This is a genomic window from Actinoplanes sp. NBRC 101535 (assembly GCF_030269225.1).
Taxonomy (GTDB): domain Bacteria; phylum Actinomycetota; class Actinomycetes; order Mycobacteriales; family Micromonosporaceae; genus Actinoplanes; species Actinoplanes rectilineatus.
In genome coordinates this window covers 173,014-274,408 of record NZ_BSSY01000012.1, presented here as the reverse complement: position 1 = coordinate 274,408, position 101,395 = coordinate 173,014, and the positions used below count along the sequence as shown (strand labels likewise).

Here is a 101,395-nt window from a genome sequence, read left to right as displayed (position 1 = left end):
GCTGGGAGATCGAGACCGCCTACCTCGAACTCAAGTCCACCATCCTCGGCGGCCGGGTCCTGCGATCACGCACCCCCGACGGCATCGATCAGGAAATCCACGCCCTGCTGATCGTCTACCAACTACTCCGCACCGCCATGGTCGACGCCACCGACAGCCGGCCCGGCCTCGATCCGGACCGGGCCAGCTTCACCACCGCCCTCAACACCGCCCGAGACCAACTCGTCCTCGCCGCAGGCGTCATCGCTGACACGATCATCGACCTGGTCGGCGTCATCGGCGAACAAGTCCTGGCGAACCTGCTGCCCGACCGCCGCATCCGCACGAAGTCCCGCATGATCAAACGCTCGAACTCCAAATACCAGGCCCGCGGACCGAACATCGACCGCCACACCTACAAGGCCACCACCAGCATCAACGTCGTCACCGACGAGCCTTGACGCATGAGCCATCCGCCTAACTGAACGGCGTTGTGTCTAGCCGCGAAACAGCACCCCGGCGTCGTGATGACGGCGGGAAGTGGGCAACGGGACGGCAACCGGGGCGGACCAGGGGCTGAATCCCGGCGCGGACAGGATCGGCGGCATGGCTCGTGTGACTCTGCTGATCGTCCTGGCACTGGTGGCCCTGCATGTGGTGGCTCTGATCGACTGTCTGAGCACCCGGCCGGACCGGATCGCCGCGTTTCCCCGGCGGGCGTGGCTGGCGCTGATCGTGCTGTGTCCGGTGGCCGGGCCGATCGCCTGGTTCCGGGCCGGGACCGAGGCCGGGCCACGGCCGGACCGGGAACCGGGGAGACGGGCGCAGGCTCGGCGGGCTCTGGCGCAGCGGGAACGGGCTCGGGCCCGGCGGGGACCGATCGGGCCGGAGGACGACGCCGACTTCGTGCGGTTCCTCGCGGAGAGTGTCCGGAACCGCTGATCGGCGCCGACGGTCACATCGACCGGGGGCAGGCCGGGCGCGCCGAGCAGCGTGAACGCGTCACCAGCGGAACGGGCGGCCCCGGACGGTGTTGGCCGACTCGTGGCCGTCGCGGCTGAAACGGTAGGACATCTGCACGGCATAGGTGCGGCCCCGCCGTGGCTGGGCGGTCAGCGGACCGCAGCCGTGCGACAGTTCACGCCGGGAGAAGCGCAGGTCGTCGCAGGTGGCCGGGCCGGCCACGGTACGACCGGAGGCGGTGTCCAGCAGGCGGACCTCGATGCGGCCACGACCCTTCGCCGGGGTGGTCAGGGTCGCCTGCACCCGGACGTCACGGCCCAGGAAGTGGCACGGGCGCAGGCCCAGTGGTGAGCGTGTCGGCAGGTCGAAGATCATGTCGGGGGTGCACTGCCAGGAGTTGCGTGCCTCGTCCCGGTTCACGGGACTCCGAACGTCGATCCTGGTCGCGGCAGAGCGGGTAGCGCGTACCGCAGAGGGGGAGGAACGAGCCGTCGCGGCCTTGCGCTTGACCGCGGGTTTCGACGTCGGCGGCCGCGGCGCGGCAGGCCGTGGGACGACGGCGGTGACCGGCGCCACGGACGCCGTGATGATCACCGGGGGTGAACTCTCGAGACGGCTCTCCGAGCGGCCCACCTGCCAGGCGGCGCCGACGGCCACCAGGATGCCCGCCACCAGGGCCGCGGCTGCTCCGGGACGGGTCCATCGGCCGCGCGGGGCGTCGTTGCGGCGGCTGCGCGGGACCGGCGGGCGGGCCGCCGCGGCGGTGATGTCCGCGCGGTGGGACGGACCGGCCGAGGACAGTTCCGCGGTCAGCTCAGTCAGTTCGGTGGCCAGTTCGGCGGCGCCGGGCCGGCGGCGGGGCTTCGACGACAGGCAGGCGGTGATGATCTGCCAGAGGTTGTCGGGGATGCCGGGGCGGCGTTCGGCGGCGCCCTCGGAGTGCAGGCGCATGAGTTCCGGCAGGGAGTCGCTGCGGTACGGCGGGCACCCGCAGACCAGTTCGTAGAGCAGGACGCCGAGCGAGTACACGTCGGTGGCCGCGCTCGGGGTGGCGCCGTGGAACGCCTCGGGGGCCATGTAGTGCGGGGTGCCGACGACCGCGGCCGGGGTGGTGATGCTCGGCAGGGTCAGGATGCGGGCGATGCCGAAGTCGGTGAGCCGCGCCTCGAGGCCGTTCTCCTCCCTGCTGAGCAGGATGTTGTCCGGTTTGAGGTCGCGGTGGATGATGCCCATCTCGTGGGCTTCGGCGAGGGCGGACGCGACCTGGCCGGCGAGCCGGGCCGCTTCGGCGGGTGGCAGGGCGCGCCGCCGGTTGAGGTGGTCGCGCAGGCTGCCGCCGGCGACCAGGTCCATCACCAGGCCGAGGGAGTCTCCGGCGCTGAACAGGTCGCGGACCCGGACCACGTTCTGGTGCCGCAGCATCAGCAGGATGGTCCGTTCCTGGACGAACCGGGTGACCAGCCGGGGTTGCCGGAGCAGGCTGTCGTGCAGGAGTTTGATCGCCACGGGTTCGCCGGTGGAGCGGTCCTCACCCTGCCAGACGGTGCCGGTGGCGCCCTGACCGATCGGCCGGATCAGCCTGTACGAGTTACCGACGCACCGTTCCTGATCCATGACCCGGAATAATGCATTTTGTCCGGATGGCTGGCAAGTCTACGCGGCGAGAATCGCACCCTACGGGAGGTTTCCGGGTACCGCCGTCACTTGGCGGAAGTCCCCTCGTTGGAAGGACCGGGCTGCGGACCGCACAGCGACCGGATCGCCCCCAGCAGGGTCGAACGGGTGAACGGCTTCTCCAGGAGCATGCTGTTCTCGTCCAGGTGCAGCTGCGGGCCGAGCGACGCCGCGGTGTACCCCGACATGTAGAGCACCGGCAGATCCGGCTGATGCGTGCGCAACGCCCCGGCCAGCTCCGGCCCGGTCATCGTCGGCATCACCACGTCGGTGATCAGCAGGTCCGGGCGGGTACCGGAGGCCACCTGGGTGACCGCCATCAGCGCGTCGGTCGCCACCGCGATCTCGTAACCGGCCGGCTCGATCAGCCGCTGCACCAGCTGCGCCACATCCGGCTGGTCCTCGACGATCAGCACCCGGCCGATCACCGCGTTCTTGTCGCCGCCGGCCCGTTCCGCCTTGCGGCGCTCCTCCGCGGCGGGCAGGTAGATGTGCACGGTCGTGCCGATCCGCGGCTCCGACTCCAGCTCGATGTGGCCGCCCAGGTTCTGCACGATGCCGGCCGTCGTCGCCAGGCCGAGACCGGCAGCGGTGGGACGGGTCGTGAAGAACGGCTCCAGCGCCCGGCGCCGCACCTCGTCCTCCATGCCCACCCCGGTGTCGGTCACCACCAGGTGCACCAGCTTGCCGGTCGGCGCGTTCTCGGCCAGCTGCCCCGGCGCGATCACCTCGTTGGTGGCGGTCACCCGGACCATGCCGCCGTGCAGCATCGCATCCCGGGCGTTCGCCGCCAGGTTGACCAGCGCCTGCTCCAGCGGACCCCGCTCGGCCTTGACCGGCCACACGTCCGGACCGAACGCCAGGTCCAGCCCGATGTGCTCGCCGAGCGTCCGGCTGAACAGCGCCTGCACGTCGGTGAGCAGATCCGGAATCGGGATCACCTCGGGACGGTTGCCCTCGCTGCGGCCGAACGCCAGGAGCTGGTGGGTGAGCGTCCGGCCGGTACCGACCGCGTCCAGGATGTCCTTGGCGTACTGGTTGGGCTGGCTGCCCTCCTCGGTGGCCCCCACGATCATGTCGGCCGACCCGGCGACCACCGTCATCAGGTTGTTGAAGTCGTGTGACAGCCCGCCGATCAGCTGGCCCAGGCTGTCCAGCCGGCGCAGGTGGTCGAGCTGCCGCTTCAGACCCCGCGCGTCGATGTGGTCGGTGGTGTCGGTGATCATGCAGAGCACGCCGCCGAAGTCGCCGTTCTCGTCGTGCACCGGCATCATGCTGACGCGTACGCTGCGCCGCGAACCGTCGGCCCGCATCAGGCGGGTGGCGCCGACCGTGGAACGCCCGGTGCGGCACTCGGCGATCCGCCGGTCCAGCTCCTTCTGCCCCATGTTGTCGAGGAAGCCGCGCAGCGACACCCCGATCAGCTCGGCCCTCGGCATGCCCAGGACCACGCCGATCGGCTCGTTCGCGTACGTCGCCACCCCGTCCGGGTCCAGCTGGAGGACACCTTCCGGGATCGTCTCCAGGACCCGGCGGTACCGCTCCTCGGAGACCCGCAGACGCTCCTGCGCCCGGGCCGAGGAGACCGCCAGCGACAGCTCACCGGCGATGTCCCGGGCCAGCTCCACCTCGGGCGTCGAATAGAACGCGTCCGGGGTGTGCCGGGTCAGGATCAGATATCCGGCGTACGTGTTGTCGACGATCACCGGGCTCAGCACCGCCGCGGTGATCCCCTGGTCCGACGCGGTCAGTCCCTCCGCCGTGTCGCCGGCCAGCACGATCGGACGGCGCGAGGTGGCCAGCGTGGTCGAGTACTGGTTGTCCGGCAACTGGCCGGACCGGTCCAGCGCCCGGCCCAGCACCGCCGACTTCTCGTCGTCGACGTGCTGGTAGGAGATCTCGTCGTACCGCCCGTCGTCGCGGATCAGCTGCACACCCGCGCCGTCACCGATCATGTCGGCGGCGGCACGGGCGGCGATGGTCCGTACCTCTGCGGGGTTCGCCGCGCGACTCAGCGCGAGGGCCAGGTCGGCGAGCGCGTACCGGAGGGGGTAAGCCATGACTCCCATGCGGGCAATGATTCGCGCTGGGTGAGGCTCGTGAGGCCGGTTTGCCGAAAAATCTATGCGAAGAGCGCGCTCACCGACTCGCCGTTGTGGATCCGCCGCATGGCCTCGGCGAGGGCCGGGGCGACGGACAGGACGGTGAGCTTGTCGGTGCGGTTGTGCCGCGGGATCGGAACGGTGTTGGTGCAGACGATCTCCTCGATCTCCTTCTCCGCGGAGAGCCGCTGGACCGCGTCGGCGGAGAACAGCCCGTGCGTGCAGGCGACCCGTACGCTGCGCACGTTACGCTCACGCAGCCGGGCGAGCAGCTCGAAGACCGTGCTGCCCTTGGCGATCTCGTCGTCCAGCACGATCACGTCGCGGTCGGCCACCTCACCGATCACCGAGCTGATCACCACCTTGTCGTCGGCGTAACGCTGCTTCGCGCCGGCCGCCACCTCGACACCGAGCATCCGGGCGAACGCCGCCGCCTCCTTGGCGTTGCCGAGGTCCGGGGAGACCACGACGGTGTTGCTCAGGTCGTACCCGCGGAAGTGGTCGGCCAGCTCCCGCAGCGCGTGCAGGTGGTCCACCGGGATGTTGAAGAAGCCGTGCACCTGCGGCGAGTGCAGCGTCATCGCCAGCACCCGGTCGGCGCCGGCCGTGGTCAGCAGGTCGGCGACCAGACGACCGCCTATCGAGATGCGCGGGGCGTCCTTCTTGTCGCTCCGCGCGTACGCGTAGTGCGGCAGCACCACGGTGATCCGCCCGGCCGAGGCCCCCTTGGCGGCGTTCAGCATGAAGAGCAGTTCGGCGAGGTTCTCCTGGGTGGGCGGGACCAGCGGCTGGATCAGGAACACGTCGCGTTCCCGGCAGTTGCCCTGCAACTGCACCTCGATGCAGTCGTTGGCGAATCGGGAGGTCTTGGTCGGGAGCAGCGGCACGGCGAGGTGCTCGCAGATCTCGGCGGCCAACTCGGGATGGGCGGATCCGGTGAAAACGGCGATGTCGCGCACGACGACACCCTAAGTGCCGTCCACCGGGGCTCGTCAGCATGGTCATCCCTTAGATAGCGTGCTCGCCATGAATGGACTGGCCGTCGCTTGCCGGCGTGTGGTGCACATCTACCGGGCCGAGGCGGGCGACGTCGTCGCTCTCGCCGGTGTCGACCTGTCCATCGCCCCCGGCGAGACCCTCGCCCTGGTCGGTCCGTCCGGTTCCGGGAAGTCCACCCTGATCGCGCTGCTGTCCGGTCTGATGCGGCCGTCCGCCGGGCGGATCAACGTGGGGACGTACGACCTCGGCAAGCTCGCCGACGCGGAGATCTCCCGGCTGCGCGGCACCGAGATCGGCGTGGTGCTGCAGGGCGCGGCGCGCAATCTGCTGCCGTACGCGTCGCTGCACCGCAACATCTGGCTCGCCCAGCGGCGGGCCGCGCACACCCGGGGCATCAAGCTCGACGAACCGGACCGCATCCTCGACCTGGTCGGCCTGCACGGTCAGGGCCGCCGCCGGATCAGCGAGCTCACCCCGGGCGCCCGGCAGCGGGCGGCGCTGGCGGTCGGGATCGCCGCCGGGCCGGGCCTGCTGCTGGTGGACGAGCCGACCAGCCGCCTGGACACGGCCGGCCGCGACGAGGTGCTGGACGCGCTCGAAACGGTGAACGCCGAACGGCAGACCACGATCGTGGTGGTCACCCACGACAACGAGGTGGGCGCACGGCTGGGCCGGGCGGTGACCATCCGGGACGGCCGGGTCGGCGCGGAGGGCCGGGACGGGCAGGACTTCGCGGTGGTCGCCGGGGACGGCACCGTGCAGCTGCCCCCGGAGGTGCTCGGGTCCTATCCGCCCGGCACCCTGTTCACCGTGCAGCACCTGGACGGGGAGGTCACGCTGGTCCCCGGCGGAGAGTGACACCGCCGTCGGCCAGGTGGACCTCCCGGTCGCAGGCGGCCGCCGCCTCCGGGTCGTGGGTGGCCAGCACCACGGCCACCCCGCGGTCCGCCTCGGCCCGCAGCAGTTCCAGCACCTTCTGCCGGTTCGCCGCGTCCAGTTCGCTGGTCACCTCGTCGGCGAGCAGCACGTCGCCGCGCAGGGCCAGGCCCCGCGCGATGGCCGCCCGCTGCTGCTGACCGCCGGACAGCTCCTCGACCAGTTGGTCGGCCTGCCCGGCCAGCCCCACCGAGGCCAGCGCGTCCGCGGTGCGGCGGCGGGCGTCCGCCGGGCTGCCACCGGTCGAGATCACCGCCACCGACACGTTCTCCGCGGCGGTCAGGATCGCCGCCAGACCGTTCTCCTGCGGGATCAGCACCACCTTGCGGCCGACCGCCCGGTCCCGGTCCCCCAGCGGCTCGCCGTCCGCGGTGACCGCGCCGGCCACCGGCCGCAGCAGCCCGGCCATCGCGCTGAGCAGGGTGCTCTTGCCTGCGCCCGAGGTGCCGGTGACGGCCAGGATCTCGCCGGGGCGCACGGCCACCGAGACGTCCCGCAGCACCGGATCGCCACCGGCCCAGCCGAGATCCACCGTGTCCAGGGCGAGCTCTGTCATCGCACTCTCCTTCGGAGATCATTTCCGGTCACCAGCGCGACCAGGGTCAGCACGGCCAGCACCACGGCACCGGTGGCCGGCAGCGTGAACGGTCCAGGACGGCCGGGCAGCGGCAGATCCGGCGGGTCGACCCCGGCCAGCGGCAGGGTCCAGCCGGTCAGCTCCCAGGCCAGCGCCGCCACCAGCAGGCCGGCCACCGTCGCGATCAAGACCAGCAGTGGGTACGTCCAGAGCGTCGCGCGTCCCGCCGCCGTCCGGCTCAGCCCCTGCGCCCGGAGCGCGGACAGGTCCTCCACCCGGCGGCGCCGGTCGACCGCGGCGGTGAGCACCAGACCACCCGCGCCGAGCAGCACCACGAGCACCGCGGCCAGCACGAAGAACCACAGCGACAGCGCCGGGCCCTGCTGGTCGAGCTGTCGCAGCGTACGGTCCTCGGCGACGTCGTCGATGACGGTCAGGCCCTGCTCGGCGATCCGGTCCAGCACGTCCGGCGGGGCGCTGTCGTTCAGCCACACCTGGGACACCGCGGCGGCACCGCCGTCGACCGCGACCCGGTCGGCGTACTCCAGATCGACCAGGGTGGCGTCGCGTCCCAGCCTCGGCACCGTGGGCAGTTCGGCGACCGGCTCGGTGAGCAGCCGCCGCCGGTCCAGGCCGGTGATCGTCGCGTCGTCGGGCAGGGTGCCGGTGTGCGCCACCGGCATCGGCGCCGGCGCATCGGCCGGCTGCACCCACACGCCGGCGGCGAGCGTGTCCGACGACTCCAGGTCGATCCGCAGGCCCGCGGGGTCGGCGGAGAGGCGCACGCCGCTCTCGGTCCGCCACGCCGCCGGGTCGGTGAGGGTCGCAGAGGTGATCGGCCGGACCGGGTTCACCGAGCCGAGACCCTCCAGCACCAGGCTGCCGGTGGCCCCGGTCGAGGTGCCGACCGCCGAGACGCCGATCCCGTTGAGCCGGCAGCCCTCCCGGCAGACGTCCACCCGCTGCACGTAGTTGGAGCGTCCGGTACTGAGCTGGCCGAGCTGCACCACCTCGTCGCCGAGACCGGTGACCGAGGAGACCGCCAGGTTCAGCCGCAGGACCCGGCCGTCGGCGAGGTTTCCGCTGCTCAGCACCACCTGCACGTCCTGACCGGGGAAGACCGGTGCCGCCGGGGCGTCCGGTCGCAGCAGGCGGGCCACCGCGGCGGCGTCCGGGGCGCCGTCCGGCCAGTTCATCACGGCGGCCAGGCGGGTGCTGTCCACGGCCAGGCCGGCCGGTTCCTGGAAGCCGCCCTTGGCCAGGCCGGCGACGGCCATCGCGTACCGGCCCTCGGGGTCGATCGCCCGGACCGCGCCGAGCAGGGTCTGCCGGTGCACCGGCGACACGGTCAGCACCCGGGCGGCGCCGGTGCCGACGGCCGCCTGCACGTGCCGGACCCGTTCGGCGGTGTCCACCGCGGCGGCGGCGTACCCGGCCACCGCGACGGTGGCCACCAGCAGGGCGAAGACGCGTTCCGCGCCGGGACGGCGGGACAGTTGGTACGCGGCGAGGGCCGCGCCGGGGTGTCCGCGGCGCAGGGCACGGGCGGCGTACCGGGTGACCACGGGCACCAGCGCGCGGGCGACCAGCAGGGAGACCGCCAGCACCAGCAGCGCCGGGGCGAGCAGGCCGACGCCGGTCAGCTCGCCGCCGGAGAGGACCAGCTGCACACCGGCCGCCACCGCCAGGGTGGTCGCCACGGCCTCGGTCACCGGGATCCGGCGGCCGGACGCCGGACCGCGGCGCAGCAGGGAGCTGACCGGGCCGAGCAGCTGCCGGCGCTGGGCGGCCACCGCGGCGGCCAGCGCAAGCAGGGTGGCGAGCGGGGCGTACCGCAGCGACGACCAGCCCGGGTCCGCGCCGACGCCCGGGAAACGCAGCGCCGCGACCAGGTTGACCAGCAGTTGCCCGGCCAGGCAGCCGACGACCGCCCCGGCCACCACCGCGACCAGGCTCTCCCCGGTCGTGATCCACCAGCGGACCCACCACTGCGGACCGCGCAGCGCGACCACGGCCAGTTCGTTCTGCCGCCCCTGGGCGCTGTACCCGACCGCGAGGAAGATGCTGAAGCAGGCGAGCAGCACCAGGGGGACCGCGATCACCGGGACCAGCAGGCGGGCCGCCTCCCGTCCGCGGTCGATCCGGTCCAGCATGTCCGGCATCCGGGTGCTGATCGCCATCTGCGCGCCGAGACTCTCCGACGTCTCCTTCAGCCGGTCCAACTCGCCGCGCAGCGTACCGAGCCGGTCCACGTCGAGCACCGCGCTGCCGGCGGTGCCGTCGATCGCCACATCGGTGTCGCCGTGGTCCATCGCCTGCTGGGTGGCGGCGCCGGTGAACATCGGCTCGCCCGGCCCGCGCCCCGGAACCGTGGTGAAGTACCCGTGGGTGCCCCAGTACGCCTCCGTGATGTCGGTGGCACGGTAGACCCCGACGACCGTCAACCGGGCCGGCTCGCCGTCCGGCAGGTAGATCGGGTTCGTCGGATCCGGATTGAACCGTGCCGCACCGAGCGTGATCGGGTCGCCGGGCGCCAAGTCGAGCCGGTCCGCGGTCCGCTCACCGACCAGCACGTCCCCCGCCCCGATCAGGCAGCGCCCGGACAGCAGGGTGACGTGCTCACACGTCTCCTGGCGGAACACCAGCCGGGAGGCGCGCTGCGGGTCCGGTTCGACGCCGATCGCCGGGAACTCCGCGGAGTAGACGTAGTGGAACCCGGGGAGCTGGACCAGTGCCTGACCGACCTCGGCGAACTGCAGACCGGTGGAGGATCCGCCGTCGCCCTCGTCCCGGTCGTTCTGCCGGGCGCTGATCACCATGCCCAGCTCGTTCGGCGCGGCGGTCGCCACCTGACCGGCGGCGACGGCCCGGTCGACGGCCAGCAGATACGCCGGCGCGGCCACCGCGGACGCCACCGCCAGCAGGGTCAGCAGCGCCAGCGTGATCGCCTGGCCGCGCCGGGCCCAGGTCATGGCCAGAACCAGGGAGATCATCGGTCGTCTCGCAGGTCTCGCAGGAACGGACGGACGGCCAGCCACGTGGTCAGGCCGAGCACTGTCAAGGCGGCGAGACCGCCGAGCAGGAAGGCGACCGGGCCGAGCACACCCGGCGGGGGCAGCACGTCCCAGCCGTCGGTGAACGGCAGCACCCGGGCGCCGGTGACCCGGGTGGCCGGGATCGTCACCAGCAGACCGGCCACCAGCCCGGCCAGCACCGGCACGCCGACGCCGTACCGGCCGGTGGCCACCGCGACCCGGGACGGCAGGCCCTGCACCCGCAGCGCCCGCAGCTGCTCCCGGGTGGTGCCGCGGTCGACGGCCGCGGCCACCGCCACGGTCGCGGCGGCGAGCAGCAGCGCCGCCGCCCCGGCCAGCAGACCGAACCGGGCGGCGACCGCCGGCCCCTGCGCGCCGAGCTGGTCGGCCCGCCCGGCGACGGTCCGGTCGGCCACCACGGTCAGGCCGGCCGCGGTCAGGTCACCGACCAGGCCGGGACGGGCGTCCGCGGCGAGCCACACCTGGTACTCCCCCGGCGGCTCGGCCTCGTCGGTGAGACGGCGGAACGCCTCCAGATCGACGAACAGTCCGTGGTGGCCGAGCACCGGCACCGCACCGACGGCCCGCGCCCGGACCGGGACCGGCGTGCCGAAGACACCCAGGATCGGATCGGCGAACCGCCACGCGTCGGGTTCCGGACCGGCCAGCACGGCGGGCAACGGCAGCGTGGTCTCCACCGGCCAGGCCCTCGACCCGGACTCGACATCGTCCGAGGTGTTCACCGGGACGTCCAGGCGCAGGCCGGCCGCGCTGGTCGAGACGTCGAGCGCGACGCCGGTGCTGCCGGTACGCCAACGGGCGACGTCACCCAGCTCGGCTGCCCCGAGCACCGGCCCTGCCGGGTCCAGCTGGTCGAGGGAGTGGACGGTGACCCCGGCGCCGGTCCGTCCGGTCAGGCTCCAGTGGACGATCCGGCAGCCGGTCGCGCAGCCCGGAGCCGCGCCCCGGAGCACCGTCGTGCCGGCGCCGGCCACACCGAGGTCGACCGGCACGACGAGACCGGTGGTCTCGTTGCGGAGCAGCAGCGACAACCGGGCCGGCTGCTTGCCGTGGCGCTCCGCGCGTACGCCGACCGCCTCCCCGGTGATCAGCGGAAGTCGACCGCCCGCCCCGGCACCCGGCGGCGCCCCGGGCAGACCCGGGGCGGCGACCGCGGCATAGCGGGTGCTGTCGACCGCCAGCACCGGCAGGTCACTCACCCGGTCGACCACGGCGGCCATCGCCTGCCGCCCGTCCGGGTCGGCCTGCCGGACCGCCGCCAGCAGGGTGGTCCGGTTCTCCGTCTGCACGGTCAGGACCCGGTCCGCGCCGAGTTCCCAGGCGCCGCGTTCCGCGCGGGCCCGCTGTTCGGCGTCCCCACCGCCGACCGCCGTGACGAACAGCGTCGTCGCGACCACGACCAGGGCGAACACCCGGTCCGCGCCGGGCTGCCGGGCGACCCGCAGCGCGGTGAGGCCGGTCCGCAGGCGTCCGGCCCGCAGCGCGGCCCCGCCCATCCGGCCGGCCAGGTGGCTGAGCAGCCGGGCCAGGATCAGGGCCACGGCGAGGGCGAGCATGCCGGCGCCGGCCGGGGCCAGACCACCGTCCGGGCCACCGACCCCGGCCTGGTAGACGACGGTCACCGCGACCGCGACGAGAATCAGGTCGGCCAGCCCGGAACGCCAGCCGCCCCGGCCGCCGGAGGTGCGGCGCAGCAGCTCGGACAGCGGCAGGCGGACCACCAGCGCCTCCAGCACGGCCAGCACCAGCAGGCCGCCGAGCAGCACGGCGAGGGCCGCGCCGAGGCCGATCAGCAGGGCGGCCGTCCGGTCGGCGGTGTCGTCCACCGGGCCGGCGAGCAGCCGGGCCAGCAGGAGACCGGCCGGGGCACCGAGCAGGGTCCCGGCGGCGAGCGGCACCAGGTGCTGGCCCCAGAGCAGGCGCAGGATGCCGAGCCGGGTCGAACCGCGCAGTTTGAGCAGCGCCACGTCCGGGCGCCGGTCGCGACCGGTGTACCGGCCGGCCAGCGCGATGGCGAACCAGGCCAGCACCAGGATCTGGACCGCCGCGGTGGCCACCCCGGAGGCGATCACCGTCCGGTCCGCCTCGATGGTGCCGATCAGCTGGTCGGCCGAGGTGACCAGGCGCAGGTCCGGGCTGAGCTGCTTGTCCGCCGCACGGAGCAGGGCGCGCAGGTCGGTGCCGGGACGGCTGATCAGGCCCTCGGGGATCACCGAGTCGTACGTCAGGGTGACGCTCTTGAGCATCACCGCGCTGAACGTGTCGATCGCGGTGAACGCCGGGTCCAGCCCGTTCTCCGCGCGGACCAGCGACGACTGCCAGTACGCGCCGCTCGGGTCGTCGACCGAGTAGAGGCCGACGACGGTGGTGACCACCGTCCGGTCGCTGACCGTGTCCCGCAGGGTGAGGCGGGAACCGATCCCGATGGTGAGCCGCTGCGCCGCCGCCCGGCTGATCGCCACCTCGCCCCGGGCCGCCGGGCAGGCGCCGTCGATGCGGACCTGGTCGCAGAAGTCGTCCCGGTACGCCAGCCGCACGTCCACGTCCGTCCCGCCACGGGACACCGCCAGCGGGGTGATCATGCCGAGCGCGACGTCCTCGGTCGGCAGCGGGAGCCGGGTGCGGACCCGGTCGGCGAACGGCTCGACCACGGCGCCGGGATCCCCGGACTCGATCTCCGCGCCCTGCCGGACGCTCAGGGTCCGCTGACCGTCCGGGGCTGCGGCGATGTCGGTGGCGGCGGCCCGGGCGGCGGCGGCATACGCGTACCACGGCGCGGCCGCGGTCACCGCCGTGGCGACGGCGGCCAGCACGAGGATGGTGGCGACCTGCGCCGTCCGGGTTCGGACCGCGCCGGCGACGAGCGCGAACATGAATCGATCTCCCCCCGATCAAGGGGGCACGTTACAACCAGCCGCGTCGTTTCAGATAGATGTACAGGACGGTTGCGGAGAGAACGATCAGGGCGCCGCTGAGGAGGAATCCCCACCACTGCCCATAGCCCGGATAGGGCACGTTCTGACCGAAGTAGCCGGTCAACGCGGTGGGCACCGTGATGATCGCGGCCCAGGCGGCGAGCTTGCGGGTCACGTCGTTGAGCACATTGCCCTGCTCGGCGAGGTCGGCGTCGAGCAGTTCGGTGATCCGGTTCCGGGCGTGCCCGGTCACCTCCAGGGCGCGGTGCGCATGGTCCTCGACGTCCCGGTAGTACGGCGCCAACAGGTCGGTCCGTTCCGTGCCGGCCAGCACCTCCGGCATCGGGGCGACCGAGCGGTGCAGGGCGGCGAGGGCGGTGCGCAACGCGTACGCATGCCGCCGCACCGCCCGTGGCGCACCGCCCTCGGCCAGCATGTCCTCCTCGATCCCGTCGATCGCCGCGTCGATCGACCGGGCCACCGTGAGCTGGCTGTCCACCACCGTGTCGAGCAGCCCGTAGACCAGGAAGGCGACGCCGCCGTCCCGGCCCAGCTCGGTGTCGGCGTCCCAGCGGGCGGTCAGCACGTCCAGGTCGCCGGCCGACTTGTGCACCGTGATCAGCGCCCGGTCCAGGACGAACGCGCTGATCTCGATCTTGCGGATCCGGCCGTCAGTGAACCGGGTCGCATAGACGTTGAGGAACAGATGATCGGGGTAGACGTCCAGCTTGGGACGCTCGTGGTCGTCGACCGCGTCCTCCACGGCCAGCGGGTGCAGACCGAACCCGCTGGTCACCGCCGACAGCTCGGCCTCGTCGGGGTCGAACAGGTCGAGCCAGGCCACCGCACCCGGGTGCTCCCGGAGACGGTCGGCGACCTGCTCGGCCGGGAAATCCTCGGCGATCACCCGGCCGCCGTCGAAGAGCCTCGTGGTCACCCCACCAGACTAGGACTCGCCTCCGGAACCTCGATCGACGGCCGTGACCGCCGCAGCATCCACAGGCTGACCGGCACACCGACCGCCACCAGGATCGCGGCCAGCACCAGCGCGAACTGGTAGCCCTCCAGGTAGCGGTGCAGCTCACTGCCGGACGCCGCACCCGCCCGGTTGCTCAGCACCGCGCCGAGCACGGTCACCCCGAGCAGGCCGAACACCTCGCGGGAGACGTTGAGGATGCCGGACGCGATACCGGCCCGGCCGGCGGGCAGCGCGTCGATCACGACATTGCTGAGCGGGATGAGCAGACCGCCGCCGACACCGTAGAACGCGAACCAGGGCAACAGGTCGCCGTAGGTGGTGCCCTCCCCGAACTGCGCGATGCCGCCGATCGCGATCGCCATCACCGCCAGACCGAAAGCGGTCACCCGGGCCACGCCGAACCGCGCCGCCAGCCGGGGCGACAGGACCGCGCCGACCGCGGTGATCAGCGCCATCGGGACGAACGACGCACCCGCCCCGGTCGGCGTGAAACCGAGCACGTTCTGCAGGTAGATGGCGGTGTAGAAGTAGATCCCGAAGACGCCGAAGGCCCACAGCCCCATCGCGAGCAACCCACCGGTGAACATCCGCGAACGGAAGAACGCCAGATCCACCATCGGGTCGGCGCTGCGCCTCTGGATCAGCACGAAGAGCACGGCCGCTGCCGCGGAGACCCCGAACGACCCCAGGATGAGCGGCGACGTCCAGCCCTCCGCGTCTCCCTCGATCAGCGCGTACGTGAGAGCGAACAGCGTCACCGAACTGGCGGCGAGGCCGGCCGGGTCCAGTCGGCCGCCCCTCCCGGCACGCTGGTCCGACGGCACGCTGACCAGCGTGAGCACGATCGTCACCAGCCCGATCGGCAGGTTGATCAGGAAGATCCAGCCCCAGGACACGTACTCGCTGAGCACCCCGCCGGCGAACGGACCGACCGCCAGGGCGAGCGCACCCACCGCGCCCCAGACACCGATCGCGGTGCCGCGTTCCCTCGGGTCCGGGAACAGTTCCCGCAGCAGCGCCAGCGACGCCGGGGCGAGCAGGGCCGCGCCGATGCCCTGGACCGCCCGGGCGCCGATCAGCAGTTCCGGGGTGCCCGCCAGGCCGGCCGCGACCGAGGCGACGGTGAAGACCGCCAGCCCGGCCAGGAAGGTCATCCGGGTGCCGAGCACGTCGGCGATGCGTCCACCGGCCAGCAGCAGACCGGCGAAGACCAGGATGTACGCGCTCGTGATCCATTCCAGCCCGGAGATGCTCAGGCCCAGGTCACGCTGGATGCTCGGCAACGCGACGTTGACGACGTTGTTGTCGAGATAGGTCATGAAGGTGCCGAGCGCCACCGCTACGAGCGCCCACCACCGCCGGTTCTTCTCCATCGCTCATCTCCCTGTACGCCGTACATGTACGTCGTACATGAGACCTGTACGTTGTATGGTTGTCAAGTGACCGGTGATCGACTCAGTAAGGCCGCCGTGGCCGAACACGCGGCCCGCCTCGCCGACGACGAAGGCCTGGAGGCGGTCACCATCCGGCGGCTCGCCAAAGACCTCGGCGTCACCCCGATGGCCCTCTACTGGCACTTCAAGAACAAGGAGGAGCTGCTCCTCGGCGTGGTCGACCACCTGCTCGGCGGCGTACGCTCCGAGGCCCCCGACGGCGACCCGTGGCAGAAACGGCTCCGCGCCCTCGTCGACACCGTGGTCGACGTCATGCGCCGACACCCGGCCCTGCCCGACCTGATGCACGCGGTCGACAAGACCCGCACGGAGAACTTCACCCGCGCGACGAACGACTGCCTCGCCCTGCTCAGCGAGGCGGGCTTCACCCTGGGCGAAGCCTTCTGGGTATCGCAGCACCTGCTCACCGGCGTGATCGGCCTCGTGTCCGGGCACCCCGGCCCGCGACCGGGCACGTCACCGGAGGAGGCCGCGGAGCTTCGCCGCCAGAAACGCCTGATGTTCGAATGCCTGCCGGCCGACCGCTTCCCGAAGATGGTCGAATACGCGGCGACGTTCCGCGACGAGCCGGACGTCGAGCGCTACTTCACCTTCAACGTCGACCTGCTCCTGGCCGGAGTCGAAGCCACGGCCGCCGCCCGAGCACGCCGGCAGCCGGACCACCCCGCCGCGCGTTGATCCCCGGCAGGTCCGCCGCGGTGGAGGGCGAACACCTCCGGCCCGCACCCGTGGACCAGCCTCCGGCCCGTACTCCTGGACCAGCCTCCGGCCCGCACCCGTGGACCAGCCTCCGGCCCGTACTCCTGGACCAGCCTCCGGCCCGCACTCGTGGACCAGCCTCCGGCCCGTGTTCCTAGACCCGCCTCCGGCCCGAAAACTGAACCGTGAGAGACGGCCGAAGACCCAGCCGTCACCGGCGGTCGTAAACAAGACGAAAAACAGCCCTCACCAACGGCCCGACGTCTCCAGCCGTCGCCCACGGTCGCAAACGACCCGCGAACCAACCACCACCGACGGCCGAACCACCCGAGCCGTCAACCACGGCTGCCCAACAGACCGAAACACAACCCCCACCAACGGCCCGACATCCCCCAGCCGTCAACCACGATCGCATTCGGCCCGCGGATCGACCGTGGGCAACGACTGGGCAACCCGATGGCCGATCACGGCACCACGACGTGCTCCGTCAACCGTGAACGACGGCCGAGCAACGCCAGGCTGGCCCACCACCGTGCCCCTCTGACGCGCCCATATCAGCCATGGACGACGGCCGGGCTAGACACCTCATGAGTCAGTCAGGGTCTGCCTCTGTGGTGATTTCGGGCGCTCAGCACGCCCGAATTCGCCACACCCACAACAGCGTGGTGATTTCGGGCGTCCAGCGCGCCCGAATTCACCACACCGCCAGGGGTGTGGTGATTTGGGGCGTCCAGCGCGCCCGTAATCACCACACCACCAGGGGTGTGGTGAATTGGGGCGTCCAGCGCGCCCGAAATCACCACGCGGACGGGCTTCGCACCCTGACCACGAAACATGTCTAGCCGTGCCGGATACATGGCCGGGCGGCCCCGGCCGTCGCCCCGCACGGTCAACCCGAACCCGTCAACCCGAACCCGCACGGTCAACCCGCACGGTCGACCGAGCCGTCGGCCACGGCACCGGCGGGACGGCGGGGCGGCACCGTGACGACTGAGGCTCGCGGCGACGGGCTCCGCGCCGCGACCCCTGCCGCCGCGAACCGCCGCGAACCGCCGTTAAACTCCGCGAACCGGCGCTAACCGGCGCTAACCGGCGCTAACCGGCGGGAGGCTCGCCGCTTGGCGGAGCCCGTAGGAACACCCGCACCTCGGCGTGACCGCGCGGGCGGGTGTTCGGGGTTGGGGTTCGGGCGCGACCATTCACGCAGGTCGCCCGGTGGCCTGAGCGTTCCGGACGCGTAGCGGCCGGCGAAGACCGCCGGGCCCTCGGCGGGAGCGACGGTCCGTACCCACCACCCCGCTACGACATCGATCTTCCGATTTTGATCAGCGGCGCGGCTTGGCGCCCACCTTCGGCTTGGAGGACGGGACAGCACGCGCCACGACCGGCTCGGCGACGGCGGCGACCGGCGCGGACGGATCGGGGCGACGGTGCAGCCACGCCTGCTGGCCCAGGGCGAACAGGTTCTGTGTGGTCCAGTAGAGGACCACGCCGAGCGGGAAGATCACGCCCGACGTCAGCAGTGAGAGCGGGATGAACCACAGCATCACGCGCTGGATGGTGCGCTGTTGCGGGTCGGTCGCCGGACCGTTCTTCATCATCGACATGCGGGTCGTCAGGAAGGTGGTGACGACCATCGCGGCGATCAGTACGCCGGTGACCAGTTTTGTGGTCACCGTGCCGGTGTGGAAGGTCGAGGCGATCGGCGCGCCGAGCAGGACCGCGTGTGACGCCTCCTGGAACTGGGTGAGCGTCCAGCCGTAGAGCGTCCGCGACGCCTCGCTGGTGATCTGCGGGTTGAGGTGACGCAGCACGTGCAGCAGACCGACGAAGATCGGGATCTGGAGGAGCATCGGGGCGAAGCTGCCGAACGGGCTGACCTTCTCCCGCTGGTAGAGGGCGGTCATCTCCTTCGCGAGGGTCTCCCGGTCGCCCTTGTGCTTGGCCTGGAGTGCTTTGAGTTCGGGGGCGATGCGCTGCATGGCCCGCTGCGAGCGGAGTTGCCGGAGGAAGATCGGCAGCAGCGCGACCCGGACGGTGAGGACCAGGAAGACGATGCCGAGGACCCAGGCCCAGTCGGTGGACAGGCTGTGCGCGCCGCCGAGGACACGGTCCCAGACGGCATGCCAGAAGAGCAGAAGGGCGGAGATCCCGGTGTAGACCGGGGACATGAGATCGCTGAAAACGGACACGGCTAACCCCTTGAGAGGCTGAGGAGATCACTGGCGGCGGGGGGACGCCGGCAGCCGTGTCGGATCGATCAGACGGCTGCCGACGGCAACCGGGTGGGTCCTCTCGGGCGGGTGCGGCCCGGGGCGTCGGGGTCACGGTGGCGTGGCACACCGGTGCGTTCGGCACGGCCGCGCAGGGCGCGGCCGTTCAGTGACGTCTGGTCGACGGCGATGCCGTGCAGCAGCAGCGGGGCGGCCAGGGCCGCGATCAGCAGCACACCGGCCATGGCGCCGGTGGCGAGGCCGGACGGACCGGACTCGGTCAGCGCACTGACCAAGTACCAGATCGTGTCCAGCCACAGCATGACGCGAACGGTAGCACCCGCCGGCCACTACTCACGCAGGCCGAACCTGGCGTGCACGGCCCGCAGGGGCCGGGGTGCCCACCAGTTCCACCGTCCGGCGAGGCGCATGAATGCCGGAACCAGGACGGGGCGGACGAACAGCGCGTCCAGAATGATCGAGAGGGCGGCGCACAGTCCGAAGAACTGGATGATCGACACTCCGGACGAGAGCATCGCCAGGAACGACACCGACAGGATGCCGGCTGCGGCGCTGATCACCCGGCCGCTGTGCGACAGGCCGTCGATCACCGAGGTGGACAGGTCGGCGCCCTGGCCGTGCCGTTCCAGGACCCGGGAGAGCACGAAGACCTCGTAGTCCATCGACAGGCCGAACGCCACGCAGAAGAGCAGCACCGGGATCGCCACCGCCAACGGTGCGCCGGTGTGCCCGAGGATGCCGGACAGGTGGCCGTCCTGGAAGACCCAGACCGCGACGCCGAACACCGCGACCATGGTCAGCATGTTCAGGATCAGCGCCTTGATCGGCAGCAGGACGCTTCCGGTCAGCAGGAACAGCAGGATGAACGTGGTGCCGGCGATCAGGCCGGCGGCCAGTGGCAGGCGGCCGCCGATCGACGAGGTGATGTCTACGAGCTGGGCGGCCTGACCGGTCACCAGCACCCGGACGCCGTCCGGCACCGGTGTGGCGCGGATGGCGCGGGCCAGGTCGGCGCCGTCGGACGAGAACGGTTCGACGTCGCTGAGCACCGAGAACCAGACCGTGTCGCCGGAGATGAAGCCGGCCCGGACGTTCGCCGGCCGGGACAGCGCGGTGCCCTCGGCGAAGGACCCGGCGAGCGTGTCGACCCGGGTCACGTGGGGGACCTCGGAGAGGTCGGTGGCGTACGCGACCGCCCGGTCCACCGCGTCCTCGCCGGTGCCCCAGGCCGGGGCGACGAGCACGGTGGCGCCGTTGCCGGTGTCGGCGAACTGTTCCCGCATGGTGTCCGCGACGACCCGGCTCTCCGCGTCCCGGGGTAGCACCCGGTCGTCGGCGATGCCGAACTGGACGTGGGTGAAGGGCAGTCCGAGCACCAGCAGCAGGCCGATCAGGGGCACCGCGGTCAGCACCGGGCGGCGCAGCACGAACGCGGCGATCCGGCCCCAGAACGGGGCGTTGCCGGTGACCGCGGGGCGGCGGCGCCACAGCGGCCACTTCTCGATGCGGTCGCCGAGCAGCACCAGCATGGCCGGCAGCACCAGCATCGCGGCGAGCACCGTGGCGACCACGACGGCGATTCCGGCGTACGCGAACGACCGCAGGAAGTACTGCGGGAAGACGAGCAGGCTGCACAGTGCGACGGCCACGGTGGCGGCGCTGTACAGGATGGTGCGGCCGGCTGTCCGCATGGTCGCGGCGAGGGCCGTCACCACGTCGCCGTCGTGGCCGCGCTGTTCGCGGTACCGGGAGACGAACAGCAGGCTGTAGTCGACGGCCAGGCCGAGGCCCAGCGCGGTGGCCATGTTCACGGCGAACACCGACACGTCGGTGACCGCGCCGAGCAGCCGCAGCGTGCCCAGCGTCATCAGGATCGAGAAGATCCCGATCAGCAGGGGCGCGCCGGCCGCCCACACCGTGCCGAAGACCAGCAGCAACAGGAGCAGGGTGATCGGGACCGCGATCCCCTCGGCCCGGGCCAGGTCCTCGGTCACCTGTTCGTTGATGTCGTTGATGATCTGGGTGAAGCCGCCGAACCGGACCTGGACCGCGCCGTCGTCGCGGGCCAGGTCGTCGTGCAGTCCGGCGACCACCTTGGCGCTCTCGGTCTCGTCGCCGTCGACGTGCACGAGGATGATGCCCTCGTGTCTGTCGCGGCTGGCGAGCTGCGGCAGGCCCTGCACCCAGTACGAGCCGGCGACCGTCACCCCCGTCGTGGTGCTCAGGCGCCCGGTGACCTCCTGTGCCACGGCACGCGTGTCCGCGTCGTCCACACTGCCGCCCGGCTTCTCGATCATGACGACGAGATTCGGGTCGGCGGTGCGGAAGTGCTCACCGAGGAGCTCGCGGGCGTGTACCGATTCGGAGCTCGGGTCGTCGAATCCGCCGGTCTTGAGCGCGCCCACCACGCCGGCCCCGCTGATGCCCGCGAGGACGGCCAGCAGCAGGGCGACGAGGAGCACGAACTTGGGCCGGCGGGCGACGAACCGGACTACCGCCCCCGGTCCCGGGCCGGTGACCGCGCGGTCACCGGCCCGGGCCGGGGGTTCTTTCACAGAGGTCATGACGGGCGCAATCTGCTCAGACCGGTTGGGGTACGGGTACCGAACCCGCCGGGTCGAGGTGGCGGGCCAGCAGGTCCACGGTGGTCTCGATGTCCTGGGCGGTGTGTTCGGCGGTGATGAAGAACCGCAGTCGGGCCAGCGACTCCTTGACCGCCGGGTAGAGGATCGGGTTCACGCTGACCCCGTTCTTGAGCAGCGTGTCCGAAAGCCTCAACGCCTTGATGGAGTCACCGGTGATGCATGGGACGACCGGAGTCCCGGAACTGGTGCCGACGTCCACCCCCGCCTCGCGCGCCAGGCGCAGGAACATCGCCGAGTTGGCGTGCAGTGCGGCGAGGCGCTGCGGCTCCTCCCGGATGATGTGGATCGCGGCCAGGGCGGCTGCCGCGTTCGCCGGGCTCATGCCGGCGCTGAAGATGAATCCCGGGAGCGTGTACCGCAGGTATTCGATGAGCTCGTGGCGGCCGGCGATGTAACCGCCGCAGCTGGCGAGCGACTTGGACAGGGTGCCCATCCAGATGTCGACGTCGTTGCGGTCGATGCCGAAGTGCTCGCCGACGCCGCCGCCGTGCGCACCGAGGACGCCGATGCTGTGCGCCTCGTCGATCATCAGCAGCGCGCCGTACTTCTTCTTCAGCGCGATCAGGGCGGGCAGGTCGCAGATGTCGCCGTCCATGCTGTAGACGCCCTCGACCACGATCAGCACCCGGCGGTACCGGTCGCGGATCTGGCTCAGCAGGGTGTCCAGGGCTTCGAGGTCCTGGTGCGGGAACGGCTGGCGGCTGGCGCCGGAGAGGCGGCAGCCCTGCAGGATGCTGTCGTGGGCGAGGGCGTCGTGCAGGATCACGTCCTCCGGGCCGACCATGTGCCCGATCACGCCGACGTTGGTGGAGTGGCCGCCGACCAGGGTGATCGCGTCCTCGGCGCCGACCAGGCCGGCCAGTGCGCGGTCCAGTTCGTCGTGCAGGCCCCGGTTGCCGGAGAGGATGCGGGCCGCGGAGACGGACGAGCCGTAGCGTTCCACGGCTTCCTTCACCGCGTACGCAACCATCGGGTGCCCGGTCAGACCGAGGTAGTTGTAGCTGGAGAAGGAGATCAGCTGACGCCCCTCGACCTGGGTACGCGCACCGATCAGCGCGTCGTGGACCAGGAAGTACGGGTTGTCGACGCCGACCCGCTCGAGCATGGTGCCGCGGCGCTCGAACTCCACCACCTCGGGCAGCTTCGCGACGTCGGCGACCTCTTCGTGGCGTACCCGGGGACGGGCCGGCGCCTCCAGGCGGACCGGTGCCGGCACCGGTGCCGGAGCCGGGAGCGCCCGCTGCGTGCCGCCGCCCAGCGCGCCGGCCAGCACCTGGGCCAGTTCGCCGACGGTGGTGACGCCGAAGACCTCTTCCGGGCCGAGCGGCACGTGCGGCCACTGGCGTTTGAGGGCGGCGGCCAGCTCGGCCGTCATGATCGAGTCGAAGCCGAGGTCACCGGCGAAGGTGCTCTCGGCGCGCACCATGTCGGCCGGGAACGCGCTGATCTTGCCGATCATGACGCCGATCTCGGTGACGATCTGCTCGGCGTCGACCGGTGAGGTCTTCTGCGTGGGCACTGTGCCGCGGCCGGCGACCGGCGCGGCGGCCGGAGTCTCCGGCTCGGGGCGCACCGGCACGACGGTCGGCACCTCCCGCGCGGGCTCGGCACCGGCGGTCAGCTCCATCGGCTCGGCGCCGAGGCCCCGCAGCACCGCGAGTTGCTCCCGCATGAGAAGGATGACGTCGTTCACTGGTGTGGAATCTCCGTTCCGATCGGCTGCCGGGCGCGTGGCGCGCTCCGGCTGGCGGGACTCGGTCCGCGCGACTCGCGCGGGCCGGGCGGACGCCGGGCGCGGGGCGCCCTTGCGGGTGGTCCGGCGGATCGAGTAGGTCTGGGTGGCCAGGGGGAAGGGCGGCAGGGTCAGCAGGGGTACGCGCAGACCCGCGAACAGTGGTGTCAGGTCCACCGGCACGCCCGCGACGGCGAGCCGTCCCAGGCCTTCGAGCAGGGCGTACCCGTCGTCGGGCTCGGCCGGCATCAGCGCGATCCGGTCGAGTCCGGCCGACGAGGGTGTCAGGGCGGCCATGCCGAGCAGCGCGTCACCGGCGCTGACCTGCACCAGGATGCGGGCGCCGGCTTCGACGGCGGCGTCCACGGCGTCGGTGAACAGCACCGGCGAGGAGCCCTGCCGGCCCCACAGGTCGCGCAACGTGTCCGGGTCGGTGGTCGCGGCCGGGTCGACGCTGGAGACGAAGGTGCGTTCCGGGGTGCGGACCGGCATGTGCGCGGCGTGCGTGGTGACCCGGGTGTCCACCTCGGCGAGCAGCGGCGAGTGGAAGGCGTGCGAGACGCTCAGCGGGACCGCCGACACGCCCCGGTCCTTGCAGCGTTCCAGCAGGATGTCGACCGCGGACCGGTGGCCGCTGGCGACGGTCTGCGACGGGTGGTTGTGGCAGGCGGCCCACACCCCGTCGATGCCGGTCCGCAACTCCTCGAAGCCGGCCGGGTCGATCCGGACGGCCGCCATCGTGCCGGGTGGCGGCTCCTCCCCCGCGGTGACCGCGGCGCCCCGGTCGACCAGGAACTCGATGCCGTCGCGAGCCTTGAGCGCGCCGGCCGCGACCGCCGCGACGAGTTCGCCGACGCTGTGGCCGAGCGTGACGTCCGGCAGGACGCCGCAGTCGGCGAGCAGCTGGGTCATGCCGATGCCCGCCACGCCCAGGCCGGGCTGGCAGATCCGGGTGGCGCTGACCGCCGACTCGTCGCCCGGCCCGGGTTCGGAGCAGAGCAGTTCGGTGACGGCCGTGCCGGTGCGCTGGTCGACCAGGTCGCCGAGCGGCCGGACGTGCCGGGCCATCGACGGGAACCGGGCCACCAGGTCGCGCAGCACGCCGGGGCGCAGCGAGCCCTGACCCGGATAGAGGAAGCCGAGCTTGCGCTCGTCGGGTGCCAGCGGGCCGGCACCGGCGTACACACCGGGGGCCAGCCGGCCCAGTTCACCGGCGGCCAGCGAGCGGGCCGCCGCGGCGAGACGTTCGGCGAGTTCGTCGCGGGTGCGGCACATCACCGCCAGGCGGGACGGGAGCAGGCTGCGGCTGGCGGTGGTCCGGGCCACGGCGGCCGGGTCCATCGCCGGGTCGGCCGCGACCAGGGCGGAGAGCCTTTCGGCGTACGCGCCGAGTTGCTCCGGGTTGCCCGCGGAGATGAGGACGAGCCAGGGCCGGTCGCGGTTGTTGCCGGCGCCGCCGCGGGCCGGTCGCGGCTCCGGGGCCTCGCTGAAGACCGCGTGCACGTTGGTGCCACCGAATCCGAACGAGCTGACGGCCGCGCGGCGGCGGTCGTCGGCGACGTCCGGCCACTCCCGGGGTTCGGTGGTGATCCGCAGGCCGGCCTCCTCGATCGGGAGTTCGGTGTTGCGGTCCAGCGCGGGCTGCGGCGGGACCAGCCGGTGGTGCAGGGCCAGCGTGGCGCGCAGGACGCCCGCGGCGCCGGCGGCCGGCAGCGTGTGCCCGATGGTCGCCTTGCCGGAGGAGAGGTAGCAGGGACGCGACTCCCCGGCGGTGGCGCGCAGCCGGCGCAGTGCCTCGAGTTCGACCCGGTCGCCGACCGTGGTTCCGGTGCCGTGCGCCTCGAGGAAGTCGATCGCGCCGGGTGACACGCCGGCGTCCCGGTAGGCGGCGAGCATGGCCGCCTCCTGGCCCTCGGGGCGCGGGGTCATCGGGCCGCCGCCCTTGCCGTCGTTCGCGGTGCCGATCCCGTTGAGCACCGCGTAGATCCGGTCACCGGCGGCGACGGCGTCGGTCAGCGGCCGGAGCACGGCGATGGAGCCGCCCTCGCCGAGCACGAAGCCGTCCGCGCGGGTGTCGAAGGGCCGGCAGACGCCGGTCGGCGACAGTGCCCCGACCCGGGAGAAGCCGACCATGGCGTTCGGGGTCATGTTGACGAAGACCCCGCCGACCAGGGCGGCGCTGACCGAGCCGGACCGCAGGTGGTTGACCGCTTCGTGCAGGGCGATCAGCGACGACGAGCAGGCCGCGTCGACCGCGAAGGCGGGTCCGCCCAGGTCGAGCGTCTCGGCGACGGCGCAGGGCGCCATGTTGTTGAGCATGCCGGCCATCGAGAAGGACTGCGGCGGGTCGAGGGCTTCGGCGGCCGCGTCGGCGAGGGCCTCCAGGAACTCGGGGTTCCGGGCGTGGTTGCCGATCGACCCGTCGGCGAGCATCGTCGCGAGCAGCCGGGTGCCCGCGAGCTCCCGGTAGTCGGAGCCGCCGATGCCGACGAAGACGCCGGTGCGGGCCCGGTCGAACTCGACCCGCTCCCAGCCGGCGTCCTGCACGGCCTCCCGGGCCAGGTCGATGAGCAGCCGGTGCTGCGGGTCCATGGCTTTGGCCCGCCGGGGCGGAATGCGGTAGTGCAGGGCCGCGAATTCCTCGGCCCCATCGATGAACGCGACCTTGTCGGTGTATGTCGAATAGGTGTCCCGAAAATCTGCGGAGTGGAAGGAAGCGTGATTCCACCTGCTGGAAGGTACGGGCTTGAATTTATGTTCGGCGGTCAGCGAGTTCTCCCAGAACTCGACCACGTCGCGCGCGCCCGGAAAACGGCACGACAGACCGACAATCGCAATATCCAATGCTGTTCCTCATGGTTGCGAGCCTGGACGGCGCGACCGGAAAGAGGCCGCGAAAGCTCAGCAGATGGCTTTCCGACCAGAGGCTAACGTACGCCTGGACGTTTTCAGGGACTCTACGGCAGCTTTGCCGGGCAAATCTGTAACCACTCGTCGTCGGCGCGGCGATCGTACCAGTGGAGATCACCCGGGGGTGTCCATTCCAGAAGTCACCCATCGTTTCGCAATGCTCGGACAGTAGTCCCATTCTCCCCTTTCCGAGAATTGATCACGTTCATGAGGACGGCACGTTCGGGCACGCTCCCCGGGGGCTGGTCGCGCGTTGGACCTGTCGTGCCCCCGCTACCTCTAACGGAACAACGACACTCCGTGCAATGTCCCCCAAATAGGGGCATTATCCCACTCCTGGGTGTGTTGATATGCGGAAAAACCACCACATCGCCTAGCTTCATGCCCCATGAAGCACACCACCAAGCGGGGGCTCGCCGCCGCATTGGCGACGGCCGCCGTTGTCACCGCCGCTCCCACGCCCGCACAAGCGGCACCCGAGGTGCGTCCGATCCGGCTCAACGCCACGGCGTACTACGGAACGATGGACATCATCGCCCGCGAGACCCTGGACCTCAGGGCGCGGTTCTTCACCTACGACGGACGTCCGGTCGCCGGCCTTCCGGTGCAGTTCGCCACCACCGGTGAGCGCTGGCTGCTCTGCGAGGCCACGACGGACTTCAACGGCTACGCGGCCTGCCGCAACGGCCCGATCCCGCCGCCGGTCTCGACCCTGAACCTGCTGGTCAACGGGTACGACGCGATCTTCGAGGGCAACCGCCGGTTCGCCCCGGTGAGCGCACACAACAACATCGGCATCGGCTGACGGATCACAGCAGCGGTCGGCCAGGGTCAGCACCTGGCCGACCGCCGACCCGTTCAGCGAATCGGGGCCGAGTCACCAGCATGTGAGAACGACGGTTTTCACTCCCGAAGACCGATTCCCCTTGTGACACACGCCACACCATGGCCCCGCACTTCACGCCCGGCGCATTTCGCGGTTGCTCGCCGCGGAGCCCCCGGATCCCCACAATCCGCGCATATCCTCGGCAAATGAAGATCAGCACAGCCTTGTCGATCATGAATGGCGACAGACTCGACCGAGGAAAAGCAACTTTTCGGATACGTACTATTAACAGTTCCGAAAAGCTGCAAGCATGACGAATGCCGCAAATCCTGATCTTGAGAATTCCGCATCACCGGATCAAGAACCGGGCACGGATCGGATACTGCACGGCATGACGATCGATTTCCCGGCGGCCACCACGCCGGCCGACGGACGGGGCGAGGTCTTCGCCCGCTATCTCGACTACTTCCGCGCGGTGCTGCTGGCCAAGGTGTCCGCGCTGCCGGAGGCCGAGTTGCACACCAGCCGCCTGCCCTCCGGCTGGACACCGCTGGAGCTGGTCAAGCACCTGCGGTACGTGGAACTCCGCTGGATCGCCTGGGGCTTCGAGGGCCGCCGCGACCACGAACCGTGGGGCGACCGCCGCGACGACCGCTGGCACGTCGAACCCGGCGAGACCCTCGACGTCCTCGCCGGACGACTCCGCGAACAGGGCGCGTACACCTCGGCGGTCATCGCCACCGGCGACCTGGCGGCGACCGGCGCACCCGGCCCGCGCTGGGACGGCAACGAACCCGCCACCCTGGAACGGATCCTGTTCCACCTGGTCCAGGAGTACGCCCGGCACGTCGGCCACCTCGACGTGGTGGCCGAACTGGCCGGCGGACCGGTGGGCGAGGACGGTTGACGGCCGGCCGGCCGGTGGGCGAGGACGGTCGCCGGCTAGCCGGCGACCACCCGGTCCCGGCCGCTGCGCTTCGCGGCGTACAGGTTCTGGTCGGCCTGCGAGAGCAGCGCGGAGAACGTGATCCGCCCGTCGGTCGTGGTGGTCACCCCGATGCTGGTGGTGACGTGCAGCGGGCCGGTGATCGGCTCCCAGCCGTGTGCCCGGATCCGCAGGCGCAGACGCTCGCAGCGCAACGACGCCTCCTCCGCGTCCACCCCCGGGAACACCAGCAGGAACTCCTCACCGCCCATCCGGGCCGCGATCCCCGGGCCGGCCGCCTCGACCAGCAGTTCGGCCACGTTCTGCAGCACCGTGTCACCGGTCGCGTGCGAGAGCGTGTCGTTGATCCGCTTGAAGTGGTCCAGGTCGATGATCGCCAGGGACAGCGCCCGGCGGCACGAGGTCGCCTCCGCCAGCAGGTCCGGGACGCGTTCGTTGGCGTACCGGCGGTTGTGCAGGCCGGTGAGCGCGTCCCGGTGGGCCATCTCGCGGAAGTGCTCGCTGGCACGCCGCGCCTCGTTCGCCTCGAAGACGGCCTGCAACGCGCGGGCCCGAGCCTCCCGCTGCACCGAGTACAGGGCTGCGGACGCGGCGGAGAAGGCGCGGTGTTCCTCGTACGCCTCCGCGAACCGCCCGGTCGCCGCGAACAGGGCGGCCTGCTCCTCCCGGACCCGGGCGCCGATCGCGGCGAGCTCCCGGTCCGAACAGAGCCGGCCGGCCGCGTCCAGCGCCTCCTGAGCCGCGCCGTACCGGCCGTCCCGGCGGCGGGCCTCGGCGAGCGTGAGCAGGCACTCGGCCACCGCGTCACCCTCGTTGGCCACCACCCGCTCGTCGAGCACCGGGATGAGCAGCTCCTCGACCTCGGCGTACCGCCCACCGAGCATCTCCACCCGGGCCAGGGTGTCGCACTCGTTGGCACTGAACCGCTGACCGGTCCGCGCCTGGATCTCGCGCATCTGCTCGACCAGCGCCCGGGCCGACGACGCGTCGCGCAACTGGTACGCGCTGTACGCCAGATTGTTCAGCACCAGGATCATCGTCTCGTGGTCCCGGGCGTCGGCGGCCAGCATGAGCGCCTCGCGGGCCCGGCGCTCCCCGTCCATCGGCGAGCCGCTGTCCTCCAGGGCCACCGACAGGGTGAGCAGGTGCCGGGCCCGGATCCCGGGCGGCACGTCCTCGTCGAGCAGCGCCACCGACTGCAGCGCGTGGGTGAGCGCGTCGGAGAAGTCGCCGACCTGGTGGAAGAAGAGGGAGAGCGTCCGGTGCGCCCGGGCCAGCAGGAACGACGCGTTGTTGCTCTCCGCCCAGGCCCGCACCTGGTGGGCGAGCTGACCACCCTCGCCGGTACGGCCCTCGCGCAGCAGCACGCCGGCGAGCAGCAGCACGGTCCGCTGGGACAGTTCCTCCGCGCCGAGCTCGTCGGCCCGGCGTCTCAGATCGGCGGCCGGGGAACGCACCGTGCGGAATTGCGACATCGGGCGGGATTCGAGTTCGGCCACGGCCGCCTCGAGGGCGCCCAGCTCGAGATGCCGCTCGGTGGGGATACAGGTCGCCGTCTCGGTCGTCACTGTCCCTCTACTTCCTGTCGTGGCCGTGACGGTCCACGGTCCGGCGCCCGGGTGGCAGGACGGGTCCCCTTCGGTTGCCGCCCGGTTGCACTGCCCTTCGAACCCGGCGACACCGGTCACCCTGTCCCGGCCGGGACACGGCACACGGTCGCCACCCGTCCGTCCCGGCCGGCCAGGAGCGGCTGCCGGCCAGGAGCGGCTGCCGGCCAGGAGCGGCTGCCGGCCAGGAGCGGCTGCCGGCCAGGAGCGGCTTCCGGCCTGACGGGGATTCGGGCGTCAGCGGTCGGTGCAGACCGGTGCGGAGCTCACCACCCGCTTCACGGAGTACTTCACGGCGACCGAGAAGCAGTAGTCGACCTTCTCGTTGAGCGGGCTCACCGTCCAGTCCGCCGACCGTGCGGACAGCTCCTGGAACTTCTGCGGTTTCTCCCCGGCCCGGCCTCCGGAGATCAACACCACGCCTTCGGCGCCTCGGGGGTACGTCCAGAGCAGCGTCACGCTGTCCCCGCTGTCGCGCAGCCGGACGTTCTGCGGAGCCCCCGCCGCCGCGGGGGCGACACTGGCCGCCGTGCTCGCCGCCGGTGTCGTCGCGGGCGCGCCGGTGGGCGCCGCCGTCGGTGCGGTCGCCCCGTCAGCGTCCGGCAGGGTCAGGATCACCACCGCGGCGGCCGCGGCCACCCCGCAGGCCAGCACCGCGGCGAGCAGCAGCGGATGGGTGGCCCGGCGGCGGGCGGGGGTGTCGGTGCGTACCGGGACGCGCCGGGTGTTCGGCGGGTCGGTCCGGGTCCCGCTGCTGGCCGTGCCCTTCGGCACCGCCCGGCCGTCCTCGTCGTAGTCGGGTGCCCGCCGGCCGGGCAGCGGCGGCGGGGTGTCCGCCCGGGCGTGCCGGCCGACCGGGTCGCCGGGTAGCCGGTGCAGGTCACTGAGGTACAGCGGCTGCTGGTACACCGAACCGTTCGGGTCGGTCTCCCGGTCGTCGGACTCCTCGTCGAGATCGTCGTCCTCGGTGGGATAGACCCGGCCGTTCGGATCGGTCGGCCGGTCGTCCGGTGGTGGCTGGCCGGGTGCGTCCACCGGGTACGGCGCCGGGCTCGCCGGGCCCGGGTCGGCGACGGTCGGCCTGCGCGGGAACCGGCGGCTCGGGTCGGTGGAGGTCCGGCCGCCCCGCTCGGCGGTCGCACACGAGTGCCGGCCGGACGCGCGCCCGGTGGCGAGCGCGGCGGCCTGCCGGGCCAGCGGATGGTCGGCGGGCAGGTACCGGGCGCTCAGCTCCTGGGCCAGCGCCAGGTGTTCGGCGGACTGCCGGTCCCGGCCGCACTCGCGTTCCATCGAGCCGAGCCGGGCGAGCATCTTGATCCCGGCGGGGGCGGCGTCCCCGTACACGTCACGATGGTGCCGCCAGGCGCGGGCGAGCCGCGCCCGGGCCGCGCCGCAGTGCCCGGCGGCGTGCTCGGCGACGGCCAGGTCGGCCTCGGCGGCGAGCACCCGCGGCGAGTCCGGGCCGTCCGCCGCGGCCAGTTCGCCGACCAGGTCGTGATAGACGATCGCGGCCCGGCCGTGCTGGCCGATCCGCTGCAGCACCGCGGCGTGGGTGGCCGCGGCGGCGATGGTCCGCTCGTCGCGGGCGCCGTGCAGGCGTTCCTCGGCGGAGTGCGCGAAGGATGCCCAGAGCCGGGCGGACTCCGGGTCGCCGAGGGCGATCAGGACCCGGGCGTGCAGGGCGGCCGCGACGGCCATGTCCGCGGTGGCGCGGCGAGGGTCGGCGTCGGCGCCCCGCAGGACGTCGTCCAGGACCGCGCGGGCACCGGTGAGATCGCCGGCCGTGGACAGGGACTGCGCCTGAGCCGTTCGTTCCGCGAGTTGAGGGGCCATGTTTCCCATAGTGCTCGGCCGGATACCGTGGGTACAAGTTTCCGGTAGCGAAGTGGACAGGGTAGAAACACGGACATGTCCCCGATCACCACGGTCACCCGTGAACTCCTGGTCCGTTACCTGCAGACATGGGCTCCCGGTGCGCTGCACCGCGGACGCCGCGCGGTCTACGCACACGGATACGCCGACGCCGACGACGGCGCGGCCGCCGAAGCGGCGGTGCGGGTCCTGGCGGCCCTGCCCGACCTGGCCCGCAACCGGGAACTGTCCATGGTGGCGGTCGGCGCGGAGGCGGGTGGGCTGATCGGGCGCCTCGGCGCGGCCCAGCGGGACTCCGGTGCGGCGGCCGGGCTGGCGGTGCTCCCGGTCGGCGGCGGGACGGAGGAACGACTGGCGGTGGCGTTGCGGGCCGCGGGCGCTTCACGCGTACCCCTGCTTGCTTTTCTGGATGCGACCAGCGCCGGTGAACCGCCGAGCGTGACCACCGTCGCGGCGGTGGCGTCCGCCGGAAAGCCGGCCGACGTGCTGCTGGCGCTGCCGCCGGGGACCCCGCTCGAGCCCTATCGCACCGTGGGACTGCCACTGGTCACTGCGGTCCGGGTGGCGACCGGCGAGCTGCTGGTGTTCGGTACGGCCTCGGGACGCAACCTGGAGGATTTCAAGGAGGAACTCTGGGCGGCCGCCGAGTCCGCCGGGGCGCGTCTGGGCGACCCCGGCGACCCGGAGGACCTGCTGATCGACGTCTCGCCGGAGCCCGACCACGACCCGTTGCGCCGGGCGTTGCTGGCGCGTCTGGACGAGGCGGGCGCGGCGACGGTGACCGAACTGCGGACGTTCGCCCTGACCGACACGGTCTATCGGGCGGCGGACGCCACCACGGTGCTGCGCGCCCTGGTGGACGCCGGGACGGTCACCCGCCGGCCGGAACACGGCCGGCTCGGCGGAGACGTCTCGATCAGCACGTCATGACCGGGACTTGTCCTGCTTCCAGGACAGCGGGCCGGGCAGGTCGTAACGGTGCGCGCGGGTCCGAGAGTTCCACGACCACTTGCCGATCTTCAAACTGAAGGACGAGTAGCCGTTCTCGGTGAAGTTCAGAACAAGCGGCCCGATCTTCTTGCGGCTGCGGTAAACGATGGGCATCGGAACGTCTCCCCTCCACTGTGCTGGTGGCAGAACGATTCCCGATGACGCGGATTTACAAACGTCAGCGCGGCTGCCACGCGTCGGGACGCGTGGTCAGCTTGCGGACGTGCGCCGGCATCCGCCCGCTGATCAGCTCGGCGAGGCTCACCTCGTCGACCACCTCACGGACCGCCGCACGGACCGCGACCCACAGGTTCGGCAGGTTCTCGGCGGCACCGGTGTATTGCGTCTCCTCCGGACGGAGCCCGCGCACGCCGGCCAGCGGGCCGTCGACGGCCCGCAGGATCTGGCCGATCGTCACGTCCCGTGGTGGGTGGGACAGCGTGTAGCCACCCTCGGCGCCACGCTGCGCCCGGACCACTCCGGCACGGCGCAGGTCGGCGAGCACCGCCTCGAGGAATTTCCGAGGCATGTCTTGGTCTTGGGCAATGGCCTGGGCCGACATCAGTGCGGGGTAGGCCTGCGCCAAACTCAGCGCCGCCCGGACCGCGTAGTCGCCACGCGCGGAGATCTGCACCTGACTATCATGCCCCCCGCCCACATCCCGGATGCACATACCCCAGGGAGTTGTGGGAATTACGGTCAGTCAGAGGGAGATCGCTGAGCGGGAATTCCGCTGGTCACGAAGTGCGAACGGAATTGTCCCGGACTCAGACCCGTCTCCCGGTGGAAGAAACGTCCGAAGTTGGTCGGCTCCCCGAATCCGAGGCTGCGGCCCACCTCCGCCACCGACAGCGGGGTCGCGGCGAGCAGCCGCCGCGCCTGCAGCGCGACACGGTCGTCGACGACCTGCTTGGCGGTGCGACCGGTCAGCGCGAGGCTCGCCCGGGTCAGGGTCCGCACCGAACAGCCGAGCTCGGCGGCATAGTCCTCCACCCGGCGGGAGTCCGGATAGCCCTCCTCCAGCCGACGACGGAAGCGCTCGAAGGTGCGGGCCTCGACGTGCCCGGGCGGCACACTGCCCGAGTCCAGCAGCCGGACCCGCAGCAGCAGCGCGGCCAGCTGGTGGCGCATCAGCGCGGCAGCGGCACTGCTCGGCGTGCCGCCGGCGTCCCGGACCAGGTTGTCGACCATGGCGCCGAAGCCGGCCGGGTCGGGCAGGCTCACCGGCGCGCGGGCCGGACCGTCCGGATCGTCGGGCACGAGACCGTCGAGCTCCTCCGGCCGGAACAGATCGGACCGGAAGACGATCGACACGACTCCCTCGGGTCCGCTCTCGAAGCGGACCGCCTGACCGGGACGGACCCAGATCAAGGTGCCCGGGCCGCACTGATGTCGGGCGAAGTCGACCTCGGCGACCAGCGTCCCGGCAGTGGTGGACACGAGCGCGTGGCAGCCCAGAAGGCCGGTGGGCGCACCGGCGGTCACCGGCAGGTCGCACGTGCCGATGCCCGCCCAGTCTGGCGGGAGACACGCGAACGCCGGGTCAACGGAATGAGTGAGTGCTGGCATCGACGCTGACGGTAACCGTCGACGACCGTCAACGCATGCCTGCCTGAACTCAATGCGTTAATTGTCCGTTTTCCTGCTCGGTATTCGCTATACGTCCGATTCCGATTTCTTTTCGGAGATCGATTACTTTTCCGGATAAAGGGCGACCCGTACGGACCGGCAGTGTCCGCGCGAGTCGCCCTTTGATCGCTGTCGCTGTCACCGGGGTGGTCGCCCCCGGTTTATCGCCCCGCGAGCAGACGATTGACCGCAGCATCCACGTCCAGGTGATCGGACTCCCGGCCCCGCGGCACCACCACATAGGTGCGCCGAAGGAACCGGACCAGGACACTGCGCGGCACCTCGAACAGCGCGTTGCCGTCGGGTGACGACAGAGCCAGCGCGACGAAATCGCCCCGCGGCGTGGCCCACGGCCACACCCGGACATCGCCGATACCTGCCGGCTCATCAAGCCCGGTCACAAGAAGTTCCCGCGCAAAGGACCAGCTCACGGCTTCCCCACCGGCTGATTCTGCGTGGAACAACACATGGACCGCATACGGGTCGGCTGGGTCGTAGCGCAGACTGGCCCGCACAGGCAGAGCCGTCGCGTCTGGCGCTACGAGCCGCAGCGAGGTTTCGACCTCGACGGTCGTTGGACGAATGGTACTCATGGACGAACTCCCCCCGGCACCGCTGCGAGGCTGGTGAACCCCGCGTTTCCCATACTCAGGTGATCCCTGTCGTTACGCTCCGCCATACGCTGATCTCACCCAGTAGTGGGAAGACGGTTTCGAAAACGCCTCCGCACAGGACGTAAAGCGATATCTTGTCCTGTTCTGCCCATGTACTCGATTCCGCCCGGCGTCGGGTGGCCCAGCAGTTGACTTACTCCGGTAACGTCCAGTCCTCCCGGGTAGTGACGGGACCGCGGAACACTGGGGGATGAAATGGTTCTTAAAGCCGGACGACAAGGCATCTGACGTGCGTGTGCTCGACCGTATCCGGACCACCCCGACCGGACGCCTGGCCCTGAAGATCGGCGTCGGTGCCCTCGGCGGCCTGGTCACCCTGGTCGGGATCGTCCTGATCCCACTGCCCGGGCCCGGGTGGGCCATCGTGATCCTCGGCCTGGCCATCCTCGCCGTGGAGTTTCACTGGGCACGGGGAGTCCTCGCCTTCACCCGCCGGCACGTGACCAGCTGGACCCAGTGGATAGCCCGCCAGTCCCTGCCGGTCCGCGGTCTCGTCGGACTGCTCGGCATGGTCTTCATCAGCGCCGTCGTGTGGGCGAGCGTCCGGGTCAGCTTCGGCGTCGACCTGGTCCAGGTCGCCCTGGACTTCCTGGAGACGCGCCAGTGACCCCTGGTTCGCCTAGGCGGCGGGACATCTAGTAGAGTTCCATCTCGTTGAGGGCGATTAGCTCAGCGGGAGAGCGCTCCGTTCACACCGGAGAGGTCACTGGTTCGATCCCAGTATCGCCCACAAGTACGTTGAGCTGCGAAAAGGTCCACCGCAATGATCCAATGCGGTGGACCTTTTGTCACGGTTCTGGGAGCAGGCGGGGTTGACCACTCCTAGGTCAGATTTGTTCTGCTCCCTGCTTGACCACTACCAGGTCGCCAAGGAGCTCACCCGACGCTGGCATCCATCGAGCGTGGCGCATCGGTGGGAGTGCCAGGCCACTTGTGCAGTCGACGCCGGAGCGCTGTCCGAGTGGGGCATCGCTGGGGCGGAACCTCAGAGGTCATCTCGAAACGGCCCTAGCCCTGGAGACGAGGCCGGTGCCAGTCGTCGATGACGGTGACCAGATGCTCTCCCACCCGGATGGCATCGTCGCGGATTCGGTCGACGAGCTCCGGAGTGATCGCCTCATCCTCGAGCCGCTCAACATCGCGGAACAGCGCCGCCGTCTCGAACAAGGCCGCGGACCCGTTGACGGCACCGCGCCGGGTCCAGCGGCGGTACTTCGTCACGACGTTGAACACCGAGCTGACGAACAACGCCGGCCGTTCGATGAGATCAGGCAGGTCCTGCACGAACGCCAGGATCGACGAGTCACCGGTCAGGATCTCGTCATCGGCGTCCACCGGGCCGAAAGCCCGTAGCCGGGCAACGACATCGCCCGGGTCCACGGCATCGCCGGCACAGATCGCCCACGCGACGGAGAGACCCTCGCTCGTGACCACCGGAACCGGCCGGCGAAGCTCGTTCTGCGACACCGACCTGATCAGTAGTCGTTCCATGCGTTGCACACACGCCACCGACATGATCCGTTGCGCATCCGGGCTCAACTGATCCGCGCGGTCCCGGGCCGAACGCCAGAGTTCCAGGTCGAGGTTCGTCACGGCCAGACGATACCCGGGGTGAAAATCGCCGCCCGCGACTTGCGTTTCGGTTTCACCGGCGCCACGATCTGAGCTCCCGGTTCGCTGGCGACGAGTTCCTTGCAGTTCTCCTTGTCCTCACCACAGAACGGGTTGGACGCGTAGATCACGATCGGACTGACCGGAACCGCAGCGGCGTCGGTCTTCGCCTCAGTGATGACCAGCGGCTCCGCATGGACTGCGTCATTCGGGTTGTCGACTGGCAGCAGACCCGCGCCAATAGCCACGGCCCGCTGTTCGTCCTCCAGATCGATACGACCGCCGACGTAGGAGAACACTCTCCCGGTTTTCACATTGCAGACGGCCAGTACTGCGACCGTCTGGTTGATCGTCCTGAACTCCTGCCGGGAGTACCCGTCCATCACCTTCTCCGCCGACTCCTCGGCCTTGGCGAGTTCGGCCTGCCGGTTGACGCTGTCGCACTTGCTGCCACCGCTCTGCGACGGCACTACCGTAGGTGCTGCCGACGGCCTGCCGGAGGTTTTCGCCGACACAGCCACTGACGGCTGCCCGGTTGCTTTCTGGTCAGCGAGGATCTCGGCGAGCTCGTCGAGCAGGTCGCCTTGGATCTGCTTGATCTTCGCCGTTGTGACAGCTTTCGCGACCGCCCGGACCTGCGCGGTATACACGTGCGCGCCCCGCATTGTGCTCGCCCGGACCCAGAAAGCCGACCAGGCCGCTGACACGTTCGTACACCGCAGCGTGCCAGCCCCGTTGACCGGAACCGTCCCTGACGATGTGCACCCGCCGACAGGGGCACCGTCACCGGTCATCGTCGCGGTCACGTCGACGCTGACCTGCTTCGGGGCCTCCATGTTCGTGCTGGAGAAACTCGTCGTCAGCGCCTGCGTGACCGTGCACGACGCCGGTCCGCACCCGGTGAACGCCGCAGTGCCCTTGACGTCGAACTGGTAGCTGGTATCGACCGCATCGGTGAGCTTCCCGACCTGCGCCACCAGATCTCGGTACGTCCTCTCGACCTGCGCGTCCGAGAGTTTCGGAAAGTCCATCTCCTGCAACGACGCCCCGGCGACCGGGGCCTTCACCGGCACGGTCGGTGCCCGAAGCGCCTGCCCGTAGATCCCGCCGAGATCCGGCAGCGTCGGCAACGCGGGAAGGCTCGTCAACGGCCGTCCGGACGGCATCGTCGGGAACGTCGGCAGCGCCGGGATCGGCGGAACAGACGGCCCGACACCGGCCGGCGCGTATTTCACCACCCGATGCGGTGCCTCCGTGCTGACGAACAGATCCCCGGAAGGAGCCGTCGCCTTCCACACCTGCTCCGTCCCGACCATCGTCGTCTCCTCGACATCGGGAAAGACGGCGGTCGACTCAACCTGGGCACTCAGAGCAGCACCGAGTTCTTGCGGCGTCACCAGTGACCGAGCACCGGCCGACGTCAATCCGGCCGACGTACCACCGGTGACCCACTGCCCGGCCACGCCATCCAGGCCCCCGCCGAGCGCGGTGGCAGGCCCACCAGACAGCTGCTCCGGCATCTTGATGTACGTGCGCCCGTCGACACGCATCACGCCGACGTCCAGGCCGGCGACGGTCAGAGTGCCAGTCAGGGCCCCACCACGCAGCACCGTCATGTCGCTGACCGACCCAGCCAACTGCGGAGACTGCACCCGCACCGCCGGCGCCGCAGCGACCGCGGCAACCGCCTGCCGGAACTGCTCACGCGTCGAAGACCCCGCGTCGTTGCCAGTGACCTTCCAGACAGCCATCCCCGCGACGACCAGAACCGCCAGCACCGCGGCAACTCCGGTCAAGATCGCTTTGCGTGATCGGCTGACCGCCGTCACCTGCTCAGACATACGCCCCCCACGTGATAAGCCAAGCACCATAGAGACGCTGGCCAGGATCTGGCTAGTTCGGCTGGGCGTGCGTGGATCACGTCACTGCCCGCGCGTTGGCAGATCGGCCGACTCGCATCGGCAATGACCATCGCCGCCAGCTCACGGGCCTTCGGCAAGAGCTCCGCGTTGCGCGACAGCGGCCAGGCGAAAATCGTACGTTGGTGACATCGCACCACGGGGAGGGCTGGGACGCCGGTCTCCAGGTCGAGGCACAGCCTCTTCTCCTGGCAATCCCACAGAGACTCAGTTTCAGCGGCGCCGGACGATTCGGTGCGCGACGGTGGGAGGTGCACACCGCGAGGCTGTCGGGGCGCGCGTGCCACATCGCGGCAGGCGTCCTCCGGCCCACAGGGCCGCAATCAACGAACCGGAAGAACTGCCACACTCATGACCGACGCCGAAGCCTCAGCCGACAACGTCACCCGACTCGGAAAGTTCGTCACGGAGCAGAACAGCATCCAGCCTGGCAGGTTCCGCCTCTTCCACGAATACACCGATGACATCCGCCAACGTGATGCCGGGTCCTCGGACGGGCCAGATGGAGAGAACGGAAACAAGGCGCCTTCGGACGCCGGCCCGTCGGAAGATGCCGCATGAGCTGACGCCCGCTTGGGCGAGAAGCAACCTCCTCCTCGCGGGACATGATGTTTTCCCTGTTCAGAAGCCGCCTTCAATGAGGGTGGGGAGCACCGCCACGATGAAATCGGGCTGTCCGGGGTGGGCGGTGCACCACTGCTCCCAAAACCGGTGACCGGGCGGGGAGCAGGCGGGGTTGAAACCAGCAGCGTCTAACAGCGCCGCACGGCATTCAGCAACGTTGGACGACAGCGACTGAGCAGGACCGATCTGTATTCATGCTGGTCAGCGGCTTGATCGGGCTACGTTCACACAGGAGCGCTCCATCCGAACAGCGCTCAACAGCGCCGAAGAGCACGTCTACGCAGCTCAACAGCGTCGTGCCGAGTGATCGATCTCCTACGTCTGCTCCCGTGTAGCACTCCCCCGCGCCCGGAGCGTTCTGTCGAGCGTTCAGGCGCCGGCTGACCTCTCCCCTACGGCCGGAGTGGTCAGGGGGTTGTGGGAGTGGTCAGGATGCCGGCCGGAGGCCCTTGTGTCCCTCGGGCCTCGCCAGGCGTCCAGGGAGTGATGCCGGCAAGATTCTCTTGGCGGGATGCTGGCGGTGCTTGGTTTGTGCCTGCCGGGCAACGACACTCGCTCGCAGTAAGGTTCCCGTGTGGCGCGCCGAAGAGGGCTCGCGGTCGTTACCGACATCTATCCGTACGATCGTGGCGCGGGCTTGGCATTCACCGTCAGGCGGACCTAGGGGAAGCGGAACCATGGGCAACGTTGTACTGGACATTCCGGCGGACCTCGCTGCGCGGATCTCGAGCGGTGAACTGATCAGGACCGGCGGTGTGGTCCGTAACGCGGTTACAGGGTCGATTGTGTCCCACCTGAAGGATGCTGACCTGTCGGTGAAGCAGGTGTGGGCTGCTGCCAAGTCGGTCGGTTCCCGCACGAGCACCGGCAAGGTAGTCGTTGGCGCGGTGGGGGCGGCGGCGGTGACGGTCGCTGGTGTCGCGCTATACAAATGGGCGACGAAGGATAAGGCGCAGCCGACGGTGCAGGAGACATCCGTGGTGGAGGATAACCCGGTGTCGGTACAGCGGTTCACTGCCACGTTGAACGGCTACTTGGATGCGGCGCGTGACGGCCGTCTGGGGGCGTCAAACGTCGAGCTTCTGCTCGCTGACCTGGATGCGGTCAAAGCGGAGTCCGACAGCGGAATGATCACCGTCGCGTTCGCTGCGAATCGGTGGGAGGAACTCGTAGGGCTGCTTGCTGCGTACACGCGGCAGCTTGCCGAGGCTAACGGGGTCGATCCTGGTGGACTTGCAGAGTTGCGGCGGCGTCCTGGCGGTGACGTCGTCCTTGAGCTGCGTGCGCTGCTTGAGGTGCAGCAGCGGATCTTCAAGGACGCTGCCTGACGCAACAGGGACGTACCAGTCCGACATCGTCGTCGCCGGACACGGCGACACGAGACCGCCTTGGTTGGTCTTCCGGCGCTTCATCAATAACCTCTTCGCCAGCGGCGACGTCGTCGAGGATCCGGACTTACCGAGAGCTCACCAGTCGGCGTACTCGGAGAGCGGAGACTGCAACCGGGACTGTCTCCATGATGGTCATCGCCCAGAGTGCCGAAATCGCGGAGAAAGTCGTCCATCGCTGACGGCCGGACGAGCGCTCTACTTGCGGCCATGAGAGAACGTCGGGCAATGCCGCGGATCACCACAGTCCTCATCTACATCCGACCCTCACTGAGCCAGTGAAAAGTCATGGAACGTCCGCCAGAGTCCACTTCCTGCAACCGAAGCCATGCATCAGGCTTGACGCTCTCAAGACTTAGCTGATGATCTTGTTACTCTTAAGTTGATCTATGCTCTGACGGTGTCCATGCCGCGCCGCGTTCTGTTCCCCACCATGCTCGCTCTCACCACTGCGCTCCTTGTCGGCTGCACCGCCACACCCCAGGCCGCCCCCGAGGTGATCGATCTGGCGAGCACGCTCTCCTTCGACTTCCTCCTCGAGCAGGACGACGGCATGGACCAGATCCTCAAAATCACCAACAGCGGACAACAGGCCGTCGCCCCGGTTCTGCGATTCACCGCCCTGGACAAAGCCGGTGAGCCGATCCCGGGCGTCGTCGCCTACAGCGTCTTCGGCACCGAACGCGGCCGCCTCGTGGTCCCGGCCGGCGACACCTACGAGCTGATGCGCTTCTCCGGCAAGCGCGAAGCCGAGGTCGCCGACGTCGCCGTGCGCATCGAGAAGGCTCCGCAGGCGGACTTCCCCGCCGTGCGGGCCGGCGTCGCCGCGACTCCGCTCGACGAGGCCGGCAAGAAGGCGGACCTGGACGCGGAGACCGCCCGGGTGCGGCTCACCAACGACAACGAGGCACCGGTCACCGTCCGCGTCCTCTACGCCGTATGGGAAATGCCCGAGAACCGACCCGAGGGGGTACAGGAACGGCAGCAGGTGTGGTCGGCATTCCCGATCGGTGACCTGATCACGGTGCCGGCGAAGGGCGACACCGCGGTGCCGATGACGGAAGGCTGGAACAAGTCGGAATACGCCAAGGCCCCGACCTCGCTCCTCGTGTTCTACTCCCGCTGACGCCGCATCTCGACATCCGGATGCATCAGCGCAGTAAATGATCATCACTTGCCAGAGGCACTCACATCGGCATGACAGTAAGAGTGGCGCTTTGGCGTTGTCGGATCGTTCGCTTGCGTGACCTCGGGGGTACTGACCCTTGGGAGCACGGCGCCGGCCCGACCACGTCGCTGGGCTCGACAGGAGTGACGGCGGCGTGGGGGAGCAACGTGCCCCTCGTCGGTTGCAATGTTTTCCCAGTTCAGAGGCCATCCACAGCAAGGGTGGGGAGCACCGCCACGATGAAATCGGGCTGTTCGGGATGGGTGGTGCGGCGCTGCTCCCAAAACCGGCGATCGGACGGGGAGCAGGCGGGGTTGAAACCAGCAGCGCCGAACAGCGCCGAACAGCGTTCAGCGGCGTCGGACGACGGCGACTGAGCAGGGCAGATCTACGTTTGCGCTGGTCAGTGGCTTGATCGGGCTACGTTCACACCGGAGAGGTCACTGGTTCGATCCCAGTATCGCCCACAAGTACGTTGAGCTGCGAAAAGGTCCACCGCGATGATCCAATGCGGTGGACCTTTCGTCATGGTTCTGGGAGCACGTCGGGTTGACCGCTCCTGAGTTTGATTTGTTCGCTCCCCGACTGACCACCACTACGTCGCAAATGCGGTCACCGCTCGGGTTCGAATTCGGCGGTACCCTCCCAGCGCTTTTGCAAGCCATCGAAGAGGCGCTGTTCGCCGATGGGGGCGACGTGGATGTAGAGCCCCGGTAGCCGATGGCCCAGCCGCTTCGCCTGAGCGGCCTCCGGCACGCTGTCCTCGATCATCCAGGTCTTGTGGGCGTACCACAGATCTGGAAGGCCGGCTTCCACCGAAGGAAATCTTCGATCAGTGCCGCGAAAGCAGGGCCAATGTGGAGTACGGCTCTCGGGGCCGTGGTTTGTGGCCGTCGTGTGACCGGTCGTGGCGTAGAACATCCCCCATGGCATCGGATTCGACGAAGCTACGTACGGCGCTGGTCCTCTCCACGCTCGCTCTGACGGTTGCCGGGGCGCTGGAGGGCTGCGCGAAGAAGGACGACACCGGCGGTGTGGTCTCCATCGACCCGAACTCCGCGGTCAGTGACGCGAAGCCGGGCGGCGGCGACTCGAAGGGCGGCGACGTGGCGGCGTTCGGGAAGTGCATGCGCGACGCCGGCTTCTCGTGGTGGCCCGACCCGGACGGCTCCGGCCGCATCAACGCCTCGCCGCCCGCGGGCACCCAGGTCGACGAGGAGAAGCTTTCTACAGCCCAGCAGGACTGCTCGTCGAGGTACATGAACCCGGCACAGGCGCCGGCCATGTCCGCGGAGGACATCGAGACGCTCAAGGGTTATTCCCAGTGCATGCGGGAAAACGGTCTCCCGGAGTTCCCGGACCCGGACGCCAACGGCGATATCGACCTCAGTGGCGCGCACATCCAGGACAACACGCCGGAATGGAAGAAGGCGTCGGACGCCTGCGCGAAGTTCATGCTGCAGCCGAAGGAGCGCCAGGACGGAAGCACTCCCTGATGGGTGCGAAGCGGGTAGCCGGCGTGGTCGCGGTGGGTGCGGTGGCCGCGGCGATCACGGTGTTCAGCCTTCCCCGGGACGGCGACGATTCCGGTTCGTCCGGCGCCACCGCGCCGACGACCGCCACGGCCACCGAGGAGACCCTCGTCGACCGGCAGAGTGTCGACGGGACACTGGCGTACGGCGATCCCACATCGATCACGACGCGGGGCAGTGGAACGGTGACGCAGTTGCCCGCCGAGGGCACCACGATCGGCCGGGGAAAGGCGCTCTACCGCTTGGACGACAGACCGGTCACGCTGCTGTACGGGCGGTTGCCCGCGTACCGGGAACTGAAGGCCGGTGTCAAGGGTTCCGACGTGAAGCAGTTCGAGTCGAACCTGTGGGCGCTGGGCTACCGCGGATTCACCGTGGACAGCACGTACAGCTCCGCGACGGCCGACGTGGTCGAGGACTGGCAGGACGATCTCGGGGTGACCGAGACCGGTGTGGTGACGACGTCCCAGATCATGTACGCGCCGGGCGAGGCGCGGGTCAACTCGCTGACGGTACAGGTCGGTGCTCTGGTGGGCTCCGGCAGCGAGGTGCTGAAGGTGACCGGCACGACGGCTCTGGCCACGGTCCCGCTGGGCTCCGGCACGGCCCGGCTGGCCGAGAACGGCGCGGCGGTGCAGGTCCGGCTACCGGACGGCGAGACGGTGCCCGGAAAGATCGCCAAGATCGCCACCGTGGTGACCGAGAATGACAACGGTGGGGCCAACGCAACCACCTACAACGTGACCATCCGGTTCGACGCGAAGGCAAAGGTGCGGAGTCAGGGCGCGGCCGTGGTCAGCGTCGCGTTCACCGTCGGGCAACGGCCGAACGTCCTGACCGTCCCGGTCACAGCGCTGGTCGTGCTCGCCGAGGGCGGATTCGGGCTGCAGGTCTACGAGAACGGCACGACCACGCCGATGGCGGTGGAGACCGGGCTGTTCGCGGACGGCAAGGTGGAGGTCAAAGGCACCGGGCTCCAGGCCGGCATGCAGGTCGTGGTGCCGTCGTGACCGCCCCGGAGATCGACGCGGTGCCCGCCGGTGAGGTGACCGCCGACTACCCGGTCATCGAGCTGACCGGAGTGACCAAGGCCTATCAAGGCGGAGTGCACGCTCTGCGGTCGGTGGACCTGACGGTCGAGTACGGCGAGATGCTGGCGATCGTCGGGCCCTCCGGCTCGGGCAAGTCCACGATGCTGAACTTGATCGGCACCCTGGACCGGCCCACCGAGGGCACCGTGCGCATCGACGGATACGACGTCGCCGCGCTGTCGGACCGCCAGCTGTCGGCGCTGCGGTCCCGGCGGATCGGCTTCGTCTTCCAGCAGTTCCACCTGGCGCCGGGCCGCGACGCGCTCGGCAACGTGGCCGACGGCCTGCTCTACACCGGGCTGAGCCGCCGCGAACGCGAGCAGCGGGCCGAGGCGGCGCTGGACCGGGTCGGTCTCCGGGACCGGGTGACGCACCGCCCGCACCAGCTCTCCGGCGGTCAGAAGCAGCGGGTCGCGATCGCCCGGGCGGTCGCCGGGCAGCCGCCGCTGCTGCTGGCCGACGAGCCCACCGGCAACCTCGACTCGGCCTCCGGCGTCGGCGTGATGGAGGTGCTGCACGACCTGCACACGGCCGGAACGACGGTGCTGGTTATCACCCATGACCGGGAGATCGCCGACAGTCTCCCCCGCCAGGTGCCGATGCTCGACGGGCAGGTGGTCTGAGATGCCGGCCGTGACTGTCACCTCCCCCGGCCGGTACCCGTCCCCGACCAGCCTGAAGCCGGCCCGGCTGCGGGTCTCGGACCTGGCCCGGCTCGGTGGGTACGGGCTCCGCTCGCGGCCGTTGCGCGCCGTGCTGTCGGCGCTGGGCATCGCGATCGGGATCGCGTCGATGGTCGCGGTGGTCGGAATCTCCGCGTCCAGCCACGCCGACCTCGACCGGCAGCTCCGTACGCTCGGCACGAACCTGCTCACGGTGAAGCCGGGCAAGACGTTCGGCGGCAAAGACGCCCAGCTGCCGGCCCCATCGCTCGCCATGATCAAACAGATCAGCCCGGTGCTGTCGGCCACCGCGATCGGCGTGATCTCAGACGTGCACGTCTACCGCAACGAGCGGATCCCGTCCGTGGAGACCGCCGGCATGAGCGTGTCCGCGGCCCGGCTCGACCTACTCAGCACGGTGAGCGCCGAGCTGGACCGCGGCACCTGGCTCAACGCCGCGACCGAGCGCTATCCCACGGTGGTGCTGGGCGCCCGGACCGCCAAACAGCTGGGCTACCCGCCCACGGTCTACATCGGCGGCCGGTCGTGGGTGGTGTCCGGCGTGCTCAAGAAGGCGCCGCTGGCACAGGAGCTCGACCTGTCCGCGTTGATCGGCTGGCCGGCGGCCACCACCTACCTCGGCTTCGACGGCCATCCCACCGTGGTCTACACCCGGGCTGCGGAGTCACAGGTCGAGGCGGTGCAGGCCGTGCTCGCGGCCACCGCCAATCCGGAGAAGCCGAACGAGGCCACCGTGTCCCGGCCCTCGGATCTGCTGACCCTGCAGCGCGCGGCGAACAAGACGTTCACCGCGCTGCTGGTCGGGCTCGGTGCGGTGGCGCTGCTGGTGGGCGGCATCGGGGTCGCGAACACCATGGTGATCTCGGTGCTGGAACGCCGTTCGGAGATCGGCCTGCGCCGGTCGCTCGGCGCCACGAAGGGTCAGATCCGCACCCAGTTCGTCAGCGAAGCGCTGCTGCTGTCCATGCTCGGTGGCGCCGTCGGCTCGCTGCTGGGATACCTGGTGACCGGAACGTACGCCATGATTCAGCAGTGGCCGGCGGTCGTACCCTGGTGGGCCCTGCTGGGTGGTGTCGGCGCGACCGTGGGGATCGGCGCGATCGCCGGCCTCTACCCGGCGATCCGCGCCGCGCGGCTCGCTCCCACCGAAGCCCTCGCCTCCAGCTGACCTCGATGCCGCCGGCGCCGGTCCGGGATCGTCTCCTCGGCCACCCCGGACCGCGCGGTCAGAAGGGAGCCTGCAGCGCCGGCTGGTCGGCCGGGAAGAGGACCCGGACCACCAGCCCGCCGCCGTCCCGGGCCGCCACGGTGACCTCTGCCGAGTGCGCCGTGACGATCGTCTTGACGATGGACAGCCCGAGGCCGTGGTGGCCGTCGTCTTCGGTGTGGCTCAGGCGCTGGAACGGCTGGAGCAGCTGGCCCACCATGTCCGGCGGAACCGGTGCACCGGTGTTGGCCACCGACAGGAAGCCCTGGCCGTTCTCCGTACCGGTGGCGACCCGCACCCATCCGTCCGGAACGTTGTAACTCACCGCGTTCTCGACCAGGTTCGCGACCAACCGCCTGATCAGCATGGGATCGCCGGCGACCGGCGCCGGCTCGATCGCCGGCACCATGTCCAGCCCACGGGTCTCGACGGACCGCATCACCGTGCGGGCCACCTCGGACAGGTCGACGCGTTCGGTCCGGCCCAGGCCGCGTTCGCTGGTGGCCAGCACCAGCAGCGAGTCGAGCAGCCGGAACTGCTGCCCGCTGACGATCATCAATTCCCCGAAGTGCGCCCGATACGAGTCGACCGTCGGGTCCGGGTCGGAGACCGCCTCCTGCAACAGGGCGTACTCCAGCGTCAGCGGCGTGCGCAGTTCGTGCGCGGCGTTGGCGACGAACCGTTTGTGCGACTCGAGGGCCGCCTCCAACCGGCTCAGCAGCCCGTTCACCGTGCCGGCGAGGCTCTGCAGCTCGTCCCGCGGCCCGTCGAGCGCCAGCCGCTCGTGCACGTTGCTCGCGGAGATGTGCTGGATGCTGTTCGTCATCGTCTTCAGCGGCCGCAGCACCCGCCCGGCCACCAGCCAGCCGAGCACCGTCGAGACCACCGCCATGATGGCCAGCGCCAGGCCGGACTGCAGGAGCAGCTGACGCTTGATCTCGGCCTGCTGCTCGGCCGCACGCTTCTCCAGCGACGCCAGCAGGCGTCGCTCACCGGCGGACGGGGCGGCGCCCACCTCGACAGGCACCGGCTCGCCGGCCGGCTGATCGCCGCCCACCACACCGATCATCACGCTGGTGTCGGAGGACAACGGCTTGGACATCGCGGCGATCGGTGGGCTGTTCGTGACCAGAACATAGAAGATGGCCAGCAGGGCCGCACCGGCGATCAGGAACAACACGCTGTACAGCAGGGTGAGCCGCAGCCGAACCGTCAGTCCCATGAAGGTCTGCCTTCCTCGATCAGATCCGATAGCCGGCCCGTGGGACGGTCTCGATCACGGACGGCTCACCGAGTTTCGACCGCAGCCGGTTCATGGTCGCCTTCACCGTGGTGGTGAACGGGTCGATGGCCTCGTCCCATACCCGTTCCAGCAGCTCCTCTGCGGAAACCACCCGGCCGCCGGAGGTGAGCAGGTATTCCAGGACGGCCAGTTCCTTGGGGTTGAGCGGCAACCGGACCCCGCCGCGGGTGGCGACGCGCCGTGCCGGGTCGAGCGTCAGGTCGCCGTGTTCCAGGACCGGCGGCACGGCGACCTGGGTCCGCCGGCCGAGCGCCCGAATCCGCGCCACCAGCTCCGGATACTCGAACGGTTTCGTCAGATAGTCGTCGGCGCCGATGGTGAGGCCCTCGACCCGGTCGTCCAGGCCGGCCGACGCGGTCAGCATCAGGACCTTGGTGCGCACCTGCGCCCGCATCAGCCGGCGGCACACGTCGTCGCCGTGCAGCCCCGGCAGATCGCGGTCGAGCACCACCACGTCGTATTCGACCGCGGCGGCCCGGTCGAGCGCAGTCGCGCCGTTGTGCTCGACGTCGACCGACATGCCCTCGCGCCGCAGCATCCGAGCCACCGAGCCGGCGAGCCTCACCTGATCCTCGACCACCAGGACCTTCATCCGCGCCCTGCCCCCGATTCGACCGGTGCCGCCACCATACGGACCGGACCCACCAGCGTACGGAAAGGACGGTCACACGGTCGTCACAGCGCGCGACGCGAGCCGTATGGACCCGGTTGCCATGATCGGCCGCAGCCAGGACCGCCTGCAGCAGTACGCAGGCGAACTGGCCGGAGACCAGCCGGTGCGCGCCTACGCCGCGGACATCGCCGACCGCGACGCGCTGCGCACCGCGATCACCACCGCCATCAAGGAACTGGGCCGACCCGAGGTGCTGGCCTACAACGCGGCACTGATCCGCCCGGACACCCCCACCGACGGTGACGACGAGGGCTGGATCAACTCCTTTGCCGTCAACGTCCTCGGCGCCAAGATAGCCGCCGAGACGGTGCTGCCGGAGCTGCGTGGAAGGGGAAGCCTGCTGTTCACCGGAGGCGGACTCGCCGACACCCCGTCCCGGCAGTACGCCTCCCTGTCCGTCGGCAAAGCCAGTCTGCGCTCCTATGTCCAGGCCCTCGCCGCGGAGCTGGCCGACACCGGTGTTCGCGCGACGGTCGTCACCATCAACGGCGGAATCGACGCTGGTGAGGAACGATTCGCGTCGTCCGCTCTCGCGAACGACTACCTTGAGCTGCATCGGCAGGACGCCAAGGAGTGGCAGCCCGAACTGCGCCGCGACTGAGCGATCACACCGCGGGCGAACAGGGCTCGACCGACATGATGGCGGCGAGGGGAGCGGTCTGCTCCTCGTCGGCCATCATGTTTGCCCCGCTCAGACGCCGCCCTAAACGATGGCGTGGAGCACCGTCACGATGAAATCGGGTCGTTCGGGGTGGGTGGTGCGGGGCTACTCCCAAAACCGGTGATCGGACGGGGCGCAGCCGGGGTTGAAATCAGCGACTCGGTGGATCCCTGCGCATCGAATCCGCACCCCACCGCGGCACCACGATCACCATCCATATTCCCGCCACCGCCGAAACCCCAAGCCGCCTCCCACGCCCACCCACCGGTCAGTAAACGGCGGAACCGAATCCATCCAACTGCTGCTCAGCGACGTCGTCATGCCTGGCATGCCCGGCCCCGAACTCGCAGACCGGATCACCACCGACCATCCCTCGGTCAACGTCCTGTTCGCGTCGGGACACGCCGACGGACTCATCAACGACCGCGGTCTTACACCGGCAGGTGCCACGTTGCTGACCAAGTCGTTCACGACGAGCAGACTCCTTGCCGCGGTCCGAGCGCTCGAGGCCCATCGACCGGCCTGACCGCGAGTCCCCCTTCAACAGCAGGCCCTCTGCTTCGGAGGTCAGGCGGCAGTGAGTTTGTGATCGTCATCATCGTCTGGAGCATCAGGCACCGTGTGGCTTCGGTCAGCCGGGAGCACGCGCCGGTTTGGACGCGGTCGGACAGCTGGTGGGAGATGTGCCCCAAGTCTGCAGTCGCCCGGACACGACGGCAGCGGTGCGCCATCCGAGCGCATATCCGGCGCCTGCAGCGCGGGATACCCGCATGGCGAGAGCGGCGTAGGACTTTCGGCCCTTCACCGATGGCATTTCGGTGCGAAAGCTGTAAAAGCCACTATCTGGGCAAGCGCCGTTGCCTGACGGGTACCGCATCGGTTCGCGTACAACCTCACTTCCTCCAACAGACCGAGAGGGGCCACAAAATGATCAATTCACTGTCCCGGACCGCGAATGAGTGGCGTACGACCAGGGCCGTCCGAACGGCACCCCAGGACGTCGTTCCGGCGAACATCGTCGAGACCGGCGCTCGTCACATCCTCGACTGCGTACAGGCGAACATCTTCGTGGCAGACCTCGCCTTGAACATCGTCTACGCGAACCCCAGGGCGATGCAGACGTTGCGCCTGATCGGACCCGAGATCGAACGGGTTTTCGGGGTTCGCGTCTCCGACGTCCTCAACGGCAGCATCCATCGCTTCCACAAGGACCCCGCCCGGATCGACCGTATCCTCAGAGACCCCGCCTTCCAGCCTCGCGACGCCGCTTTCACGTTCGGTTCCATCACTCTCGACACCCACATCAACCAGGCCAAGGACGAGCGCGGCGCGGTCATCGGCTATGTGGTGGCCTGGGAGGACGTCAGCGCTCGGACCGCCGCTGAAAATCGTTCTCGGGTGGTGACGAACCGGCTCGGTGACACCCTGGCCATGACCGGAGAGGCCAGCGGATCTCTGCATTCGGTGGCGAGCGCCATGGAACAGCTGTCCGCAACGGCCGCCGAGATCGCCCGCAGCGAAAGCCAGGCATCCGAGGTGGTGGTCGACGCCGTGGCTGCGATCGAGTCCGCGACGAGCACGATGGACCGGCTGACCGAGGCATCGGGCCGGATCGACGAAGTGGTCAGCACCATCTCCCAGATCGCCCGGCAGACAAACCTTCTCGCTTTGAACGCCACGATCGAAGCCGCCCGCGCGGGCGCAGCCGGTAAGGGATTCGCCGTCGTCGCCGGCGAAGTGAAGGATCTGTCCAGCGCTACCCAGGCGGCAACACAACGCATCGGCGAGCTCATCACCAGCGTGCAGACGTTGAGCAACCTCGCCGGCGGCGAGATCTCGAAGATCGCTGGAATCGTGGACGCCGTCCGGGCCAACCAGAGCTCGGTTGCGGCCGCCGTGGAGGAACAGACGGCCACCAACCACGAGATCACCCGGAGCCTGACCGCGGCTGCCGGCAAGGTGCACGCCGTCACCGATGACCTCACGACATTCCTGAATACCGCCGCCGAGCAGAAATGATCCGAGAACCAATCACGGCGAGCGGGCGTTCGCACACTGGCAAACGACGAATCGGCACCGAGCAAGTCAGGCCGATCAGGTGTCTCGTGAGGCGATCGCCGGGTTCGTCGAGCGGAACCCGTCGGTGGTCCTCGCGGGACGTCGCCCGTCACGGCGGCCGCGTGCAGTACCGGGCGGTGACCGTTGACGACGCGGCCGCTGCGGACCGGCGACGGCCGAAGGTGTACGTGGTCGACCGCTCGCCACGGCTGCGGATGGTGGTCAAGGAGCAGTTGGAGGCCGGCTGGTCGTCGGCCTCGATCGCAGGCCGGTTGCCGCACGAATACCGCGACGGCGGTGGTGGGCTGGATCCGACTGTTCCAGGCCGATGCGGGACGCGGCCGACGTGACCGGAACCGCCAGGAACAGGACGAGGCTGATCCAGACATCCGCGTTGCTGCTGATCACATCGCCCAGCCCGTACCAGTGGAGACCGCTCCAGAGCACGGCGTAGCCGGCGGCCAGCGCGCCGAGCCTCCACCATCGTTGCCGGCCTGTCACGGCCATCGCCCGGCCGAGCAGCACGGCGGCGGCCGGGAGCAGCCAGACCAGGTGGTGCACCCAGGTGACCGGGCTGATCAGGCAGGCGAGGACTCCGGTCATCGCCATACCGGTCCGGACGGTCTGTGATCTGACCCGCACCCACCAGTACGCAACGACCACGGCGACCGCGATCAGCCACCAGATCGCCGAGCCGTCGAGCCGGGCGACGACACCGCTCAGCGACTGGTTGCCCGTGCTGGCCAGGTCACCAACCCGCTCGGTCTGCCAGAGCGCCGAGGTCCAGTATTCGAGCGAGGGACCGGGAAGCAGAATCGCGGCCACCGCAGCGGCACCGACAGCCGTGGCGGTAGCGGTGACGGCGGCCCGGAACCGGCGGGAGATCAGCAGATAACCGATGAAGACCACCGGAGTTACTTTGATCGCCACGGCCAGGCCTATGCCGATCCCCGCCCAGCGAGAGCCTTTCTCGAGCGCTCGCAGGTCCGCGCAGACGAGGACGACCAGCACGAGGTTGATCTGCCCGAGGCTGAGGGTGGCGAGACCGGGCTCGGCGAAGGCAACCGCACAGGCCCCGACGGCGGTCGACAACCACACAGGCCACCGCCGCAGGGCCGGCGCCACGAACCAGCGGGCGAGCAGAACCAAGGCGGCGATGTTCACCGTGACGCTGACGCCGATGGCGACCGGCCACGACATGACCGACAGGGGACTGAGCAGGATCGCGGCGAACGGAGGATAGGTGAAGCCGAGTGGCGGGCCGTCGTAGCGGTAGTCGTAGATGTCGCCGCCGTCCAACAGCCAGAAGCGCACCGCGCCGCGATAGACCCCGAGGTCGATGAAGATGAAGTCCGGTACCAGCTTCGCGAAACTCCACGCGAGGGCCAGTCCGACGATGATCGCCGTTGCGACGGCGACACCGCGAAGAACCCGCGAGGCCGTGCGACCGTCCTGCGATCGCCGGGCCATCCGGGGACGCGCCGATTGCCGTACGGAATCGAGTGGCCGACGGACAACGGCGTGAAGCAGTCGAAACACAGGATCACCGCACCTAGGTAGAGGACCCGAAGGCATTGCCAACCGTCTATATGGGCGCCCACGGTAACAGGATCGCGACCGCCTGACCGGCCGCTGTGGACAGTTGGCCATGATGACGCGGAGCGGGTGTGCTGGTGAGCGACTCCTCGCGATCCTGTCCAACCGATCGCGTGTCCGGTGTGCTCACCAGTGGATGCCTGACGCCCCGGGTGCCCATGATCGCTGCGGTCGGCTCGAAGGGCCGGGCGGCTCAGCCTCACGTCGCAGTCGCGGCTGGGCGCCGACGCTGAGCATCTCCACACCGGAGAGCATCACCGAGAAGTCCCGCCGGGCACAGACGTTCCCGTACGGGTTCGAGCCGTTCTCGTCGTTCAGCGATGGGCGTTGCGCAATGCGCGGAAGAGCTGCCCCAGGCGCTGACGATGGTGCAGAGCTATCTCGGCGGGGGCTTCGCCGGCAATGAGGCGGCGTGCGTTATCGGTCAGCACGGTGGTGTAGCCGGATACGAAGAAGGCAGCGAGCAGGGTGCTGTCGCCGTCGAAGCCCGGATCGCGTTCGAGCTCGTCGGTCAGCAGGTGCTGCAGGTCAGCGGCCAGTTCTCGGGCTCGTGCGATGAGGGGCGTGGAGCCGGCCACGGTGCGGAAGAACGGGGTGGATTCGGCGGCGATGCCCGACAGTCCGTGGTGGTCCCCGGCCAGCCGCAGCATCAAGGCCTCCAGCGAGTCCAGCACATCGGTTCCCGCGGGACGGTCGCGGACCGCCGAGCGCAGCATCTGCGTGGCGTCCTCGGCCCGGTCGAGCAGGAGGTCTTCCTTGCGCGGGAAGTGCTTGAACACCGTGACGGTGGAGACTCCTGCCGCGCGTGCGACGTCGGCCACGGTGACGGCGTCGAACCCCTGGTCGAGGAACAGCCGGGTGGCGATCTGCGAAATTCGCGCACGTGTCTGCGGTCCCCCGCGGGCATCGGTGCGTGGCATGTGACCCCTTCCGTAGCTGCCGCCAGCATAGTGGTTGTGTAACTAAACTTAGTGAGTTAACTTAGTGGCATGTTCACTGCTGAGGCACGGCCCCCTGATGTGGCTCGACCCGAATCGCTGGGTGACAGATGGATCGCCCTCACCGGGCTGTCCGCGGTGTTCCTGTTCGAGATGCTCGACAACTCCATCCTCAACGTCGCGCTGCCCACGATCGGCCGTGAACTGCAGGCGACGACGACAGCGCTGCAGTGGGTGACAGGCGCGTACTCGGTCGTCTTCGGCGGGCTGATGCTGCTGTTCGGGGCGATTGCCGACCGGTTCGGGCGGCGCCGGGTGATGCTGACCGGATTGGTCCTGCTGGGCGCCGCGAGCCTCGCGACCATGTTCGTGTCGACCGCCGGGCAGCTCATCGCGGTACGGGCGTGCATGGGAGCCGCCGCGGCGATGACCACCCCGGGCTCCATGGCGCTGGCCTTCCGGCTGTTCCGGGCCGACGACCTGCGGGTGCGGGCCATCACGGTCATCTCGACCGCCGGGCTGGTGGGTCTCGCGATCGGTCCGACGGCAGGCGGGCTCGTGCTCGCCGTCGCCCCATGGCAGGTCCTGCTTCTCATCAATGTGCCGATCGCCGCACTCGCGTTCGCCGGCATCCGCCTCGGCGTCGCCGCAGACGACCCGAGCAGCCTGCACGCCGGCCCACTCGACATCCCGGGCGCGGTACTGGGCACGGCGACGATCATCCTGGCCCTGGTCACGCCGACACTGTTCGTCGACGAGGGCGGCGCATCGTGGGCGCCCTGGACCGCCGCCGCGGCAGCGATCGTGACGACCGCGGCCTTCGTCCTACGGGAGCGGACGGCACGTCACCCCCTGCTCGACCTGAGGCTGCTGGCGGTGCCGCTGGTATCGAGCGGCCTGGCCTACAAGGCCGCCGCCGGACTTGCCGTCGCCGGTCTCGGCTACCTGGTGACACTGCTGCTGCAGTTCGCCTGGGGCTGGTCCCCCGCGATGGCAGCCGTCGGCATGCTGCCGCAGGTCGTCGTGCTGCTCGCCGGGAGCCGGCTCGTGACGCCCTTCGTGCGGCGCGTCGGCCTGGAACGTGCGGCCTGGCTGAGCGCCGCAGCGGTCGTCGCCGGTCTTGCCGCCTTCGCCGCACTGAACAGGTTCGGCTACCCCGGGGTGCTGATCGCGCTCGTGCTCGTCGCCGCCGGCATGCGCGTGGTCGGGGTCGTGGCCGGCAACAACGTGCTGCGCGGCCTGCCGGAGAACCGCACCTCGATCGGCGCGGCCCTCGTCGACACCTCCAGTGAACTCGCGACGGGCGCCGGCATCGCCGCCACCGGCACCATCCTGGCCGCCCTGTTCACCGGCAGCCTCACCGCCTCGAGCTGGAGCACCGCACAAGCCGGGCAGTTCCAGCAGGCGGTGACCATCGCGGCTCTCGCCCTCACCGCCGTCGCTGCCGCACTCGTCACCTACGGCGTCATCCGCTCGCACACCACCACTTCCGTCAAGGAGACCCACCATGTCTGATGTCCTGCCGCGCCCACCGTTCGACCCCGAACTCGGGGTGTTCCTCACCGCCATGCACGAACGCGGCCCTTTCACCCTGACCACCGACATGCTGCCGCGCATGCGCATGCTGGACATGACCGAACAGGCCCTCGACGAGCGGCTGACGGCCCGCGGTTGGCGACGCCGCACCCTGACCGTCCCCGGCTACCAGGGTGACCCCATCAACCTGGCGGTCATCAGCCGTATCGGGCACACCGGTCCGGCAACGTGCTTCTACACCATGCACGGCGGCGGCATGATGTTCGGCCACTACCTCGGCAACCTGGACTCCTACGACGACTGGCTGCTCACCCACGACGATGTCGTCCTGGTCAGCGTCGACTACCGACTCGCCCCGGAGTACCCCGACCCCTATCCGGTCGAGGACTGCTACGCAGGCCTGCTGTGGACCGCCACCCACAGCGACGAACTGGGCATCGACCCCTCGCGTATCGTGCTGGCCGGGCAGAGCGCCGGCGGCGGACTCGCCGCGGGCACCGCGCTACTGGCCCGTGATCGGCAAGGACCTCCCCTGCTCGGCCAGATCCTGATCTCCCCGATGCTCGACGACAGCGACTCGACCGTCTCGACCCGCCAGATCGACGGCGTCGGCATCGCCGACCGCGCCATGACCCGCTTCGGCTGGACCGCCTACCTCGGCGACCGGCGGGGCGGCGAGGACGTGTCGATCTACGCCGCCCCCGCCCGGGCCACCGACCTGACCGGCATGCCACCGACCTACATCGACTGCGCCAGCGCCGAAGTGTTCCGCGACGAGACCGTGGCCTACGCCGGCGGACTCTGGCACGCCGGAATCGACACCGAACTACACGTCTGGCCCGGCGGCTTCCACGGCTTCACCAGCATGATGCCGCAAGCGGCACTGTCCCGGGCCGCCACCGCCGCGCTGGCGACCTGGACCGCCCGGCTACTCGCCGGACGACCTGCCGACGACGCGGATGCGGTTCGTCGTTCTTGATCGCCCCGTTCACCGGCACGGCCGGCCGGGAGGACCGGGACCTCTTCGTCTTCACCACGACCGGGCCGCTCGCCGCGGACGTGGCCCTGGCGCATTGCATCGACGTCTGCGGCGAGGTCTTCCGGGCCCTCGCCTGAACTCTCCTCAGAACGCGGCCATGACCTCGGCCGACGGCAGCGGGATCGAGAACATCGGGAAGTCGTGGGCGATCGCGTTGTCGTGCGCCTCGGCCGAGGTGGCCGCCATGCAGTCGGTGACCGTGATGACGCGATACCCGTTCTCGTACGCGCTGCGCATCGTCGACTCGACGCAGCAGTTGGTCAGGAACCCGCTGATGATCACGGTCTCGATGCCCTTGCTGCGCAGGATGAAGTCGAGGTTGGTGCTGGCGAACGTGTCCAGGCCGCGTTTGCCCTCGATCACGATGTCGCCGTCGGCCGGGGCGAGCCGGTCGACGATCGCCGCACCCCATCCGCCCTTGACGAAGGCGTTGCCGTCGACGACCCCTTTCAGGATCCCGTACGGGTGCCGGGTCAGTTCGCCGTAACCCGGTGCGAAGGTGATCGGCGCGTGCATGATGCTCACCCCGGCCGTCCGGGCCGCCGCCACCAGCTCGACGGTCCGGTCCAGCATCCCGGTCGCCGCCATCACCGGGGCCACCGCCTCGTGCAGCACCCCGCCGTCGGTGGTGAACTCGTTCTGGTACTCGATCAGCACGACCGCCGTGGTCGCGGGGTCGATCCGCAGTGTCTCCGTCATGCGCTGATGGTTTCAGGACCGGACATGGTCGGGGAGGGTCAACGCGGAATGTTCCGGGCGGGCCGCCCCGGCCGGGATCACGGTCAGTCCGCGCAGCATCTCGTTGCGCCGGGCCAGGGCTTCCGCGGTCGGCGGGAACAGGATCGAATCGCCCTCGCCGACGAGATCCTGGTTGGCCTCGACGAACGGGCGCGTGCTCCGCTCGTACCCCGCAAAGGCCTCGGCATGATCGCCTGCCGTGGCCAGAGAGACGGCCAGCATGTAGGCACCGACCAGGCCCAGGCTGGTGCCCTGCCCGGTGAGGAACGACGGTGCGTAGGCGGCGTCGCCGACCAGGGCGACCCGGCCGGACGACCAGCGGGGCATCCGGATCTGGCTGACCACGTCGAAGAACAGGTCGTCGGCGGCGCGCATCACCTCGACCATGCGCGGGATCTGCCAGCCGTCCCCGGTGAAGACCGAGGTGACGAGGTCGCGTTGCGCCGCCGGGTCGCGGAACGCGTCGAACGGGGGTTCGGCCCGGTCGAAGGTCAGGAATCCGTGGATCCGGTCGCTGTCGCGCACGGCGTAGAGGGCGGCGCCCCGGCCGGGTTCGCACCAGGTGACGGCCTCGTGCGAGAGCCCCAGGTCGTTGGGCATGGTGAAGCCGGCGAAGCAGTGCCCCAGGTACCGGTGATACCGCTCTTCAGGACCGAAGACCAGACCTCGGGTGTACGAGTGCAGCCCGTCCGCACCGACGACGAGGTCGAAGCTGCGCCGGGCGCCGCCGCGGAAGGTCACGTCGACCCGGTCGGGACGGTCGTCGAGGGTGTCGATGCTGTCGCCGAAAAGGAACTCGACGTCGTCGCGGACCGTCTCGTAGAGGATCGTGGTCAGATCGCCTCGGGGGATCTCCAGGTCGCTGCCCTCGTCCCCGCGGACCACAGTGTCCGGCCGGACCGCGGCGATCGGGCTGCCGTCCGGGTGCAGGAAGCTGATCTGCCGCGTGTCGATGTGCGCGTCGCGCAGCCGCGGCAGCACGCCCATCCGCCGGACGACCTCGATCGCCGTGCCGCGGATGTCGATCGGGTAGCCGCCGCCGCGGATGGTGTCCGCCTTCTCCACCACGGTGACGTCGAAACCGTACCTGTGCAGCCAGTACGCCAGCGCGGGTCCGGCGATGCTGGCTCCGGAGACCAGTATTCTGCTCATGGGTTTCCTCCTCGATGCTCTGCTCGCTCCCCTTGAGAAAAATATATACCTAACTTAGGTATCGAATTGAGTGTGATGACCGACACTACGGATGACGGCGATTTCGACCTGCTCACCGTCCTGCCCAAGATCTCGCAGCTCAGCACGGTGCTCAACCGCAGCGGCCTGATCGACCGCGCCACCGAGAACGCCGGCCTCAGCCTGGACCGCCCGGCCCTGGGCGTCCTGGTCGCCCTGCAGACCGGCGGCGGACCACTGCGCATCGGGGAGATCGCCAGACGCATGCAGGTCGTCGGCCCGCACATCACCCGCCAGGTCAACGAACTCGAACGCCGCACCCTGGTCCGCCGGGTCCCGGATCCGGACGACCGGCGCGCCCGCCTGGTCGAGCTGACCCCCACCGGTGCGGAGGCGGTCGGCCGCTACCTGCAGACGGTGCTCGGTGTCCTGGGCGCGGCGCTGGCCGACTGGTCCCCCGACGATCGCCGCACCTTCGGGCGGCTGCTGGACCGCTTCGCCACCGACCTGACCACCCGCCTCAGCACCCTCAGCGAATAGTCGTTGCACTTTTTGCACTTCGCGGCATGGTGGAGGTCGGCGCCTCCCGCGCCGAGCCGGGCTCCAGGACGGGATCGTCGGATCAGACCGTACGCCGACGGCTCACGCTGCAGGGAAGGCCTGGTCACGGCGACGGAGAAGTCGACCGCGAGCCGGAACACCAGGTATCGCCGGGTGCCGCCGCAGTAGGACAGGTCAGGCGTCGGCGGCGGCGGCGCGGATGCGCTGCCAAGTCACGTAGTCCCAGCCCTCGGCTGCGGCGACGTACTGGTCGGGCAGCACGTCGTCCCAGTTCACCGGCTCCTTCGCCGGGGCGGCCTCAGCGGGGTCCGCGGCGTGGCGGTCGATCTGCGTGCTGGTCATGGTGTCACTCCCGGTTCCGGTGAGGAACCACTGTACGGCGGTGCCAGAGCAGAGCCGGGTGGGCCGCGTTCGCGCTGGCGTTGGCGTTGGCGTTGGGCGACCATCAGACCCGCAGCCACGGGCTCGAGTGAGTCAGAGATCGAATTCGGCCAGCACCGGATAGTGGTCGGAGGCGTGCTCGAGCGCGCCGCCCCGCAGCACCTCGATCGAGCGTGCGCGGGCGGTCACGCCCGGGCCGGTCAGCACATAGTCGAGGCGCATGGTCCCGAACTCGGCCCCAGCCAGGCCGGAGGTAGGCACGGTGTGCGACTCTCCAGATCCGATATTTCGCCATAAATCGGTAAAGTGCGCGTTCTCAAAAGCCGCCAAAGCCCGCGTGTCAGCCACCCCCTGCCCCGTCACATGGCGACGGCGATATTCCTCCCGCTGACCGTCCAGCGACGGGCCGTGATCGGTGAACGTGTCCAGGCTGTTCAGATCACCGGCCACCACCGTCATGTCCCCGGCGTACCGGGCGACCAGACGGCGGGCCTCCCGGCGACGGCGGGACGGCGAATACGGGTTGAGGTGCGTGCTCACCACGGTCAGCGGCCCGGACGGGGTGTCCACGACCACCGCCGCGGCCGCGTGGTGCATGCCCCGGAGCAGGGTGGACCGCCGCAGCACCCGCACCGGCGGGCTGGTCAGCACCGCGACCGGCTGACCGAACAACGACCGGGCCGCGTGCGCTCGCATCCCTACGGCGGCGGTGAGGCTCTGCGCGTACGAGGAGAATCCGCGAAGCTCCTGGACCGCCCAGATGTCCGGGCGGACGGCCCGGACCACCTCGATGATCGCCGGGAGGCGGTCTCCCCCGCCGTTGCGGATGTTCCAGGTCAGCAGCCTCATGCCGGAGCGTTCTGCAGGACCCGGGCCTCCTCCGCGGCCTCGCTGACGGTCTCGGCGTGCGCGTTCGGGCGGACGGTGAACCAGAGCACGGTGATCCAGGCGGTGGTGAGCAGCAGCGCGCCGAGCATGTCGGTCGGGTGGTGCATGCCGCGGTACATCCGGGACAGCGCCACGATCGCCGGCATGATCACCGCGAGCACCGGGAAGATCCAGCGCCACGGGCGGTGCACCCGGGCCATCACGATGATCGCGATGGCGGCCCAGAGACACATGGTCGCGGCGATGTGCCCGGACGGGAACGACGACGTCGGCATCTGGCCGTCGAGCTGCTCGACCGAGGGCCGGGGACGATCCACGGCGGCCGCCGCGCAGAGGAACAGCGTCAGCTCGCCCACCATGGTCAGGGCGAGGAACAGGATCGGGCGCCACTGCCGCCACAGCGCCAGCGCGAGCGGGCAGAAGATCAGCGAGATGATCAGGATGGCGTGGGTGTCACCGGCCTTGCTGGCCAGCCAGCTCAGGTCGTCCAGGGCCGGCGTCCGGAACGTCTGCAGCCAGCGCGGGAAACCGTCGTCGAAGCCGGGCTCCCACCGGGTGACCGTGTAGCCGAGCAGGTAGAGCAGACCGAAGACGAACACCCAGCCGACCAGGATCTCCGCACCCTTGGCCCACGGGTGCGGCAGAACCGCCTCCTCGGCCGGCGCGGGACGCAGGTCCGGACCGGACTCCGGCTCCAGGCCGTCGGAGAGCGACGGCGTGGGGTGGCCCGCCTCCCGGCGCCAGATGCGGAACGCGTACGCCGTGACACTGATCCACGCGAGTCCGAGCAGGATCCCGCCGACCACATCGGAGAGGAAGTGCACGCCCAGCGCGACCCGGGTGAACCCGATCGCCGCCACCAGTACGGCGGCTAGGCCGGCCGTCACCGGACGCCACCGGGGGCGGACCGCGGCCAGGAAGACCAGCACGAGCATCCCGTAGACGACCGTCGCACCGAGCGCGTGCCCGCTGGGGAAACTGTTGCCCGGCGCCTGAGCGACCGGGACCTCGACGACCGGGCGCAGCCGGCCGATCAGCGACTTGAGCGACGGGTCCAGGATCAGCGCGCCGGCACCGGTGACGGCCAGGTAGAGGGCCGGACGGGGACGGCGGCGGATCAGCAGCACCGCGACGGCGAGCACCACCAGCGGGATCAGCACGCCGCGCCCGCCGAACGAGGAGATCTGTTCGAGCACCGCCACGGTGGACTCCGAACCGGACGCCCAGCGGTTCAGGCTGTCGGTCACCGACCGGTCCAGGTTCTGCAGTGGCTCCCAGTTGAAGCGCACCAACAGGAGCAGGACTCCGAAGCCGAGGCCGATCGCGGCAACGACGATCAGGCCGAGGACGCTGCGTTCGGCGAAGTGCCGGACGGGCGCCCAGCCGGTACGTTCCACCACACGGTTGTCGGTCACGGCGCCGTTCTTACCCGGACGGTTCGGTCGATACACCGTCCCGTCGCTGGGACGGGATGTCCGGCTCCGGTTTCCACTCGTCGTCCTTCGCCGGCCGCGCACCGACCCGGCGCGCCTCCAGCTGCGCGGCGAACGCCAGACCCAGGAAGAACGCGATCCCGGTGAGGTTCGCCCACAGCAGCAACGCCATGATCGCGGTCAGCGGGCCGTAGGTGGCGCCGAAACTGTCGCTGACCCGGACGTACCCGGCGAGCAGCAGGCTGGCCAGCCACCACAGGATGGTGGCCACCACCGCGCCGAACAGCAGCCAGGACAGGGCCGGCTGGCGGCGGCGCGGCGAGTACTCGAAGAGCAGCCCGACCGCGAAGACGATCAGGGCCAGGCTGACCGGCCAGCGCACCACGTCCCAGGCCACCCGCAGGCCGTGCGGCAACCCGAGATGCTCCTCCGCCGAGTTCCCGGCCGCCCGGCCCGCCACCAGCAGCAGGAAACCGAAGAGGGCGGGCAGGCCGGCCAGCAGCGCCAGGACCGTGGCCCGGGCGTACTTCAGGTGGGCCGGCCGGTCCCGCTCCACCCCGTAGATCCGGTTCGCACCCCGCTCGACCTGCGCCATCGCCTGGGTGAGCGCGACCAGGCCGGTGATCAGACCGAGGGTCAGCGCCAGCTCACCGGCGTCCTCGGTCGCGTCGGTGTCGACGAGCAGTTCGCGGACCACCGGCTCGCTCGCTCCCGGGGTGAGCGCGATGACGGTGTCCGCCACGATCTGCCCGCCGGACTCCACACCCAGGTCGGTGGCGAGACCGGACAGTGCGATCAGGAACGGGACGATGGCCAGGCAGAGCTGCAGGGCGAACGCCCGGGAGTGGCTGAAACCGTCGCCGTACCGGAACCGGACGAACGCGTCCCGCAGCAGCGGCCAGCGCCCGTAGTGCCGCAGCGCCAGGAAGGCGTCGTCGGCGGACAACTCGTCCCCGGACATGCTCCGGGTCTCGGGGACGGGTTCGGTGCTGCTCACAGGTTCTGGGCCCGCTCGGCGACGGCGTCGGCGTCGTGGGCGAGGTCCGGGTCGGCGTCCGGCTGTGGCACGCAGAGCAGCAGGGCCTTCGGGCGTACGTGAATCTTCATGGCCTTCCCCGGCGAGATCAGATCTCCGTCGAGCTGACGGGACTGTGCCCGGTTGCTGTAGATCTCCACACGTGATGCGGTGTAGCTCTCCATCAGTGGCACCCGCTCCCGCTTGCGGACCACCGCGAAGGCCAGGGCGATCCAGTGCGCCAGGTTGCTCGGGCTCAGGATGGCCACGTTCAGCTTGCCGTCGTCCGGCACCGCCTTCTTGAGCAGCCGCACCCCGCCCTGCAGACGGCCCACGTTGCCGATGATCACCGCGCGGGGGCGGCGGGGCATCGGCGCGCCGCCGTCCAGCCGGATCCGCACCCGCATCGGGCGGTCCAGCAGGTGCTTCGCGCCGCCGCCGACGTACGCCAGCCAGCCGATGTGCTTCTTCGCCCGCTCCGAGGTGTCCTCGAGCATCTGCGCGTCGAAACCCATCCCGGCCATCACCACGAAACACCGGTCGTCGATCGCGCCGACGTCGATCCGGCGGCGCCCGCCGTCCAGGGCGACCTGCAGACCGGTGGCCGGATCGGTGCCCAGCCCCAGGTTCGCGGCGAGCAGGTTGCCGGTGCCGGCCGGCAGCACGGCAAGCGCCACGTCGGTGCCGGCCAGCGCGGTCACCACGGCGGTCACCGTGCCGTCGCCACCGCACGCGAACACCAGTTCGGCGCCGTCGGACACGGCCTGCTTGGCTTGACCACGACCCGGATCCTCGGGGGTGGTCTCGTACCAGCGCGGCTCCGGCCAGCCGGCCTTCCGCAGGCCATCGCCGATTACCTTCTTCAACTGTGCGATATCGGCCACCTTGGCCGGGTTGACGACAACAGCGGTGCGGGGTCCACTCACGCGCTCAGTGTGCCGGAGTCATGGCCGCTCGGCGACCCGGCGTGCGGCCGGCGCACACTGCACGGGTGACAGACCTGACCTACTCCGAGATCGGGCACACCCGCACCGGCGACCTGCCCACCGGATATCGCCATCTGCGTTATCGGACCCGGATCGGCAGCGGCACCGCGGTCCTGCAACGGGCCGGGGAGGCCATCCTGACATTCCGGATGCACCGGGCCACCGGCGCGCGGATCACCACCGACGCCGTCCGGGCCGCCCCGGGCGTACGCCTCGTGGTCGGCATGGGGCCGCTGCGCGCCCCCTGCGAGGTGGTGTGGGCCACCGACCTCGGATTCGGGTACGGGACCCGCCCCGGTCACCCGGCCTCCGGCGAGGAGTCGTTCACCGTGGAGATGGACAGGCACGGCGTGGTGTGGTTCTCGGTCGTGGCGTACAGCCGGCCGGCCGGCACCCTGATGCGCCTCGGCGGGCCGGTAGCTGTCGGATTCCAGCACCTTTACGCGCGTGCGTGCGGATTCGCCCTACGCCGGCTGGGTACGGTGGCCTCGTGAGCACGACATCGGTGACCTGGTGGGGGCACAGCACCGCATGGCTCGCCGACTCCGGCGCCGGCCTGCTGATCGACCCGGTCCTCACCGACCGGCTCGCCCACCTGCGGCGGATGGCCGGCCCCACGCCCCGCCTGCCCGGCGCCCCGGACGCCATCCTGCTGTCCCACCTGCACGCCGACCACTTCCACGTGGCCTCGATCAAGGCGGTCCCCGGCAAACCGGCACTGATCGTCCCGCGCGGCGCCCGCGCCTTCGTCTTCAAGGCACTCGGCGCGGAAGCCGCCGACCGGTGCGTCGAGGTCTCCCCCGGCGACGAGATCAAAGTCGGTGGGGTACGCGTCCGCGCCGTCCCCGCCCGGCACGACGGCGCCCGTGGACCGTGGTCCCGGGACCGGGCCGTCGCCATCGGTTACGTCGTCGAGGGCGCCGCCCGGACCTACTACGCCGGCGACACCGGCCTGTTCGAGGAGATGTCCGACCTCGGACCCCTCGACCTGGCACTGATCCCCGTCGGCGGCTGGGGCCCCACCCTCGGCGCGCACGGCCACCTGGACGCCGCCGACGGCGCCGAGGCGCTACGCCGGGTCAAGGCGACCTGGGCGGTGCCGGTGCACTACGGCACACTCTGGCCGATCGGCATGGGACGGGTCCGCCGGCACATGTTCGACGAGCCGGGCGCCCGCTTCGCCGAACACGCGGCCCGCACCTGCCCGGACACCCGGGTCCGGGTCCTGACGCACGGCGAGACCCTGACCGTGGAGCCCGCCAGGTGATCGACGCTCTCGTCGCGATCGGCTGGCTACTGCTGGTCGTGGGATTCGGCGCGATCGTGCCGATCGTGCCCACCGGCGCCGCGGTCAGCGGGGCCGCCACCCTGGCCCTGCACGAACACCCAGCCCTGATCGGCCTGGTGGTGGTCGCCGGAGCCGCCGGCGCCTACCTCGGCGACCTGGTCATGTACGCGATGTGCCGGTTCGGGGGTGAACAACTGGCCCGCCGGCTGCGCTGGCTGCGCGACGAGGAACGCCTCGCCGTCGTCAAGGAACGCCTCCAGGCCCGGCAGGTCCAGGTCCTGCTGGTGTCCCGGCTGATCCCCGGCGGACGGGTCCCGGTGCTGCTCGCCGCAGCCTTCGCCGGCCTGCCCTGGCGTACGTTCGTGACCGCCAACGCACCGGCCTGCGCCCTGTGGTCGATCGTCTACGCCGCGATCGGCCTGGCCGGCGGCTCGATCTTCCCGGAACCATGGCAGGGCGTGATCGCGGCCGTCGTCCTGATCCTGATCGTCAACCAGGCGCTGACCTGGTGGAACAAGCGCTCGCTCAGTACTTCAGATGCGTCCGGGTGAGCTTGGCGACCTTCTCCACCAGCTTGATCCCGGCCGGCATCGTCTGGTTGGTGTGCGACAGCACCGCGATCGACACGTCGGTGTCGTCGCCCTCGACCCGGCCCACCGAGTTGATGATCCAGAGGTTCTTCTCGGTGGAGCGTTGCAGCCAGCCGTTCTTGACGGTGGCCTCCTCGCCCGCCGCGGCAACGGCCGGCACGCCCCAGTCCTGATCGTCGGCGACCGTACCCATCAGCTTCTCCGCATAGCCGCGCGAATAATCGGTCAGCTCGCCGTCCTCGTCGTGGATCGCCTCGAGGAGCTTCACCTGATCCTTGACCGTGGTCTTCGTCAAGCCCCACGAACTGCTCACCTTGGTCTGGGTCAGCCCCAGACGCTTGTTGCAGGCGGTCAGCGCCTGGATCCGGCCCAGTTTCACGTAGAGCGACGTGGTGGAGGCGTTGTCGCTGTACCTGATCATCTTCTTGGCCAGGGCGTCCTCGCTCGCCGAGACCTTGCGGTCGTCGTCCTGCGCGGTCAGCAGCAGACAGGCGAGCACCTGCACCTTGACGATGCTGGCAGTCTCATACTTCTCGTCACCGCGATAGGCGTACGTCTCGCCGGTCTCGCCGTCGAAAACGGCCACCGAGAACTCGGGGGCGGTCGCCGCATACTTCTTGAGCGCGGCGTCGAGCGCCTTGACACGCTTGGCGCGCTCGATCGCGGCCAACTCCTCCGGACTGGGACCGGTCGGGGTCGGCGACGCCGACGGCTGGGCGTCGAGGAACGTGCCGGCCAGCGCGTTCGTGCCGCTGCCGCCGGCCATCATCCCCTTCGCCACCAGCACCGATCCCCCGAGGATGCCCACGGCGGCAATCGTCAACATCAGATTCCGGGTACTCCGCACCCATGCATACTGCCGTGTCGAAGCCCCCGAATGGGCACTGAAAGCCTGTTGATTCCCAACTTTCGACCCATAGGCGTGCAGCCGGTACCCTCCGTCACGGATTTTCCGAGGGCGACACCGCTATGCGGTCCCGCATCCCGTTAGTCATCCAGTGCCGTCATTGGCTCCATTATGTGAGGGCTCCGCCTTCGTCCCTCGGCTCTTCCTCTCGGCTCGGCCTCTGGGCCGGCTTCGACTCGGCCTCGACTCGGTCCTCGGCCCAGCTTCGGTTCGGTCTTGGCTCGGCCTCGGTTCGGTCTTAGCACGGCTTCGGCCCAGCTTCGGCCCGGCTTCGGCTCGGCTTCGGCTCGGTCTTGGCTCGGCTTCGGCTCGGCTTCGGCTCGGTCTTCGGTGAACGTCGACGTTTTCGACGAGCGCCGACAGAGCAGAATGGGGGTATGGCATCTCTGTTGTCCCGAGCCGTCCAGCTGTCCCGTGCCGCGCTGGCCGTCCCCGCCGTGGCGGCCGACCTGACCCGGACGGCACTCGGACAGGTGGTCGAGACGGCAGCCGCCGCCGCGACCATCCCGGTCCGCGCGGTTGGCCTGGTCGGACAGGCGGAGCTGCTGCTCAACCGGGTCAACCTGGCCACCGCCCAGGCCGAGGACCTGATCCGGCGGGTCACCACGACGGTCACCGCCGCCGAACAGACGGTCGCCGACGCCCGAGCCATCGCCACCGCCGCCGCACTCACCGTCGAGGAGGCCACCGCGATCTCGGCCGCCGCCACCGAACTGATCCGCCGCACGTCACTCACCGCCGACGCGGCCGCCGGACTGGTCGGCGACGCCACCACCGTGATGACCGACGTGAACGCCCTCACCTCGACGGCCACCGCCGCAGTCACCGAGATGACCGCCCTGACCACCACCGCCGGCGCCCTGGTGACCACCGCCGCAGGCGTGGCGGGCGAAGCGCAGTCGCTGATCACCACGGCTTCGGGCGTGGCGGGCGAGGCCCAGTCCCTGATCACCACAGCATCCGGCGTGGCCGGCGAAGCCCAGTCCCTGATCACCACAGCGTCCGGCGTGGCCGGCGAGGCGCAGACGATCGTCGCCGCCGCCTCCACGGTCGCCGGGCGGGCGCAGACGGTCGTCGAGCGTGCCGACGTGGCGGCGGCCCAGGCCGGTGAGCTCCTCGACGCCTACGCCCCGACACTCCAGCAGGCCGCCCCGCTGGCCTCCCGCTTCGTCTCCGAACTCACCCCCGACGAGGTGACCGCCGCCATCCGCATGGTCGATCAGCTGCCCGCCCTCCGCGACCACCTGGTCGACGACGTCATGCCCCTGCTCGGCAAACTCGATCAGGTCGGCCCCGACCTGCACAAACTCCTCGAAGTGACCGAGGACCTGCACCTGGCCATCGCCGGCCTCCCCGGCCTGAAGCTGCTCCGCCGCCGCGGCGAGGAGCGGGTCAACGACTGACCAGCTGTATTGCAGGCTCCGCCCCAGCAACTGCCCCGGACGACGGCCCAACCCGCCCAGCCGCCGCCGACGGCCGAACTCCGCCGCCCACACAGCCGCAACCGACGGCCCAGCCGACCCAGCCGTCAACCACGGTCCAGCCGACCCAGCCGTCGGCCACGGTCCACCCCGCCCAGCCGTCGGCCACGGTCCACCCGTGAACTCGTTACGACCCAGAACACCGGCCGACAACCCCGAGCCGTCGCTGACGGCTGATCGCCGCCTCCCAGACAGCCGTAACCGACGGCCCGACCCGCCCAGCCGTCCTAGAGGGCTGAACTTCGCCGCCAAAACAGCCGTATCCGACGGCCCAACCCGCCCAGCCGTCGCTGAAGGCTGAACTCCGACTCCTGGACAGCCGTAACCGACGGCCCAACCCGCCCAGCCATCGCTGAAGGCTGAACTCCGACTCCTGGACAGCCGTGAACTACGGCGCGGGCCACTCGGCCGTTGACCACGGTCTGCCTGGGAACTGAATGCGATCCCGTGTAACGGCCGGCTACCCCGCACCGTCGTCGGTGTTGCTGCCGGCGTCGTGACAGAACCTTGGGCGACGGCCGGGCGCCTGAAAAACCGCTCGCATTGAGTTGGTCTGGCCGAGGGCGGGCTGCGGCGATCGACGCGGGCGCGGGCGAGCACGGGCGAGCGAACACGGGCGAGCGAGCGAACACGGGCGGGCGAACGCGGGCAGGCGAGCACGGGCGGGCGAGCGCGGGCGAGCGAACACGGGCGAGCACGGGCGGGCGAGCGCGGGCAGGCGTACACGGGCGGGCTTGCGAACGGGCGGGCTTTACGCGTACAAAATGGCGGTTTATATGGCTATTGTCAGGTTTTTGATCTCGTAGGAAGCGATCTCGGGACGCAAAGTGACCGACGGCTCGCGGATCAGGCGCAAGTTGGGGAACGCGAACAGCTTGTGCAGGAAGATGTCCGATTCCTGCAGGGCTATGTAGGCGCCCGGACAGCGGTGGGCACCGTCCCCGAAGGAGAGGCCCGTCTCGGGTACGCCCTCGCCCAGTGCGCGGCCCGGGCAGACCGCCGTCGGGTCCGCACCGACCGCTGCGGGGTCCAGGTTGGTGGCGGCCACGCCGACGTCCACCTTCGCGCCCGCGGGAATCGTCACGTCGCCGACGGTGATGTCGGCGGTGGTGTGGCGCATCAGGTCGCCGACCACCGGTTCGAGCCGCAGGATCTCGTGGAGGACGGCGAGCCGGCCGGCTCTGTCGGCCTCGGTGTAGCGGGTCCGCAGCGCCGGGTCGGTGAGCAGGTGCCAGGCCGCCACGCTGATGAACTCCCTGGTGGTGACCATGCCCGCGGCGGCGAAGGTGATGCATTCGCCGAGGATCTCGGCGGCGCTGCAGCCTTCGTCGATCAGGTGGGAGATCAGGTCGTCGCGGCGTCGCCGGCGGCGGGCGGCGATGGCGGGGCGGACGTCGCGCCAGAAGAACGTGAGGAAGACCGCGTTGTTCAGCATCGTGGTGAGGCGGCCTGCGCCGGGGGCGGGGATGTCGAACATCCGGTCGAGGCGGCGGGCCATGCCGGGCGGGCTGTCGGTGAGGCCCACGACGTCGGCGGCCACCGCCACGGCCAGATGGAACGAGAGGGTGCTCAGGTCGGCGGCGCCGCGGCGGCGCAGGACGTCGATCTGTTCGTCGGCGTAGCGGTGCATCAGGTCCCGGTAGGACGCCTCCACCCGTTTCGGCGTGAAGTAGCGGGCGGTCTGCCGGCGGTGTTCGCGGTGTTCGGGGCCGTCGCGGTAGAGCACCGGCAGCCGGATGTACCTGGCGAGGCGGGTGGCGTTCTCGATGCCGAGGCCGGCCTGGCGGGTGTCGGCGTGCCGGAGGAACTGCCGGGCGGTCGCGTGGTCCTGGATGTGCCACACGCCGTCGGCTCCGGCGTGGGCGGGGCAGCCGGGTACGCGCGGCCCGCGGTCCACTTTGCGACTGCTGTCGACGGAGGTCATCCGTCGATTGTGGAGACGGGAACGGCCCCCGATCAAGCGATCGGGGGCCGTCCGGAGAAACCGGATCAGAAGATCGAGACGCCGTACACGCTGAGCGCCTCCACGACCGGCTGGAAGTAGGTGACGCCGCCGGAGGTGCAGTTGCCGCTGCCGCCCGAGGTCAGGCCGTGCGCGACGGTGCCGCGGTAGAGCGGGCCGCCGCTGTCGCCGGGCTCGGCGCAGACGGTGGTGCGGATCAGGCCGGAGACCGAACCCTGGGAGTAGTTCACCGTGCTGTTGAGCGCGGTGACCGTGCCGGAGCGGGTGCCGGTGGTCGAGCCGCGACGGGTGACGGCCGCGCCGACCGACGGGGTGGCGGCGGAGGTGAAGCCGCCGGTCTTGGTGATGCTGGTGTTGGTGTAGCGGACGATCCCGTAGTCGTTGGTCGGGAAGCTGCTGCCCGCGGTGGTGCCGAGGGTCGCCGAGCCGTTCGTCCAGGTGGTGCCGGCGTTGGTGCAGTGGCCGGCGGTCAGGAAGTAGTACGTGCTGCCACTGCGCACGTTGAAGCCGAGGGAGCAACGGCTGCCGCCGGTGTAGATGGCGTCGCCGGCGGCGATGTTCGGGCTCAGGGTGCCGGGGATGCTCTCGATCCGGGCGTTGTCGCCGAGCTTGGCGACGATGGCCTCGACCGCGGCGAGTTTGGCGCCGGTGACGCTCTCGTCGACGCTGACCACGACCTGGTTGCTGACCGGGTCGACGGCGAACGCCGTGCCGGGGGTCTTCAGCGAGGTCTTGAGGCTGCTGTCCGCGGCGGCCAGGGTCGCGCCGGTGCGGGCCACGTACCGCGGGGTCGCCCCGGCGGCCTTGACCTCGGCGGCGGTGGCGGCGTCGGTGACGTTGACGACGACCTTGCCGGCGCCGTCGATGTAGGAGCCGGCGTCACGCGTTCCGAACTGCGTGTCGAGGGAGCTGGCGAGGGTGGAGGCGTCGAGTGCCGGGGCCTTGGGGGCGGCCGAGACCGGCGACGCGGCGAGGGCGCCGCCGACGAGCATGCCGACTGCCAGGCCGACGATCGGTCGGCGAAGCTTCGGGTTGAGCACGGTTCCTCCCAGGGGGATCGGGTAGGCGGGGACACCGGTCCGGCATCCACGTGCTCGCAAGTATTCAAAGCGCTCGATCTCGGCGCAAGGGTTGACGTTGATCTATGGATGAAGATCAGGAGGGCGCTGAGCTGCACGAATGGCAGCGTCATACTTTCTGGCCTATAACCCTTTCGGGATGAATACCGGATGAACGAGATTTGTCCCGTGCTATGCCCACGGCATACCACGGGACCTCGTACACCCCGCGATCACCGGTCGACGACCGCAATCGGCGCGTCGTCGGCCAGGCGGTAGCCGAGCCCGTAGACCGTGGTGATCAGCTCCGGGTCGTCGAGCTTGGTCCGCAGTCGACTGACGTGCACGTCGACCGTGCGGTTGGTGGTGTGCCGGTGACCCCAGACGTGGGTCAGCAGCTGGGTACGACTGAACACCTGACGTGGGTGGCGGGCCAGGAAGAGCAGCAGGTCGTACTCGAGGCGGCTGAGTTCGAGCAGGCGGCCGCCGCGGAACGCGGTCCGGGCCCGCGGGTCCAGCCGGATCTCGGAGCCGGCCGGCGACACGGCCACCTCGCCCACCTCCACGGCCGCCGTGGCGCCGGCCGCGTCGACCAGCTCCCGCAGCGCGGCGAGCACCCGCTCCCGGCCGCCGGCGCCGCCCGCGATGCTGATCGTCACGGTGACCGGGGCCTCACTCTCCGGCGTGGAGTCCGGCGGGTCCGGCACCGGGCGCAACAGGACCGGCCGGGGATAGGTGGCGTGCGGGTGTGCGACGGCGAGAGCGGACATGACAACCCCTCAGGACGGTGGAGGACGGCACGCCGCATTGCATACGGCGCACAGCAAGGATACATTTCCTATCTGTTAGATAGGTATATCGGTTCCAGTGGCGGGTGTCATACCGGAAGACATCGGCAATCTCCCATCAGTTCACTAGGATATGAGCCAGCGTTGACCAGCACCTGACCCAGGACAGATGGTCGAAGAAAGCAACCCTTGGGGGGACCTCGTGACCGTCAGCTCACTCGTGGACGCCGATCTCTTCCGATCCCTGCTGCGCCGCCACGCCGCCGCCGTCGTCGTCGTGACCGCACCCGGCGAGCCGCCGGCCGGGTTCACCGCCACCTCGTTCACCTCGGTTTCGCTGGACCCGCCACTGGTGTCGTTCTGCCTGGCGCACACCGCCTCGGCCTGGCCCGCCGTCTCCGGTGCCGACGTCGTCGCCGTGCACGTGCTCACCGAGGAGCAGGAGCACGTCGCGAGGACCTTCTCCACCCGCGACATCGACCGCTTCGCCGCCCACGGGGACTGGGAGACCGGTCCGGAGGGCGTGCCGCTGATCAACGGGGTGCTCGCCCGGCTGGTCTGCCGGGTGGTCCGCCGGGTCGAGGCCGGCGATCACACGATCGTGCTGGCCGCGCCGGAGACCGGATCGGTGCACGACGACCTGGCCACGCCGCTGGTTTACCACGACGGGACCTACACGCATCTGCGCCGGGCCGCATAGGCCCGGACCCATGGAGAGGCATCGTTGACATGACGGGAATCGTGGTGGTGTCCGGCAACCCGCGCGCCGGGTCACGGACATCGGCGCTGGCCGTGGCGGTGGGCGAGGCCATCGCCGGCCGGCTCGGCTCGCCGAGGCCCGAGGTGGTCGAGGCCGGCGACCTCGGACCGGGCCTGCTGGTCGCCGACGACGCGGCGACCGGGGCTGCGGTCGGCGCCCTGACCAGTGCGCACCTGCTGGTCATCGCCACCCCCACCTACAAGGGCAGCTACACCGGCGTGCTCAAGGTGCTTCTGGACCGGCTGCCGGCGAACGCCCTCGCCGGAAAACTCGCGGTGCCGGTGGTGACCGCCGGGGCCGCCGCCCAGGCGACCGCCGCGGAGGCGCTGCTCCGCCAGCTGCTGATCGAACTCGGCGCCATCGCCGTCCGCCCCGGCCTGCCGGTCGTCGAGGCCGACCTCGCCGAGACACCCGCCATCGCCGCGAAGTACGCCGCGGCCCTCGACTGGTGACCTAGGTCGGCCGTTGGGCCAGCAGTGCCAGCCGGACCCGGTTGGCACTGCCGGTCTTCGCCATCAGCGCGGTGATGTGGGTCTTCACCGTCGTCACCCCGATGTGCATCCGCGCGGCGATCTCGGTGTTGCTCAGGCCCTCGCCGACCAGGTCGAGCACCTGCGACTCGCGGGCGGTCAGGCCCTCGGCCCGGCGCTGCGGCACCGGCCTCGCGTCCACCGCCCGCCGGACCAGCCGGCGCAGCACGTCACCGCTGAACGGGCTGTCCCCGGCCGCCGCCTGCCGGATCCCGCCGAGCAGCTCCTCCGGCGGCGCGTCCTTGAGCAGGAAACCGCACGCCCCGGCCTGCAACGCCGGGTACAGATGGTCGTCGTCGCCGAACGTGGTCAGCACCAGCACCCGGGCGGACGGCCGTGCGGCGAGGATCCGGCTGGTCGCGGTGATGCCGTCCACCCCCGGCATGCGCAGGTCCATCACGATCACGTCGGGGGTCAGCCGGGCGGCCAGCTCGACCGCGGCACGGCCGTCGCCGGCCTCGCCGACCACCTGCATGCCGGGCTCCGCGTCACAGAGCATCCGCAGACCGGCCCGGATCAGCTGCTGATCGTCGACGAGCAGCACCCGGATCATGTGATCTCCCCCGGCAGCACCGTCGCCACCCGCCAGCCGCCACCGGTCGTGGGCCCGGCCTCGAGCACCCCGCCCAGCACCTCGATCCGTTCCCGCATCCCGGTCAACCCGTGTCCGCCTTCGATCGCATGAGTGGGCCCATTCTGTCCGCCGTCGTCGACCACCTCCCAGTCGAGATCGCCGCCGCCGGCGAGGGAGACCCGCAGCCGGGCCGTCGCCGACTCCCCGGCGTGCTTGGCCACGTTGGTCAGCGCCTCCTGGGTCAGGCGCAACACGGCCAGACCACGGACCGCGTCCAGCCCGGCGATCGCCGGATCGATCTCCGCCTCCACGATCACCCCGCCCCGCCGGGCCGTCTCCACCGCCCCGTCCAGGGTCGCGGGCAGCGCGGACGGGTCGATCGCGGTCATCGCGGCGTCACCGCGGACACCGTCCGGATCGCGCAGCACCGCGACCAGCCGGCGCAGGTCGGCCAGCGCCGCGGTGCCGGTCCGGTGCACGTCGTCGAAGACCTCCCCGGCACGCGGATCGACGTCCGGCAACACGTGCCGGGCCACCCCGACCCGCAGCACCATCGACGCCACGTGGTGCGCGACCACGTCGTGCAGCTCGCGGGCGATCGCGCCGCGCTCGTCGGCGCGGGCCGCACGCTGCTCCGACTCCACCCGGCGGGCCGCCTGCACACCCAGTTCGCGGTTCGTGCGGACGACCGTGCCGATCAGCACCGGCAGACCGAGATTGATCCCCAGTCCGGCCGCCGACGCGGTGATCGCGTCGAACGTGGACGGCAGCACCGCGACGAGATATCCGACGGCGATCACCCCGCAGGCCGTCGCCACCCGCCGGACGCTGCGCACCGCGGTGAACTCGGCAAGCGCCCAGGCGGTGCCCACCTGACTGATCGTCGGATCGTCCAGCACCCGCAACGACACCGTGAACAGCACGATCTGCATCGTCAGGTTGGCCGTCGGCCGGCGATGCCAGAGCAGACCGGCGGCGAACGCCCCGACCGCGAGGGCCCACTGCAGGCCCCCGGGAGTGGTGTGCCCCTCCTGCCGCCCGACCAGCAGCAGGTAGACCACGCCGCTCGCGTTCAGCAGCAGCACCCGGGTCAGCGTGGACCGCACGTCGAGGAGGCGAACCAGCCGGGCCATGACGATCAGCCTAGGTCTCGGCGCCACCAGGGGCGTACCCCGAGGTAGACGGCCAGGCCCAGCGGCCCGAGCATGATGGTCAGCAGCAGGATCGGCGCCATCACCGAGGCGGGGATCCTGCGCTCCCGGCTGTCCAGCCACGACCAGCGGCCGACGAACAGGTCGAAGCCCACCATGTGCGCCCAGCCCGCCGCCGCCCCGGACGGGGATCCGAGCAGCTCCCGCACCCCGTCCAGCGTCGGGCTCGCCACCGCGGGCAGCACCTCGGCCAGTTCGGGCAGCACCAGCAGCCCGTAGACCACCAGGATCGGCAGCACGATCAGCGGCGACCCCACGATCCGGGCGGTCCACGACCAGCGCGGCAGCAGGATCATCAGCGCCCAGAACGGCGCGGCCAGCGCGAAGGTCAGAGTGAACAGCAGTGGTGTCATCGCCGTACCCCCGTCTTGATGACGATCGCCGACGCCGCGACGGTCGCCACGGCCAGAGCCGCGAACGCGGCCAGGGTCAGTCCATCAGGTCGCAGCAGCGGTTGCGCGCGAAGTGCCTGCCAGAGCAACAGCATCACGAGTACGCCGTAAGCACCGCCCCCCACCATCACCAGCCGGACGCGTACCGCCTCGCCGAACCGGGTCCAGCGGCCGAGGGCGTACGCCAGCAGCGGCACCGCCTGCAGCGCGTGCAACCCGACGAAGTGGCTGATCCGCAGATCCCCGCCGAGCGTGCTCCACCCGGTCACCGGCATGTGCGGCCCGCCGTCCGGCACCCCGACCGAGTGCGCGCCGGCGCCGGAGTTCCCGCCGGTCATCACGAAACCCAGAGCCATGCCGCCCAGGGCGATCAGCATGCCGAGGCGGATCGCGTACGCGGCCGGCCGGTCCGGGATCCGCTGGATCAGCGCCACCACGCCGATCGCCAGGTGCGCGAAGAACAACACCATGATCGAGGTACCCATCACCGCCCACAGGGTGGCGTCCAACGGGGTGGCCACGTTGTAGTGCGAGGTCGTACCGCGGATCACCTGGGTCACGATGACGGTGAGCTCGACGACCGCGACGCCGACGATCACGATCGCGGCCACCTCGCCGGTGCGGCTCCGGCGCGGGAGGATCGCCAGCAGCCAGGCCAGGGTCCAGGCGTACACGATGAACGACACCGCGAACTTGAAGGGCTTGAGCCAGATCGGGACGCCGGTCAGCACCCGGGCGTCGGCGAAGATCGCGATGCCGGCCACCACGGTCAGCACCACCGACGCCACGGTGAGAGCCATCAGGGGCCGGTTCCATCGCAGGTCGGGTCGAGGTGGAGCATCGACGGTCGTCATACCTGGAGCCTGCCGTCGCGGCGGCCCGGAATCGCCCGACCCGGGGCCGCACCACCGGCCCTTCGGACGACCTCGTCTCCTCCTCTGGTAGGAGACCGCGATACTGACCCGGTGCACCCCGAATCCCCCGGCATCACCGACTTCCCGGCCGACGACTCCGGCCGCCGCAGCAGCACCGCCCTCGGCCGGGCGGTGGTCGCCGACGCGCTACGGCACGTCGATCCGGCCGCCGCGTCCGCCGCCGAGAACGAGACCGACTGGCGGCGCGGCTACCTGCGCCATTTCCGGGCGCTCGTCGAGTCGGGACTGGCCGACGGCGGTGCGGCCGGCTTCGACATCGCCGAGGCGGGCCTCGCCTCCCTGCACGCCCGGATGCGGTACCGGCGGCCGGACGGCGAGTTCACCCTCCCGCAGGCCCTGATGGCGGCACCGGACCGGCCACTGGAGACGGTCCGGGTCGACGGCACCGGCACGCCGGAACGCGAACTCGTCCTGCCGTACCGGGGTGAGCAGCTCCGCGGCGACGCCCTGCTCCGGCAGCTGGACACCTGGGTGGCCGCCGGGGTGATCGAGGAGTCCTGCGCGACCGCGGTCGCCGAGGTCGCCGGCTCCCCGGACTGGCTCGACCTCAGCGATCAGACGCTGGTGGCGTTCGGGGCGGGCGCCGAGATGGGACCGGTCCGTTCCGTTCTCGGCTGGGGCGGCACGGTCGTCGCCGTCGACCTGCCCCGGCCCGACCTGTGGTCCCGGGTCGCCGAGACGGCCGCCGCCGGCGCCGGCCGGCTGATCGCCCCGACCAGCGGGGAGACGCCCGGGGTGGACCTGCTCAAGGATCTGCCGGCGGCGGCCCAGTGGCTGCAGGGTCTCGACGGCCGGCTCGTGCTGGGCAACTACGTGTACGCGCCGGGTGCCACGTACCCCCGGCTGGCCGCCGCCCTGGACGCCCTGACCGTCCACCTGCGGCACCACCGGCCGGACACCGCGCTGGCGTTCCTGGCCACCCCGACCGACGTGTTCGCGGTCCCCGCAGGCGCGGTGGCCGAGGCCCGGGCCCGGTTCGCGGGCCGGTCCCAGGCGGCGAAGCTGGGCACCCTGGTGTCGGCGGGCCGGCTGCTGGAACCCAACTACACGATCGACGGCGAGCCGGGCATCAACGACAGCCTGGTCCCGCAGCAGGGGCCGAACTACGCGCTGGCCAAGCGGATCCATCGCTGGCGGGCGACGCTGGCCCGCCGGGACGGCACGGTCAGTTTCGCGGTGGCGCCGCCGTCCCGGACCCGGTCGGTCGTCAACAACCGTCTGCTGGCCGCGGCGTACGCGGGCGCCCACGTCTTCGGCGTCGAGATCTTCGAGCCGGCGACGTCGAGCAAGCTGATGGCAGCGCTGCTGGTGCACCAGATCCGCAAGCCGCGGTCGGCCGCGCAGGCGCCCTGGACGGACGAGGCGATCGCGGCGGCGCACGGCGGTCTGTGGCGCATCGGCTATCACCTGCGGACGGCGTTGCCGCTGGCCGCCGTCCGCGGCCTGGTGGTCCCCGGGTCATGACGGTCGCGGGTCTGGTGCTGGCGGCCGGGGCGGGTCGGCGCTACGGGATGCCGAAGGCGCTGGTCCGGCACGGGGACCGGCTGTTCGTGCAGCACGCGGTGGACACGCTGCGGTCCGGTGGCTGCGACCGGATCGTCGTGGTGCTGGGCGCCGCCGCCGACGAGGTCGTCGCGGCGGCACCGGACCTGCCCGAGGTGGTCGTCAATCCGGACTGGGATTCCGGGATGGCGTCGTCGCTGCAAGCGGGGCTGGCCGCACTCGACGACGAGGATGCCGTGATCGTGCTGCTGGTCGACATGCCGGGCGTGACAGCAGCGGCCGTCGAGCGTCTGCGGGCGCATGCCGGTCCGGCGGCACTGGCCATGGGCGGCTACGGCGGTCGGCGGGGCCATCCGGTCCTGCTCGGACGCGACCACTGGGCCGGCGTCGCGGCGACGGCGACCGGCGATCGGGGCGCCCGGGACTATCTGCGGGCGCACCCGGTCACCGTCGTCCCGGTGGGCGACGTCGCCGACGACCACGACATCGACGTTCGGTGACCACAGAAATACTTGAAATCACGGACAACCTTTTGCCGCCCCGGATGCACTTCGCTTCTGAAGACACCGGGAACGACGAAAGGCTGCACACGTGTTCAAGAATCTGCGGAAGCGTTGGCGTACCGGCGTAGTGGCGCTCGCCGCACTCGGCCTGGGCCTCGGCGCGGCGGTGTACACGCAGGGCGCCTCGGCGGCGACCTGGCCGTCGGCCACCGGCACGACGAAGGTCACCGCCACCAAGGCGGTCTCCGGCACGCTCGACGGCGGCCTGAAGCGCTTCGTCGGCAGCGGCGCCCTCGGCACCGACTCGCAGGCCGAGGGCCAGAAGCCGCTGTTCGAGCTGGCCGACGGCGCCGTGCTGAAGAACGTGATCATCGGCTCGCCGGCCGCGGACGGGGTGCACTGCAAGGGCTCCTGCACGCTGCAGAACGTGTGGTGGGAGAACGTCGGCGAGGACGCGGCCACCTTCAAGGGCGGTTCGAGCGCCAAGTACACGGTGACCGGCGGCGGCGCGAAGTCGGCCGACGACAAGGTGTTCCAGCACAACGGCGGCGGCACGCTGACCGTCAGCAACTTCGAGGTCAGCGACTTCGGCAAGCTGTACCGCTCGTGCGGCAACTGCAAGACCCAGTACAAGCGCACGGTGGTGCTGAAGAACATCACGGCCACCGCCCCGGGCAAGGTGCTGGCCGGCATCAACACCAACTTCGGCGACACCGCCACCTTCTCCGGCATCACCATCGTCGGCGACAGCAAGAAGAAGATCTCGATCTGTGACCGCTTCACCGGCAACAACACCGGCAAGGAGCCGACCAAGACCGGCTCCGGCGCGGACGGCACGTTCTGCAAGTTCAGCAGCTCGAACATCACCTACAAATGACATCCTCTGCCCCTGAGAAGGGCAGACGGTCACTCTTCGGTGCACCGATTCATTTGCCGCCTGATGGCGACGGCCCAGGCCCACTCAGGTAGGCGGCGAGGTCCCGCAGGGACCCGATGCGGTGCCCCTCGGTCTCACGGGATCGGTCGAGGTGCACCGCCCGCAGGCCGGCCACCCGGGCCGGCAGCACGTCCAGATCGTGCCGGTCACCGACGCTCAGCACCTGGCCCGCCGGGATTCCCCAGCGGGCGCAGGCCAGCGCGAAGGTGGCCGGCTCCGGTTTGGCCACACCGAGGTCGTCGGGGGTCCAGACCGGGCCGATGCCGGTCATCCCCATCCGGGCCAGCTTCCCGTTCTGCTGTTCCGAACTGCCGTTCGTCAGCACCGCCACGGTCAGGCCGGCGTCCCGAGCAGCGGCGATCCCGTCGAAGGCGTCGTCAAACGCCCGGTATGAAACGGCATATGCGGATACGAACCCTGCGAAGATGGCGTCCAATTCCGACTCTTCATCATGGATGCCCAGAAAATCGCGCAACCGCCGGCGCCGCTGCTCCGCGAAGGTGATCTCCCGCGTCCGCCACGCCGCCAGGTGCTTCTCGGCCAGCGCGTCCCACACCTCGTGCACCTCGGCCGAGTAGGCGAGACCCAGCGACGGCAACCAGGCGGTCAACGCATCCCGTACCGAGGCGTCATGGTCGCCGAGAGTGCCGTCCAGGTCGAAGAGAACCCCACGCAAGATCACGCGGGAACGCTACGTGCCCGCAGCCGCCGCAGCATCCGGGCGTCGGTGAATCCCACCGCCCGGGCCGCCGACTCCACCGTCGACCCGTGCCCGATCAGGTGCTCGGCCCGTTCCACCCGCAGGGCCTGCTGGTAGCGCAACGGCGTGTTCCCGGTCGCCGCCGTGAACAGCCGGGTCAGCGTCCGCTCACTGACCCCCGCGCCGTCCGCCAGCGCGGCGAGACTCAGCGGCTCGGCGAATCCGGCGTCGATCCGGTCCTGCACCCGGTGCACGACGTCACTGAGGTGCGCCCGGTGCCGCAGCATCGTGCTCTCCTGCCGGTCGTCGCCGTTGCGCCGGGCGTACACCACCATCTCCCGGGCCACCCGTGCCGCCACCGCCGGGCCGTGCCGGGACGCCACCAGGTGCAGCGCCAGGTCGATGCCGCTGGCGATGCCGGCCGACGTGACGACCCGGCGGTCGGACACGTACAGCACGTCGCGGACCACGGTCGCCGACGGATAGCCGCGGGCGAGACGATCCTGCAGGTCGTGATGGGTGGTGCAGCGCCGGCCGTCGAGCAGCCCGGCCCGGCCGAGAGCGTCCGCCCCGGCACACACGCTGGCCACCGTTCCGCCCGCCGCGTGGTGCGCCGCGATCCGGTCCAGGACCGCCGCCCCGAACCAGCCGTATCCATCACGCCAGCCCGGGACCAGCACCAGGTCGTCGGCGGCGAGCTCGGGCCAGGTCAGCGCGGCGTGCAACGCGACGCCCTGCCAGGTCGGCACCGGGGTCGCCTCGGCGACGTAACAGAGCTCGTAGCCGGGCGCGGTGGAGAAGACCTGCGCCGGCCCGGCCAGGTCGAGCAGATGCACCTGCGGCGTCAACACGAAGAGCACCCGGCTCACAGAGTCTCACCCCACCACGGAAGCCGTCGTCCGGATCGTCGCGAAGCGGCCGGCCAGGGCATACTCCGTCCGGGCCACCACGTCCGCGGCGGCAAGCGTACGCGGATCCGCCAGCAGCTCGTCCACCGTCTGGTCGGCCGGCGCCTCCCAGTGCGGAATCGGGTTGGTCGCCGTCGCGTCGGTCACGAACGTGACGTCGTATCCCAGGTCGGACGCCACCCGGGAGGTCGTCTCCACGCACTGCTCGGTGCGCAGTCCGCAGGTGGTCACCGCACGCACCCCGGCGACGGTCAGCCGGTGCTGCAGGTCGGTGCCGGTGAAGGCGTTGTGCACGGTCTTGACCAGCACCGGTTCGCCGTCCGCGGGCGTCAGCTCGGCCATCACCCGGACGGATCCGCTCGCCGGGTCGAAGGTGTTGCCGCTGCCCGGCTCGGAGTGCAGCACCCAGATCACCGGTTCCCCGGCCGCCCGGAACCGGTCCACCAGCCGCCCGACGTTCCTGATCAGGTCGGGGTTGTTCGTCGTCGTCCAGAGCGGCCGGGCCCGGAACGATTCCTGCACGTCGATCACGATGAGCGCGTTGGTCATGTCCTCATCCAACGCCGCTCCCGACCGGCGGATAAGACATCATCGCGACGCCGGGCGGACCGATCCGGTCATTCTCCTTCGGGGGTGCGCATCCGCGCGAGCCGCGCCACCGAACGGCTCCGGGCGTGTTCGAGCAGCCGCCCGACCTCGTCGAACGTCGCCGGCCCGGGTTGCACGACACTGGCCCAGCCCTGCACCCCGTAGGCCGGGTGCGGGATCAACCGGTCCGCGACGGTGAAGTCGATGCCGGGGCGTCGATCACTGAACTGCTCCGGCCCGTACCCGAAGAGGTTCGTGAATTCGCTCCTGCCCACCTCGATGTTGAGCCGGTGGACACCGGGCCGGTCGAGGTCGGAAAGGGTGTCGAAATCGGGCACGTCGTGGCCGACGATGGTGGCGAACGGCCGCATCCGGTCCTCGCCGGCGAAGAAGAAACGGTCGTCCCAGGTGTAGGGCGGCATGCCGGAGTCCGGCTCGATCCGGGTCTCGGTCACTCCGGGAAGTGCCCGGATCCGCGCGGCCCATGTGTCGACAGTCATGACCTCAACCGTATCGTTGAACCACCCTGTGAACCTTTGACCGGGATCCCTTCGGAGGACGGCCCTGAAGTCTCCACGACCGATCGACCTCGGCCGGCAGCACGGACTGTCCGCGCAGGCGGTCCGCAACTACGAGCGCGACGGCTGCATCCCGCCCGCCCGGCGCACCGCCAGCGGCTATCGGGTCTACACCGAGGACCATGTGGGTGCGCTGAGCGCCTACGTCGCGCTCATCCGGGGGTACGGCCACCGCACAGCCGGCGAGATCATGCGGTCGGTGCTGGCCGGCGCCGTCGACGACGCGTTCGCGATCCTGGACGAGGCGCACGTCCAGTTGCAGCGGGACCGCGCGACCGTGCGGGCCGTCTCGTCAGCCGCCGTGGTGCTCACCGCGCAACCGGCGGCCGACCGCCCGCACGGTCCGGTGACCGTCGGTGTGCTCGCGCACCGGCTCGGTGTCACCCCGGCCACGCTGCGCAAATGGGAGGTGGCCGGCATTCTCGCCCCGGAGCGGGAACGCGTCACCGCCAACCGGATCTACTCCCCGGCCGACGTCCGGGACGCCGAACTGGCGCATCTGCTGCGCCGCGGCGGTTATCTGCTCGACTACATCGCCGAGGTGCTGCGCCAGGTCCGCGCGGCCGGTGGGCCCGAGCCGCTCGCCGCGTCGCTGACCTCGTGGCAGGCCCAGATCACCGGCCGCGGCCGGCGGATGCTGGACGGGTCCGCCGCCCTCGCCGCCTATCTGAGCCTGCGGGACAACGACGCCGCCTGAGTTCCGCGGGAGACGCCTCTGTCTGAGTTCTGCGGGAGAACGACGCCGCCCCGCCCATGGGGGATATGGGCGGGGCGGGAGTCAGCGCCGGTCAGTGCGGGTAGTCGCGGTAACTACCGGTGTAGTAGTCACCGACCTGACCGCGGTACTCGGCCGAGGTGAAGGTGTCCTTGTCGTACTTCGGGGACTCCTTGATCTGGTCCTTCGTCCGGTCGACGTAGACCTTCTTCTCCTCGCGGTCGACGGTCTGCACCGTGCCCGCCGGCAGGAGGACCTTGCTACCGAAGATCCACGGTCCGGTGTCGACGACCAGGTAGGAACTGCCGACCTCGTTGCTGGCCTCGTCGATCGAACCGATGTGGCCATCGGTCGCCTCGACCTTGAAGCCGACCAGGTCAACGCCGGTCGTGCCCTCGTCGATGCTGTCGGTTCCGGCAGGGTCGTACGCGCCGGGGTAGCCGGCGGTGTCTCGCCAGGACCACGGGGTGAACGGCGTCGGTTGCATCACGGCCTCCTCAGTTGGACGAAATTGCCGTTGGCGACGAGGTACCCGGGCGCCATGACCACTAATCCCGATTACCGGAGAATGTCCCCTCCGGACAGCGCCGCGAGATCGTCCCGGCCGGGCAGTCCCTCGCAGTCACCCGGCACCGTCACCGCGAACGCCCCGGCCGCGATGGCGGTGCGCAGACGCTGCTCCGGTGCCGCCCCGGCCAGCCGGTCGGCGAGGTAACCGGCCACGAACGCGTCGCCCGCGCCGACCGGGTCGATCGAGGTCACCGGCAGTGCCGGCACCTCGTGACGCGTCCCGTCGACGAGGGCCGTGCAGCCCCGGGCGCCGTCCTTGACGATCACCTCGGCCGGGCCGAGTCGTGCCAGGCCGGCCAGCGGCTCGTCGTCGCCGAGCACGATCGCCGCCTCGTCCGGCCCGGCGAACACCAGGTCCGACCGGCTCACCAGGTCACGCAGCACCGGCGCGGCCTCCGCGTGCGACCACAGCTTGCTGCGGTAGTTGACGTCGAGCGACACCGGGACACCGGCCGCCCGGGCGATCTCCACCGCGTGGAAGACGGCCGCGCGGGCGGTCGCGCCGAGAGCCGGGGTGATGCCGGTGACGTGCAGGATCCCGGCCGCGGCGAGCTCAGCCTCGGGGACGTCGGCCGGCGACAACCGGGAACCGGCGCTGCCGGCCCGGTGGTAGTCGGCGTGGATGAACTCCCCGGACCGGCGGTAGCGGATCATCAGGCCGGTGAACGCGTCGTCCTCGACCGCGATCACGCGGACCCCCGAGGAGCGCAACCGGGTCGTGATCAGGGATCCGGCCGCGTCCCGGCCGAGACGCCCCACCCAGGTCGCCGGGCCGCCCAGCCGGGCCACGCCGATCGCCACGTTGCTCTCCGCCCCGGCCACACCCAGGGTGAAGCCGCGGGCGTGCTCCACCGGGCCGATGCCGTCGGCGACGAAGATCCCCATCGACTCGCCGAGCGTGAGGACTCCGGTCATGAACGGGCGAACGCGACCGCGTCCACGGCGTGCCGGGCCCGGGTGGCCAGGGCCTTGAGGCTGCCACCGGTGGCGGCGTCGCCGATCAGCGGACCGCCGAGACCGACCGCGACCGCGCCGGCGGCGATCCACTTGGAGATGTCGTCCAGGCCGATGCCACCGGTCGGCATGATCCGCACAGCGGGCAGCGGGCCGCGCAGGTCCTTGAGGTAGCCGGGGCCGAGGCCGGCGGCCGGGAACAGCTTGATCAGCGGGGCGCCGGCGGTGTGCGCGCGGTAGACCTCGGTGGGGCTGAACGTGCCCGGGTAGTAGGGCACCGGCTGCGCGCCGAGGGTGTGCGCGGGCGAGACCAGGAAGTCGGCGCCGGCATCGACAGCGGCCTTCGCCTCGTCCTCGGTGAGGACGGTGCCGGCGCCGATCTTGATGGTCTCGGGCAGCTGACGGCTGAGGCCGCCGATCGCCTCGAGAGCGCCGTGCGAGGTCAGGGTCACTTCGAGGGCGGTGACGCCGGCCGCGACGAGCACGTCGGCGACCGCGGCGAACCCGTCGGAGGTCGGGGCCCGGAGGATGGCGACGAGGCCACCCTCCACGATGGCGGCGGAGACAGGATCGAGGGGTGCGGGATGATCGGTCACCCTTCGATCCTGCCCGACCGCGACGGCCCGGAAAAGATGAGGATCCTTGTCAGCCCACCGGCTTGTCGGTCTTCGCGGCGGGGACCCGTCGCATGGCGCGGATCCGGCCGGACCCGTTCTTCGCCGCCGGGATCGCATCCGGTGGGGTGTTCGCGATCCCGAGCTCGTCCCGGACCGCGGCCTCGAACTGCTGCATGACCAGCGGGACCTGGGCGATCAGCTCACGGAAGTGGGTCCGTGGCTCGACGCCGACCACCCCGGCCGGGTTCATGTCGCCGTGCAGCCGCTCCAGCTGCAGGTGCACCGCGAGGGCGGCACTGCGGACCGGCCCGGACGCGAGCAGCCGGACCGGCATCAGCGCCGGCCCGACCTGATCTATGTAGGCGATGGCCGACGGCGGTTTGTCGCCGGCCTCGTACGCGGCCCGCAGCCGGTAGGTGGCGCGTTCGAAGGCGGCCAGAAGCTGCACGTAGGCGTCGCGACGTTCGTCGTACCACTGCCTGGTGCGTCGCTTCCGGCTGAGCAGGTCGTTGTTACGGGCGGAGACGAGTTGCGCCACCACGGCACCGGCGAACGCGAACACGACGGCTACCAGCGGCAGCCCCCACCACGGGATCTGAGACACCCGCTTACCGTATCGACCCGCCCCGGGGGCGGTCTGTCAACCACTCCCCCGGCGAAGGCCTTGACCTCGACCTCGGTTCACCTATCAGGCTGGTCCCATGAGAGCAGTGGTCTTCGACAGGTACGGTCCGCCCGAGGTTCTGCACATCGCCGACCGGCCCGTTCCCGAGCCCGGTCCGGGCGAGATCCTGGTGCGGGTGCACGCGGCCGGAGTCCAGCCCTTCGACACCGCGTACCGGGGCGGCCGGATGTCCTGGGCACCGGCGGACTTCCCCGGTCAGACCATCGGCCAGGAGTACTCGGGTGTGGTCGAGCGGGTGGGTGACGGCGTCGGCACCGTGGCAGCGGGCGACGAGGTGCTCGGTTCGGCGATGTTCCGGGCCGCCGCCGACCTGATCGTCGTCCCTGCCGGTGACGCGGTCGCCAAGCCCGCGACGATCGGCTTCCCGACGGCAGCGGCCCTGGTCGCGGCTTCCCAGACGGCCGGCGGCGCCCTGCGCGAGCTGGCGGTGACCGCGGGCGACGTGCTGCTGGTGCACGCCGGGGCGGGCAGCGTCGGCACGGTCGCGATCCAGCTGGCCCGGCTCGCCGGCGCGACGGTGGTCGCCACCGCCCGCCCGGAGAACCACGACTACCTGCGTGGACTGGGTGCGGTGCCGGTGGCGTACGGCCCCGGCCTGGTGGACGCGGTCCGGGCCGCCGGGCTCGCGCCGACGGTCGCCCTGGACGCCGCCGGTGGTGAGGCCATCGCCCAGTCGATCGCCCTCGGTGTCGCGAGTGCCCGCGTGGGCACGATCGTCGACGACCGGGCCGCGGAGGAGCACGACGCCCGGGTGGTCCGGGCCGGCCGGTCCCCGCAGCGTCTCGCCGAGGTGGTCGCGCTGGCGGCCGAGGGCGAGGTCGTCATCGAGGTACGCACCTTCCCGCTGGACGACGTGGTCCGCGCGCACGAGCTGGTGGAGTCCCGGCGCGGCCCCGGCAAGGTGGTGCTGACAACGGTCACCGCAGGTAGCTGAGGCCGTCCAGCATCACCGAGCCGCGCCCGGTGGTGCCCTCCGCCTCCACGGTCACGGTGTGCGTGCCGCTGTCGCGCCACAGCCGGCTCCACACCACCTGGCGGTACTTCGCGGTGTCCGACCGCAGGTCGAGGACGCCCTGGTAGCGACCGTCCACGCTGATCCGGACCCGGCCGGAGGTGGCGGTGCGCCCGACCACCAGGGCGGCCGCCCGCCCGGTGAAGGTCCAGGACATCGTGGCGTCCGCGGTCGAGGCGGTGGCCGCCTCGCTGCCCAGGAACCCGTTGTCACGCAGGGTGCGCCAGGTTCCGGTCCGTCGTGCCGCGCTCTCCGCGAGGAGCATCGGGGTACGCGTGACCGACGAGCTCCGCCGGCTCCCGGCCCGGTCGGTGACCGTCACCGCCCAGGTGCCGGTCTCGCCGAGCCGGGCCGTGGTGTTCAGCGCCCGGGCGGCCCCGGCCAGGGCGGCCTGGGAGGCGCCGCCGACCCGGGCCGCGCGCAGGCCGGAGGGGTCGGTGGCGGTCCAGGTCAGCCGGACCGGCACCGCGTCGGCCATCGTCCCGGTCCGGAGGCTGAGCTGCGGCACAGCGGTGAATCGCGGGGGCACCGGGTCGGCGATCACGGTCGCGCCGGTCGCCGAGGTACGCCCGGACAGGTGCACCGCCTTGACGACCACGGCGTGCCGTCCGCGTGGCAGTTTCATCCGGGAGAGCCGGTGGCCGTTGGGTGCCAGGGTGAGGAGCCGTCCGTCGACCCACACCTCGAAGTGGTCGATCATCCGGGTCGGTGTGGACAGGTCCCAGAGCGGGCGGACCAGTCCGCGGGTGTAGTGCCGTCCGGCGTACGCGATGGTGTTGTTCAGTCGCCGGATCCGCAGGCCGGACGGGGCCGCCCCGGCGATCGCCCGGATCGCCGGCAGCTGGGCGTAGAGCGCGTTGCCCGGGCATTCGGTGGCACCGGTGTCCCGGTGTCCGGAGATCCGGTTGAGCAACGCGGGCCGCCCGGCGGGGTAGCGGTCGCTGCCGCCGGAGACCTTGACCACCCGGCCCTGCGGCGGGCTGCCCCAGGCGCCCAGTTTGTACGCCGCGACCTGCGCCACCGACGCCCGGGCCGCGGACGAGATCGCCGTGCCCCGGTAGTCGCCGATCGCCACGACGGCACTGGCGTCGGTGTTGAACCCGAGGGTGTGCGCGCCGAGCACCGATCGGTGCACGCCGCCGCCGCGGCCCTCGAAGATCGTGCCGCACTTGTCGACCAGGAAGTTGTAGCCGATGTCGTCCCAGCCCTTGCTCCGCACCTGGTAGACCTGGATGCCGCGGACGATGGCGGAGGACTGCGAGCAGCTGTAGTCGTTGCCGGTGGCGGTGTGGTGCACGAAGACCACCTGGATCGGGCCGGTGTATTCCGGCGCGTCCTTGACCAGGGCCTCGTTGGCGCCCCAGCCGGCCCGGGTGACCATCCGCGGCACCGGCCGGGTCGGGTAGTGCGCGGACACCGGCGCCATCCGGGGGCGGGCCGGGGCGGTCCGCACCTGCTCGCCGTCCGGGTTGATCAGATCGATGCGCAGGTCGTCCGGGAGCGGCCGGCCGGCCGGGTCGGCGATCCGGGCCTGGACGCCGTCCGAGGGGCCGACCCAGAGCGGGTCGCTGGCGCCGCGGGCACCTTCGGCGCCGCCGGACGCGTCCGGGTTGTCGGTCTCCAGCGCACGCCACGGGCTCCACCGTCCGGTGCCGGCCGCCCGGGTCCGCACCTCGATCGTGCCGCGGGCGCGGGCGCGCGGGTTCGCCCAGGTCACGCCGAGCATGCTGAACGGTTCGGTGGCGCGGGCCGGTAGTTCGGCGGAGGACGTGGCGGCGACCGGCCGCAGGGCTCCGGTGGCGCCGAACGGGAACGTCTGGACCAGCGGGCCGGCTCGCCCGGCCACGCCCGCCGGGCCGGACGGCTGCGGCGGTGCGGCTGCCACGACGGCGAGGGCGACGGCCGGCGTGGCCGCGACCAGGGCGGTGACGAGACGGGCGGTGAGCCGGTTGCGGCGCATGTGAACTCCCCGTTGGCATTCCGGTGACCTCGTGTCACCTTGCCCGTGCCGGAAGTGACACGTGGGAAGTTCTGCGAAAAAAGCTCAGATTTCTAGTTCATTGTCCAGATAGTGGCATTCAGGGCGGTCGCGAAGGTGACCCACGCCCAGTACGGCAGCAGCAGACCCGCCGCGAGACGGGAGACCGGCCGGAACCTCCACACGGTCACGCCGATCAGGACCCACAGCACCACTATGTCGAAGAGGGCCAGTCCGTACTGGCCGAATCCGAAGAAGATCGGCGTCCAGATCGCATTCACCACCAGCTGGGCGACCCACCAGTTCAACGCCGGCGACCAACCGGTACGCCGCCAGACCAGCCAGCCGCTGACGGCGATCATCGCGTACAGGATGCTCCAGACCGGACCGAAGACCGACGAGGGCGGTGCCCAGTCCGGCTGCTGAAGACTCTGGTACTCCCCGGCGGTGCCGGACACGCCGAGGCCACCGATCAGGGCGGCCACGGCGACCGCGGCCCCGAAACCGGCCAGGGCGGGCCAGGGCGGTACCGAACGGCTCGGGCGCATCACGTGACTGCTCATGACAGGGGTGTTACCCAGCCGCGGCTCGATCTACCAGGCCGGTGATGACCCAGTCGGCGATCCGGGCGAAGTCCAGATCCGGGTCGCCGCCCTCCGCCAGCACCGCGGCGAGCAGCGGGAACTCCCCGCTCGTCACGGCCGCGGCGATCTGTTCGGCACCGTCGCGGGCGTCCGTGCGGCCCGCGCGTTCGCCGGTCACATATGCGGTGACGAATCCGGTGAACAGGCCGAGCAGGGTCATCCGGGTGACGCCGGGCAGGCCGGCCGGCTCCAGCGCCCGCAGGCCGTGCTCCAGGAACCTGAGCAGGTTGACCCCGGCCAGCTGCCGGCCGGCCAGCACCGACGGGATCCACGGGTGGGCACGCATCAGCTCGCGCTGCACGGTCAGCAGGGCCAGCAGGTCGGCACGCCAGTCACCGGTGATCTCCGGCAGGGCGAACTCCCCGGCTGCGGTGTCGACCATCAGGTCGGCCAGGTGCTCGCGGTCCGGCACGTACGTGTAGAGCGACATCACCCCCGCACCGATCTCGGACGCGATCCGGCGCATGGTGACGGCCTCCAGCCCCTCGCTGTCGGCGACCCGGATCGCGGCGGTGACGACCTGCGACCGCGTGAATGCCGGTGGACGACCTCGTGCCACGGGAAACCTCCTGGTACTGTTTTTGGTACAGCGTACGAAAAAGGGAGCTGCGCCATGCGAAGACTGCCCTTGTCCCTCCGTCTGTGGCGGCGCCGGGCCCGGCAGGGCCCGCCCGCACGCTATGACGTCGTCTGGGAACCCGCCCTGCGGGTGCCCGGCGCCGACGGCACCACCCTGCTGGCCGACCACTACGCGCCGGTCACCGACGAGCCGTGCCCGACGATCCTGATCCGCGCCACCTACATCCGCGGCGGCTGGCCGTGGAACATGGTCTACGGCGCCGCCTACGCCGAGCAGGGCTTCCACGTGATCCTGCAGAGCAGCCGGGCCACCGGCGGATCGGACGGCGAGTTCCACACCTGGCGCAACGAGGCGCCGGACGGTCAGGCCGCGATCGAGTGGCTGCGCAAGCAGGACTGGTTCACCGGCGAGTTCCACACACTCGGCGCGAGCTACATGACCTACAGCCAGCTCTCGCTCGCCGCCGATCCGCCGCCGGAGTGGCGCGGCGCGGTCTGCCAGGTCGGCCTGACCCACCCGCACTCGTTCTTCTGGCCGGGCGGCGCGTTCGCCCTGGAGCGTTCCCTGGTCGGCGGTCTCAACCTGTTCGGCAACGCCAACATGTTCCGGGACAACGTCCGCCTGCTGATCCGGCTGCAGCGCCACTGGAAGAAGGCCGTCTTCGGGCTGCCGTTGATCGAGGCCTACCGCACGGCCATGGGCGGCCGCCGTCCCGAGTTCGAGGCGTGGCTGACCTCGCCGGAGCCGGACGACGACTACTGGCGCGGCGCCGACCTCACCGCGGCCGCCCGGGCCCTGCCGGTGCCACTGAGCCTGAGCACCGGCTGGCACGACTTCACCACCGGCCAGTTCATCGACCTCTACCGGCACCGGCGCGACGCCGGGCTGCCGGTTGACCTGCTGATCGGCCCGTGGACGCACACCGGCATCCTCGACAAGGGCTGGGCCGAGTCCTACCCGTGGGCGTTGCGGGCCCTGCGCGGCCGGGAGCCGGCGACCCCGGTCCGGGTGCACGTCGGCGGCGCGGACGAGTGGCGTGACCTCCCCGACTGGCCGCCGCCCGCCGAGCCCCGGCGTTTCTTCCTCGCCGCGGACGGCCTGCGCGCGGGGCCCGGTCCGGGGGCGAGCACCTTCCGGTACGACCCGGCCGACCCCACCCCGTCGATCGGCGGCGCGCTGCAGTCGAAGACCCAGGGGACGTACGACAACGCCGAGTTGGAGGCCCGGTCCGACGTGCTGCTGTTCAGCACCGAGCCGCTGACGGGGGCGGTCGAGGTGATGGGCACGGTGCACGCCGAGTTCGACGCCACGACCACGGCGGCCAGTGCCGACCTGTTCGCCCGTCTCTGCGATGTGGACCCGTCCGGCAAGTCGGTCAACGTGTGCGACGGGCTGACCCGGTTCACCGGCGGGCGGGTCGTCGTCGACATGGGATCCACGGCACACCGGTTCCGTCCGGGGCACCGGATCCGGCTGCTGGTGGCCGGTGGCGCGCACCCCCGCTGGCTGCGCAACCACGGCACCGGGGAGCCGGTCGCGTCCGCCGTCCGGATGGTTTCGACGGACACGACCGTGCGGCACAGCTCGTCGGTGATAGTGAGCGTGGTTTAACGCTCCTCGATGTGGGGGTACTGCGTCGCCGCCCGACCCCCACATCACCTGATAAGGAGCCGATTATGTCCATCCAGGGACTCTTCTACATCATCGCCGTGATTCTGCTCGTGATCGCGGCTCTGCCGATCGCCACGCGCGGCTTCAGCCTCGCCCTGCTCGGTGCGGCGTTCGCCCTGCTCGGGTACGCGTGGCCGGTCATCACCGCCTGACCGTGCGGCGGTACACCACCACCTGCCACGGCCCGAGCCTCAGATCGTCCGGCGCCGCGGCGTTGGTCAGCAGCAGTTCCGCTGACGACCACGCCGCGGCGTCCTCGATCTCGGCACCGACCGTCTCCCCGGTGAAGTTGCCGATCACCAGGAGCTCGGTGTCGTCGAGCCGCCGGGTGAACGCGTAGAGCCGCTCGTCGTTCGGCAGCAGCATGGTGAAGTCGCCGCCGGCCACGACCGGCTCGGTGTGCCGCAGCTCGATCAGTTGCCGGTACCAGTGGAACACCGAGTCCGGGTCGTCCCGCTGCGCCGCCGCGTTGATCTCGCGGTGGTTCGGGTTGACCGCCAGCCACGGCGTGCCGGTGGTGAACCCGGCCTGCGGCGAGGCGTCCCACTGCATCGGTGTCCGGGCGTTGTCACGTCCCCGGGCCCGCAGCACGGTCAGCACCTCGTCCGGCGTCCGGCCCTCCAGGTCGAGGGCCTGACGGTAGTGCCCGAGCGCCTCGATGTCCCGGAAGTCCTCGATCCCGCCGAACGGATAGTTCGTCATGCCCAGCTCCTCGCCCTGATAGACGTAGGGCGTGCCGCGGTGCAGGTGCAGCACCGCGCCGAGCATCTTCGCCGACGCCACCCGGTGTTCCGGGCCGTCGTCGCCGTACCGGGAGACCACCCGCGGCTGGTCGTGGTTGTTCCAGTACAGGCTGTTCCAGCCCAGGTCGGCGAGACCGGCCTGCCAGCGCCCGAGGATCGCCTTGAGCTTGGTGAGCTGCAACGGCTGCAACATCCACGGATCGGTCCCGCGGTCCACCCAGACGTGATCGAACTGGAAGACCATGTCGATCTCCTGCCGGGCCGGGTCGGTGTGCAGCCGTGCCTCGTCCACGGTGACGCCGGGCATCTCGCCGACGGTCAGCAGACCCTCCCGGCCGGCGAACACCTCCCGGTGCATCTCCTGCAGGAACTCGTGCAGGCGGGGGCCGCCGACGTACGCGGCGGAGCCGTCCGCGTACGCCGTACCGGCACTCAGCCGCCCGTCCGGCAACGACGTGTCCTTGGAGATCATGTTGATGACGTCCATCCGGAACCCGTCCACGCCGCGGTCCAGCCACCAGCGCATCATCGCGTACACCGCCTCGCGGACCTCGGGATTCTCCCAGTTGAGGTCGGGCTGCTTCCGCGAGAACAGGTGCAGGTAGTACTCGCCGGTCTTCTCGTCGTACTCCCAGGCCGGCCCGCCGAACACCGAGCCCCAGTTGGTCGGCTCCGCGCCCGGCGTGCCGGGTTCCATGCCGTCGCGGGCCGGGCGCCACCAGTACCAGTCCCGCTTCGGACCGTCCTTCGACGACCGGCTCTCCTGGAACCAGGCGTGCTCGTCCGAGCTGTGGTTCACCACCAGGTCCATGATCAGTTTCATGCCCCGGTGGTGCACCCCGGCCAGCAGCTCGTCGAAGGTGGCCAGGTCACCGAAGAGCGGTTCGATGTCCTGGTAGTCGCTGATGTCGTAACCGTTGTCGTCCTGCGGGGACGGGTAGATCGGGGAGAACCACAACACGTCCACCCCGAGTTCGGCGAGGTGGTCGAGATGATCGATCACACCGCGCAGGTCGCCCATGCCGTCGCCGTCGGAGTCGGCGAAACTCCGCGGGTAGATCTGGTAGACGACCGCTTTCTTCCACCACTCGTCAGACCGCATGCCCGTAACGTATCGGGTCCGGTGTCTTTTTTCCCGCCATCCGATCCCCTGGGACGGCTACGGGGTCACGTCGATGGAGAAGACCACCCGCTTCCCCACGACGCTGTCGATGCGCTCGTTGAGCCCCCACAGGCGGCCGGAGAATCTCGAGAAGGACAGGTTCTGGCTCAGCGGCGGGGTCAGCGCGATGACGTGCGGTTCCTGGCCGGGCACCGCCCGGTGGATGCAGGAGTACGCGTCCGCGCTGTTCGGGTCCTCGTTGGCACTGTCCGGGCACCGCCCGCTGATGTACAGGTTGGTGCCGTCGGTCGCCGCGCCCTGCATCTCCCAGATCGGCGACGAGTACCCGGCCACCGCGGTCACCGTGCCGTACGCGCTGCCGTCGTCGGCGCGGGGCAGGGCGGTGGAGGCGTTCAGCGGCCACCGGATGATCCGGCCGCCGGCCGCGCCGGACTTCCACTCGGCGGCGATCAGGCCGTCGGTGCCGGTGCGGTCCAGGCTCAGCGAGCTGAAGCAGGGCGTCGCCCCGGTGGTGGTCTGGCAGCTGCCGGAGCCCTTGGTCCGGGTCCAGTACCGGCCGATCATCGGCATCACCCACTGGTGGCCCCACGCGGACGAGGTGCCGCCGGAGATCCCGACGTCGGTGCCCAGGCTGTTCATCCGCCAGATGTGCCGCATGTCGTAGACCTGCAGCTCACCGCTGTTGGCCACGAACAGCCGGTTGCCGTACCAGGTGATGCCGTCGGCGTGGTTGCCCTTGACCGCCTCGAAGCCGGACTCGGTCGGCGCCACCAGCAGCACGTGACCGTACGAGTTGCCGACCGCCGAGTTCGCCGTCATCGAGATCCGGGTGAACTCGTTCTTGGACTCGTTGATCCCCCAGTACCACGACGCCAGATAGATGTGGTTGCCGTCGATCATGCCGTTGACGTTGTCGCCGTCGTGGCTGGCGGTCAGCCCCTGCGGCACCCAGCCACCGGTTTTCGAGTAGTTGCTGCTCCGATCGTCCGTGGTGTTCCAGCAGAAACCGTCGGGCACGTACTTCGTGGGCAGCAGGTTCGGGTAGTGACAGAGTCCCTTGCGGCCGGTCTGCTGCCCGGACAGCGCGACGTCGAGCGTCGAGGCCGTCGACACCGCGCCCCCGCCCTCCACGGCGGCGATGCGCTGCTCGAACGTCGCCCATTCCGCCGGGTCGGTCTGCAGTTTGTACGTGCCGACCGTGGCGGCGTCGATGATCGACACCGGGGTGGCCGCGGCGGCGGGTGACGCGCCGAGCAGCGCACCGGCGGCCACCGTCACGACGGCGACGGCCGCCGCCAGTGTCGCGCGGGCCGACGGAGGTGGATCGAGAGAGAAATTCATGATGCCCTCTGTAGCAAATCCCCGCACATCTCGATCGCGAGTGGACATACTGCTGACGTGTCCCCGGACGAGAAGCGGTGTCTGCCATGAGGATCGCATTGCTGGGGCCGATCGCCTGGCGGACGCCACCACGCCACTACGGCCCCTGGGAACTGATCACCGGGCTGCTCGCCGACGGGCTGACCGCCCGCGGCGTGGACGTCACCCTCTTCGCCACCCTCGACTCGGTCACCACCGCCACCCTGGACGGCGTCGTCGCCACCGGGTACGAGGAGGACCCGGCGATCGACGGCCGCGTCTGGGAGGCGATCCACGTCGGTCACGCGCTGGCCCGGTCCGGCGAGTTCGACCTGGTCCACAACCATCTGGACTGGCTGCCCCTGGCCTTCTCGGCGCACTGCCGGGCACCGATGCTCACCACCGTGCACGGTTTCTCCGGGGCGAACATCCTGCCCGCGTACCAACGGGCCCGCTCGCACTTCGTCGCGATCTCGGACAGCGACCGCTCGCCGGACCTGGACTACGTCGCCACCGTCCACCACGGGGTCGACCTCGCCGGCCTCCCCTTCACCGCGCGCCCGGCCGGCGACGACCTGATCGTGTTCGGGCGGATCCATCCGGACAAGGGCACCGACATCGCCATCGAGATCGCCCGGCGGGCCGGCCGGCGGCTGCTCATCTGCGGAATAGTCCAGGACCAGGATTACTTCGCCGAAAGCGTGGAACCCCATGTCGACGGGGAAGCCGTGGTGCACCTCGGCCCGATCGGGCCGGACCGCCGGGCGGCGATTCTCGGATCGGGCGCCGCGCTGCTGCACCCGATCCGGTTCGCCGAGCCGTTCGGGCTCTCCGTCGTGGAGTCGATGATCTGCGGGACGCCGGTGGTGGCGTACCGGAAGGGTTCGATGACGGAGGTGATCGACGAGGGTGTGACGGGCTTCCTGGTGGACACGGTGGACGAGGCGGTACTCGCCGTCGCGCGCCTCCCACGACTGGACCGTGCCGCCTGCTCCGCTCGTGCCCGGGAACGCTTCTGCGCCGAGCGCATGGTGTCCGACTACTTGGAGATTTACCGGAAGATAGCCGGTCATTAGTTAGATCTTGTTAACGTCACAATGTGAATTGCGCGTTAAACGGGCATCATTACTCGGCTGTCTTTGCGCTGTTCACACAGCGCTGAGTCCGGCCTGCGGGGAGGCGGCCGGCCGAGAAGAAAGGCCTGTCATGCCCGCGACCTACGGGTTCCTGAGCACTTATCCCCCGACCCAATGCGGTTTGGCGACATTCAATGCCGCGCTCGCCACCCACCTCAGTGGGACCGGAGGGTCGGGAGTGGTACGGCTGCTCGCCGGCGACGACACCACCGGGGGTGGGATCGCGCTCGACCGGTCCGCGCCGCGAGTCGTGCACACCTGGCACACCGACCGGCCCGGCGGCTGGGTCGCGGCCGCCACCGCGCTCAACCGCTTCGACGTGGCGATCGTGCAGCACGAGTACGGCATCTACCCGGGCGACACCGGCACCGAGGTGCTGCCGGTGCTCCAGGCGCTGCGGATCCCGTCGATCGTCGTCCTGCACACCGTGCTGACCCACCCGGACGAGATGCAGCGGACCGTCCTGGAGCAGATCGTGCGGACCGCCGACGCCGTGATCACCATGACCGACACCGCCCGGCGGCGTCTCACCGAGCTCTACGCCGTCGACCCGCACAAGATCACGGTGATCCCGCACGGCGCCGGCTCGCACCTGGGTGTGCCCCGCGAGAGTCACGACCGGCCGCACCTGCTCACCTGGGGACTGCTCGGACCGGGCAAGGGCATCGAGTGGGCGCTGCGGGCGCTCGCCTTCCTCGACGACGTCGAGCCCCGGCCGCTCTACACGGTGGCCGGCCGGACCCACCCCAAGGTGCTCGACCAGTGGGGTGACGCGTACCGGGACTCGCTGAAGGAGCTGGCGGCCGAACTGGACGTCGAGGACTGCGTGCAGTGGTCCGACGTCTACATGGAACCCGCCGACCTGTCCCGGCTGATCCGGTCGGCCGACGCGGTGGTCCTGCCGTACGACTCGACCGAACAGGTCACCTCGGGCGTGCTGATCGAGGCGGTCGGCGCGGGCGTGCCGGTGGTGGCCACCGAGTTCCCGCACGCGGTGGAACTGCTCGCCGACGGTCCCGGGCTGCTCGTCCCGCACCAGGACCCGGAGGCGATGGCGATGGCGATCCGGCACATCATCACCGAACCGGGGCTGACCGGCCGGCTCACCGGCCTGGCCGGCGGGCCGACTCTGCGCTGGCCTGCCGTGGCGGCCCGATATCAGGCCCTGGCCGGGCGCCTGCTCGCCGATCGTCTTCCTCTCGCCGCCGCGGCCACCATCCCGGCATGACCACCGGATCTCTGAGGCTGCTGCCGCCGCCGATCCGGATCACCGACGTCCCGGCGCCGCGCTGGGACCACGTGCACCGGCTCTCCGACGACACCGGGCTGCTCGAACACGCCCGCTACGCCATCGTCCGGCGCGAGCACGGGTACTGCGTGGACGACGTGTCCCGTGGCCTGCTGGTGATCGCCCGCGAACCGCACCCCGGACCGGATCTGATCAGGCTGGCCGAGCGCTACCTGGCGTTCCTCACCCACGCCCAGGGACCGGACGGCGGTTTCCGCAACCGGCTCGGCTACGACCGGCGGTGGCTGGACGAGCCGTCGGCCGGCGACTGGTGGGGGCGGGCCCTGTGGGGGCTGGGCACCGCGGCGTCCCGATCCGGGGCGCCGTGGATCCGCCGGGAGGCCCTGACCGCCTTCCGGCAGGGCGCCCGCCGCCGGTCGCCGTGGCCGCGGGCGATGGCGTTCGCCGGGCTGGGCGCCGCCGAGCTGCTGCGCGCCGACCCGCACGACAGCGGAGCAGCCGAACTGCTCGGTGACGCGGCGACCGTGATCGGCGTGCCCGGCTCGGATCCGGACTGGGTGTGGCCGGAGCGCGAGCTGACGTACGCGAACCCGGCCCTCGCCGAGGTGATCATCGCAGCCGGTGATCTGCTCGGCGACGAGGCGCTGCTCGGCGACGGCCTGCGGATGCTCGCCTGGCTGTGCGGCATGCAGGAGCACCACGGCCGGCTCTCCACCGTCCCGGTAGCCGGCTGGCGTCCCGGTGAGCCGCTCGCCCGGTTCGACCAGCAGCCGATCGAGGCCGCCGCCACCGCCGACGCCTGCGCCACCGCCGCCGCCGTGACCGGCGACGAGCGCTGGGACGCCCCGCTGTTCCAGGCGATCACCTGGTTCCTCGGCGACAACGACGGCGGATCGGTGATGTGGGACCCGGATACTGGCGGATGTTATGACGGATTGACGGCGGAAGGTCCTAATCTGAATCAGGGAGCCGAATCCACCCTCGCGCTCGTCTCCACGCTGCAGCATGCCCGCACGCTGGCGATCCGGAGCGCGACCCGACCGTCAGGGGCGGCTTAGCATGACCGCAACGATGAACGCGACCGACATCACCCGGCACACCATCACCATGGCCCCCGACGGGCGCCGCGTGGTGATCAAATTGTTCGTGCCCGGCGAGGACGCCAATTCACCCCACAACCGGGCCTCCTGCCTGATCGAGCGCATCCTGCAGCTCGACGAGGCCGACATCACCCGCATGCTCGACGACGTGCTGACCCGCTTCTCCGGGCGGCACCACGACATCCTGGCGGTGTTCCAGCACCACTACGAGGTCGTCCAGCACCGGGTGCCGCCGGAGGCCGACCTGTCGCCGTCGGCGCGCAGCCTCATCGGGGCGTACTTCAGTCACGAGTTCTCGGTGGAGGCGGCCGCCCTCTGCAACCCGTCGATCGTCCCGCACCCCGACCAGATCGGGCTCGCGGCCGGTGAGCTGCGGGCGGCGGTCAGCCTGCGGCAGATCGGCGAGGGGCACATCTCCTCGGTCGGCTTCTGCAGCGTGATCCTCGGGCCGGGGGCGACGATCCGGCTGGAGGACCGGGACGGGCCGCTGGCGATCGGCACCCGGGTCGGCGCCAAGCACATGCGACACCAGCTGTTCGCGGCGCTCGGCGACGACGACATCGACAACGAGGCCTCGGCGTACGTCCTGAACGCCCTCCCGGAACGCTTCGACGACCAGGAGTTCGAGGACGTCCTCAGCCACATCCCGCACGAGCTGCAGGCCCGCCCGACCACGCCGATGACGCTCGACCTGCTCCGGCGGATCGTGCACGACGACTACGCGGTGACCTTCCCGGCCGCCATGCCCCTGCACCAGCGGGTGCTCTGGCCGGCCACCCCGAGCGAGAGCCGGGGCATGGAGGACGCCCGATTCGTGCAGGTGGTCGACCCGGACGGGCGCCCGGCGTACCAGGCGACCTACACCGCGTACGACGGGTTCAACATCTCCGGTCGGGTGATCTACACCCGGGACCTGCGGCATTTCGAGGTGACCACGCTGCACGGGCCGGCCGCCCGCAACAAGGGCATGGCGTTGTTCCCGAGATACATCGGCGGGAAGAAGATGGCGCTCTGCCGCTCCGACGGCGAGACCCTCGGATTGGCCGTCCGCGACGACCAGCACCGCTGGCAGCCGGCCGGTCCGCTGCTCGTCCCGCACCGCGGCTGGGATCTGATCCAGGTCGGCAACTGCGGCTCGCCGATCGAGACCGAGGCCGGCTGGCTGGTGCTCACCCACGGCGTCGGCCCGATGCGCCGGTACGCGATCGGCGCCATGCTGCTCGACCTGGAGAACCCCGAGCGGGTGATCGCCGACCTGCCGGAGGGCCTGCTCGACCCGGACGAGACCGAACGGGAGGGGTACGTCCCGAACGTCCTCTACTCCTGCGGCGGCATGGTGCACGACGGCCGGTTCTGGCTGCCGTACGCGCACAGCGACGTCCGGATCGGTTTCGCCAGCATGCCGCTGGACCAGTTGCTCGACCGGATGCAACCGGTCACGTCCTGACGCCGACCGTGCCGGCCACCACCCAGATGGTCAGCACGGCCAGGAAGGTCCCGCTCGCGCCGGCCGCCGCCACGCACTCCAGCCACTCGTCGCGGACGCCCGGCGGGGTGGGCCACTTGTCCTCCGGCACCCTCGGGTTGACCATCGGCAGCACCACGGCGGCCGACTCGGGAGTGCCGAACAGGCAGGTCACCGGGGTGGCGCTGAGGTCACGCAGACCGGCGGCGACCATCCGCCGGCGCAGGGTGCGGCCCATGTCCAGCCGGCGCGGGGTGAAGTGCCCGCAGGCGTGGTCGAGCACCACCTCGCCCAGCCCGGACGGCATCCCGTCGAACGCCAGCGACGACCAGTCGGTGTCGATCAGGCAGATCCGGCCGCCCGGCCGGGTCACCCGGATCATCTCGGCGATGGCCACGTCGGGGTCGTCGACGTGCTGCAGGACCCGCTCGCACCAGACCCCGTCGAATCCGCCGCCGGGCAGGTCGAGCGCGCAGACGTCGCCGGTCAGGTACCGCACGTTGGAGCCGTCGTGCAGGCCGACCGCGGCCGCGGTCACCGATGCGGCGTGGTCCACCGCGACCACCTCGCCGAACGTGCCGACCTCGGCGGCCAGCAGCCGGGCCACCTCACCGCTGCCGGAGCCGGCGTCGAGCAGCCGCTGTCCCGGGGCGGGGCGCAGCTGCTCGTAGGCCGTGCGGCGCACCCGGCGGATCTCCGGATGCTGCCCCATCTCGGTCAGGGCCGCCAACACCATCGCGGACATCTGTGCTGACAGGCCGTCGATGTCGGCGAACGGCGTACGGTCCTTCTGAGCGGGTTCCATGGATCCGATTGAACATCGCGCACAGCCCGAACCGACCATGTCGTCATCCATCCGACAGGCGCGGTACCTGGCCTTTCTCTTGATCCGTTCCACTTTCCGGCGCGCGTACTACAACGTTTTCCGCCCATCGGCATCCGCACGGACGGTAATGGGGTACGCATCACACCGTCACGGGCCGATTGGCATGCAACAGGATGGCAATCCATGTGAAAAACTTCCGGACATGATCGAGCGGGTGAAGTTCGGACTGGTCGGCTACGGCAGCGGCGGACGCGTGTTCCACGCACCGCTCATCGCCTCAGCCCTGAACGTCGATTTCGTCGGCGTCGTCACCACGTCGCCGGAGCGCAGGGCACAGGTCGCCGAGGACCACCCCGGCGTCGCCACCTTCGACTCGGTCGCCGCACTCGCCGAGGCCGGCGCCCAGGCCGTGGCGATCTCCACACCCGCCGACAGCCACGCCACGCTGGCCCGCGAGGCCATCGCCGCCGGTCTGGTCACCGTCGTCGACAAGCCCTTCACACTCGACGCCGAATCCGCCCGCAAGCTGGTCACCGAGGCGGAGACGGCCGGTGTGCCGCTCACCGTCTACCAGAACCGGCGCTGGGACTCCGACTTCCTCACCCTGCGCAAACTGATCGAGAAGGGCTCCCTCGGCGACGTCCGGCGCTTCGAGTCCCGGATGGAACGCTGGGCGCCCGACCGCGAGCCTCCCGCGGCCGGCGGCGGCACCCTCCTCGACTTCGGCTCCCACCTCGTCGACCAGGCCGTCCAGCTGCACGGACCGGTCACCCGCGTGCACGCCGAGATGCGCGGCGCGCCGCTCGACGACGACTTCTTCATCGCCCTGCACCACAGCGGCGGCGTCGAGTCGCACCTCTGGGGCAGCTGGCGCCAGCCCGGCCCGGGACCCCGGTTCCGCGTCACCGGCACGCTCAGCACGTACATCTCCCCCGAGCTGGACCACCAGGAGACGCTGCTCAAGGCCGGCAAGACCCCGGCCAAGCTGGCCGATCGCTGGGGTGTCGAGCCGGAGCGCAACTGGGGTCACCTGCACCGCGGCGCGACCGGCGCCCCCGTGGAGAGCTGCCGGGGTCGCTGGGACACGTTCTACCCAGCAGTGGCCGAGTCGATCCTGACCGGTGCGCCGCTGCCGGTGGATCCCTGGGACACCGTCCGCAACATGGAGATCCTGGACGCCGCCCGGCAGAGCGCCACCACCGGCGTTTCCGTCACTCTCTGACACGAGGGGCAGATCCGGGCGGATTCGCTGAGATCGGCGGCAGGCGGCCTGCTCGTCGTGGCCCTGCCGAGGTTCGGCCCCGGCGGGCGGATCTCGCACGCCGCTTCGGGGGTACGCGCCGAGGCCGCCTCGGGGGTACGCGCCGAGCAGCACCCAGGAGCACCACACCTCCCGCCGCCACCAGCGCGGCGGGAGCCCACGCTCACCCTCCCTGCGCCCCCGATCACCACGCGGATGTCGAGCACCGAACGTGTCTAGACACGTTCCGTGGTCAGGGTGCGAAGCCCATCCGCGTGGTGACTTCGGGCGCGCTGGACGCCCCAATTCACCACACCCCTGGCGGTGTGGTGAATACGGGCGCGCTGGACGCCCCAAATCAACACACCCCTGGTGGTGTGGGGACTTCGGGCGCGCTGGACGCCCCAAATCAACACACCCCTGGTGGTGTGGTGAATACGGGCGCGCTGGCCGCCCGAAATCACCACACTGTTGTGGGTGTGGTGAATTCGGGCGTGCTGAGCGCCCTAAATCACCACAGAGGCAGACCCTGACTGCGAAAGGTGTCTAGTCGCGGGGGATGACCTGGGCGGTGGCCAGCGAGTCGGCGAACGCTGTCGGCTCGCGGTCCAGCCCGCCCGGGACCAGAGACAGGGCAGGGCTGTCGGATTCGGTCATCGCGGTGAGGATGTCGTCAGGGGTCAGACCCGCCGACTGCAACAGCCGGATCTCGCGGGCGTTGACGCCGACCGGGAGCGGACCGTTGCCGAGGTCGGTCCCGTAACGGACGCTTCCGCCGTACCCCAGGAAGAGCCGCAGGTTGCGCAGCGCGGTCTCGACAGCGGGGTTGGTCTGTCCCCGGCCGTGGATGTCGAGCGTGCTGATCCAGCGCATCCGCTCGGCACTCTCCCGGAGCAGGCCGTCGTCGAGCGGCTCCGACCAGGGTGTGTGCGCCAGC

The 101,395-nt window shown here is 70.6% G+C and carries 94 protein-coding genes, 1 tRNA gene and 1 pseudogene (1 of these 96 cut by a window edge); 41 read left to right on the top strand and 55 right to left on the bottom strand.

The window, feature by feature from the left end; translation table 11 throughout:
• Positions 1-440: pseudogene (locus tag QSK32_RS30240) on the top strand (IS4 family transposase); the annotation flags it as partial.
• Positions 441-585: 145 nt separating this feature from the next.
• Positions 586-921 carry a PLD nuclease N-terminal domain-containing protein gene (locus tag QSK32_RS30235; protein ID WP_285473828.1) on the top strand — a complete coding sequence of 112 codons (336 nt, stop codon included), beginning with the start codon at positions 586-588 and terminating at the stop codon, positions 919-921.
• Between the two features lie 60 nt (positions 922-981).
• On the opposite strand, the gene QSK32_RS30230 is transcribed toward QSK32_RS30235, so the two are convergent.
• The 3 genes from QSK32_RS30230 to QSK32_RS30220 form a co-directional block, all read right to left on the bottom strand.
• Complete coding sequence (locus QSK32_RS30230) at positions 982-2,556, bottom strand: serine/threonine-protein kinase (protein ID WP_285473827.1); 1,575 nt, start codon at positions 2,554-2,556, stop codon at positions 982-984.
• Between the two features lie 86 nt (positions 2,557-2,642).
• A complete protein-coding gene (locus tag QSK32_RS30225; RefSeq protein WP_245674276.1) occupies positions 2,643-4,676 on the bottom strand; it encodes a hybrid sensor histidine kinase/response regulator in 2,034 nt (677 codons plus the stop codon).
• A gap of 62 nt (positions 4,677-4,738) precedes the next feature.
• Positions 4,739-5,677 (bottom strand): ribose-phosphate diphosphokinase, encoded by a 939-nt coding sequence (locus QSK32_RS30220; RefSeq protein WP_045747090.1) that lies wholly within the window; start codon positions 5,675-5,677, stop codon positions 4,739-4,741.
• Between the two features lie 67 nt (positions 5,678-5,744).
• Between QSK32_RS30220 and QSK32_RS30215 the strand changes: the two genes are divergently transcribed.
• Positions 5,745-6,575 (top strand): ABC transporter ATP-binding protein, encoded by an 831-nt coding sequence (locus tag QSK32_RS30215; protein ID WP_045747089.1) that lies wholly within the window; start codon positions 5,745-5,747, stop codon positions 6,573-6,575.
• Here QSK32_RS30215 and QSK32_RS30210 read toward each other — a convergent pair.
• From QSK32_RS30210 to QSK32_RS30190, 5 genes are read right to left on the bottom strand one after another with little or no spacing between them, the layout of a single operon-like run.
• On the bottom strand, positions 6,550-7,209 hold the full coding sequence (locus QSK32_RS30210; RefSeq protein WP_285473826.1) for an ABC transporter ATP-binding protein: 660 nt from the start codon (positions 7,207-7,209) through the stop codon (positions 6,550-6,552). The two genes, QSK32_RS30215 and QSK32_RS30210, sit on opposite strands and share 26 nt — an antisense overlap.
• Positions 7,206-10,223 (bottom strand): FtsX-like permease family protein, encoded by a 3,018-nt coding sequence (locus QSK32_RS30205; protein WP_285473825.1) that lies wholly within the window; start codon positions 10,221-10,223, stop codon positions 7,206-7,208. The genes QSK32_RS30210 and QSK32_RS30205 overlap by 4 nt, the downstream gene beginning before the upstream one ends.
• Positions 10,220-13,159, bottom strand: a complete 2,940-nt coding sequence (locus QSK32_RS30200; RefSeq protein ID WP_285473824.1) for an FtsX-like permease family protein — start codon at positions 13,157-13,159, stop codon at positions 10,220-10,222. The genes QSK32_RS30205 and QSK32_RS30200 overlap by 4 nt, the downstream gene beginning before the upstream one ends.
• A gap of 31 nt (positions 13,160-13,190) precedes the next feature.
• Positions 13,191-14,138 (bottom strand): magnesium transporter CorA family protein, encoded by a 948-nt coding sequence (locus tag QSK32_RS30195; protein WP_045747085.1) that lies wholly within the window; start codon positions 14,136-14,138, stop codon positions 13,191-13,193.
• Positions 14,135-15,553 (bottom strand): MFS transporter, encoded by a 1,419-nt coding sequence (locus QSK32_RS30190; protein ID WP_045747084.1) that lies wholly within the window; start codon positions 15,551-15,553, stop codon positions 14,135-14,137. The genes QSK32_RS30195 and QSK32_RS30190 overlap by 4 nt, the downstream gene beginning before the upstream one ends.
• 66 nt (positions 15,554-15,619) lie before the next feature.
• Here QSK32_RS30190 and QSK32_RS30185 point away from each other — a divergent pair, with 66 nt between their 5' ends.
• Entirely contained in the window at positions 15,620-16,312 is a 693-nt protein-coding gene (locus QSK32_RS30185) for a TetR/AcrR family transcriptional regulator (protein WP_285473823.1), read from the top strand.
• A gap of 1,346 nt (positions 16,313-17,658) precedes the next feature.
• Here QSK32_RS30185 and yidC read toward each other — a convergent pair.
• From yidC to QSK32_RS30165, 4 genes are all read right to left on the bottom strand, one after another.
• The gene (gene yidC, locus QSK32_RS30180; RefSeq protein ID WP_285473822.1) at positions 17,659-18,525 is read right to left on the bottom strand and encodes a membrane protein insertase YidC; all 867 of its coding nucleotides are present in this window, start codon (positions 18,523-18,525) and stop codon (positions 17,659-17,661) included.
• 68 nt (positions 18,526-18,593) lie between these two features.
• Positions 18,594-18,869, bottom strand: coding sequence for a DUF6412 domain-containing protein (locus tag QSK32_RS30175; RefSeq protein WP_045747082.1), 276 nt, complete (start codon positions 18,867-18,869; stop codon positions 18,594-18,596).
• A gap of 27 nt (positions 18,870-18,896) precedes the next feature.
• Positions 18,897-21,131 (bottom strand): MMPL family transporter, encoded by a 2,235-nt coding sequence (locus QSK32_RS30170; protein ID WP_045747081.1) that lies wholly within the window; start codon positions 21,129-21,131, stop codon positions 18,897-18,899.
• A gap of 16 nt (positions 21,132-21,147) precedes the next feature.
• Entirely contained in the window at positions 21,148-25,788 is a 4,641-nt protein-coding gene (locus QSK32_RS30165; protein ID WP_285473821.1) for a type I polyketide synthase, read from the bottom strand.
• Positions 25,789-26,242: 454 nt separating this feature from the next.
• Between QSK32_RS30165 and QSK32_RS30160 the strand changes: the two genes are divergently transcribed.
• Together QSK32_RS30160 and QSK32_RS30155 are read left to right on the top strand one after the other, a co-directional pair.
• The gene (locus QSK32_RS30160) at positions 26,243-26,659 is read left to right on the top strand and encodes a hypothetical protein (RefSeq protein ID WP_045747079.1); all 417 of its coding nucleotides are present in this window, start codon (positions 26,243-26,245) and stop codon (positions 26,657-26,659) included.
• Positions 26,660-27,071: 412 nt separating this feature from the next.
• Positions 27,072-27,587 carry a mycothiol transferase gene (locus QSK32_RS30155; RefSeq protein ID WP_045747078.1) on the top strand — a complete coding sequence of 172 codons (516 nt, stop codon included), beginning with the start codon at positions 27,072-27,074 and terminating at the stop codon, positions 27,585-27,587.
• A 35-nt stretch (positions 27,588-27,622) separates the two neighbouring features.
• On the opposite strand, the gene QSK32_RS30150 is transcribed toward QSK32_RS30155, so the two are convergent.
• On the bottom strand, positions 27,623-29,194 hold the full coding sequence (locus QSK32_RS30150; RefSeq protein ID WP_045747077.1) for a GGDEF domain-containing protein: 1,572 nt from the start codon (positions 29,192-29,194) through the stop codon (positions 27,623-27,625).
• A gap of 276 nt (positions 29,195-29,470) precedes the next feature.
• Positions 29,471-31,066, bottom strand: coding sequence for a tetratricopeptide repeat-containing protein (locus QSK32_RS30145; RefSeq protein WP_285473820.1), 1,596 nt, complete (start codon positions 31,064-31,066; stop codon positions 29,471-29,473).
• 75 nt (positions 31,067-31,141) lie between these two features.
• On the opposite strand from QSK32_RS30145, the gene QSK32_RS30140 reads away from it, so the two are divergent.
• Positions 31,142-32,035 (top strand): hypothetical protein, encoded by an 894-nt coding sequence (locus QSK32_RS30140; RefSeq protein WP_285473819.1) that lies wholly within the window; start codon positions 31,142-31,144, stop codon positions 32,033-32,035.
• Here QSK32_RS30140 and QSK32_RS30135 read toward each other — a convergent pair.
• From QSK32_RS30135 to QSK32_RS30120, 4 genes are all read right to left on the bottom strand, one after another.
• Entirely contained in the window at positions 32,030-32,209 is a 180-nt protein-coding gene (locus QSK32_RS30135) for a DUF4236 domain-containing protein (RefSeq protein WP_045747074.1), read from the bottom strand. The two genes, QSK32_RS30140 and QSK32_RS30135, sit on opposite strands and share 6 nt — an antisense overlap.
• 64 nt (positions 32,210-32,273) lie before the next feature.
• A complete protein-coding gene (locus QSK32_RS30130) occupies positions 32,274-32,729 on the bottom strand; it encodes an RrF2 family transcriptional regulator (RefSeq protein WP_045747073.1) in 456 nt (151 codons plus the stop codon).
• 65 nt (positions 32,730-32,794) lie between these two features.
• The gene (locus tag QSK32_RS30125) at positions 32,795-33,664 is read right to left on the bottom strand and encodes an AraC family transcriptional regulator (RefSeq protein ID WP_045747072.1); all 870 of its coding nucleotides are present in this window, start codon (positions 33,662-33,664) and stop codon (positions 32,795-32,797) included.
• 221 nt (positions 33,665-33,885) lie between these two features.
• The gene (locus tag QSK32_RS30120; RefSeq protein WP_014446635.1) at positions 33,886-34,317 is read right to left on the bottom strand and encodes an SsgA family sporulation/cell division regulator; all 432 of its coding nucleotides are present in this window, start codon (positions 34,315-34,317) and stop codon (positions 33,886-33,888) included.
• A gap of 310 nt (positions 34,318-34,627) precedes the next feature.
• On the opposite strand from QSK32_RS30120, the gene QSK32_RS30115 reads away from it, so the two are divergent.
• Both QSK32_RS30115 and QSK32_RS30110 read left to right on the top strand, forming a co-directional pair.
• Positions 34,628-35,005 carry a TIGR02611 family protein gene (locus QSK32_RS30115; protein ID WP_245674272.1) on the top strand — a complete coding sequence of 126 codons (378 nt, stop codon included), beginning with the start codon at positions 34,628-34,630 and terminating at the stop codon, positions 35,003-35,005.
• A 51-nt stretch (positions 35,006-35,056) separates the two neighbouring features.
• Positions 35,057-35,128: transfer RNA gene (locus QSK32_RS30110), tRNA-Val, on the top strand.
• Between the two features lie 278 nt (positions 35,129-35,406).
• Here QSK32_RS30110 and QSK32_RS30105 read toward each other — a convergent pair.
• Together QSK32_RS30105 and QSK32_RS30100 are read right to left on the bottom strand one after the other, a co-directional pair.
• Positions 35,407-35,991, bottom strand: coding sequence for a hypothetical protein (locus QSK32_RS30105; RefSeq protein ID WP_045747070.1), 585 nt, complete (start codon positions 35,989-35,991; stop codon positions 35,407-35,409).
• The gene (locus tag QSK32_RS30100) at positions 35,988-37,850 is read right to left on the bottom strand and encodes a hypothetical protein (RefSeq protein ID WP_157411481.1); all 1,863 of its coding nucleotides are present in this window, start codon (positions 37,848-37,850) and stop codon (positions 35,988-35,990) included. The genes QSK32_RS30105 and QSK32_RS30100 overlap by 4 nt, the downstream gene beginning before the upstream one ends.
• Before the next feature lie 429 nt (positions 37,851-38,279).
• Between QSK32_RS30100 and QSK32_RS30095 the strand changes: the two genes are divergently transcribed.
• From QSK32_RS30095 to QSK32_RS30085, 3 genes are all read left to right on the top strand, one after another.
• Entirely contained in the window at positions 38,280-38,489 is a 210-nt protein-coding gene (locus QSK32_RS30095) for a hypothetical protein (protein WP_157411480.1), read from the top strand.
• Between the two features lie 740 nt (positions 38,490-39,229).
• Positions 39,230-39,880 (top strand): hypothetical protein, encoded by a 651-nt coding sequence (locus QSK32_RS30090; RefSeq protein WP_052720755.1) that lies wholly within the window; start codon positions 39,230-39,232, stop codon positions 39,878-39,880.
• Positions 39,881-40,340: 460 nt separating this feature from the next.
• Positions 40,341-41,066 carry a hypothetical protein gene (locus QSK32_RS30085; protein WP_157411195.1) on the top strand — a complete coding sequence of 242 codons (726 nt, stop codon included), beginning with the start codon at positions 40,341-40,343 and terminating at the stop codon, positions 41,064-41,066.
• Positions 41,067-41,720: 654 nt separating this feature from the next.
• Here QSK32_RS30085 and QSK32_RS30080 read toward each other — a convergent pair.
• Positions 41,721-41,924, bottom strand: a complete 204-nt coding sequence (locus QSK32_RS30080; protein ID WP_285473818.1) for a hypothetical protein — start codon at positions 41,922-41,924, stop codon at positions 41,721-41,723.
• 110 nt (positions 41,925-42,034) lie between these two features.
• Here QSK32_RS30080 and QSK32_RS30075 point away from each other — a divergent pair, with 110 nt between their 5' ends.
• From QSK32_RS30075 to QSK32_RS30060, 4 genes are read left to right on the top strand one after another with little or no spacing between them, the layout of a single operon-like run.
• Complete coding sequence (locus QSK32_RS30075; protein ID WP_052720756.1) at positions 42,035-42,604, top strand: hypothetical protein; 570 nt, start codon at positions 42,035-42,037, stop codon at positions 42,602-42,604.
• Positions 42,604-43,650, top strand: coding sequence for an efflux RND transporter periplasmic adaptor subunit (locus QSK32_RS30070; protein WP_045744221.1), 1,047 nt, complete (start codon positions 42,604-42,606; stop codon positions 43,648-43,650). The genes QSK32_RS30075 and QSK32_RS30070 overlap by 1 nt, the downstream gene beginning before the upstream one ends.
• A gap of 35 nt (positions 43,651-43,685) precedes the next feature.
• Positions 43,686-44,354, top strand: coding sequence for an ABC transporter ATP-binding protein (locus QSK32_RS30065; protein WP_045744292.1), 669 nt, complete (start codon positions 43,686-43,688; stop codon positions 44,352-44,354).
• Position 44,355: 1 nt separating this feature from the next.
• On the top strand, positions 44,356-45,582 hold the full coding sequence (locus tag QSK32_RS30060) for an ABC transporter permease (RefSeq protein WP_045744222.1): 1,227 nt from the start codon (positions 44,356-44,358) through the stop codon (positions 45,580-45,582).
• 58 nt (positions 45,583-45,640) lie between these two features.
• Here QSK32_RS30060 and QSK32_RS30055 read toward each other — a convergent pair whose 3' ends face one another.
• Together QSK32_RS30055 and QSK32_RS30050 are read right to left on the bottom strand one after the other, a co-directional pair.
• A complete protein-coding gene (locus QSK32_RS30055) occupies positions 45,641-46,843 on the bottom strand; it encodes a sensor histidine kinase (RefSeq protein ID WP_063775539.1) in 1,203 nt (400 codons plus the stop codon).
• Positions 46,844-46,862: 19 nt separating this feature from the next.
• Positions 46,863-47,516 carry a response regulator transcription factor gene (locus QSK32_RS30050; protein WP_045744224.1) on the bottom strand — a complete coding sequence of 218 codons (654 nt, stop codon included), beginning with the start codon at positions 47,514-47,516 and terminating at the stop codon, positions 46,863-46,865.
• A 121-nt stretch (positions 47,517-47,637) separates the two neighbouring features.
• Here QSK32_RS30050 and QSK32_RS30045 point away from each other — a divergent pair, with 121 nt between their 5' ends.
• From QSK32_RS30045 to QSK32_RS30040, 3 genes are all read left to right on the top strand, one after another.
• Positions 47,638-48,198, top strand: coding sequence for an SDR family oxidoreductase (locus QSK32_RS30045; protein ID WP_052720757.1), 561 nt, complete (start codon positions 47,638-47,640; stop codon positions 48,196-48,198).
• A 205-nt stretch (positions 48,199-48,403) separates the two neighbouring features.
• Positions 48,404-48,784, top strand: coding sequence for a response regulator (locus tag QSK32_RS45575; RefSeq protein WP_353050999.1), 381 nt, complete (start codon positions 48,404-48,406; stop codon positions 48,782-48,784).
• A gap of 401 nt (positions 48,785-49,185) precedes the next feature.
• On the top strand, positions 49,186-50,277 hold the full coding sequence (locus QSK32_RS30040; RefSeq protein ID WP_052720758.1) for a methyl-accepting chemotaxis protein: 1,092 nt from the start codon (positions 49,186-49,188) through the stop codon (positions 50,275-50,277).
• Between the two features lie 261 nt (positions 50,278-50,538).
• On the opposite strand, the gene QSK32_RS30035 is transcribed toward QSK32_RS30040, so the two are convergent.
• Both QSK32_RS30035 and QSK32_RS30030 read right to left on the bottom strand, forming a co-directional pair.
• Positions 50,539-51,786 carry a glycosyltransferase 87 family protein gene (locus QSK32_RS30035; RefSeq protein WP_052720759.1) on the bottom strand — a complete coding sequence of 416 codons (1,248 nt, stop codon included), beginning with the start codon at positions 51,784-51,786 and terminating at the stop codon, positions 50,539-50,541.
• A gap of 440 nt (positions 51,787-52,226) precedes the next feature.
• Complete coding sequence (locus QSK32_RS30030; RefSeq protein ID WP_285473817.1) at positions 52,227-52,832, bottom strand: TetR/AcrR family transcriptional regulator; 606 nt, start codon at positions 52,830-52,832, stop codon at positions 52,227-52,229.
• A 69-nt stretch (positions 52,833-52,901) separates the two neighbouring features.
• Between QSK32_RS30030 and QSK32_RS30025 the strand changes: the two genes are divergently transcribed.
• The 3 genes from QSK32_RS30025 to QSK32_RS30015 are packed head-to-tail and all read left to right on the top strand — an operon-like array spanning position 52,902 to position 55,502.
• Positions 52,902-54,365: an MFS transporter gene (locus QSK32_RS30025; RefSeq protein ID WP_285473816.1), complete on the top strand. Its 1,464-nt coding sequence runs from the start codon at positions 52,902-52,904 to the stop codon at positions 54,363-54,365.
• The gene (locus QSK32_RS30020; RefSeq protein ID WP_285473815.1) at positions 54,358-55,365 is read left to right on the top strand and encodes an alpha/beta hydrolase; all 1,008 of its coding nucleotides are present in this window, start codon (positions 54,358-54,360) and stop codon (positions 55,363-55,365) included. Before QSK32_RS30025 ends, QSK32_RS30020 begins: the two co-directional genes overlap by 8 nt.
• Positions 55,362-55,502 carry a hypothetical protein gene (locus tag QSK32_RS30015; RefSeq protein ID WP_157411196.1) on the top strand — a complete coding sequence of 47 codons (141 nt, stop codon included), beginning with the start codon at positions 55,362-55,364 and terminating at the stop codon, positions 55,500-55,502. Before QSK32_RS30020 ends, QSK32_RS30015 begins: the two co-directional genes overlap by 4 nt.
• 7 nt (positions 55,503-55,509) lie before the next feature.
• Here the strand turns inward: QSK32_RS30015 and QSK32_RS30010 are convergent, their stop codons facing one another.
• The gene (locus QSK32_RS30010; RefSeq protein ID WP_045744230.1) at positions 55,510-56,124 is read right to left on the bottom strand and encodes a cysteine hydrolase family protein; all 615 of its coding nucleotides are present in this window, start codon (positions 56,122-56,124) and stop codon (positions 55,510-55,512) included.
• 12 nt (positions 56,125-56,136) lie between these two features.
• Entirely contained in the window at positions 56,137-57,315 is a 1,179-nt protein-coding gene (locus QSK32_RS30005) for an FAD-dependent monooxygenase (RefSeq protein ID WP_285473814.1), read from the bottom strand.
• Between the two features lie 75 nt (positions 57,316-57,390).
• Here QSK32_RS30005 and QSK32_RS30000 point away from each other — a divergent pair, with 75 nt between their 5' ends.
• The gene (locus QSK32_RS30000; protein ID WP_285473813.1) at positions 57,391-57,873 is read left to right on the top strand and encodes a MarR family winged helix-turn-helix transcriptional regulator; all 483 of its coding nucleotides are present in this window, start codon (positions 57,391-57,393) and stop codon (positions 57,871-57,873) included.
• A 195-nt stretch (positions 57,874-58,068) separates the two neighbouring features.
• Here QSK32_RS30000 and QSK32_RS29995 read toward each other — a convergent pair whose 3' ends face one another.
• The 5 genes from QSK32_RS29995 to QSK32_RS29975 form a co-directional block, all read right to left on the bottom strand.
• Positions 58,069-58,236 carry a hypothetical protein gene (locus QSK32_RS29995; protein ID WP_285473812.1) on the bottom strand — a complete coding sequence of 56 codons (168 nt, stop codon included), beginning with the start codon at positions 58,234-58,236 and terminating at the stop codon, positions 58,069-58,071.
• Between the two features lie 132 nt (positions 58,237-58,368).
• Positions 58,369-59,124 (bottom strand): endonuclease/exonuclease/phosphatase family protein, encoded by a 756-nt coding sequence (locus tag QSK32_RS29990; protein WP_285473811.1) that lies wholly within the window; start codon positions 59,122-59,124, stop codon positions 58,369-58,371.
• Positions 59,121-60,578, bottom strand: coding sequence for a phosphatase PAP2 family protein (locus tag QSK32_RS29985; protein ID WP_045744234.1), 1,458 nt, complete (start codon positions 60,576-60,578; stop codon positions 59,121-59,123). The genes QSK32_RS29990 and QSK32_RS29985 overlap by 4 nt, the downstream gene beginning before the upstream one ends.
• 10 nt (positions 60,579-60,588) lie before the next feature.
• On the bottom strand, positions 60,589-61,593 hold the full coding sequence (locus QSK32_RS29980; RefSeq protein WP_045744235.1) for a YihY/virulence factor BrkB family protein: 1,005 nt from the start codon (positions 61,591-61,593) through the stop codon (positions 60,589-60,591).
• The gene (locus QSK32_RS29975; RefSeq protein WP_285473810.1) at positions 61,590-62,537 is read right to left on the bottom strand and encodes a diacylglycerol/lipid kinase family protein; all 948 of its coding nucleotides are present in this window, start codon (positions 62,535-62,537) and stop codon (positions 61,590-61,592) included. The genes QSK32_RS29980 and QSK32_RS29975 overlap by 4 nt, the downstream gene beginning before the upstream one ends.
• A gap of 65 nt (positions 62,538-62,602) precedes the next feature.
• Between QSK32_RS29975 and QSK32_RS29970 the strand changes: the two genes are divergently transcribed.
• The 3 genes from QSK32_RS29970 to QSK32_RS29960 are packed head-to-tail and all read left to right on the top strand — an operon-like array spanning position 62,603 to position 64,436.
• Positions 62,603-63,091: a DUF1990 domain-containing protein gene (locus QSK32_RS29970; protein WP_045744237.1), complete on the top strand. Its 489-nt coding sequence runs from the start codon at positions 62,603-62,605 to the stop codon at positions 63,089-63,091.
• Entirely contained in the window at positions 63,088-63,864 is a 777-nt protein-coding gene (locus tag QSK32_RS29965) for an MBL fold metallo-hydrolase (RefSeq protein ID WP_045744238.1), read from the top strand. Before QSK32_RS29970 ends, QSK32_RS29965 begins: the two co-directional genes overlap by 4 nt.
• Positions 63,861-64,436, top strand: a complete 576-nt coding sequence (locus QSK32_RS29960; protein WP_045744239.1) for a DedA family protein — start codon at positions 63,861-63,863, stop codon at positions 64,434-64,436. The genes QSK32_RS29965 and QSK32_RS29960 overlap by 4 nt, the downstream gene beginning before the upstream one ends.
• On the opposite strand, the gene QSK32_RS29955 is transcribed toward QSK32_RS29960, so the two are convergent.
• Positions 64,411-65,301: a serine hydrolase gene (locus QSK32_RS29955; protein WP_045744240.1), complete on the bottom strand. Its 891-nt coding sequence runs from the start codon at positions 65,299-65,301 to the stop codon at positions 64,411-64,413. The genes QSK32_RS29960 and QSK32_RS29955 overlap by 26 nt on opposite strands.
• 458 nt (positions 65,302-65,759) lie before the next feature.
• On the opposite strand from QSK32_RS29955, the gene QSK32_RS29950 reads away from it, so the two are divergent.
• Positions 65,760-66,785, top strand: a complete 1,026-nt coding sequence (locus tag QSK32_RS29950; protein ID WP_285473809.1) for a hypothetical protein — start codon at positions 65,760-65,762, stop codon at positions 66,783-66,785.
• A gap of 850 nt (positions 66,786-67,635) precedes the next feature.
• On the opposite strand, the gene QSK32_RS29945 is transcribed toward QSK32_RS29950, so the two are convergent.
• The 3 genes from QSK32_RS29945 to QSK32_RS29935 form a co-directional block, all read right to left on the bottom strand.
• Positions 67,636-68,787, bottom strand: a complete 1,152-nt coding sequence (locus QSK32_RS29945; protein ID WP_045744241.1) for a cytochrome P450 — start codon at positions 68,785-68,787, stop codon at positions 67,636-67,638.
• 65 nt (positions 68,788-68,852) lie between these two features.
• Positions 68,853-69,866 (bottom strand): S1 family peptidase, encoded by a 1,014-nt coding sequence (locus tag QSK32_RS29940; RefSeq protein ID WP_211275432.1) that lies wholly within the window; start codon positions 69,864-69,866, stop codon positions 68,853-68,855.
• A 251-nt stretch (positions 69,867-70,117) separates the two neighbouring features.
• Positions 70,118-70,654: a winged helix-turn-helix domain-containing protein gene (locus QSK32_RS29935; protein WP_052720761.1), complete on the bottom strand. Its 537-nt coding sequence runs from the start codon at positions 70,652-70,654 to the stop codon at positions 70,118-70,120.
• Between the two features lie 220 nt (positions 70,655-70,874).
• Between QSK32_RS29935 and QSK32_RS29930 the strand changes: the two genes are divergently transcribed.
• The gene (locus QSK32_RS29930) at positions 70,875-71,372 is read left to right on the top strand and encodes a flavin reductase family protein (RefSeq protein WP_245674067.1); all 498 of its coding nucleotides are present in this window, start codon (positions 70,875-70,877) and stop codon (positions 71,370-71,372) included.
• A 29-nt stretch (positions 71,373-71,401) separates the two neighbouring features.
• Positions 71,402-71,884: an NADPH-dependent FMN reductase gene (locus QSK32_RS29925; protein ID WP_045744243.1), complete on the top strand. Its 483-nt coding sequence runs from the start codon at positions 71,402-71,404 to the stop codon at positions 71,882-71,884.
• 1 nt (position 71,885) lies between these two features.
• Here QSK32_RS29925 and QSK32_RS29920 read toward each other — a convergent pair whose 3' ends face one another.
• Genes QSK32_RS29920 through QSK32_RS29905 form a run of 4 tightly spaced genes read right to left on the bottom strand, consistent with a single transcriptional unit; the run spans position 71,886 to position 74,939 of the window.
• Positions 71,886-72,515 (bottom strand): response regulator transcription factor, encoded by a 630-nt coding sequence (locus QSK32_RS29920; protein ID WP_045744244.1) that lies wholly within the window; start codon positions 72,513-72,515, stop codon positions 71,886-71,888.
• Entirely contained in the window at positions 72,512-73,669 is a 1,158-nt protein-coding gene (locus tag QSK32_RS29915) for a sensor histidine kinase (RefSeq protein ID WP_285473808.1), read from the bottom strand. Before QSK32_RS29915 ends, QSK32_RS29920 begins: the two co-directional genes overlap by 4 nt.
• Positions 73,670-73,674: 5 nt before the next feature.
• The gene (locus tag QSK32_RS29910) at positions 73,675-74,100 is read right to left on the bottom strand and encodes an ABA4-like family protein (protein ID WP_045744246.1); all 426 of its coding nucleotides are present in this window, start codon (positions 74,098-74,100) and stop codon (positions 73,675-73,677) included.
• Complete coding sequence (locus QSK32_RS29905; RefSeq protein WP_245674068.1) at positions 74,097-74,939, bottom strand: hypothetical protein; 843 nt, start codon at positions 74,937-74,939, stop codon at positions 74,097-74,099. Before QSK32_RS29905 ends, QSK32_RS29910 begins: the two co-directional genes overlap by 4 nt.
• A 165-nt stretch (positions 74,940-75,104) precedes the next feature.
• Here QSK32_RS29905 and QSK32_RS29900 point away from each other — a divergent pair, with 165 nt between their 5' ends.
• The 3 genes from QSK32_RS29900 (at position 75,105) to QSK32_RS29890 (ending at position 77,957) form a co-directional block, all read left to right on the top strand.
• Positions 75,105-76,538, top strand: coding sequence for a hypothetical protein (locus QSK32_RS29900; RefSeq protein ID WP_245674069.1), 1,434 nt, complete (start codon positions 75,105-75,107; stop codon positions 76,536-76,538).
• Positions 76,535-77,077, top strand: a complete 543-nt coding sequence (locus QSK32_RS29895) for a nucleotidyltransferase family protein (RefSeq protein ID WP_045744248.1) — start codon at positions 76,535-76,537, stop codon at positions 77,075-77,077. The genes QSK32_RS29900 and QSK32_RS29895 overlap by 4 nt, the downstream gene beginning before the upstream one ends.
• A gap of 91 nt (positions 77,078-77,168) precedes the next feature.
• Positions 77,169-77,957, top strand: a complete 789-nt coding sequence (locus QSK32_RS29890; RefSeq protein ID WP_285473807.1) for a pectate lyase — start codon at positions 77,169-77,171, stop codon at positions 77,955-77,957.
• 49 nt (positions 77,958-78,006) lie between these two features.
• Here the strand turns inward: QSK32_RS29890 and QSK32_RS29885 are convergent, their stop codons facing one another.
• From QSK32_RS29885 to QSK32_RS29870, 4 genes are all read right to left on the bottom strand, one after another.
• On the bottom strand, positions 78,007-78,699 hold the full coding sequence (locus QSK32_RS29885; protein ID WP_285473806.1) for an HAD family hydrolase: 693 nt from the start codon (positions 78,697-78,699) through the stop codon (positions 78,007-78,009).
• Positions 78,696-79,586, bottom strand: coding sequence for a GlxA family transcriptional regulator (locus tag QSK32_RS29880; protein ID WP_045744250.1), 891 nt, complete (start codon positions 79,584-79,586; stop codon positions 78,696-78,698). The genes QSK32_RS29885 and QSK32_RS29880 overlap by 4 nt, the downstream gene beginning before the upstream one ends.
• 6 nt (positions 79,587-79,592) lie before the next feature.
• On the bottom strand, positions 79,593-80,174 hold the full coding sequence (locus QSK32_RS29875; RefSeq protein ID WP_045744300.1) for a cysteine hydrolase family protein: 582 nt from the start codon (positions 80,172-80,174) through the stop codon (positions 79,593-79,595).
• 68 nt (positions 80,175-80,242) lie between these two features.
• The gene (locus QSK32_RS29870) at positions 80,243-80,842 is read right to left on the bottom strand and encodes a DUF6194 family protein (protein WP_285473805.1); all 600 of its coding nucleotides are present in this window, start codon (positions 80,840-80,842) and stop codon (positions 80,243-80,245) included.
• On the opposite strand from QSK32_RS29870, the gene QSK32_RS29865 reads away from it, so the two are divergent.
• Positions 80,778-81,488 carry a TioE family transcriptional regulator gene (locus QSK32_RS29865; protein WP_285473831.1) on the top strand — a complete coding sequence of 237 codons (711 nt, stop codon included), beginning with the start codon at positions 80,778-80,780 and terminating at the stop codon, positions 81,486-81,488. The two genes, QSK32_RS29870 and QSK32_RS29865, sit on opposite strands and share 65 nt — an antisense overlap.
• A 91-nt stretch (positions 81,489-81,579) precedes the next feature.
• Here QSK32_RS29865 and QSK32_RS29860 read toward each other — a convergent pair whose 3' ends face one another.
• From QSK32_RS29860 to QSK32_RS29845, 4 genes are all read right to left on the bottom strand, one after another.
• The gene (locus QSK32_RS29860) at positions 81,580-81,993 is read right to left on the bottom strand and encodes a PRC-barrel domain-containing protein (RefSeq protein WP_045744253.1); all 414 of its coding nucleotides are present in this window, start codon (positions 81,991-81,993) and stop codon (positions 81,580-81,582) included.
• Between the two features lie 71 nt (positions 81,994-82,064).
• Positions 82,065-82,991 carry a sugar kinase gene (locus QSK32_RS29855; protein ID WP_285473804.1) on the bottom strand — a complete coding sequence of 309 codons (927 nt, stop codon included), beginning with the start codon at positions 82,989-82,991 and terminating at the stop codon, positions 82,065-82,067.
• Positions 82,988-83,626 (bottom strand): bifunctional 4-hydroxy-2-oxoglutarate aldolase/2-dehydro-3-deoxy-phosphogluconate aldolase, encoded by a 639-nt coding sequence (locus tag QSK32_RS29850; protein ID WP_052720762.1) that lies wholly within the window; start codon positions 83,624-83,626, stop codon positions 82,988-82,990. Before QSK32_RS29850 ends, QSK32_RS29855 begins: the two co-directional genes overlap by 4 nt.
• Before the next feature lie 49 nt (positions 83,627-83,675).
• Positions 83,676-84,251, bottom strand: a complete 576-nt coding sequence (locus QSK32_RS29845; protein WP_285473803.1) for a hypothetical protein — start codon at positions 84,249-84,251, stop codon at positions 83,676-83,678.
• A gap of 97 nt (positions 84,252-84,348) precedes the next feature.
• Between QSK32_RS29845 and QSK32_RS29840 the strand changes: the two genes are divergently transcribed.
• A complete protein-coding gene (locus QSK32_RS29840) occupies positions 84,349-85,266 on the top strand; it encodes an NADP-dependent oxidoreductase (RefSeq protein WP_045744256.1) in 918 nt (305 codons plus the stop codon).
• On the opposite strand, the gene QSK32_RS29835 is transcribed toward QSK32_RS29840, so the two are convergent.
• The 3 genes from QSK32_RS29835 to QSK32_RS29825 form a co-directional block, all read right to left on the bottom strand.
• Positions 85,250-87,304, bottom strand: a complete 2,055-nt coding sequence (locus tag QSK32_RS29835) for an N-acetylmuramoyl-L-alanine amidase (protein ID WP_285473802.1) — start codon at positions 87,302-87,304, stop codon at positions 85,250-85,252. The genes QSK32_RS29840 and QSK32_RS29835 overlap by 17 nt on opposite strands.
• Positions 87,305-87,396: 92 nt before the next feature.
• Complete coding sequence (locus QSK32_RS29830; protein WP_045744258.1) at positions 87,397-87,885, bottom strand: TspO/MBR family protein; 489 nt, start codon at positions 87,883-87,885, stop codon at positions 87,397-87,399.
• A gap of 10 nt (positions 87,886-87,895) precedes the next feature.
• A complete protein-coding gene (locus QSK32_RS29825) occupies positions 87,896-88,525 on the bottom strand; it encodes a TetR/AcrR family transcriptional regulator (RefSeq protein WP_285473801.1) in 630 nt (209 codons plus the stop codon).
• 54 nt (positions 88,526-88,579) lie between these two features.
• Between QSK32_RS29825 and QSK32_RS29820 the strand changes: the two genes are divergently transcribed.
• The gene (locus QSK32_RS29820; RefSeq protein ID WP_285473800.1) at positions 88,580-90,157 is read left to right on the top strand and encodes a CocE/NonD family hydrolase; all 1,578 of its coding nucleotides are present in this window, start codon (positions 88,580-88,582) and stop codon (positions 90,155-90,157) included.
• 65 nt (positions 90,158-90,222) lie between these two features.
• Entirely contained in the window at positions 90,223-90,369 is a 147-nt protein-coding gene (locus tag QSK32_RS29815; RefSeq protein WP_169792483.1) for a hypothetical protein, read from the top strand.
• On the opposite strand, the gene QSK32_RS29810 is transcribed toward QSK32_RS29815, so the two are convergent.
• Together QSK32_RS29810 and QSK32_RS29805 are read right to left on the bottom strand one after the other, a co-directional pair.
• A complete protein-coding gene (locus tag QSK32_RS29810) occupies positions 90,359-92,062 on the bottom strand; it encodes an alpha-glucosidase (protein ID WP_045744261.1) in 1,704 nt (567 codons plus the stop codon). The genes QSK32_RS29815 and QSK32_RS29810 overlap by 11 nt on opposite strands.
• A 57-nt stretch (positions 92,063-92,119) precedes the next feature.
• Positions 92,120-93,424, bottom strand: a complete 1,305-nt coding sequence (locus QSK32_RS29805; RefSeq protein WP_052720763.1) for a hypothetical protein — start codon at positions 93,422-93,424, stop codon at positions 92,120-92,122.
• Positions 93,425-93,510: 86 nt separating this feature from the next.
• Between QSK32_RS29805 and QSK32_RS29800 the strand changes: the two genes are divergently transcribed.
• The 4 genes from QSK32_RS29800 (at position 93,511) to QSK32_RS29785 (ending at position 98,374) form a co-directional block, all read left to right on the top strand.
• The gene (locus tag QSK32_RS29800; protein WP_285473799.1) at positions 93,511-94,518 is read left to right on the top strand and encodes a glycosyltransferase family 4 protein; all 1,008 of its coding nucleotides are present in this window, start codon (positions 93,511-93,513) and stop codon (positions 94,516-94,518) included.
• Positions 94,519-94,648: 130 nt separating this feature from the next.
• Positions 94,649-95,806 (top strand): glycosyltransferase, encoded by a 1,158-nt coding sequence (locus QSK32_RS29795; protein WP_045744263.1) that lies wholly within the window; start codon positions 94,649-94,651, stop codon positions 95,804-95,806.
• Positions 95,803-96,885 carry a glycosyltransferase gene (locus QSK32_RS29790; RefSeq protein ID WP_211275433.1) on the top strand — a complete coding sequence of 361 codons (1,083 nt, stop codon included), beginning with the start codon at positions 95,803-95,805 and terminating at the stop codon, positions 96,883-96,885. The genes QSK32_RS29795 and QSK32_RS29790 overlap by 4 nt, the downstream gene beginning before the upstream one ends.
• 1 nt (position 96,886) lies before the next feature.
• Positions 96,887-98,374 (top strand): glycoside hydrolase family 130 protein, encoded by a 1,488-nt coding sequence (locus tag QSK32_RS29785; protein ID WP_045744264.1) that lies wholly within the window; start codon positions 96,887-96,889, stop codon positions 98,372-98,374.
• On the opposite strand, the gene QSK32_RS29780 is transcribed toward QSK32_RS29785, so the two are convergent.
• Positions 98,364-99,197: a methyltransferase domain-containing protein gene (locus QSK32_RS29780; protein ID WP_052720764.1), complete on the bottom strand. Its 834-nt coding sequence runs from the start codon at positions 99,195-99,197 to the stop codon at positions 98,364-98,366. The two genes, QSK32_RS29785 and QSK32_RS29780, sit on opposite strands and share 11 nt — an antisense overlap.
• 223 nt (positions 99,198-99,420) lie before the next feature.
• Here QSK32_RS29780 and QSK32_RS29775 point away from each other — a divergent pair, with 223 nt between their 5' ends.
• The gene (locus QSK32_RS29775) at positions 99,421-100,440 is read left to right on the top strand and encodes a Gfo/Idh/MocA family protein (protein WP_045744265.1); all 1,020 of its coding nucleotides are present in this window, start codon (positions 99,421-99,423) and stop codon (positions 100,438-100,440) included.
• A gap of 564 nt (positions 100,441-101,004) precedes the next feature.
• On the opposite strand, the gene QSK32_RS29770 is transcribed toward QSK32_RS29775, so the two are convergent.
• On the bottom strand, positions 101,005-101,395 hold the 3' portion of the coding sequence (locus QSK32_RS29770) for an amidohydrolase family protein (RefSeq protein ID WP_285473798.1). The gene runs 713 nt beyond the window's last position; the window shows 391 of its 1,104 coding nt (coding positions 714-1,104); the start codon falls outside the window, past its right edge; it ends in the stop codon at positions 101,005-101,007.

Bases quoted from the DNA above. Each gene is read 5' to 3' on its own strand.
- QSK32_RS29790 (WP_211275433.1), top strand. From the start codon at position 95,803: ATGACCACCGGATCTCTGAGGCTGCTGCCGCCGCCGATCCGGATCACC.
- QSK32_RS29810 (WP_045744261.1), bottom strand. From the start codon at position 92,062: ATGCGGTCTGACGAGTGGTGGAAGAAAGCGGTCGTCTACCAGATCTAC.
- QSK32_RS29860 (WP_045744253.1), bottom strand. From the start codon at position 81,993: ATGCAACCGACGCCGTTCACCCCGTGGTCCTGGCGAGACACCGCCGGC.
- QSK32_RS30035 (WP_052720759.1), bottom strand. From the start codon at position 51,786: ATGGCCCGGCGATCGCAGGACGGTCGCACGGCCTCGCGGGTTCTTCGC.
- QSK32_RS30155 (WP_045747078.1), top strand. From the start codon at position 27,072: ATGACGATCGATTTCCCGGCGGCCACCACGCCGGCCGACGGACGGGGC.
- QSK32_RS30145 (WP_285473820.1), bottom strand. From the start codon at position 31,066: ATGGCCCCTCAACTCGCGGAACGAACGGCTCAGGCGCAGTCCCTGTCC.
- QSK32_RS29795 (WP_045744263.1), top strand. From the start codon at position 94,649: ATGCCCGCGACCTACGGGTTCCTGAGCACTTATCCCCCGACCCAATGC.
- QSK32_RS29955 (WP_045744240.1), bottom strand. From the start codon at position 65,301: ATGTTGACGATTGCCGCCGTGGGCATCCTCGGGGGATCGGTGCTGGTG.
- QSK32_RS29920 (WP_045744244.1), bottom strand. From the start codon at position 72,515: ATGATCCGGGTGCTGCTCGTCGACGATCAGCAGCTGATCCGGGCCGGT.
- QSK32_RS30230 (WP_285473827.1), bottom strand. From the start codon at position 2,556: ATGGATCAGGAACGGTGCGTCGGTAACTCGTACAGGCTGATCCGGCCG.
- QSK32_RS30135 (WP_045747074.1), bottom strand. From the start codon at position 32,209: ATGCCCATCGTTTACCGCAGCCGCAAGAAGATCGGGCCGCTTGTTCTG.
- QSK32_RS29805 (WP_052720763.1), bottom strand. From the start codon at position 93,424: ATGAATTTCTCTCTCGATCCACCTCCGTCGGCCCGCGCGACACTGGCG.
- QSK32_RS30020 (WP_285473815.1), top strand. From the start codon at position 54,358: ATGTCTGATGTCCTGCCGCGCCCACCGTTCGACCCCGAACTCGGGGTG.
- QSK32_RS30125 (WP_045747072.1), bottom strand. From the start codon at position 33,664: ATGCCAGCACTCACTCATTCCGTTGACCCGGCGTTCGCGTGTCTCCCG.
- QSK32_RS30210 (WP_285473826.1), bottom strand. From the start codon at position 7,209: ATGACAGAGCTCGCCCTGGACACGGTGGATCTCGGCTGGGCCGGTGGC.
- QSK32_RS30160 (WP_045747079.1), top strand. From the start codon at position 26,243: ATGAAGCACACCACCAAGCGGGGGCTCGCCGCCGCATTGGCGACGGCC.
- QSK32_RS30090 (WP_052720755.1), top strand. From the start codon at position 39,230: ATGGGCAACGTTGTACTGGACATTCCGGCGGACCTCGCTGCGCGGATC.
- QSK32_RS30005 (WP_285473814.1), bottom strand. From the start codon at position 57,315: ATGAGCAGAATACTGGTCTCCGGAGCCAGCATCGCCGGACCCGCGCTG.
- QSK32_RS29875 (WP_045744300.1), bottom strand. From the start codon at position 80,174: ATGACCAACGCGCTCATCGTGATCGACGTGCAGGAATCGTTCCGGGCC.
- QSK32_RS30040 (WP_052720758.1), top strand. From the start codon at position 49,186: ATGATCAATTCACTGTCCCGGACCGCGAATGAGTGGCGTACGACCAGG.
- QSK32_RS29910 (WP_045744246.1), bottom strand. From the start codon at position 74,100: ATGACACCACTGCTGTTCACTCTGACCTTCGCGCTGGCCGCGCCGTTC.
- QSK32_RS29905 (WP_245674068.1), bottom strand. From the start codon at position 74,939: ATGGCTCTCACCGTGGCGTCGGTGGTGCTGACCGTGGTGGCCGGCATC.
- QSK32_RS30070 (WP_045744221.1), top strand. From the start codon at position 42,604: ATGGGTGCGAAGCGGGTAGCCGGCGTGGTCGCGGTGGGTGCGGTGGCC.
- QSK32_RS29915 (WP_285473808.1), bottom strand. From the start codon at position 73,669: ATGGCCCGGCTGGTTCGCCTCCTCGACGTGCGGTCCACGCTGACCCGG.
- QSK32_RS29775 (WP_045744265.1), top strand. From the start codon at position 99,421: ATGATCGAGCGGGTGAAGTTCGGACTGGTCGGCTACGGCAGCGGCGGA.
- QSK32_RS29945 (WP_045744241.1), bottom strand. From the start codon at position 68,787: ATGACCTCCGTCGACAGCAGTCGCAAAGTGGACCGCGGGCCGCGCGTA.
- QSK32_RS29990 (WP_285473811.1), bottom strand. From the start codon at position 59,124: ATGAGGCTGCTGACCTGGAACATCCGCAACGGCGGGGGAGACCGCCTC.
- QSK32_RS30010 (WP_045744230.1), bottom strand. From the start codon at position 56,124: ATGACGGAGACACTGCGGATCGACCCCGCGACCACGGCGGTCGTGCTG.
- QSK32_RS30100 (WP_157411481.1), bottom strand. From the start codon at position 37,850: ATGTCTGAGCAGGTGACGGCGGTCAGCCGATCACGCAAAGCGATCTTG.
- QSK32_RS29895 (WP_045744248.1), top strand. From the start codon at position 76,535: ATGACGGTCGCGGGTCTGGTGCTGGCGGCCGGGGCGGGTCGGCGCTAC.
- QSK32_RS30190 (WP_045747084.1), bottom strand. From the start codon at position 15,553: ATGGAGAAGAACCGGCGGTGGTGGGCGCTCGTAGCGGTGGCGCTCGGC.
- QSK32_RS30050 (WP_045744224.1), bottom strand. From the start codon at position 47,516: ATGAAGGTCCTGGTGGTCGAGGATCAGGTGAGGCTCGCCGGCTCGGTG.
- QSK32_RS30095 (WP_157411480.1), top strand. From the start codon at position 38,280: ATGACCGACGCCGAAGCCTCAGCCGACAACGTCACCCGACTCGGAAAG.
- QSK32_RS30045 (WP_052720757.1), top strand. From the start codon at position 47,638: ATGATCGGCCGCAGCCAGGACCGCCTGCAGCAGTACGCAGGCGAACTG.
- QSK32_RS30000 (WP_285473813.1), top strand. From the start codon at position 57,391: ATGACCGACACTACGGATGACGGCGATTTCGACCTGCTCACCGTCCTG.
- QSK32_RS29950 (WP_285473809.1), top strand. From the start codon at position 65,760: ATGGCATCTCTGTTGTCCCGAGCCGTCCAGCTGTCCCGTGCCGCGCTG.
- QSK32_RS30140 (WP_285473819.1), top strand. From the start codon at position 31,142: ATGTCCCCGATCACCACGGTCACCCGTGAACTCCTGGTCCGTTACCTG.
- QSK32_RS29925 (WP_045744243.1), top strand. From the start codon at position 71,402: ATGACGGGAATCGTGGTGGTGTCCGGCAACCCGCGCGCCGGGTCACGG.
- QSK32_RS29855 (WP_285473804.1), bottom strand. From the start codon at position 82,991: ATGACCGGAGTCCTCACGCTCGGCGAGTCGATGGGGATCTTCGTCGCC.
- QSK32_RS30235 (WP_285473828.1), top strand. From the start codon at position 586: ATGGCTCGTGTGACTCTGCTGATCGTCCTGGCACTGGTGGCCCTGCAT.
- QSK32_RS30205 (WP_285473825.1), bottom strand. From the start codon at position 10,223: ATGATCTCCCTGGTTCTGGCCATGACCTGGGCCCGGCGCGGCCAGGCG.
- QSK32_RS29935 (WP_052720761.1), bottom strand. From the start codon at position 70,654: ATGTCCGCTCTCGCCGTCGCACACCCGCACGCCACCTATCCCCGGCCG.
- QSK32_RS30030 (WP_285473817.1), bottom strand. From the start codon at position 52,832: ATGCCACGCACCGATGCCCGCGGGGGACCGCAGACACGTGCGCGAATT.
- QSK32_RS30060 (WP_045744222.1), top strand. From the start codon at position 44,356: ATGCCGGCCGTGACTGTCACCTCCCCCGGCCGGTACCCGTCCCCGACC.
- QSK32_RS30025 (WP_285473816.1), top strand. From the start codon at position 52,902: ATGTTCACTGCTGAGGCACGGCCCCCTGATGTGGCTCGACCCGAATCG.
- QSK32_RS30055 (WP_063775539.1), bottom strand. From the start codon at position 46,843: ATGGGACTGACGGTTCGGCTGCGGCTCACCCTGCTGTACAGCGTGTTG.
- QSK32_RS29995 (WP_285473812.1), bottom strand. From the start codon at position 58,236: ATGACCAGCACGCAGATCGACCGCCACGCCGCGGACCCCGCTGAGGCC.
- QSK32_RS29815 (WP_169792483.1), top strand. From the start codon at position 90,223: ATGTCCATCCAGGGACTCTTCTACATCATCGCCGTGATTCTGCTCGTG.
- QSK32_RS29820 (WP_285473800.1), top strand. From the start codon at position 88,580: ATGCGAAGACTGCCCTTGTCCCTCCGTCTGTGGCGGCGCCGGGCCCGG.
- QSK32_RS30215 (WP_045747089.1), top strand. From the start codon at position 5,745: ATGAATGGACTGGCCGTCGCTTGCCGGCGTGTGGTGCACATCTACCGG.
- QSK32_RS30120 (WP_014446635.1), bottom strand. From the start codon at position 34,317: ATGAGTACCATTCGTCCAACGACCGTCGAGGTCGAAACCTCGCTGCGG.
- QSK32_RS29830 (WP_045744258.1), bottom strand. From the start codon at position 87,885: ATGAGCAGTCACGTGATGCGCCCGAGCCGTTCGGTACCGCCCTGGCCC.
- QSK32_RS29780 (WP_052720764.1), bottom strand. From the start codon at position 99,197: ATGGAACCCGCTCAGAAGGACCGTACGCCGTTCGCCGACATCGACGGC.
- QSK32_RS29840 (WP_045744256.1), top strand. From the start codon at position 84,349: ATGAGAGCAGTGGTCTTCGACAGGTACGGTCCGCCCGAGGTTCTGCAC.
- QSK32_RS30200 (WP_285473824.1), bottom strand. From the start codon at position 13,159: ATGTTCGCGCTCGTCGCCGGCGCGGTCCGAACCCGGACGGCGCAGGTC.
- QSK32_RS29800 (WP_285473799.1), top strand. From the start codon at position 93,511: ATGAGGATCGCATTGCTGGGGCCGATCGCCTGGCGGACGCCACCACGC.
- QSK32_RS30075 (WP_052720756.1), top strand. From the start codon at position 42,035: ATGGCATCGGATTCGACGAAGCTACGTACGGCGCTGGTCCTCTCCACG.
- QSK32_RS30175 (WP_045747082.1), bottom strand. From the start codon at position 18,869: ATGCTGTGGCTGGACACGATCTGGTACTTGGTCAGTGCGCTGACCGAG.
- QSK32_RS29835 (WP_285473802.1), bottom strand. From the start codon at position 87,304: ATGCGCCGCAACCGGCTCACCGCCCGTCTCGTCACCGCCCTGGTCGCG.
- QSK32_RS30170 (WP_045747081.1), bottom strand. From the start codon at position 21,131: ATGACCTCTGTGAAAGAACCCCCGGCCCGGGCCGGTGACCGCGCGGTC.
- QSK32_RS30225 (WP_245674276.1), bottom strand. From the start codon at position 4,676: ATGGCTTACCCCCTCCGGTACGCGCTCGCCGACCTGGCCCTCGCGCTG.
- QSK32_RS29785 (WP_045744264.1), top strand. From the start codon at position 96,887: ATGACCGCAACGATGAACGCGACCGACATCACCCGGCACACCATCACC.